The sequence below is a fragment of the Janthinobacterium glycogeni genome (genome assembly GCF_051380725.1).
Lineage (GTDB): Bacteria > Pseudomonadota > Gammaproteobacteria > Burkholderiales > Burkholderiaceae_D > Janthinobacterium.
The window spans coordinates 506,318-592,995 of the sequence record NZ_JBNYXP010000002.1 but is presented as its reverse complement, the minus strand read 5'-3'; the positions used below and the strand labels follow the sequence as shown (position 1 = coordinate 592,995).

At 62.8% G+C, this 86,678-nt stretch carries 74 protein-coding genes and 1 rRNA gene; 53 read left to right on the top strand and 22 right to left on the bottom strand.

Annotated elements, in window-relative coordinates:
- Positions 1–110, top strand: a 5S ribosomal RNA gene (gene rrf / locus ACQ4W4_RS08265); the annotation flags it as partial.
- A gap of 263 nt (positions 111–373) precedes the next feature.
- Here rrf and ACQ4W4_RS08260 read toward each other — a convergent pair.
- Positions 374–946 carry an acyloxyacyl hydrolase gene (locus tag ACQ4W4_RS08260; RefSeq protein ID WP_227742064.1) on the bottom strand — a complete coding sequence of 191 codons (573 nt, stop codon included), beginning with the start codon at positions 944–946 and terminating at the stop codon, positions 374–376.
- Positions 947–1,052: 106 nt separating this feature from the next.
- On the opposite strand from ACQ4W4_RS08260, the gene ACQ4W4_RS08255 reads away from it, so the two are divergent.
- Positions 1,053–1,937, top strand: a complete 885-nt coding sequence (locus tag ACQ4W4_RS08255; RefSeq protein ID WP_436541551.1) for an NAD(P)-dependent oxidoreductase — start codon at positions 1,053–1,055, stop codon at positions 1,935–1,937.
- A 1-nt stretch (position 1,938) separates the two neighbouring features.
- Here the strand turns inward: ACQ4W4_RS08255 and ACQ4W4_RS08250 are convergent, their stop codons facing one another.
- Positions 1,939–3,132 (bottom strand): M20 aminoacylase family protein, encoded by a 1,194-nt coding sequence (locus ACQ4W4_RS08250; protein ID WP_436541537.1) that lies wholly within the window; start codon positions 3,130–3,132, stop codon positions 1,939–1,941.
- A 207-nt stretch (positions 3,133–3,339) separates the two neighbouring features.
- On the opposite strand from ACQ4W4_RS08250, the gene ACQ4W4_RS08245 reads away from it, so the two are divergent.
- The 4 genes from ACQ4W4_RS08245 to ACQ4W4_RS08230 all read left to right on the top strand — a co-directional run bounded on the left by ACQ4W4_RS08245 (position 3,340) and on the right by ACQ4W4_RS08230 (position 10,170).
- A complete protein-coding gene (locus ACQ4W4_RS08245) occupies positions 3,340–5,415 on the top strand; it encodes a molybdopterin-containing oxidoreductase family protein (RefSeq protein WP_436541536.1) in 2,076 nt (691 codons plus the stop codon).
- A 2-nt stretch (positions 5,416–5,417) separates the two neighbouring features.
- On the top strand, positions 5,418–6,473 hold the full coding sequence (locus tag ACQ4W4_RS08240) for an aminopeptidase (protein WP_436541535.1): 1,056 nt from the start codon (positions 5,418–5,420) through the stop codon (positions 6,471–6,473).
- Positions 6,474–6,749: 276 nt separating this feature from the next.
- Positions 6,750–8,432, top strand: coding sequence for a long-chain fatty acid--CoA ligase (locus tag ACQ4W4_RS08235; protein ID WP_436541534.1), 1,683 nt, complete (start codon positions 6,750–6,752; stop codon positions 8,430–8,432).
- Between the two features lie 55 nt (positions 8,433–8,487).
- Positions 8,488–10,170: a long-chain fatty acid--CoA ligase gene (locus tag ACQ4W4_RS08230; protein ID WP_436541533.1), complete on the top strand. Its 1,683-nt coding sequence runs from the start codon at positions 8,488–8,490 to the stop codon at positions 10,168–10,170.
- Here the strand turns inward: ACQ4W4_RS08230 and ACQ4W4_RS08225 are convergent.
- Complete coding sequence (locus tag ACQ4W4_RS08225; protein ID WP_436541532.1) at positions 10,167–11,339, bottom strand: acyltransferase family protein; 1,173 nt, start codon at positions 11,337–11,339, stop codon at positions 10,167–10,169. The two genes, ACQ4W4_RS08230 and ACQ4W4_RS08225, sit on opposite strands and share 4 nt — an antisense overlap.
- Positions 11,340–11,493: 154 nt before the next feature.
- On the opposite strand from ACQ4W4_RS08225, the gene ACQ4W4_RS08220 reads away from it, so the two are divergent.
- Entirely contained in the window at positions 11,494–12,360 is an 867-nt protein-coding gene (locus tag ACQ4W4_RS08220) for a LytTR family DNA-binding domain-containing protein (protein WP_436541531.1), read from the top strand.
- On the opposite strand, the gene ACQ4W4_RS08215 is transcribed toward ACQ4W4_RS08220, so the two are convergent.
- Positions 12,357–13,949, bottom strand: coding sequence for an alkaline phosphatase D family protein (locus ACQ4W4_RS08215; protein ID WP_436541530.1), 1,593 nt, complete (start codon positions 13,947–13,949; stop codon positions 12,357–12,359). The genes ACQ4W4_RS08220 and ACQ4W4_RS08215 overlap by 4 nt on opposite strands.
- A gap of 21 nt (positions 13,950–13,970) precedes the next feature.
- Complete coding sequence (locus tag ACQ4W4_RS08210) at positions 13,971–14,336, bottom strand: acyl-CoA thioesterase (protein ID WP_226939493.1); 366 nt, start codon at positions 14,334–14,336, stop codon at positions 13,971–13,973.
- Between the two features lie 136 nt (positions 14,337–14,472).
- Here ACQ4W4_RS08210 and ACQ4W4_RS08205 point away from each other — a divergent pair, with 136 nt between their 5' ends.
- From ACQ4W4_RS08205 to ACQ4W4_RS08140, 14 genes are all read left to right on the top strand, one after another.
- The gene (locus ACQ4W4_RS08205) at positions 14,473–16,323 is read left to right on the top strand and encodes an ABCB family ABC transporter ATP-binding protein/permease (protein ID WP_436541529.1); all 1,851 of its coding nucleotides are present in this window, start codon (positions 14,473–14,475) and stop codon (positions 16,321–16,323) included.
- Positions 16,324–16,518: 195 nt separating this feature from the next.
- Positions 16,519–17,475: an amino acid ABC transporter substrate-binding protein gene (locus tag ACQ4W4_RS08200; RefSeq protein ID WP_436541528.1), complete on the top strand. Its 957-nt coding sequence runs from the start codon at positions 16,519–16,521 to the stop codon at positions 17,473–17,475.
- 98 nt (positions 17,476–17,573) lie between these two features.
- A complete protein-coding gene (locus tag ACQ4W4_RS08195; protein ID WP_099411325.1) occupies positions 17,574–18,323 on the top strand; it encodes an amino acid ABC transporter permease in 750 nt (249 codons plus the stop codon).
- A gap of 1 nt (position 18,324) precedes the next feature.
- Entirely contained in the window at positions 18,325–19,017 is a 693-nt protein-coding gene (locus ACQ4W4_RS08190) for an amino acid ABC transporter permease (protein WP_326458866.1), read from the top strand.
- Positions 19,018–19,036: 19 nt separating this feature from the next.
- The gene (locus tag ACQ4W4_RS08185) at positions 19,037–19,762 is read left to right on the top strand and encodes an amino acid ABC transporter ATP-binding protein (RefSeq protein WP_076571831.1); all 726 of its coding nucleotides are present in this window, start codon (positions 19,037–19,039) and stop codon (positions 19,760–19,762) included.
- A 28-nt stretch (positions 19,763–19,790) separates the two neighbouring features.
- Complete coding sequence (locus tag ACQ4W4_RS08180) at positions 19,791–21,248, top strand: amidohydrolase family protein (RefSeq protein WP_436541527.1); 1,458 nt, start codon at positions 19,791–19,793, stop codon at positions 21,246–21,248.
- A 164-nt stretch (positions 21,249–21,412) separates the two neighbouring features.
- On the top strand, positions 21,413–21,811 hold the full coding sequence (locus ACQ4W4_RS08175; RefSeq protein WP_436541526.1) for a type II toxin-antitoxin system RelE/ParE family toxin: 399 nt from the start codon (positions 21,413–21,415) through the stop codon (positions 21,809–21,811).
- Positions 21,789–22,124, top strand: a complete 336-nt coding sequence (locus tag ACQ4W4_RS08170) for a helix-turn-helix domain-containing protein (protein ID WP_436541525.1) — start codon at positions 21,789–21,791, stop codon at positions 22,122–22,124. The genes ACQ4W4_RS08175 and ACQ4W4_RS08170 overlap by 23 nt, the downstream gene beginning before the upstream one ends.
- Positions 22,125–22,213: 89 nt before the next feature.
- Positions 22,214–23,278, top strand: coding sequence for a dihydroorotase (gene pyrC, locus ACQ4W4_RS08165; RefSeq protein ID WP_436541524.1), 1,065 nt, complete (start codon positions 22,214–22,216; stop codon positions 23,276–23,278).
- A gap of 7 nt (positions 23,279–23,285) precedes the next feature.
- On the top strand, positions 23,286–24,101 hold the full coding sequence (locus ACQ4W4_RS08160) for a DUF3025 domain-containing protein (RefSeq protein ID WP_436541523.1): 816 nt from the start codon (positions 23,286–23,288) through the stop codon (positions 24,099–24,101).
- A gap of 3 nt (positions 24,102–24,104) precedes the next feature.
- Positions 24,105–25,109 (top strand): Gfo/Idh/MocA family protein, encoded by a 1,005-nt coding sequence (locus tag ACQ4W4_RS08155; RefSeq protein WP_436541522.1) that lies wholly within the window; start codon positions 24,105–24,107, stop codon positions 25,107–25,109.
- Positions 25,106–26,320: an MFS transporter gene (locus ACQ4W4_RS08150; protein WP_436541521.1), complete on the top strand. Its 1,215-nt coding sequence runs from the start codon at positions 25,106–25,108 to the stop codon at positions 26,318–26,320. The genes ACQ4W4_RS08155 and ACQ4W4_RS08150 overlap by 4 nt, the downstream gene beginning before the upstream one ends.
- Positions 26,320–26,445 (top strand): hypothetical protein, encoded by a 126-nt coding sequence (locus ACQ4W4_RS08145; protein ID WP_255206293.1) that lies wholly within the window; start codon positions 26,320–26,322, stop codon positions 26,443–26,445. Before ACQ4W4_RS08150 ends, ACQ4W4_RS08145 begins: the two co-directional genes overlap by 1 nt.
- Positions 26,446–26,660: 215 nt before the next feature.
- Positions 26,661–27,152 (top strand): REP-associated tyrosine transposase, encoded by a 492-nt coding sequence (locus ACQ4W4_RS08140; RefSeq protein ID WP_436541520.1) that lies wholly within the window; start codon positions 26,661–26,663, stop codon positions 27,150–27,152.
- A gap of 129 nt (positions 27,153–27,281) precedes the next feature.
- Here the strand turns inward: ACQ4W4_RS08140 and recG are convergent, their stop codons facing one another.
- Positions 27,282–29,384: an ATP-dependent DNA helicase RecG gene (gene recG / locus ACQ4W4_RS08135; RefSeq protein ID WP_436541519.1), complete on the bottom strand. Its 2,103-nt coding sequence runs from the start codon at positions 29,382–29,384 to the stop codon at positions 27,282–27,284.
- Positions 29,385–29,562: 178 nt separating this feature from the next.
- On the opposite strand from recG, the gene queA reads away from it, so the two are divergent.
- The 9 genes from queA (at position 29,563) to ACQ4W4_RS08090 (ending at position 37,978) form a co-directional block, all read left to right on the top strand.
- Positions 29,563–30,624 (top strand): tRNA preQ1(34) S-adenosylmethionine ribosyltransferase-isomerase QueA, encoded by a 1,062-nt coding sequence (gene queA / locus ACQ4W4_RS08130; protein ID WP_436541518.1) that lies wholly within the window; start codon positions 29,563–29,565, stop codon positions 30,622–30,624.
- A gap of 2 nt (positions 30,625–30,626) precedes the next feature.
- Positions 30,627–31,766, top strand: coding sequence for a tRNA guanosine(34) transglycosylase Tgt (gene tgt, locus ACQ4W4_RS08125; RefSeq protein WP_034745502.1), 1,140 nt, complete (start codon positions 30,627–30,629; stop codon positions 31,764–31,766).
- A 196-nt stretch (positions 31,767–31,962) separates the two neighbouring features.
- Positions 31,963–32,295 carry a preprotein translocase subunit YajC gene (gene yajC / locus ACQ4W4_RS08120; protein WP_046684538.1) on the top strand — a complete coding sequence of 111 codons (333 nt, stop codon included), beginning with the start codon at positions 31,963–31,965 and terminating at the stop codon, positions 32,293–32,295.
- 96 nt (positions 32,296–32,391) lie between these two features.
- Positions 32,392–34,257: a protein translocase subunit SecD gene (gene secD / locus ACQ4W4_RS08115; RefSeq protein WP_436541517.1), complete on the top strand. Its 1,866-nt coding sequence runs from the start codon at positions 32,392–32,394 to the stop codon at positions 34,255–34,257.
- Between the two features lie 90 nt (positions 34,258–34,347).
- Positions 34,348–35,370 carry a protein translocase subunit SecF gene (gene secF / locus ACQ4W4_RS08110; RefSeq protein ID WP_436541516.1) on the top strand — a complete coding sequence of 341 codons (1,023 nt, stop codon included), beginning with the start codon at positions 34,348–34,350 and terminating at the stop codon, positions 35,368–35,370.
- 79 nt (positions 35,371–35,449) lie between these two features.
- A complete protein-coding gene (locus tag ACQ4W4_RS08105; protein WP_436541515.1) occupies positions 35,450–36,199 on the top strand; it encodes a hypothetical protein in 750 nt (249 codons plus the stop codon).
- A complete protein-coding gene (locus tag ACQ4W4_RS08100; protein ID WP_436541514.1) occupies positions 36,196–36,897 on the top strand; it encodes a helix-turn-helix transcriptional regulator in 702 nt (233 codons plus the stop codon). The genes ACQ4W4_RS08105 and ACQ4W4_RS08100 overlap by 4 nt, the downstream gene beginning before the upstream one ends.
- 74 nt (positions 36,898–36,971) lie before the next feature.
- The gene (locus ACQ4W4_RS08095; protein WP_436541513.1) at positions 36,972–37,598 is read left to right on the top strand and encodes a glutathione S-transferase family protein; all 627 of its coding nucleotides are present in this window, start codon (positions 36,972–36,974) and stop codon (positions 37,596–37,598) included.
- 215 nt (positions 37,599–37,813) lie between these two features.
- The gene (locus ACQ4W4_RS08090) at positions 37,814–37,978 is read left to right on the top strand and encodes a hypothetical protein (protein ID WP_436541512.1); all 165 of its coding nucleotides are present in this window, start codon (positions 37,814–37,816) and stop codon (positions 37,976–37,978) included.
- On the opposite strand, the gene ACQ4W4_RS08085 is transcribed toward ACQ4W4_RS08090, so the two are convergent.
- From ACQ4W4_RS08085 to ACQ4W4_RS08075, 3 genes are all read right to left on the bottom strand, one after another.
- A complete protein-coding gene (locus tag ACQ4W4_RS08085; RefSeq protein WP_436541511.1) occupies positions 37,975–38,823 on the bottom strand; it encodes an HDOD domain-containing protein in 849 nt (282 codons plus the stop codon). The genes ACQ4W4_RS08090 and ACQ4W4_RS08085 overlap by 4 nt on opposite strands.
- Positions 38,824–39,108: 285 nt before the next feature.
- Positions 39,109–39,393 (bottom strand): hypothetical protein, encoded by a 285-nt coding sequence (locus tag ACQ4W4_RS08080; RefSeq protein WP_070290811.1) that lies wholly within the window; start codon positions 39,391–39,393, stop codon positions 39,109–39,111.
- A gap of 45 nt (positions 39,394–39,438) precedes the next feature.
- Positions 39,439–39,873, bottom strand: coding sequence for a MarR family winged helix-turn-helix transcriptional regulator (locus ACQ4W4_RS08075; RefSeq protein WP_436500217.1), 435 nt, complete (start codon positions 39,871–39,873; stop codon positions 39,439–39,441).
- Positions 39,874–40,004: 131 nt separating this feature from the next.
- Between ACQ4W4_RS08075 and ACQ4W4_RS08070 the strand changes: the two genes are divergently transcribed.
- The 10 genes from ACQ4W4_RS08070 (at position 40,005) to ACQ4W4_RS08025 (ending at position 55,012) form a co-directional block, all read left to right on the top strand.
- Positions 40,005–40,949 carry a GlxA family transcriptional regulator gene (locus tag ACQ4W4_RS08070; protein WP_436541510.1) on the top strand — a complete coding sequence of 315 codons (945 nt, stop codon included), beginning with the start codon at positions 40,005–40,007 and terminating at the stop codon, positions 40,947–40,949.
- 140 nt (positions 40,950–41,089) lie between these two features.
- Positions 41,090–42,331: an acetylornithine/succinylornithine family transaminase gene (astC, locus tag ACQ4W4_RS08065; protein ID WP_436541509.1), complete on the top strand. Its 1,242-nt coding sequence runs from the start codon at positions 41,090–41,092 to the stop codon at positions 42,329–42,331.
- Between the two features lie 94 nt (positions 42,332–42,425).
- Positions 42,426–43,457 carry an arginine N-succinyltransferase gene (locus tag ACQ4W4_RS08060; protein WP_099376231.1) on the top strand — a complete coding sequence of 344 codons (1,032 nt, stop codon included), beginning with the start codon at positions 42,426–42,428 and terminating at the stop codon, positions 43,455–43,457.
- A gap of 13 nt (positions 43,458–43,470) precedes the next feature.
- Positions 43,471–44,523, top strand: coding sequence for an arginine N-succinyltransferase (gene astA / locus ACQ4W4_RS08055; RefSeq protein ID WP_436541508.1), 1,053 nt, complete (start codon positions 43,471–43,473; stop codon positions 44,521–44,523).
- A complete protein-coding gene (gene astD, locus ACQ4W4_RS08050; RefSeq protein WP_436541507.1) occupies positions 44,516–46,006 on the top strand; it encodes a succinylglutamate-semialdehyde dehydrogenase in 1,491 nt (496 codons plus the stop codon). The genes astA and astD overlap by 8 nt, the downstream gene beginning before the upstream one ends.
- A gap of 24 nt (positions 46,007–46,030) precedes the next feature.
- A complete protein-coding gene (astB, locus tag ACQ4W4_RS08045; protein ID WP_436541506.1) occupies positions 46,031–47,371 on the top strand; it encodes an N-succinylarginine dihydrolase in 1,341 nt (446 codons plus the stop codon).
- A 152-nt stretch (positions 47,372–47,523) separates the two neighbouring features.
- Positions 47,524–52,251, top strand: a complete 4,728-nt coding sequence (locus ACQ4W4_RS08040; protein WP_436541505.1) for an NAD-glutamate dehydrogenase domain-containing protein — start codon at positions 47,524–47,526, stop codon at positions 52,249–52,251.
- Positions 52,251–53,282, top strand: a complete 1,032-nt coding sequence (locus ACQ4W4_RS08035; protein WP_436541504.1) for a succinylglutamate desuccinylase — start codon at positions 52,251–52,253, stop codon at positions 53,280–53,282. Before ACQ4W4_RS08040 ends, ACQ4W4_RS08035 begins: the two co-directional genes overlap by 1 nt.
- A gap of 146 nt (positions 53,283–53,428) precedes the next feature.
- Entirely contained in the window at positions 53,429–54,403 is a 975-nt protein-coding gene (locus ACQ4W4_RS08030; RefSeq protein WP_436541503.1) for a DUF2167 domain-containing protein, read from the top strand.
- Between the two features lie 99 nt (positions 54,404–54,502).
- The gene (locus ACQ4W4_RS08025; protein WP_436541502.1) at positions 54,503–55,012 is read left to right on the top strand and encodes a DUF1993 domain-containing protein; all 510 of its coding nucleotides are present in this window, start codon (positions 54,503–54,505) and stop codon (positions 55,010–55,012) included.
- 6 nt (positions 55,013–55,018) lie between these two features.
- Here ACQ4W4_RS08025 and ACQ4W4_RS08020 read toward each other — a convergent pair whose 3' ends face one another.
- Positions 55,019–55,573, bottom strand: a complete 555-nt coding sequence (locus tag ACQ4W4_RS08020) for a glycine zipper 2TM domain-containing protein (RefSeq protein ID WP_436541501.1) — start codon at positions 55,571–55,573, stop codon at positions 55,019–55,021.
- Positions 55,574–55,736: 163 nt separating this feature from the next.
- On the opposite strand from ACQ4W4_RS08020, the gene ACQ4W4_RS08015 reads away from it, so the two are divergent.
- From ACQ4W4_RS08015 to ACQ4W4_RS07990, 6 genes are all read left to right on the top strand, one after another.
- Positions 55,737–56,849, top strand: coding sequence for an NADH:flavin oxidoreductase/NADH oxidase (locus ACQ4W4_RS08015; RefSeq protein WP_436541500.1), 1,113 nt, complete (start codon positions 55,737–55,739; stop codon positions 56,847–56,849).
- 153 nt (positions 56,850–57,002) lie between these two features.
- Positions 57,003–58,586: an ATP-binding cassette domain-containing protein gene (locus ACQ4W4_RS08010; RefSeq protein WP_436541499.1), complete on the top strand. Its 1,584-nt coding sequence runs from the start codon at positions 57,003–57,005 to the stop codon at positions 58,584–58,586.
- A 254-nt stretch (positions 58,587–58,840) separates the two neighbouring features.
- The gene (locus tag ACQ4W4_RS08005; protein ID WP_121670633.1) at positions 58,841–59,299 is read left to right on the top strand and encodes a RidA family protein; all 459 of its coding nucleotides are present in this window, start codon (positions 58,841–58,843) and stop codon (positions 59,297–59,299) included.
- Between the two features lie 116 nt (positions 59,300–59,415).
- Complete coding sequence (locus tag ACQ4W4_RS08000; RefSeq protein WP_436541498.1) at positions 59,416–60,846, top strand: amino acid permease; 1,431 nt, start codon at positions 59,416–59,418, stop codon at positions 60,844–60,846.
- 443 nt (positions 60,847–61,289) lie between these two features.
- Positions 61,290–62,762 (top strand): amino acid permease, encoded by a 1,473-nt coding sequence (locus ACQ4W4_RS07995; RefSeq protein WP_436541497.1) that lies wholly within the window; start codon positions 61,290–61,292, stop codon positions 62,760–62,762.
- 67 nt (positions 62,763–62,829) lie between these two features.
- On the top strand, positions 62,830–64,779 hold the full coding sequence (locus ACQ4W4_RS07990) for a S9 family peptidase (RefSeq protein ID WP_436541496.1): 1,950 nt from the start codon (positions 62,830–62,832) through the stop codon (positions 64,777–64,779).
- A gap of 128 nt (positions 64,780–64,907) precedes the next feature.
- On the opposite strand, the gene ACQ4W4_RS07985 is transcribed toward ACQ4W4_RS07990, so the two are convergent.
- Together ACQ4W4_RS07985 and ACQ4W4_RS07980 are read right to left on the bottom strand one after the other, a co-directional pair.
- The gene (locus tag ACQ4W4_RS07985; protein WP_436541495.1) at positions 64,908–67,061 is read right to left on the bottom strand and encodes an FUSC family protein; all 2,154 of its coding nucleotides are present in this window, start codon (positions 67,059–67,061) and stop codon (positions 64,908–64,910) included.
- Positions 67,062–67,151: 90 nt separating this feature from the next.
- Positions 67,152–68,840 carry a M14 family zinc carboxypeptidase gene (locus ACQ4W4_RS07980; RefSeq protein ID WP_436541494.1) on the bottom strand — a complete coding sequence of 563 codons (1,689 nt, stop codon included), beginning with the start codon at positions 68,838–68,840 and terminating at the stop codon, positions 67,152–67,154.
- Between the two features lie 150 nt (positions 68,841–68,990).
- On the opposite strand from ACQ4W4_RS07980, the gene ACQ4W4_RS07975 reads away from it, so the two are divergent.
- Positions 68,991–69,569 (top strand): hypothetical protein, encoded by a 579-nt coding sequence (locus ACQ4W4_RS07975; protein WP_436541493.1) that lies wholly within the window; start codon positions 68,991–68,993, stop codon positions 69,567–69,569.
- Positions 69,570–69,649: 80 nt separating this feature from the next.
- On the opposite strand, the gene ACQ4W4_RS07970 is transcribed toward ACQ4W4_RS07975, so the two are convergent.
- The 6 genes from ACQ4W4_RS07970 to purB form a co-directional block, all read right to left on the bottom strand.
- A complete protein-coding gene (locus ACQ4W4_RS07970) occupies positions 69,650–71,803 on the bottom strand; it encodes a S46 family peptidase (RefSeq protein ID WP_436541492.1) in 2,154 nt (717 codons plus the stop codon).
- Positions 71,804–72,108: 305 nt separating this feature from the next.
- Complete coding sequence (locus tag ACQ4W4_RS07965; RefSeq protein ID WP_034778894.1) at positions 72,109–72,378, bottom strand: GlsB/YeaQ/YmgE family stress response membrane protein; 270 nt, start codon at positions 72,376–72,378, stop codon at positions 72,109–72,111.
- A 164-nt stretch (positions 72,379–72,542) separates the two neighbouring features.
- Positions 72,543–73,118 (bottom strand): YceI family protein, encoded by a 576-nt coding sequence (locus ACQ4W4_RS07960; RefSeq protein ID WP_436541491.1) that lies wholly within the window; start codon positions 73,116–73,118, stop codon positions 72,543–72,545.
- Positions 73,119–73,248: 130 nt separating this feature from the next.
- On the bottom strand, positions 73,249–73,803 hold the full coding sequence (locus tag ACQ4W4_RS07955; RefSeq protein ID WP_436541490.1) for a YceI family protein: 555 nt from the start codon (positions 73,801–73,803) through the stop codon (positions 73,249–73,251).
- 44 nt (positions 73,804–73,847) lie between these two features.
- On the bottom strand, positions 73,848–74,372 hold the full coding sequence (locus ACQ4W4_RS07950; RefSeq protein ID WP_092712036.1) for a cytochrome b: 525 nt from the start codon (positions 74,370–74,372) through the stop codon (positions 73,848–73,850).
- A 185-nt stretch (positions 74,373–74,557) separates the two neighbouring features.
- Positions 74,558–75,937 carry an adenylosuccinate lyase gene (gene purB / locus ACQ4W4_RS07945; protein WP_436541489.1) on the bottom strand — a complete coding sequence of 460 codons (1,380 nt, stop codon included), beginning with the start codon at positions 75,935–75,937 and terminating at the stop codon, positions 74,558–74,560.
- A gap of 277 nt (positions 75,938–76,214) precedes the next feature.
- On the opposite strand from purB, the gene ACQ4W4_RS07940 reads away from it, so the two are divergent.
- Positions 76,215–76,829, top strand: coding sequence for a glutathione S-transferase N-terminal domain-containing protein (locus ACQ4W4_RS07940; RefSeq protein WP_152250657.1), 615 nt, complete (start codon positions 76,215–76,217; stop codon positions 76,827–76,829).
- Positions 76,830–76,836: 7 nt separating this feature from the next.
- Complete coding sequence (locus ACQ4W4_RS07935; RefSeq protein ID WP_226939465.1) at positions 76,837–77,865, top strand: LacI family DNA-binding transcriptional regulator; 1,029 nt, start codon at positions 76,837–76,839, stop codon at positions 77,863–77,865.
- Between the two features lie 28 nt (positions 77,866–77,893).
- On the opposite strand, the gene ACQ4W4_RS07930 is transcribed toward ACQ4W4_RS07935, so the two are convergent.
- Positions 77,894–78,148 (bottom strand): hypothetical protein, encoded by a 255-nt coding sequence (locus ACQ4W4_RS07930; RefSeq protein ID WP_436541488.1) that lies wholly within the window; start codon positions 78,146–78,148, stop codon positions 77,894–77,896.
- 17 nt (positions 78,149–78,165) lie between these two features.
- Here ACQ4W4_RS07930 and ACQ4W4_RS07925 point away from each other — a divergent pair, with 17 nt between their 5' ends.
- From ACQ4W4_RS07925 to ACQ4W4_RS07915, 3 genes are read left to right on the top strand one after another with little or no spacing between them, the layout of a single operon-like run.
- Positions 78,166–80,445: a TonB-dependent receptor gene (locus ACQ4W4_RS07925; protein WP_436541487.1), complete on the top strand. Its 2,280-nt coding sequence runs from the start codon at positions 78,166–78,168 to the stop codon at positions 80,443–80,445.
- Positions 80,446–80,463: 18 nt separating this feature from the next.
- Complete coding sequence (locus ACQ4W4_RS07920) at positions 80,464–82,344, top strand: alpha-amylase family glycosyl hydrolase (protein WP_436541486.1); 1,881 nt, start codon at positions 80,464–80,466, stop codon at positions 82,342–82,344.
- Positions 82,341–83,669, top strand: a complete 1,329-nt coding sequence (locus ACQ4W4_RS07915) for an MFS transporter (protein ID WP_436541485.1) — start codon at positions 82,341–82,343, stop codon at positions 83,667–83,669. Before ACQ4W4_RS07920 ends, ACQ4W4_RS07915 begins: the two co-directional genes overlap by 4 nt.
- 54 nt (positions 83,670–83,723) lie before the next feature.
- Here ACQ4W4_RS07915 and bfr read toward each other — a convergent pair whose 3' ends face one another.
- The gene (gene bfr / locus ACQ4W4_RS07910; RefSeq protein WP_010401839.1) at positions 83,724–84,200 is read right to left on the bottom strand and encodes a bacterioferritin; all 477 of its coding nucleotides are present in this window, start codon (positions 84,198–84,200) and stop codon (positions 83,724–83,726) included.
- 423 nt (positions 84,201–84,623) lie between these two features.
- On the opposite strand from bfr, the gene ACQ4W4_RS07905 reads away from it, so the two are divergent.
- On the top strand, positions 84,624–85,304 hold the full coding sequence (locus ACQ4W4_RS07905) for a Fe2+-dependent dioxygenase (protein ID WP_436541484.1): 681 nt from the start codon (positions 84,624–84,626) through the stop codon (positions 85,302–85,304).
- A 215-nt stretch (positions 85,305–85,519) separates the two neighbouring features.
- On the opposite strand, the gene ACQ4W4_RS07900 is transcribed toward ACQ4W4_RS07905, so the two are convergent.
- Both ACQ4W4_RS07900 and ACQ4W4_RS07895 read right to left on the bottom strand, forming a co-directional pair.
- On the bottom strand, positions 85,520–86,221 hold the full coding sequence (locus tag ACQ4W4_RS07900; RefSeq protein ID WP_436541483.1) for an energy transducer TonB: 702 nt from the start codon (positions 86,219–86,221) through the stop codon (positions 85,520–85,522).
- Positions 86,222–86,237: 16 nt separating this feature from the next.
- The gene (locus ACQ4W4_RS07895) at positions 86,238–86,453 is read right to left on the bottom strand and encodes a (2Fe-2S)-binding protein (RefSeq protein WP_152250664.1); all 216 of its coding nucleotides are present in this window, start codon (positions 86,451–86,453) and stop codon (positions 86,238–86,240) included.
- Between the last annotated feature and the right edge of the window lie 225 nt (positions 86,454–86,678).

Below are 86,678 nucleotides of genomic sequence, written 5' to 3'. Positions count from 1 at the left end.
GATGACCATAGCAAGTTGGTCCCACCCCTTCCCATCCCGAACAGGACCGTGAAACAACTTTGCGCCGATGATAGTGCTGCAACCAGTGTGAAAGTAGGTTATCGTCAGGCTTGTTATTCGCAGTAGAAGAAAACCCGATCAGCAATGATCGGGTTTTTTTTCGTCTGGCGACTTAGGGGGGGCGGTGGTGCTGTGGGGGCCGGTGGTGCTGTCGGCTTACGCGCGCAGCGCTAAGCCGACCTACGCCGACCTGCACCGATCCGCCGACCGACGGTCAGTGCGAGGGGGCTGACCCCGGCTGTTCATCCGCTGCCAATGCAACAGACGAAAAAAAGGCAGCGCTGCGCGCTGCCTTTGTCATTTATCAAACCAATTAAAAGTGATAAGCGACTTTGACGTTCATGTAATTGACGCCGCTGTTCGGTTTCTTGTAGCCGCCGTTCGAGAAATGCTGGATTTTCGCAGCGACTTCCCATTTATTATTGAAGACATACCCGATGCCGATATGGTCGCCGAACTGGAAGTGGGTCGACAGGCGGTTATCGTCGTTATCGTACAGCTTGGACAGCATGTGCACGCCAATGCCACCTTCCGCGTAGAAGCCCAGTTTATTCGTGTTTTCAAAGCGGAAGACAGGGGTAAAGCCCAGGTCCCACAGTTTTTGATGCTGGCCAGGGACGTTGCGATAGCTCTTGCCATCCCAACCGCCGATGCTGGCATCCCAGTAACCGCTCAGCTGCGTGCCATTCGATACAAACCAGGCTTTATCCCAGTTCGAAGTCACGCCAGCACGCAGCATTTGTACTTTGACGCCCTTGGCATATTCGCCGTAGACGGAGTCGATCAGTTTGTCGTCGGCGGCAAAGCCGGCGTTGGCCGCCATCAGCGCGGTAACGGCGGCGATGGATTTGAGGAGATTCTTCTTGAAGAACATAGAGGCTTTCATCGTAAAATTGGCCGATAGGCTTGTCTTGTTTGTACAGGCACCTTGCTTTGCATGCCGCTCTCGCCACTTGTTGATCTTAGGGGTTCAATTGACATTCTCTACAAAAATCGCATTTCTTGGTATCGGTCTGATGGGGGATCCGATGGTCCGGTGCCTGCTACGCGCTGGATATTCTGTCACAATTTGGAATCGCACGCACAGCAAGGCCGAAGTCCTGCGTGCGGCAGGGGCGCAGCCGGCCGTTTCCGTGGTTGAGGCGGTCAATGGCGCGGACGTGGTCATCTCGATGCTGGAAGCCGGTCCCATCGTGGCACAGGTGCTGCAAGAGGCGCTGCCGGCCCTGGCCACTGGCGCGATCTGGATCGATATGAGTTCCACCCAACAATCAGAAGCCCAGCAATTTCATACCACTGTGCACGCCGCTGGCCATGGCTTCATCGATGCGCCCGTGTCGGGCGGCGTCGGCGGGGCGCAGGCGGGCACCCTGGCCATCATGGCTGGCGCCAGCGCCAGCGATTACGCGCGGGTTGAATCGATTCTGGCTGCCATGGGACGCCCGACTCTGGTGGGGCCGGCTGGCAGCGGTCAGGTGGCCAAGCTGTGCAATCAGCTGATCGTCGGCGCGACATTGACTATCGTGGCGGAAGCCTTGCTGCTGGCACAGGCTGCCGGCGCCGATGCGGGCGCCGTACGCGCCGCGATTCGTGGTGGTTTTGCCGAGAGCAAGATTTTGGAAGTGCATGGCCAGCGCATGCTGGAGCGCAACTTTGTTGCCGGTGGTCAGGTGAAAAGCCAGATCAAGGATATGCACAACATCCTCGCGGCAGCCGAGGCGGCCCACGTCACCTTGCCGGTGACGCAGCTGGTGACGCAGCGCTATGAAACCCTCGCCACCAGCCACCCGACGGCCGACCATGCGGCGGCTTTGCTGGCCCTGGAAGCCTTGAATCCAGGCCAGCGTTTGGGCACTGGTCCGGATCAACTGAGCTGATTCAAGCGACGGGCAGGCTCGCTTCGGCCAGCTTGACCCAGAAACTGGCGCCGATCGGCAACAGATGGTCGTTGAAGTCATAGCTGCCATTGTGCAAGACGCACGGCCCCAGGCCGTGGCCGCCATCGCGGTGCTCGCCATCGCCATTGCCGATGAAGATGTAGCAGCCGGCCTTTTCTTGCAGGAAGAAGGCGAAATCCTCCGCGCCCATGGTAGGTTCGACATTCGCGTTGACCTTGTCGGCGCCCACCACGCTTTTCATGACGTCGACGGCAAACGCCGTTTCTTTCGCATGGTTGACCAGCGGCGGATAGTTGCGCTTGAAGTGGAAATCGACTTCCGCGCCAAAGGCGGCGGCCGTGTGCACGGCGATGTCGCGCATGCGCTCTTCGATCAAGTCCAGCACGGGCGTGGTGAAGGTGCGCACTGTGCCGACCAGGCTGGCGTCATCGGGAATCACATTGGTGGCGCTGCCCGCATGGATTTGCGTGATCGACAGCACGGCCGTGTCGAGTGGACTTTTGTTGCGGGTAATGACGGTTTGCCAGCTTTGCGCAATTTGTACAGCCACCATCACGGGGTCGATGCCCTTGTGGGGCTGGGCCGCATGCGCGCCCTTGCCTTTGACGGTGACGTGGAATTCATTGCTGGACGCCATCATCGGGCCTTCCACCACGCTTAGCGTGCCCGTTTCCGCGCCTGGCCAGTTGTGCATGCCGTAGATGGCGTCCATGGGAAAGCGGGTAAACAAGCCATCTGCGATCATTTCGCGCGCGCCGGCGCCGCCTTCTTCGGCCGGCTGGAAGACGAGGTAGACCGTGCCGTCGAAGTTGCGGTGCTGCGCGAGGTGATGGGCGGCGCCCAGCAGCATGGCCGTGTGGCCGTCGTGGCCGCAGGCGTGCATCTTGCCCGGGTGGCGTGAAGCATGCTCGAAGGTATTCATTTCCTGCATCGGCAAGGCATCCATATCGGCGCGCAAGCCGATGGCGCGCTTGGACGTGCCATTTTGGATGATGCCGACCACGCCAGTGCGGCCCAGGCCGCGTACCACGGGAATGCCCCATTCCGTCAGCTTGGCGGCGACCACGTCCGAGGTGCGCTGTTCTTCGTAGCACAGCTCGGGGTGCGCATGCAGGTCGCGGCGGATACCTTGCAGCTCGGATTGAAACGCCAAGATCGGATCAACTAGTTTCATGGGACTCTCCTGTGGATGCTGGCACGCAGCAATGTATGGCGCGCCGGACCGCGCTTGTTTGATCAAAAACAGGCGCGGCTAATAGTGCATTGTAGCCCTTGTTTGCCGGGTAAATCCAGCGCACGGACGTGCTTGCTGCGGCGCCAACAGCAAGCGCGCGGAATGGTTTACAGTATCGCCTTCCCCCAACGTTTTTTGGATTACCCCATGACCACCACCCAAGTGCGCGCCGCCTGCCCGCTCGATTGCCCCGATACCTGCGCCTTGCTGGTCACCGTGACCGATGGGGTGGCCACCGCCGTCAAGGGCGATCCCGACCACCCGACCACGGCTGGCGTGCTGTGCACCAAGGTATCGCGCTTCACGGAGCGGACCTACCATGCGGACCGGCTGCTGCATCCGCTGCGCCGCGTGGGCAAGAAGGGCGAAGGCAAGTTCGAGCGCATCAGCTGGGAAGAGGCATTGCAGACCATCGCCGCCCGCTTGAAACCGATCGCCGCGCGCGATCCGCAGGCGATCTTGCCGTACAGCTACTGCGGCACCATGGGCCTGGTGCAGGGCGAATCGATGTCCTCGCGTTTCTTCAACCAGCTGGGCGCTTCCCTGCTGGACCGCACCATCTGCGCCTCGGCCGGCGCCACCGGCTACCGCTATACGGTGGGCGCCAGCATCGGCACGGACCTGGAGCAGTTCCAGAACGCGAAATTGATCATCATCTGGGGCGGCAACCCGATCGCCTCGAACCTGCACTTCTGGATGCGCGCGCAGGAAGCCAAGCGCAACGGCGCCACCCTGATCGCCATCGACCCCTACCGCTCGCTGACGGCCGAAAAATGCCATCAGCATATCGCCTTGCTGCCGGGCACCGATGCGGCCCTGGCGCTGGGTTTGATGCATGTCTTGATCACCGAAGACCTGGTCGACCATGACTACATCGAACGCTACACGGTCGGCTACGATGCCTTGAAACAGCGCGCGCTGGAATGGCCGCCTGAACGCGCGGCCCAGGTGTGCGGCATCACGGCCGCGGAAGTGGTGGAACTGGCGCGCCTGTATGGCCAGGCGTGCCGTTCCGGCGAGGGCGCCGCCATCCGTGCCAACTACGGCGTGCAGCGCGTGCATGGCGGCGGCATGGCCGTGCGCAATATCGCCTGCCTGCCGGCCCTGACGGGCGCCTGGCGCCATCCTGCGGGCGGCATGCAGCTGTCGAGCTCGGGTTCCTTCCCCGTCAACCGCAAGGCCCTGCAGCGCCCTGATTTATTGAAAGGCACGCCGCGCACCATCAACATGAGCACCATCGGCGACGATTTATTGAAAGAAAGTTCCGCCGGGTTCGGCCCGCAAGTCGAGGCCGTGATCGTCTACAACTCGAATCCGCTGGCCGTGGCGCCCGATTCCTCGAAAGTGGCGCAGGGTTTTGCCCGCGAGGATTTGTTTACGGTCGTGCTCGAGCACTTCCAGACCGATACCGTCGATTACGCCGACATCGTGCTGCCCGCCACCACGCAGCTGGAGCACGTCGATGCGCATTCCACTTACGGCCATTTGTACATGATGGCGAACAATGCGGCCGTGGCGCCGCTGGGCGAAGCGAAGGCGAATACGGAAATTTTCCGTCTGCTGGCGCAACACATGGGCTTTGATGATCCGTGCTTCCAGGAAAGCGACGATGCGCTGGCGGCCAAGGCCTTCGATGCGACGGATGCGCGCGCCGTGCATTTCGACTGGGAATCGCTGAAACGCACGGGCTGGCAAAAGCTGGCCATGCCCGAGGCGCCCTTTGCCGAGGGCGGTTTCCCCACGCCATCGGGCAAGTGCGAGTTGTATTCCAGCGCCATGGCGCAGGCGGGACTCGATCCCTTGCCCACGTATATCGCGCCGCATGAATCGCAAGCGAGCAATCCCGTGCTGGCGGCGCGTTTCCCGCTGGCCATGATTTCGCCGCCGGCGCGCAACTTCCTCAATTCCACCTTCGTCAATGTGAAAAGCCTGCGCGCAGCCGAGGGCGAGCCGCACCTCGACATCCACCCGGACGACTGCGCCGCGCGCGGCATCGCGGCCGGCGACATGGTGCGCATCTTCAATGACCGCGGCAGCTTTGTCGCCAAGGCCAGGGTGACGGACAAGGCGAGGAAAGGCTTGGTGGTGGGCTTGTCCGTATGGTGGAAGAAACTTGCCAGCGACGGCAAGAACGCCAATGAAGTGACGAGCCAGCGCCTGACGGACATGGGTCGCGCGCCGACGTTTTACGATACGCTGGTCGAAGTGGAAAAGGCTGCCTGAGCATGGCCCTGGCGCGCTGGCCGGCCCGCCTGCTTGTCGGCATGCTGTGCCTGTCGCTGGGCGGCTGCACGCAGCTGCGCTACTACACGCAGGCGGCGCAGGGGCAATATGCGCTGTGGTCCGGCGCGCGCCCCATCGGTGACTGGCTCGATGATCCGGCCACCGAGCCGCGCCTGAAAGTGCGCCTGGCCAAGGCGCAGCAGATCCGCCGCTTTGCCGTCAGCGAACTGGACTTGCCCGACAATGGCAGCTACAAGAATTACGCCTCCCTGCGGCGCCCGTTCGTGCTGTGGAACGTGGTGGCCACGCCGGAACTGTCGCTGCAGCCGCTGCAATGGTGTTTCCCCATCGCCGGCTGCGTCAATTACCGCGGCTATTACAGCAAGGACGAGGCGCTCGCGTATGCCGACGAGTTGCGGGCCCAGCATTACGACGTGCAGGTGGGCGGCGTGCCTGCGTATTCCACCTTGGGCTGGTTCGACGATCCCCTGCTGTCGACCTTTATCAACTACAACGATGCGGAACTGGCGCGCCTGATTTTCCATGAACTGGCGCACCAGGTGGTGTACGTGCCCGGCGATTCGGCCTTCAACGAGTCGTTTGCCAGCGCCGTGGAAGAGGCGGGCGTGCAGCGCTGGCTGGCGCGCGAGGGCAATGACGCGATGCGTGCGTCATACGCCCAGTATGCGGCGCGGCGTCAGGATTTCCTGGCCTTGCTGCTGACATATCGGGGGAAACTGGAAGCCGTGTATGCGAGCGAGGCCAGCGATGCGGAGAAGCGCGCGCGCAAGGCGCAGGTGTTTGCGGCATTGCAAGACGCGTATCAGGTGCTCAAGCAAAACTGGGGTGGTTTTGCCGGTTACGACCGCTGGTTCGAGCAGCCTTTGAGCAATGCGCACCTGGCTTCCGTGTCTACCTACAATGAATTTTTGCCTGCCTTCAAAAAATTGCTGGAAGAAAAAAAGAACTTTCGTGCTTTTTATGCTGCAGTGCACACAATGGCCCAGCTCAAGAAGCCTGAGCGCAGGCATGCGCTGGAACAATTGTCCAGCCCCTGACCCGTAAAGATTGTCCAGTACGCCGAGGCAAGCGATTCGGTAACAGCGTATTTATCATGCTGCAATGCAGCATAAAAACGCCCTAGAGTTGCTGCTCGAATACTGTTGAAAGCGCTTGCATGGAAGCGCGGCGCCCGATAGCATCGCATTAGTAGCATAGAGCAATTGCTCGTCAGAATGCTCAAACTGACTGCAGGACGACAGAATCCGCAGCGATGATCCGCGTCGGCAAGATGCGCCGGCTCCCCCACGATTATTCGAGACAAGAGGCACAGGATGGAAAAAATTTGGCTGAAGTCGTATCCTCCCGGCGTCCCCGCCGACATCGATCCTGATCAATATCGTTCGCTGGTGCATTTGCTGGAAGAAGCGTTTCAAAAATATGCGGATCGCAATGCCTATGTCTGCATGGACAAATTTCTCACCTATGCCGAACTCGATACCTATTCGCGCCAGCTGGGGGCCTTTCTGCAAAGCCGTGGGCTGAAGAAAGGGGCCAGGGTGGCCCTGATGATGCCGAACGTGCTCCAGTATCCGGTGGCCATTGCCGCCGTCTTGCGCGCCGGCTACACGGTGGTCAACGTCAACCCTTTATATACGCCGCGCGAACTTGAGCACCAGCTCAACGATTCGGGCAGCGAAGCGATCATCGTGCTGGAAAATTTTGCCCATACGGTCGAGCAAGTATTGAGCAAGACGGCCGTCAAGCACATCGTCGTCGCCAGCATGGGCGAAATGCTCGGTGGCTTGAAGGGCATGATCGTCAATTTTGTCGTGCGCAACGTCAAGAAGATGGTGCCCGCGTATTCCTTGCCGAACGCCATGCGTTTCAAGCAGGCGCTGGCGCTGGGCAGCCGCATGAAGCTCACGCCCGTCGAACTGAGCATCAACGATGCCGCCTTCCTGCAATACACGGGCGGCACGACGGGCGTGTCGAAAGGCGCGACCTTGAGCCACCGTAATGTGATCGCCAATGTGCTGCAAAGCGAAGCGTGGTCGGGCGCGGCGCTCGACCAGAACAGCAAGGAACAGATGATCGTGGTCTGCGCCTTGCCGCTGTACCATATCTTTGCCCTGACGGCCTGCGCCATGTGGGGCACGCGCGTGGGCGCGCTCAATATCCTGATCCCGAATCCGCGCGATATCCCGGGCCTGATCAAGGAACTGGGCAAGTACAAGTTCAACCTGCTGCCTGCGGTCAATACGCTGTATAACGCGCTGGTGAACCATCCCGATTTCGCCAAGCTCGATTTCTCGGGCTTGAAGATCGCCAATGGCGGCGGCATGGCGGTGCAGCAAGCCGTCAACGACAAGTGGCTGCAAGTGACGGGCGTGTCCATCATCGAAGGCTACGGCCTGTCCGAAACGTCGCCCGTCGCCACCTGCAACCGTGCCGACAGCACGGCGTTTTCCGGCACCATCGGCTTGCCCGTGCCATCGACCGATATCGCCATCCTCGACGACGACGGCAAGGAAGTGCCGCTGGGCCAGACGGGCGAGATCGCCATCCGTGGCCCGCAAGTGATGAGCGGCTACTGGAACCGTCCCGACGAGACGGCCAAGGTGATGACAGCCGATGGCTACTTCAAGTCGGGCGACGTGGGCATCATGGACGAGCGCGGCTACGTGAAGATCGTGGACCGCAAGAAAGACATGATCCTCGTCTCCGGCTTCAATGTGTATCCGAACGAAGTCGAAGCCGTCATCGCGGCCCATCCTGGCGTGCTCGAGTGCGCCTGCGTGGGCGTGCCGGACGAACACTCGGGCGAGGCCGTGAAAGTGTTTGTCGTGCGCAAGGATCCGAACCTGACCCAGGCAGTGCTGGCCGCATATTGCAAGGAACAATTCACGGGCTACAAGCGGCCGAAATACATCGAGTTCCGCGATGAACTGCCGAAGACCAACGTCGGCAAGATTTTGCGTCGCGCCCTGCGTGACGAAACGAAGATAGCAGCATAAACAGTGTGGGATGCGCCAGGAGGCGCGTCCCTTTTACAGATAAAGATGAGGCGAGATGGACAAGATTTGGTTGAAGTCGTACCCGGACAGCGTTCCCGCAGAGATTGATTGCACGCAATACCGTTCCGTCACGCATTTGCTGGAAGAGTCGTTCCAGAAATATGCGGACCGCAATGCGTTCGTGTGCATGGATAAATTCCTTACCTACCGCGAGCTCGACCAGCTGTCGCGGCAGATGGGCGCCTGGCTGCAAAGCCGTGGCCTGAAGACGGGCGCGCGCGTGGCGATCATGCTGCCGAACGTGCTGCAATATCCAGTGGCCATGGCGGCGATCCTGCGCGCCGGCTACACGGTGGTCAACGTGAATCCCTTGTACACGCCCCGTGAATTGCAGCACCAGCTGATCGATTCGGGCAGCGAAGCGATCATCGTGCTGGAAAACTTCGCCACCACGGTGGAGCAGGTGTTGCCGCATACCCAGGTCAAGCATGTGATCGTTGCCAGCATGGGCGATTTGCTGGGCGGCTTGAAGGGTGCCATCGTCAATTTCGTCGTGCGCAAGATCAAGAAAATGGTGCCCGCTTTTTCCTTGCCGGGCGCCATCAGCTTCAACAAGATGCTGGCCGAAGGCGCACGCTTGACCTTGACGCCGGTGCAGCAGGGCCATGACGATATCGTCTTCCTGCAATACACGGGCGGCACGACGGGCGTGTCGAAAGGCGCGATGCTGTTGCACCGTAACGTGATTGCCAACGTGCTGCAAAACGAGGCGTGGATGGCGCCCGTGATGACGAAGGAAATGCGCGCCACCTCGATGGGATTCATGTGCGCCTTGCCCCTGTATCATATCTATTCGCTGACGGTCAGCGCTTTGATGGGCATGCGGGTGGGCGGCTTGAACGTGCTGATCCCCAACCCGCGCGACATTCCTGGTTTCGTCAAGGAATTGAGCAAGCACAAGATCGTCGTCTTCCCTGCCGTCAATACCTTGTACAACGCGCTGCTGAACAATGCCGACTTCGCCAAGCTCGATTTCTCCAGCTATAAAGTATGCAATGGCGGCGGCATGGCCTTGCAGCGCAACGTGGCCGAACGCTGGCTGAAACTGACGGGATGCCCGCTGATCGAAGGCTATGGCATGTCGGAAACATCGCCCGTGGTAACGGGCAACCGCGTCGACATCACTGAATTCACGGGCACCATCGGCTTGCCTTTCCCCTCGACGGAAGTGGCGATTCTGAACGACGACGGCGTGGAAGTGCCGCTGGGCGAGCCGGGCGAAATCGCCGTGCGCGGCCCGCAAGTGATGGCCGGCTACTGGCAGCGTCCGGACGAGACGGCCAAGTCGATGACGGCCGACGGCTACTTCAAGACGGGCGACGTGGGCGTCATGGACGAGCGCGGCTATGTGAAGATTGTGGACCGCAAGAAAGACATGATCATCGTCTCCGGCTTCAATGTGTATCCGAATGAAGTGGAAGACGTGGTCGCTTCGTGCCCGGGCGTGCTCGAATGCGCCTGCATCGGCGTGCCGGACGCCAACGCGGGCGAAGCCGTGAAAGTATTTGTCGTGCGCAAGGATCCGAACCTGACGGTGGAACAGATCCGCGAGCATTGCAAGCATGAATTGACGGCCTACAAGAAACCGAAATACATCGAGTTCCGCGATGAATTGCCGAAAACCAATGTCGGCAAGATCCTGCGCCGTCAATTACGCGACGAAAAGAAAGTCGCCTAGTTCGCCGCCAGGGCCGTGTCCGCCGCTAGGTGCCGTCCTGGCCGGGCGGGCAGGCCGAAGCAGGGGCGCAGCAAGTTCACCTTGCTGATCAGCAGCGACGTTGCCAACCAGCAAGTCGCCACCGTGCCGGCCAGTACCAGCAGCGGTTCCAGCACGGGGCCCAGCTTCAAGGGCACCAGCCAGTAAGCCAGCAGGATAATCGCGCTCTGGTGCAGTATGTACCAGGGAAACACGGCCTGGCGCGCCCATGGCAGCCAGGCAAAGGGGCGATTCAAAAGCGTGTGCGACCAGCCCAGGATGGCGCAGATGGCCAGCCACATGTACAGCTTGCGCAGGGGCCAGGAGCCGAATGAAGCCCAGGTCAGCAGGTTCTCCGAATAAATCTGGTCGAAAAACATATACACGGCAAACGCGCCCAGGCCCAGCCACAGCGTGTGCCAGCGCAAGCGCGCCAGTTCCGTCCACAATCCCTTGTCATTGCCCAGCCACCAGCCATACACGAACAGTGTGAAATACATGGCGTGCGCATACCAGTCGCGCACCAGCGCATGGGTTTCCGGATAGCGCATTTTGAGGAAGACCATTGCCGCCAAGGGCGGCATGGCTGGCAGGACGAGCAATTGCCATCCGCGCAAGCGCTGGAACAGGGGACGCAGCGACGTCAGCAGCGGCTGCAGCGCCACCAGCACGATGATGTACAGCAGCAAGTACACGAGATACCACAGGTGGTTCCAGGTAAAGCCATATTGCCAGCCATCGAAGGCGCCTGCCGGCCAGGCATGGCCGCCAAAGTAGTGCAGCAGGAACTGCCCATATCCAGGCTCGACCAGGCCCTTGCTCACACCTTCGCAATACGGCTGGATGGGAATGATGACGGCCATGCCGAACAGCAGCGGCAGCAGCAGCCGCTTGGTCCTGCGCCAGAGGAAGGCGCCGCGCGACGCCTGCGTCATCATGGCGCAAGAGACGCCGGAGATGAGGAAGACGATTTCCATGCGCCAGCGGTTGAGGAAGACCAGCGGCATGTTCAAAGCATCGGTGGCGTAGCTGCTGTGCATGTGAAAGTGCCAGCCGTCCATGTACAGCAGGGCAGTGTGATAGACAATCAGCAGGCTAAAGACGAGAAAGCGCAAGGCGTCGATATCGTGACGGCGGGAGTCTATGGTCATGATCGTGGGCGAGTGGTGAAGGAAGCCCCAGCATAGGCAGCGGCGGGGTAGCGTGCCAGCGAAATGGGACCAGCGGACGGCTGGCTGGGACGAATGGCTCGCCTGGGACGGGCGTGGGACCTTACAATCATGTAACTCATTAACCCCCGAAACCATGCACATCGCTTCCACTGACCTGTTGCAACGTTATCAACGCTGGCGCCGCGTGGCCGAGCCGGGATTCTGGATCGTGCTGTATCCGCTGCAGGCCAGCGTCAACAGCTGGCTGGTCTGGCTCGACCTGCAGCGCGCCGGCGTCAATACGCCATTCTGGGAAGTGGCCGTGTGGGAGTGGAGCAGCAATCTGGTGCTGCTGGCGCTGGTGCCCGTGGTCGTGCTGGCGGGACAGGTCCGGCCGCTGCAGCTGGTGTTTCAGCGCCAGAACCTGCGCTGGCACCTGGCCGCGTCGGTTGTCTACAGCCTGGTGCATGTGGCGGCCATGGTGGCCTTGCGCAAGCTGGCGTACTGGAGCCAGGGCAGCCACTATGATTTCGGCGCCTGGTGGCGCGAGTTGCCGTATGAATACCTGAAAGATGTGCGTGCTTACTTCCTCGTCCTGCTGGCCGTGGGCTTTTATCAGTTGCTGCTGATGCGCTGGCAAGGCGAGGCGACGTTGCTGGACGAGCCCGATGAGGGACCGGCCGTGGAACCGGTGCAGCAGCCGGAACGTTTCCTGGTGCGTAAGCTGGGCAAGGATTTCCTGCTGCCCGCAGTCGACATTGAATGGATACAGGCCTGGGGCAACTATGTGAACCTGCACGTGCGCGGCCACGATTATCCGCTGCGTTCGACCATGGCCGCCATCGAGCGCCGCCTCGATGGCAAGCGCTTTGTACGCGTGCACCGCAGCTATATCGTCAATCTGGATTTCGTGCAGGCCATCATACCGCTGGAATCGGGCGATGCGCGCGCCGTGCTGTCCACGGGCGGCGAAGTGCCCGTCAGCCGGCGCTATCGCGACGCCTTGAAAAGCGTCGCCTAGGTGCGTTGCAGGCCCGCCTTGCCATCCTGCACGGTGAAACTGGCCAGTGTCGCGATGCCGGATGTGCTGTCGCGTACATTTTCCAGGCCCTGGAACAGGGCCGTGCTTTTCTCTGGCGTGATCTCCAGCAACATATAGCCGCGCTTGTCGCTGCGGCCGTAGCGGATGTGCGGGTTCATCGCCACGTACTGGTCCGTGCGCGCCTGCGGGCGGGAACTCGACGTGATCGAGGTGCCGCAAAACTCGGTCGCCAGCACGGGATTATCCTTGCCGGTGGGCCGCATGGCGTTGCGGCTCAGGTCCGTCGCATAAAAAGTGTGCACGTCGCCCGACAGCACCAGCGGGTTGCTGGCCTTGCTGCTGCGCAAGGCGTCGAGCAAGTGCTGGCGCGCCATGGGATAGCCATCCCAGCCATCGGTCCAGACGCGCTCGTCGCCTGCCCGCACGATGGGCACCTGGCTCGATTGTGCCATCAGGGTTTGCTGGGCCAGGATATTCCAGCGCGCCGGGGAGTCATCGAGGCCCGCTTGCAGCCAGCGCTGCTGTTCTTCGCCCAGCATCGTGCGCTGTGGTTTCAGCAGGTCGGGGCAGTTGCGCGTGGTGACGGAATTGGAGCCGCCACGGCCGGGCCTGGCGCAGGCGTGGTAGGCGCGGTATTGCCGGTCGTCCAGCACATGGAAGCGCGCCAGGCGGCCCCAGTCGTAGCGCTGGTAGATGCGCATATCGACAAAGCCGCGTCTGCCCAGCGGCAGCAGGCGCAGCGGCATGTGTTCGTAAAACGCCTGGTAGGCGGCCGCGCGGCGCTGCAGGAACGTGGGCGTGAGCAATTCGTCGCGGTCGTTGCCGTAATCGTTGGCCACCTCATGGTCGTCCCAGGTGACGATCCATGGCGCGGCCAGGTGCGCGCCCTGCAAGTCGCGGTCGCTCTTGTATTGCGCATAGCGGGCGCGATACTCGTCCAGGGTAAAACTTTCATGCGTGCGCACGGCCCGGCTCGGGTGCTGCAACTGGTACGGTCCCCATTCATAGATGTAATCGCCGAGGAAGGCCACCAGGTCCGGCGCGGCCGCGGCGATGTGCCGGTGCGCCGCATACGCGCCGAATTCCCAGTGCTGGCACGAGGCCACGGCCAGTTTCAGCGAGGCAGGCAGGGAATTTGGCTCGGGCGCCGTGCGCGTGCGGCCCACGGGACTGACGGCGTCGCCCAGCATGAAGCGGTACCAGTACCAGCGTCCCGGTGCGAGGCCGCCCACGTCGACGTGCACGCTGTGCGCGAGGGCGGGCGTGGCCGTGGCCTGGCCCTTGGCAACGATGTGGCGAAAACCTTCATCGTCGGCCACTTCCCAGCGCACGTTGAGGGCGATGGCGGGCGTGGCGGCCGCTTGCAGCGGGTCGTAGCAGATGCGCGTCCACAGCACGACGGCGTCGGGCAAGGGCGAGCCGGAGGCGACACCGAGCGCAAACGGATAGCCCGTGCCATTGAGGCGCGTGGCGGCGCTGGCGCTGGAACCGGACAGCACGCTGCCGGCGGCGACCAGTGCCGTGATGCGCGCAGCGCTCAGCAAGAAAATGCGGCGCTGGCTATCCATGGTGTGGAATGATTACGACAATCAAGACGCCAATAAGGTCTCGATGGGCGGCACCTTGCGCGGCTTGCGGTCGGAGTCCGTCGCAACGTAGATCAGGGTCGCTTCCGTGACTTTCACGATGCATGCCTGCAGGCGGTTGCGCTCGGCATACACCTCGACATTGACGGTGATCGAAGTATTGCCCACCTTGACGATGTCGGCGTAGAAGGACAGCAGATCGCCGACGAAGACGGGATTTTTGAAGACGAAGGAATTGACGGCAATGGTGGCGACACGGCCGTTGGCGCGCCGCGTGGCCGGCAGGGAACCGGCGATATCGACCTGCGCCATGATCCAGCCGCCGAAGACGTCGCCGTACACATTGGCGTCCGACGGCGCGGGCATCATGCGCAGTTCGGGCATTTTTCCGGCGGGCAGGCCGGAGGCGAGACAGTTGTCAGGGCGGTTGGGGGAGGTGCTCATCTTTTATTCTCATGAAAGGCTACAATTGCTGCGATTGAACCATAAAAAGCAGACCTTCGCCATGCGCCGTTCCCAGACTCCCCCTCCGCCCCGCTCGCCAGCTTCCGCCAGCCACAGCGATTTCGCCACCATCAAGACCTTGCTGCCGTACCTGTGGGTCTACAAATGGCGAGTATTGCTGGCGCTGCTATGCCTGGTCGGCGCCAAGCTGGCCAACGTGGGCGTGCCCCTGATCCTGAAAAAACTCGTCGACGCCATGACCATCACGGCCGCGCATCCGCAAGCGCTGCTGGTGCTGCCCGTCGGCCTGCTGGTGGCGTACGGCTTGCTGCGCCTGTCGACCACCTTGTTTACGGAATTGCGCGAATTCCTGTTCGCCCGCGTCACGCAGCGCGCCGTGCGCACCATCGCGCTGCAAGTGTTCCGCCACCTGCATGCCTTGTCCCTGCGTTTCCATTTGAACCGCCAGACGGGCGGCATGACGCGCGACATCGAGCGGGGCACGCGCAGCGTCGGCTCGCTCATTTCCTACACCCTGTTCAACATCTTGCCGACCCTGGTGGAAATCACGCTCGTGCTCGGCTATTTGGTCTTGCATTACGATATCTGGTTCACCGTGATCACGGCCGTGGCGCTCGTGTCCTACATCGCGTTTACCGTGCTGGTGACGAACTGGCGCACGCATTTCCGCCGCACCATGAACGACCTCGACTCGAAGGCGAATACCAAGGCCATCGATTCGCTGATCAACTATGAAACCGTGAAATATTTCGGCAACGAGGATTACGAGGCGAAGCGCTACGACGAGGGCTTGCAGCGCTATGAATCGGCGGCCGTCAAATCGCAGACTTCGCTGTCCCTGCTCAATACGGGCCAGTCGCTGATCATCGCCACGGCCGTCACCTTGATTTTGTGGCGCGCCACCGTGGGCGTGATCGCCGGCACCATGACCCTGGGCGACCTGGTGCTGGTGAATGCCTTCATGATCCAGCTGTACATTCCCCTCAATTTCCTGGGCGTCATTTACCGCGAAATCAAGCAAAGCCTGGCCGACATGGAGCGATTGTTTTCCTTGCTGAACGAGAACCGCGAAATCGCCGATACGCCGGACGCCAAACCGCTCGTCACGCGGGGCGCGGCCGTGCGTTTCGAGCACGTGGATTTCAGCTATGAAGCCAAGCGGCAAATCCTGTTCGACGTGGATTTCCAGATTCCCGCCGGCACCACGACGGCCGTGGTGGGCCACAGCGGCTCGGGCAAATCGACCCTGTCGCGTTTGCTGTTCCGCTTCTATGAAGTCGATGGCGGCGGCATCACCATCGATGGCCAGGATTTGCGCAATATCACGCAGGATTCCCTGCGCGCAGCCATCGGCATCGTGCCGCAAGATACGGTGCTGTTCAACGACAGCATCGAATACAACATCGCCTACGGCAAGCCGGGCGCCAGCAAGGAGGCCATCGTGGCGGCAGCCAAAGCCGCATCGATCCATGATTTTATTGAAAGCTTGCCAGATGGTTACAGCTCCATGGTGGGCGAGCGGGGGCTGAAATTGTCGGGCGGCGAAAAGCAGCGCGTGGCGATTGCCCGCACCTTGCTGAAAGACCCGGCCATCCTGATCTTCGATGAAGCCACCTCGGCGCTCGACTCCAAGGCCGAACAGGCGATCCAGTCGCAGCTCAAGGAGATTGCCAAAAACCGCACCACTTTGGTCATCGCGCACCGCCTGTCGACGGTGGCCGACGCCCAGCAAATCCTCGTGCTCGACCATGGCCGCATCGTCGAGCGGGGCACGCATCCGCAATTGCTGGCGCTCGATGGCCTGTACGCGCAGATGTGGCAACGCCAGCAGGCGAATAGGGACGATGAGGCGGAAGAGGACGAGTTGGCGGGATTGGCGCCGGCAAAATAAATCGGGAATGGGAAATCAGTAGGAAAAATGCTACAGCCGCACCGATTCAGGCGCGCGTATAGCGCCTATTTGAGGGCAATCGCAGAAAACGGCTGGTCCGGCGCTGAAAATGAAATAAAATTAATTCCATTGGTGGCGTCTGCACCACAGTTGTTTCGTTCGGAATCCATCCGGTTTGTTCGCCCAGGAGAATTTATGAAATTGACCAAAATCATCGCCACGCTGCTCAGCGTCGGCGTCATCAGCAGCATGTCGCCAGTCCAGGCTCAGGAATTGACCGGCACCTTGGCCAAGATCAAGAAAGCCGGTTCCGTCACCCTCGGCGTGCGCGATGGCTCCGTGCCCTTCTCCTATCTCGATGACAAGCAGCAATACCAGGGTTATTCGATCGACCTGTGCATGAAAGTCGTCACGGCCCTGCAGAAGCACCTGGGCATGAGCGAATTGAAAGTGGTGATGAGCCCCGTCACGTCGGCCAACCGCATCCCGCTGATGGCCAACGGCACCATCGATCTTGAATGCGGCTCGACGACGAACAACCTGGAGCGCCAGCAGCAGGTGGCATTCGCCCCGACCATGTTCGTCATCGGCAACCGTATCCTGGCGAAAAAATCCTCGAACATCAAGACCCTGGAAGACTTGCGCGGCAAGACCCTGGTCGCCACGGCCGGCACGTCGACCATCAAGCAGATGACGATCCTGAACAAGGAAAAGAACCTGGGCATGACGATTGCCGTCGGCAAGGATCATCCCGAGTCGTTCCTGATGCTGGAAACGGGCCGCGCGGTGGCCGAAGCCAATGACGACATTTTGCTGGCGTCGCAGGTGGCCAACTCGAAAAACCCGAACGACTACGAAATCACCAAGGAAGCGCTGTCGGTCGAGCCGTACGGCATCATGCTGCGCAAGGGCGACCCGGCCTTCAAGAAAGTGGTCGACGATGCGCTGATCCGCCTGTACAAGAGCGACGACATCAACCGTATTTACGCGAAATGGTTTACCTCGCCGATCCCGCCGAAAAACATCAACCTGAAATTCCCGATGCCGCCGCAATTGAAGGCCGTGTTCGCGAATCCGACCGATTCGGGCGACCCGGCCGCGTATGCGGCCGTACCCGAAGCGCAGAAGACTTCGGACAAACGGAAAAAGTAAAGACGGCGTAACAAACCGGGAGGCGCAAGCCTCCCGTTTCAATTGCGGGGCGGGTGGCCGGCTGGCCGCTGCCCCTGGGCTGCACGCGAAGGATGATCATGAATTACAACTGGAATTGGCGCATTTTCTGGGAGATTTCTCCCGATGGCGTGGGCACGTATATGGACACCTTGTGGTCCGGCCTGGTCTGGACCCTGGCCACGGCCGGTGCGGCGTGGATCATGGCATTGATATTGGGCCTGGTGGTCGGCACCATCCGCACCCTGCCGAACAAATGGCTGGTGGGGGTGGCCAATGCCTACGTTGAATTGTTCCGCAACGTGCCGCTGCTGGTGCAGATGTTCCTCTGGTATTTCGTCATGCCGGAATTGCTGCCGCCGGACCTGGGCGCCTGGGTCAAGTCGCTGCCGAATGCGCCCTTCGTCACGGCCGTGCTGTGCCTGGGATTCTTTACCTCCTCGCGCGTGGCCGTGCAGGTGACGACGGGCATCGAGGCGCTGCCGCGCGGGCAGAAACTGGCCGGCACGGCGCTGGGCCTGACCCTGCCGCAAACCTACCGTTTCATTTTGCTGCCGATGGCCGCGCGCGTCATCCTGCCGCCGCTGACCAGCGAATTTTTGAACATCATCAAGAACAGTTCCGTGGCGCTGACCATCGGCCTGATCGAACTGACGGCCAGCGCGCGCGCCATCCAGGAGTTTTCCTTCCAGGTATTCGAGGCGTTTTCGGCCGCCACCATCATCTACATCGTCGTCAACCTGCTGGTCGTGGTGCTGATGCACCTGATCGAGAAAAAGGTCGCCATCCCCGGCTTCATCGTCGCCGGCGCCAAGACGGGAGGACACTGATATGTTCGGCAATTTCGACTTCGACGTCATCTCCCGCTCGTGGGTCTATCTGTTCCAGACCGGCATGGTCTTCACCCTGAAACTGACGGCGCTGGCCATGGTGGGCGGCATCGTGCTGGGTACCCTGCTGGCGCTGATGCGCCTGTCCAGCAACCGTATCGTCTCGGGCGTGGCATCGAGCTACGTCAACCTGATACGCTCGATCCCGCTGGTGCTGGTGATCTTCTGGTTCTACTTCCTGGTGCCGTATATCGCCGCCTGGGTCATCGGCGCCAACGAGCCCGTGAAAGTGGGCGCGTTTTCTTCCGCGCTGATCACCTTCATCATGTTCGAGGCGGCCTACTATTGCGAGATCATGCGCAGCGGCATCCAGTCGATCCCGCGTGGCCAGGTATGGGCAGGCCAGGCGCTGGGCATGAACTACCGGCAAACCATGGGCAACATCGTGCTGCCGCAAGCCTTCCGCAACATGATCCCCGTGCTGCTGACGCAGACCATCGTGCTGTTCCAGGATGTGTCGCTCGTGTACGTGCTGTCGATCCCCGATTTCGTCGGCGCCGCCTCGAAAATCGCGCAGCGCGACGGCCGTCTGGTGGAAATGTACGTGTTTGTGGCCGTCGTGTATTTCGTGCTGTGCTATGCCTTGTCGTTCCTGGTAAAACGCCTGCAGAAACGCGTCGCCATCATTCGCTAACCGTAAAAGAAAGAACAAGATGATTGAACTCAATAACGTCAGCAAATGGTATGGCCAGTTCCAGGTACTGACCGACTGCACCACCAACGTCGCCAAGGGCGACGTGATGGTCATTTGCGGCCCGTCCGGCTCCGGCAAGTCGACCCTGATCAAGACCGTCAACGGTCTCGAGCCGATCCAGCAGGGACAGATCATCGTCGACGGCATCACCGTCAACGATCCGAAAACGAATTTGTCGAAACTGCGCGCGCGCATCGGCATGGTGTTCCAGAATTTCGAGCTGTTCCCGCATCTGTCGATCCGCGAAAACCTCACCATCGGCCAGATCAAGGTGCTGGGCCGCAGTGCCGACGAAGCCAATGCCAAGGGCTTGAAATACCTGGACCGCGTGGGCCTGCTGTCGCAGCAGGATAAATTCCCCGGCCAGCTGTCGGGCGGCCAGCAGCAGCGCGTGGCGATCGCCCGCGCGTTGTCGATGGACCCGATCGCCATGCTGTTCGACGAGCCGACATCGGCGCTCGACCCGGAGATGATCAACGAGGTGCTCGACGTGATGGTGGGCCTGGCGCAGGAAGGCATGACGATGATGGTCGTCACGCACGAAATGGGTTTTGCCCGGCGCGTGGCGAACCGCATCGTCTTCATGGACCAGGGCAAGATCATCGAGGATTGCAGCAAGGACGACTTCTTCAACACGACGCGCTCGGACCGGGCGCGCGATTTCCTCGCCAAGATCATCCATTAATTTTCCATCACCTTGAAGTTGAGTACGCATGCCTGACATGAAACACATCGCCGGCGCCATGCTGGCGCTGGGCATGCTTGCCCATGCCCACGCGGCCGACAAGATCGCCGTCGACATCGCCCTGCGCGACGCCACCCTGATCGACGTGGCCGGTGGCCTCGCCGTCAAGGGCAAGACCGTGCTGCTCAAGGGCGACAGCATCGTCGCCGTCGTCGATGACCCGCAGCTGCGCAGCTACGCGCCGAAGCGGACCATCCGCCTGCCCGGCAAATACCTGATGCCGGGCCTGTGGGATACGCACGTGCATTTCGGCGGCGGCCCCGAACTGATCGACGAGAACAAGCAGCTGCTGCCTTTGTACCTGGCGCACGGCATCACCACGGTGCGCGACTGCTCGGGCGACTTGCCCGACACGGTGCTGGCATGGCGCCGGCAGATCAATGCGGGCCAGCTGGAAGGTCCGACGATCTTTACCTCTGGCGCCAAGCTCGAAGGCATCAAGCCGCTGTGGAAGGGCACCATCGAAGTGGGCACGCCGCAGGAAGTCACGCGCGCGCTGGACGGCCTGCAGGCGCAGCAAGTGGACTTCGTGAAGATCACGGAAAACACCCTGAAGCCGGAGCTGTACCTGGAAGCGCTGCGCCAGGCGCGCGAACGGGGCATGCGCACCTCGGGCCATATCCCCGTGCAGCTCACGTTGGAGCAGATGGCCGATGCGGGCCTGGGCACGATCGAGCATCAATCGTATCTGCTGCGCGCCACCACGCCGCGCGAACAGGAGCTGACGGACAAGGTGGCCGCCGGCGCGATGACGGGCAAGGAGGCCATGCGCGAAAGCCTGCAGAGCTACGACGAGCCGACGGCGCGCAAGGCCTTCAGCTACCTGGCCGCGCGCGGCACGGCCATCGTGCCGACCCTGTGGGGGTCGCGCGTAACGGCGTATCTGGACCGCGAAGACCATACGCACGATCCTGCCCTGCAGTACATCGGCAAGGGCTTGCGCGCCACCTACGACTGGCGCGTGCAGCGCGCCGCCAAGGATGGCCCGGATGCGATCGCCCAGCGCCACGCGCAGTTCGAGCAATCGGCAAAGCTGCTGCCCATTTTGCAGCAGCAGGGCGTGAGCATCATCGCCGGCACCGACGCGGGCTTCTTGAATTCCTTCGACTATCCGGGCCAGGCCCTGCACGATGAAATCGGCCTGTACGTGCAATACGGCCTGACGCCAAAGCAAGCCTTGCAGTCGGCCGTCATCAACGGTCCCCGCTTCCTGGGCAAGCTGGAGCGCTACGGCAGCGTGGCGGCCGGCAAGGCGGCCGACCTGCTGGTGCTTGACGCCAATCCGCTGCAGGACATCGGCGCCACGCGCCAGATCCGCCTGGTGGTCAGCCGCGGCCACGTGTACGACCGCGCCGCGCTGGACCGGATGCTGGCCGAGATCCGCGCCTGGGTGGCGAAGCAGGAGACGGCGCCGGCCAAGTCCTGATTTTCTTCGTCTTTATGCCAAAAAACGGCCGATTGATACCGGGCGTTTTGTCGTCTGCCAGCCGCTCGTGCTTGGCTTGTCGCAAACGATCGCAATTCAATTCGCCGTACGCTGATTCGTTGCCAGCCAAATCCTTCTTTTTTATACTAATAAAGGTATAATTCATGAAGATCACCCAAAAAACGCCAAAACTCCACAAGCCGCTGGTGTGGGTCGGCTCCACCAAGAAAGAGTTAATGGCCTTGCCTGCGGACATACGTTCGTTCTTTGGGCATGCGCTGGATTTGGCGCAGCGCGGTGACCGGCACGACAACGCCAAGGTATTGCACGGCTTCGGTTGTGCGGGCGTCCTGGAAATTGTCGAGGATGACGTGGGGGGCACCTATCGCGCCGTCTACACGGTGAAATTCGAAGAGGCGGTGTTCGTGTTGCACTGCTTCCAAAAGAAGAGCAAGAGCGGTATCGCGACGCCCAGGAGGGAAATGGATCTGGTGCGCGCTCGCCTGCACAGTGCACAACAATGGATTGAGGAGTTACGCCATGAAAAAACATCTCGTCGATGAGACCGAGTTTGAACTGTCCAGCGGTAACGTTTTTGCCGACCTGGGTCTGTCCGGCGCCGACAAGCTGCAAATCAAGTCCGGCCTGGTGGGCGAAATTCGCAATGCCATGCGCAAGCTGGAATTGACGCAGGAAGAAGCGGCGCGGCGCATGGGGATCGCGCAGCCCAAGGTGTCGGGCATGCTGCGCGGCGATTTTTCCGGCTTGTCCGAGCGCAAACTGATGGATTGCCTGAACCGTCTCGGTTACGACATCGAGATCAGCGTCAAACCGGCCGCCAACGCTATCGGCCATCTGAAACTGGCTGTCGCCTGAGCATTCCTCACGGGCTTCCCGGGCCTGTGCTGCGGCTCCGCGGCTGGTAAAATGGCGCTATCCGCAATGACCGCCTGAGAGCAGCCGCCATGTCCACACCCGATCACACCCCAGCCGCCGTTCCATCCTCCATCACCATCACCCGTCCAGACGACTGGCATTTGCACCTGCGCGACGGCGCCGTCATGGCCAGCGTGCTGCCGCACAGCGCGCGCCAGTTCGGCCGCGCCATCGTCATGCCGAACCTGAAGCCGCCCGTCACCACCACGGCCGATGCCAGCGCCTACCGCGAGCGCATCCTGGCCGCCGTGCCGCAAGGCGTGAACTTCGATCCGCTGATGGTGCTGTATCTGACGAATAACACCTCGCCCGATGAAATCCGCCGCGCGCAGGACAGCGGCATCGTGCAGGCCGTGAAACTCTATCCGGCCGGCGCCACGACGAATTCCGACCTGGGCGTTACGGATTTGAAGAATTGCTACAAGGTGCTCGAAGTGATGCAGGAAGTGGGCATGCCCTTCCTCGTGCACGGCGAAGTGACAGACCCGGAAATCGACATTTTCGACCGCGAAGCCGTCTTCATCGAGCGCGTGATGCGCCCGCTGCGCAGCGCCTTCCCAGCCCTGTCCGTCGTGTTCGAGCACATCACCACCAAGGATGCGGCGCAATACGTGGCCGAAGCGGAAGGTCCGATCGCCGCCACCATCACGGCGCACCACCTGCTGTACAACCGCAACGAGATTTTCAAGGGCGGCATCCGCCCGCATTACTACTGCCTGCCCATCCTCAAGCGCGAAGAGCACCGCCTTGCGCTGATGACGGCGGCCGCCAGCGGCGACGAGCGCTTCTTCCTCGGCACCGATTCGGCGCCGCATGCGCAAGGCGCCAAGGAAATGGCTTGCGGCTGTGCCGGCTGCTACACGGCCCTGCACGCGATGGAAATGTATGCGGAAGCGTTCGAACGGGCCGGTGCGCTCGACAAGCTGGAAGCGTTCGCCAGCTTCCACGGCCCGGCCTTCTACGGCGTGCCGCGCAACACGGACACCATCACCTTGCGTCGCGAAAGCTGGACCTTGCCGGCGTCGCTGCCGCTGGGCGACAGCCACGTCATTCCGCTCAACGCGGGCGAACAGATCAACTGGAAAATGGTGTAATCACCCCATGCTGCCATCGATAGACTGGACCCGCCCCTGGTTTGCCACGGTGCTGCCGGCGCGACGGCAGCTGGACCTGCAGCGCGACACGGTAATCAACGCGCTGAACGGGCGGGCGCGGGCGCTGGACTTGCGCAATCCGTCCGGCTTGCCGCTGGCTTTCGTGCCGCAAGCGGACCTGCCCGAAGGCGTGGCCTATGAAGAGTTCATCGGCGCGACGGGCGGCGTGCCCACGCGCGACAATCTGCACGATTTTTTCAACGCGCTCGTGTGGCTCACCTTCCCGCGCATCAAGCGCCAATTGAATGCGCTGCAGGCGGCGCAGATCGCCCTGTCCGGCGTCGGCAAATCGCGCGGTCCCGCGCGCGACGGTGCGACGATTTTCGATGAGAATTCCGCCCTGCTGGTGCTGCGCGACTGCGATGCGGGGCGCGCCCTGGAAGCGGCACTGCGCGGGCACGACTGGCGCAGCGCGTTCATTGCGCAGCGCGATAAATTTGGCGCGGGCGGCGACGCCGAAGTCTGGCTGTTCGGCCACGCGCTGATGGAAAAACTGGTGGCGCCGCGCAAGGCCATCACGGCGCACACGCGCGTGATCTTCGCCGGCGACGCCTATTTCACCCTGGACGATGCGGCACGCCGCGCCTGGCTCGACGCGAGGGTGGCGCAAGACCTGGCCAGCGATGGCTTGACGACAGCCGACTTCACGCCGCTGCCCGTGCTTGGCTTGCCCGGCTGGTGCGAAGGACAGGACGAAGATTTTTACAATGACGCGGCGGTATTCCGCCCGAAGCGCAAGGCAGCTGGCGCAGAAAGAGAGTAGAGCATGGAGCATACCGTCCGCTGGGGCATCCTCGGCACAGGCAAGATCGCCCGCGCGATGGCCAATGGCTTGCGCGACGCGCCTGGCGCGCAGCTGGCGGCGATCGCCTCGCGCAGCAGCGCCGGCGCGCAGGCCTTCGGCGCCGAATTCGGCATCGAGCGTTGCCACGGCTCCTACCAGGCGCTGGCTGACGATCCTGGCGTGGACGTGATCTACATCGCCACGCCACACACCCTGCATGCGGAAAATGCCCTGATGTGCCTGGCTGCCGGCAAGCACGTCGTGTGCGAAAAACCGTTCACGATGAACGCGCGCGAAGCGCAGGCCGTGGCCGACATGGCGCGCGATAAAAAGCTGTTTTTGATGGAAGCCATGTGGAGCCGCTTCCTGCCCGCCGTGCAGGAAGCGCAGCGCATCATCGCCAGCGGCGAGATCGGCGTGCTGCGGCAGGTGCAGGCCGATATCGGTTTTGTCGCCAACTTCCCGCCCGAGCATCGCATATTCAATCCTGAACTCGGCGGTGGCGCGCTGCTCGACGTGGGCATCTATCCGCTGTCGATGGCGGCTTTCTTCCTCGGCCCCGTATTGCAGGTGCAGGCGCTGGCCGAGATGGGCGCCACCGGCGTCGATGAACAGGTGGTGTTCTCGCTGCTGCATGCGGGTGGCGGCACCTCGTCCTGTGCCTGCAGCCTGCGTGCGCAGACGCCGACGGAAATGAGCATTTCCGGCAGCCTGGGGCGCATTCGCCTGCCCAGCCGTTTTTACAAGCCCGATCACCTGATCGTCGAAACGATGGATGGCGCGCGCCGCGTCGTCGCCGCGCCGCACCTGGGCAATGGCTACGCGCACGAGGCGATCGAAGCGATGCGCTGCATCCGCGCCGGCCTGCTGGAAAGCCCCGTCATGCCGCACGCCGACAGCGTGGCGCTGATGCACAACCTTGACGCCATGCGCGGCCAGATCGGCCTCGTCTACCAAGCCGACCAGGCGAGAACAGGAACCCCATGATATTGCACCCATCGCGTCCCAGTCTGAAAACCGTCCTCATCGCCAGCGGCGTCGTGCTGACCCTGGCGATGGGCGTGCGCCATGGGCTGGGCTTCTGGATGCAGCCGATCTCGCAAGCCAATGGCTGGACGCGCGAAACGTATTCGCTGGCCCTGGCCATGCAAAACCTGATGTGGGGCGTCTTCGGTCCGTTTGCCGGCATGGCGGCCGACCGTTTCGGCACCATGCGCGTCGTCATCATCGGCGCCATCAGCTACATGGCGGGCCTCGTGTGGATGGCGCTCGTGACGCAGCCCACGCTGTTCATCGTCGGTTCCGGCATCTTCATCGGCCTGGCGCTGGCCTGCACGGCTTTTGGCGCCATCAGCGGTATCATCGGCCGCAGCGCGCCGCCCGAGCAGCGCTCGTGGGCCTTCGGCATTTCGTCGGCGGCCGGCTCCTTCGGCCAGTTCCTGATGATGCCGGTCGAGCAGCAGCTGATCTCCGCCGTAGGCTGGCAAAACGCCTTTTATGTACTGGCCGCGCTGGTGCTGCTGGCCATGATCCCGATGGCCTTCTACCTGCGCGAGCCGCCCGTGTCGCACGCCAGCGGCCCGCAGCAAAGCGTGGGCGCCGCCTTCAGCGAAGCCGTCGGTACCCGTTCGTTCTGGCTGCTGCTGGCCGGGTATTTCGTCTGCGGCTTCCAGCTGGTCTTCATCGGCGTGCACTTGCCGGCCTACCTGAAGGACCAGGGCCTGATGAACCCCAACATCGCCGTCACGGCGCTGGCGCTGATCGGCCTGTTCAACATCGTCGGCTCCTACTATGCGGGCAAGCTCGGCGGCAAGATCGCCAAGCGCTACCTGCTGTCGGCCATCTACGTGACGCGCGCCGTGGTCATCACCGTGTTCCTGCTGGCGCCATTGTCGGCGTGGTCCGTGTACCTGTTCGCCGCCGGCATGGGCGTGCTGTGGCTGTCGACCGTACCGCTGACGAACGGCATCATCGCCGGCATCTTTGGCGTCAAGCACCTGTCGATGCTGGCGGGGATGGTCTTCTTCTCGCACCAGGTAGGCAGTTTCCTCGGTGCCTGGCTGGGCGGCTACCTGTACGAGCACCAGGGCAGTTACCACGTCGTGTGGATGATCACCATCGGCCTGGGCTTGCTGGCCGCGCTGATCAACCTGCCCATCGACGAGCGCGCCGTCAAGCGCGTGGCGGTGGCCGCGTAATGGCCAGCTGGCGCACATGGCTATGGCGCCTGGCTGGCGCCGCGCTGCTGGCTCTCGTCTTCCTGGCCTATCTGCGCCCCGACTTCATGCTGGACCTGGCGAACCGCTTCTGGATGTGCATGTAGGCTGCGCGGGCGCAAGGTAGTTTGCGAAAAGTCGGATTAAAAAGTCGGATTACGCTGGAAGTCGGATTACGCTACGCTAATCCGACCTACCCGACTTGCTGCAACGTCTATCGCGTAGGTCGGATTAGGCCGCAGGCCGTAATCCGACAACACCCGAAAGCAAGCAATACCGATGGCTCAGGCCGCAGGCCGTAATCCGACAATACCTTGAAACCATGCGATACCGACGCGCATTCCAGCCAGGCGGCAGCTTTTTCTTCACGGTGGTGACTGCCCGTCGGCGGCCCGTCTTTACGTCGGAAACTGCCGTGGCTTTGCTGAGGGATGCTGTCCGCGTCGTGCGCCAGAAGCGGCCATTCGCTATCGACGCCATCGTCATCTTGCCCGATCACGTGCACTGTATCTGGACCTTGCCTGAAGACGATGCCGATTTCATGACGCGCTGGCGCTTGATCAAGACGTGGTTCAGCAAGCACAGCGATCTTAAACCTATCTGGCAGCAGCGGTATTGGGAGCATGTGCTACGCGACGAGCGCGACTTCGCCAACCATGTCGATTACATCCATTACAACCCCGTCAAGCATGGCCTTGTGGGTAAAGTTATCGATTGGCCGTATTCCAGTTTTCACCCGTATGTAAGGCAGGGATGGTGTGCCGCGGATTGGGGCGGGAACGGCGTGGACATGACAGGTGTTGGGCGGGAGTGACGCTGGCCAACAATGTTGTCGGATTACGCTACGCTAATCCGACCTACCCGACCTATTGCGGTGTCTTTTCGCGTAGGTCGGATTAGCGCGCAGCGCGTAATCCGACAGCACCTGAAAGCAATACCGGCTTTACACCTTCAAAAACTCTTCTTTCCCACCCAGCCAGCGCGCCAAATGCGCTTCGACGGTGGCTGCGGCCGCCGCCGTGGTGGCGTGCAGCAGATCGTGCGCCACGTCGCGCGCCTGATCTACCAACCATTGATCCGTTTCCAGGTCGGCGAAGCGCAGCATGGCCTGGCCGGACTGGCGCGCGCCGAGGAATTCCCCGGGACCGCGAATTTCCAGGTCGCGGCGGGCAATTTCGAAACCGTCCGTCGTTTCGCGCATGGTCATCAGGCGCTGGCGCGCCACGCCGCCCAGCGGGCCTTGATACAGCAGCAGGCAGACGCTGGCCGCCGAGCCGCGGCCCACGCGGCCGCGCAGCTGGTGCAGCTGCGACAAGCCGAAGCGCTCGGCGTGTTCGATCACCATCAGCGAGGCGTTCGGCACGTCGACGCCCACCTCGATGACGGTGGTGGCCACCAGCACGTGGATATGGCCGGCGATGAAGGCGTCCATTACCTCCTGTTTTTCCGCCGGCTTCAGGCGGCCGTGCACGAGGCCCACCTGCAGCGCGGGCAGGGCTTCGGCCAGCATCATGTAGGTATCGGTGGCCGTCTGCAGCTGCAGCGCTTCCGATTCCTCGATCAGCGGACAGACCCAGTACACTTGCCGGCCTTCCAGCGCGGCCGCATACACGCGGGCGATGACCTCGTCGCGCCGGTTCTGGTCGATGGCGCGCGTGACGATGGGGCTGCGGCCGGGCGGCAGCTCGTCGATCACCGACACTTCCAGGTCGGCGTAATACGTCATGGCCAGGGTGCGCGGGATCGGCGTGGCCGACATCATCAGCTGGTGCGGCACGGCCGCGCTGTCGCCCTTGTTGCGCAAGGTCAGGCGCTGGCCCACGCCGAAGCGGTGCTGCTCGTCGACGATGACCAGGCCCAGTTTCGCAAACAGCACGTTGTCCTGGATCAGCGCATGCGTGCCGATCACCAGCTGCGCTTCGCCCGATTCGATCAGGGCCAGCGCCGCCGTCTTTTCCTTTTTCTTCAGGCTGCCCGTCAGCCACGCCACCTTCACGCCCAAGGGCTCCATCCAGGCGGCGATCTTGCGGAAGTGTTGCTCGGCCAGGATCTCCGTGGGCGCCATCAGCGCCGCCTGGTAGCCGCTGTCGATCGCCTGCGTGGCCGACAGGGCCGCCACCACCGTCTTGCCGCTGCCGACGTCGCCCTGCAGCAGGCGCTGCATCGGATACGGCTGGCGCAGGTCGGCGCGGATTTCCTCGAGCACGCGCGCCTGCGCGCCCGTCAGCTTGAAGGGCAGGGCGGCGGCGAAGGCATTCGATAACGTCCCGACGATGGGCAGCGAGGCAGCGCCTTTCGAGCGGCGCGCGCGCTGGGCGCGTTTGAGCGACAGCTGCTGCGCCAGCAGCTCATCGAACTTCATGCGCACCCAGGCCGGATGCGAGCGGTCCATCAGCGCGCTTTCATCGATGTCCTGCGGCGGATAGTGCAGCAGGTGCACGGCGGCGCGGAACGGCGACAGCTGCATCTCGCGCAGCAGGTGCTCGGGCAAGGTGTCTTGCCAGTCGATGCGGCGCATGGCGTCGGCGATCTCGCGCCGCAGCACGTGCTGCGACAGGCCCTCGCCGGACGGATACACGGGCGTCAGGGCCGTGGGCAGCGGCGCGCCCTCGTTGACCACCTTATACGTCGGGTGCACCATCTCGGCGCCGAAAAAGCCGTGTTTGAGCTCGGCGCGCGCGCGCACGCGCGTGCCTTCGGCCAGCTGCTTGACCTGGCTGCCGTAGAAATTCATGAAGCGCAGCAGCAAATTGCCCGTTTCGTCGGCGATCGTCACCAGCAGCTGCTTGCGCGGTTTGAAATTGACTTCGCACTTGGTGACGATGCCCTCGACCTGCCACGACTCGCCGCCGCGCAGGCAGGCGTCGCGTATCGTGTAGACACGGGTCTCGTCCTCGTAGCGCATCGGCAGGTGCAGCACCAGGTCCATATCCGTGCGCAAGCCCAGTTTGGCCAGTCGGCTTTCCGTGCTGACCACTTTTTTGGCGGCTTTCGGTTTCGCGGCAGGCTTGGCCGTGGGAGGAAGATCGGGCTTGGGTTCGGACATATCGGAGATTTTTGTGCCGCTAGCGTAAAATAGAGGGTTGTCCGGCACACCCTGTGCGTACCGCAGTCGTAAATTGTTGCGGCGGATTATTGTAATGCCTGTATAGGCGCACAGTATAGTGCCAGATGTTCCATTGCGCACTCCTAATCATTTTTGACGTACTTTTGAAGCAAAACGCATGTATTCGCTTTCCGATTTCGATTTTAATTTGCCGCAAGAAAACATTGCGCAAACTCCGTTGGCCGAGCGCAGCGCCTCGCGCCTGTTGCATCTGGATGGCGAGACCGTGGTCGACCGCCAGTTCGCCGACATCGTAGGACAGCTAGCCGCGGGCGACCTGCTGGTGATGAACGATACGCGCGTACTCAAGGCGCGCTTTTTTGGCGTCAAGGAAAGCGGCGGCAAGATCGAGGCGCTCGTCGAGCGCGTCCTGGACGACCGCACCGTGCTGGCCCAGGTGCGCGCGTCGAAGTCGCCGCCGCCCGGCTGCCGCATCCGCCTGGCCGACGCCTTTGACGTCACGGTCGGCCAGCGCGCCGGCGAATTTTTTACTTTGCACTTCGAGGCCGACGTGTTCGAGCTGATCGAGGCGCATGGCCGCTTGCCGCTGCCGCCCTACATCGAGCATGACGCGGATGAGTTCGATGAAACGCGCTACCAGACCGTGTTCAACAAGGTGCCGGGCGCCGTCGCCGCACCGACGGCCGGCCTGCATTTCGACCAGGCCCTGCTCGACCAATTGAAGGCCAAGGGCGTCAACTTCGCCTATGTGACCCTGCACGTGGGCGCCGGCACCTTCCAGCCCGTGCGCACGGAAGTGCTGGCCGAACACAAGATGCATACCGAGTGGTACACCATGCCGCAGGAAACCGTCGACGCCGTGCGCGCCGCCCAACTTGCCGGGCGCGACGTGGTCGCCGTTGGCACGACCAGCCTGCGCGCGCTGGAATCGGCCTCGCAAAGCGGCCAGCTGGTGGCGGGCAGCGCCGATACGGCCCTGTTCATCACACCCGGCTATGCCTTCAAGACGGTGACGCGCCTGATCACCAACTTCCATTTGCCGAAGTCGACCCTGCTGATGCTGGTGTCGGCCTTTGCTGGCTATGCGCCGATCCGCAGCGCCTACGCGCATGCGATCGCACAGAACTACCGTTTCTTCAGCTATGGCGACGCGATGCTGCTCACTACGCAATCGCGAGCGCCGCTTCCGCTGAACCTTACCCACACCGTGAAAGAATAAGAATGCTGGAATTTACCCTCCTCAAGACCGACACGAGCGGTCTGACCAAGGCACGCCGCGGCACCTTGAAACTCAACCACGGTGTCGTGCAGACGCCGATCTTCATGCCAGTGGGCACTTACGGCTCGGTGAAAGCCATGTCGCCGCTGGAACTGAACGAGATCGACGCGCAGATTATTTTGGGTAACACGTTTCACCTGTGGTTGCGTCCAGGCAACACCGTCATGGAGAAATTCGGCGGCTTGCACGGCTTCATGGGCTGGAACAAGCCGATCCTGACGGATTCGGGCGGATTCCAGGTGTTTTCGCTGGGCGCCATGCGCAAGATCACGGAAGAGGGCGTGCATTTCAATTCGCCCATCAATGGCGATAAACTGTTCCTCTCACCGGAAGTGTCGATGCAGGTGCAGCGCGTCTTGAATTCCGACATCGTCATGCAGTTCGACGAATGCACGCCGTACGAGATCCAGGGCCGCCCGGCCACCATCGAGGAAGCGGCCAAGTCGATGCGCATGTCCCTGCGCTGGGCGCAGCGCTCGAAGGACGAATTCCACCGCGGCGAGAACCCGAATGCGCTGTTCGGCATCGTGCAGGGCGGCATGTTCGAGATGCTGCGCGACGAGTCGCTGGCCAAGCTGGAAGAGATCGATTTCCCCGGCATCGCCATCGGCGGCCTGTCCGTCGGCGAGCCGAAGGAAGACATGATGCGCATGCTGGCCCACGTGGGCCCGCGCCTGCCGGCCAACAAGCCGCATTACCTGATGGGCGTGGGCACGCCGGAAGACCTGGTGGCGGGCGTGTCGAACGGCATCGACATGTTCGACTGCGTCATGCCGACGCGTAACGCCCGCAATGGCTGGCTGTTTACCCGTTTTGGCGACATCAAGATCAAGAACGCCAAGTACAAGGAAGACCAGGCGCCGCTGGACGAGACGTGCAGCTGCTATGCCTGCCGCAATTTCTCGCGCGCCTACCTGCACCATCTGCACCGCTCCAAGGAAATCCTCGGCGCGCGCCTGAACACCATCCACAACCTGCATTACTACCTGGACCTGATGCGCCAGATGCGCGAGGCGCTGGATGAAGACCGTTTCCACGCGTTTACCCTGCAATTCCACGCGGAACGCGCACGCGGAACTTAAGAAAAGCTTAGCTTGAGGCCCCGCAGCTGCGAGGCCGGAAGTTTTGTGTATTGGTGCTTGGACTGGGGCGATAAAGCATTGCATAATGCCTTTTTAGCCCCATTTGAAGCTGCCATGCCTGCAATTGGGGGCTTGGCGGATTGCCAATGCTAGAATACAGCGCTATTTTTTCAAACTGATTAGAACTGGAGTCACCGTGTTTTTCATTTCCAACGCTTATGCGCAAGCCCCAACCGAAGCCCTGGGCCTCGGCGGCAACCTGACCAGCTTCCTGCCGCTGGTATTGATGTTCGTGGTCATGTATTTCCTGATGATCCGTCCACAGCAAAAACGCGCCAAAGAACAACGGGCGATGATGGACGCGCTGGCCAAGGGTGACGAAGTCGTCACCGCCGGCGGCATGCTGGGCCGTGTTGTCAAGGTAGTGGACGCTTACGTCACCATCGAAGTGGCGACCGGCACCGAAATCACGGTGCAAAAGAGCTCCATTACCACCTTGCTGCCTAAAGGCACCCTGAAGGCGCTGTAATTCCTCGCTGTCATTGCCCCGGCAATGATTGAACGGGGCGGCTACCCGCCGCCCCTCGCGACGCCTCCGACGCTCAACACTGAACGCTGAATCACTATGAATCGCTATCCTGCCTGGAAATACATCATCATCGTCGTCGCCTTATTGCTGGGCGCACTCTATACGGCGCCCAATTATTTCGGTGAATCACCGGCGCTGCAAGTAACCAGCGGCAAGTCGACCGTCAAGGTGACGGGCGAGCTGATGACGCAAGTCGAGCAAATATTGACGAAAGAGAACGTCAAGTCGGAAGGTGTCACCATGGATGGCGCCGGCAACCTCGCCTCCGTGCGCGTGCGTTTCGCCGATCCCGATACCCAGTTCAAGGCGAAACTGGTGCTGGAAAAGGACCTGAATACCGATGCCAGCGACCCTGCGTACATCGTGACGGTTAACCTGCAAGCCAATACGCCGATGTGGATGCAGAAATTGCATGCCTTGCCCATGTTCCTGGGCCTGGACTTGCGCGGCGGTGTGCACTTCCTGATGCAGGTCGATGCGAAAGCCGTACTCAACAAGAAAGTCCAGGGCGTCCAGTCCGCCGCGCGTAGCGTGTTGCGCGACAAGAATATCCGCCACGCCGGCATCGAGCGCGTGGGCGACAGCGTGCAAATCAACTTCCGCGACGCGGAAACGCGCCTGAAGGCAAAAAATGTCCTGTCCGACCAGATGACGGAACTGGCCTTTGCCGATGCGGGCGAAGGCAGCGATTTGAAACTGAACATCACGCTGAAACCGGCCGCCCTGAAGGCGACCATCGACGAAGGCGTGAAACAAAATATTTCCACCCTGTCCAAGCGCGTCAACGAGCTGGGCGTGGCCGAGCCGCTGATCCAGCAGCAAGGTCCCGACCGAATCGTGGTGCAACTGCCTGGCGTGCAGGATGTGGCCCGCGCGAAAGCCATCATCGGCCGCACGGCCACGCTGGAAGTGCGCCTCGTCGACGAAACCATCGTGCCTGGCACCGAACTGTCGAGCGCCATTCCGTTCAACTCGGAACTGTTCACTGTCGGCAAGGGCGTCCCTGTCGTGCTGGCGAAAGACGTGATCCTGACGGGCGACTATATCTCCAGCGCCACGGCCAGCTTCGACCAGAACCAGCAAGCGGCCGTGTCGATCGACCTGAACGGCGACGGCGGCCGCAAGATGCGCGAAGCGACGCGCGAAAGAGTGGGCAAGCGCATGGCCATCGTGCTGTTTGAAAAGGGCAAGCCGGAAGTGCTGTCGGTCGCCACCATCCAGCAGGAACTCGGCTCGCGCTTCCAGATCACGGGCATGGGCGGCGCGGAAAACGCGAATGAACTGGCGCTGCTGCTGCGCTCGGGCGCCCTGTCCGCACCGATGACCGTCATCGAAGAACGCACGATCGGACCGCAACTGGGCGCGGAAAACATCGCCAAGGGCTTCCATTCGACCTTGTATGGCTTCATCGCCATCGCCATCTTCATGATCGCCTACTACATGCTGTTCGGCGCCTTCAGCGTGCTGGCCCTGGCCACCAACCTGCTGTTGCTGATCGGCTTGCTGTCGATGATCCAAGTGACCCTGACCTTGCCCGGTATCGCCGCGATCGCACTGGCGCTGGGCATGGCGATTGACGCCAACGTCCTGATCAATGAACGTATCCGCGAAGAGCTGCGCGCCGGCAATACGCCACAGGCGGCGATCGCCGCCGGCTTCGACCGCGCCTGGGCCACGATTCTGGACTCGAACGTGACCACCCTGATCGTCGGCCTGGCGCTGCTGGCCTTCGGCAGCGGTCCCGTGCGCGGCTTCGCTGTCGTGCATTGCCTGGGCATCCTGACCTCGATGTTCTCCTCCGTGTTCGTGTCGCGCGGCGTGGTCAACCTCTGGTATGGCCGCAAGAAAAAGCTGACGACCCTGTCGATCGGCACGGTGTGGGTGCCGGGCGCCAGCAAGTAAGCGACGGCCTCGACTCACCCAATAGCGACAACAGCGATCGCGTCCGGCGGCCCCGCCGCCGGATGCACAGAATAGAACTCAGAGGATTTCATGGAATTTTTCCGGATCAAAAAAGATATTCCCTTCATGCGCCATGCGTTGATTTTCAACGTGATTTCGGCCCTGACCTTCCTTGCCGCCGTCTTCTTCCTGGTGCACAAGGGCTTGCATCTGTCCGTCGAATTCAAGGGCGGCACGCTGATGGAGGTGAAATACCCGAAGGCGGCCAATCTTGAAGGCATACGCGGCACCCTGATCGCCATGGGCTATGAAGAGCCGGGCGTGACCAGCTTCGATACGGCGCGCGACGTGATGATCCGCCTGCCGGTGGAAAATGGCGTGACCGCCGCGAACACCTCGCAGCGCGTGTTCGAAGCGCTGTGCAAGGCCGAGCAAGGCACGACCAAGGCCATCGACACCGTCACCGACAAGGGCGAGCATGTGCTCAAGAGCGCCTGTATGGACGCCGCCGGCAGCGAAGCGGTCGTCTTGCAGAAAGTCGAATTCGTCGGTCCGCAGGTGGGCGAGGAACTGGCGCAGAATGGCTTGAACGCGCTGGTGGTAGTGATTATCGGCGTGATGATCTACCTGGCCATCCGCTTCGAGTGGAAGTACGCTGTCTCGGCCATTATCGCTAACTTGCACGACGTGGTGATTATCTTGGGCTTCTTCGCCTTCTTCGAATGGGAATTCTCGCTGACGGTGCTGGCGGCCATCCTGGCGGTGCTCGGCTATTCCGTCAACGAATCGGTGGTGATCTTTGACCGTATCCGCGAAAACTTCCGCAAGCAGCGCAAGGCGACCGTGCACGAAGTGATCGACAGCGCGATCACCAGCACCATTTCGCGTACCATCATCACCCACGGTTCCACTCAGATGATGGTGCTGTCGATGCTGGTCTTCGGCGGCCAGACCCTGCACCACTTTGCGCTGGCGCTGACCATCGGTATCTGCTTCGGTATTTACTCGTCCGTGTTCGTCGCGGCCTCGATCGCCATGTGGCTGGGCGTCAAGCGCGAAGACTTGATCAAGCCGATCAAGGAAAAAGACGAAACCGACGGCGCCGTGGTGTAATGTAAGCGCAGGGATTTTTGCAGGTCGAATGAGGAACGATCACCGTTTGCGGTGGTCGTTTTTTTTATGGTGGATGACAATGAAGCGTTTGATAGTGATGGGCATCATGGCAGGCATCGGCACGCTGGCCAGTGCCGCGCAATTGAGCCGTGCGGACAGCGGCGCCATCGCCCTGCACGGCCCGATTGCCGAGGGCGACGTGGACAAGCTGCGGCTGCTGGCCGTACCGGGGACGACGCTGTTGCGCGTCAATAGCGACGCAGGCGAGCCGCGGCCGGCCATGCAGCTGGGACGCCTGGTACGCCAGCTACGGCTCGATATCGCCATCGATACCGTGTGCGCGGGCAGCTGCGCCCTGTATGTCTTCCCGGCGGCTTACCGCAAGCACATTCCCGCAGACGCCGTGCTGGCGCTGCAGGAATCGGCTTTCCTGCGCGCGCAGGTGGACCAGGAGCAGATGCGACGCACCCTGGTCGACGCGGGCGTGGCGGCTGAGGACATCGGCAGTGAAACGGCGGCGCTGGCCGCCCGATTGGCCGACACGGCGGCGCAGGAAGCGGCGTTTGCCGCCGAGCTGGGTATTTCTCCCGCCTTTTACCGCGATTTTCCGCAAGTGGCGGCGCAGGCCGATCGCGTGCGCCGGCGTTTTCCCGACCAGGAGGCGGCCGTCCACTGGTGGCCTGCGGCGGCACGGCTGCGGCGCTGCTACGGCATCGCCGGCGTGGAAGAGGGCGCGCGCGCGGCGCGCCTGCTGCCCGATGGCTATCTGTACGTGCCGGCCCTGTCGGCCCTCGTCATGGGCGACCAGGCTTTGCAGGGCTGTCCATGAGCCGCAGCGGCCGTTTGTTCCTGCTGATGGACGCCATGCGCGCCAGGCGCGTGCCCGTCACGGCAGCCCAGCTGGCGCAGCAGCTCGGTGTTTCCGAGCGCACGATTTACCGCGATATCCAGACCCTGGCCGAACTGGGCGCGCCCCTGCAGGGCGAGGCCGGCATTGGCTATGTGCTGCGCCGCGGCGCCTTTCTGCCGCCGCTGATGTTCGGCGCCGATGAACTGGAAGCGCTGGTGCTGGGCGCGCGCTGGGTGCGCCGGCAGGGCGATGCGGGCCTGGCGCAGGCGGCCAGCAATGCCCTGGCGAAGATCGCGGCCGCCTCGCCGCGCGATTTGCGCGACAGCATGGCCGAGACCAGCCTGTGGGTGCCGCTGGGGCGCCCCGCCGATGGCGCGCAGCCGGCCGACCGTTACGTGCAGCCCGTGCGCGAGGCGATCCGCTACGAACAGAAACTCACGCTCGCCTATCAGGATGAGCACGCCAGCGCCACCTCGCGCACGGTGTGGCCGTTCGCCCTGGCCTTTTTCGAAGGCAAGCGTTTGCTGGCTGCCTGGTGCGAGCTGCGCGGCGATTACCGGCATTTCCGCATCGACCGCATCGCCGGCGTGCAGCAGCATGAGGAGCGCTATCCCACGCGGCGCCATGTGCTGCTGGATACCTGGCGCAAGGCGCACGATATTGATCCGGAATCGTGAGGTTCGCTCCTGACAAAAACTGTCAGTGACGGCGACTACGATGGTGGCTTCTTCACTCACCGGAGCCATCCATCATGCGCCTGTACCACCACCCCATGTCCTCGAATGCCCGCCGTGCCCTGATGACGGCGATCCACCTCGGCCTGTCTCTGGAGCTGGCTGAAGTCGACCTGATGAATGCGGACGACCGCCGCCGCCTGGCCGAACTGAACCCCAACGGCAAGGTGCCCGTGCTGGCCGATGGCGCTTTCCTGCTGTGGGAATCGTGCGCCATCATGCAATACCTGGCCGAGCAGGTGCCGGGCCAGACGATTTATCCGCAGGCGCCGCAGGCGCGCGCCGACGTCAACCGCTGGCTGTTCTGGGCGGCGCAGCACTTCGCGCCCGCCATCAGCGTGCTGGCCTGGGAGCGCGCCTGGAAGGGCATGACGGGCAATGGTCCGGCGGACCCGCTGGAAGAGGCGCGCGGCGAGCGCGATCTGCACGAGTGCGCCGTGGTGCTGGACGCGCATCTGGCGGCGCGCAGCTGGCTCAGCGGAGATGACGTGACCCTGGCCGATTTCGCCGTGGCCGCGCCCCTGATGTACAGCGAGGCCGTGCGGCTGCCGCTGGCGCAGTACCGGCATATCGAGGCGTGGTTCGCCCGCGTGCGGCAGCTGCGCGCCTGGCAGGAAACGGACGTGCAGCTGTTGCCGGGATAATGTGTGCGCTAAGTGTGTCAACGCACGGAGCAGGCGCGGCGTACCGCATAAGATAGGGTTGTCTCTTTCAGGACATCCCTAGCTTTGGACTTGACCCGCTTTCGAGCGGGTTTTTTTTCGCTTTCAACCGGATTTTTGTCCGGAGGGGGAAAGTGGGCTTGATAAATTGATCATCGCCGCACAGATGGGCGCATCCCACTTCCAGCAGGTACGCCATGTTCATGCCACGCCATCCGAAACCCCTGTTGAGTACCAAGGCGGTTGCCACGCAGGTCGTCCAGCAGAAGCAGGGGACGCAGCCCATGGACAAGCATGTGCTGATCGTCGACACGGTCAAGCCGGCGGCACCGCCGCCAGCGGGCAAGAAGCCTGCCGGCTAGTGCACGAGCACTTTCAGCAGCGACTGCACTTCATCGTCCGATTCTTCCATGATGCGCGACAAGGTCGCATCTTCGCCGATCAGGCAATCGATGCTGCGCGCGGCGCGCGCTGCCCGTACGGCAATGGCGGCCGGGCTTTCGTTGAGGGGCGACGAGACGGGCGCCAGGTCGTTTGCCAGCAGCAGGGTGTCGCCCAGCGATTCGGGCGGGATGGCGCGCAAGCCTTCCCACAGCGCATCGATGGCGCCCCGCACCGCTTCCGGCACCTTCAGTTTGGCCAGGACGCCGTGGCCGATGGCTTGTTCGCCATGCTCGACCCAGTCCTCCGGTTCGCCATCGAGGATGCCGGGGAATTCGGCCGCGCGCGACAGCAGATAAAAGCCGCCCACTTCATGCATGATGCCGGCAAACAGGGCCGTATCGGGATCGACCCTGGTGACGCGGCGGGCCAGCACCTGCGACAGGGCCGCCACATGGGCCGTATGTTCCCATAGCTGGTTGGCCTTCGCCTGCAGCGCGGGATCGGTGATGGTGCTGCCCAGCTGGCGCACGATCAGCGATGCCACCACCGACTGCAAGGTACGCACACCGAGCCGCTGCACGGCGTTGCGCACGCTGGTGATTTCATTGCCGGAGCGGTTGAACGCCACGGAATTGGCGATGGCCACCGTGCGCGCGGCCAGCAGCGGGTCAGCCTGCACCAGCTTGGCGGCGGCCTCGATATGGCAGTCGGGATCGGCCAGCGCCTCTTGCAGCTTGAGCGAAGCGTCCACATTGGCAGGAAAGGTCAGCTCGCCACGAGCGGCTTGTGCGGCGATGCTTTTAAAGGCGTCGAGTCTGTTCATTGAAAAAATTATACTCGCAATATTTCCGTACGGAACTTTTTAACCGTGATCTTTTCGCAAACAGCTTAGCAAAAGGCAAGCAAAGCCCCGTAAACGCAAAATGGGCACGCGTACAGTCGACGCGTGCCCATTTTGAACGACGAAATTCCGAACGCTTAACAAAACCATTGCGAGCGGATGGGATTTGTGGCTAAGAAGCGCAACCGTACTTTAGTACGGGGGCGCCGAGCCGGTGAGCATCGCAGGCCGCAAAGCGCACCGCGCAGCAGGTTTTGTTACGCGTTGTTAGAGAGATTCGCTGAAGATGGCGTCGCAGCCTTCCACCAGTTCGTCGCTGTCTTCCAGCTCATCCGTCAAGCCCAGGTCGAACAGTTCCTCGACGGCGTTCATGAAGCTGTTGTGCTTGGTGGCGCCGATCAGGCGGTAGATTTCGCCGTCTTCGTTGCGCACGCCGATGATCAGTTTTTCCTGGCGCACCAGTTCCGGCGTGCTGGCGTTGAGCAGCAGGTTGCCGATGATGTGTTTATCGAAATGTGCGGGCTTTTTGCCTTCGAGCAGTGTGGTTTTCAACTTGGTTTCCTTTGTCTTGTTTGAATGTCTGTGCTTGGTGAATGGTCAGCCGTGGCCGTTGGCGATCGCGTGTTTCAAGCCTGCCAGGGTGCTTTCCAGACGTATGAAATCGTCTTCGGTATAGCCGTCGAACAGGCGCTGGCCCTGTCGTGTCAGCTTGGGGAACACGTCATGGAACACCTGTTCGCCTTCGCAGCTCAGGCGCACATAATAGGAACGCTTGTCGCGTGGACAACGTTCGCGTATCACCAGCCCCTTTTGTTCCAGCCGGTCCACCACGCCCGTCAAAGTCCCCTTGGTAATCAGGGTTTTCTGGCCCAGCTCCTTGTAGGACATGCCGCGGGTGTTGCCGAGCGTGGCAATGATGTCGAATTGCGCATGCGTCAAGCCGTACTGGCGCACGAAGTCGCTAGAAAACCGCTCGAAGCCTTGCATGCATTCGGCCAGCAGCCGGATACTTTTTAAATATCGTTCACCCATGGCAGTGATTATATCCTTCCGCTCCGCTTTTTTCCGCCGCGCCAGGATGCGCCCTTGCATGAGGGTCTCGATGGGGCGGAAGTCCGGTATCATGTGGGCAACTCAGCCCTTGCCCCGATCCCGCCCCGCCGATGTCCTTCGCTAATCTTTCCCGTATCGGCCTCGACAAACCGCTGCGCTTGCTGCTGGTGCATGCCGGCGATACCGAGTCGATCACGTGGGCCGGCCTGGTGCAGCCGCTGCGCCTATGCGCGCGGGCGCTGGGGCCGCAGGCGTTCCAGCTGGACGTGCGCACGCCGGAACAGGTGGCCGCGCAGGGCGGCCACTGGCATATCGCGCTGCTGGTGGCCGACGAAACGCAGGCGCCGCTGCGCGCCGAGCTGTGCCGGGCCGTGATCGAGCGCTGCCGTTCGGCGCCGTTCTGGGGCGGCGTGGGCGCGGCCGTGCTGTGGCTGGCCGGCGCGGGCGTCATGGATGGCGTGCGCATCGCCTTGCCGTGGGCCCTGTACGCCGATGCGGAAGCGAAGGCCGAGCGGGCCATCCTGACGCCGCATTTGTTCGACATCGACGGCCCGCACATCACCTGCTGCGGCGGCGCGGCCAGCATCGATTTTTCGCTGACCCTGATCGAGACCATCTTTGGCGCCGACGTGCAGGCGCTGATCAAGGAAGCCTTGTGCGTGGACAAGGTGCGCGGCAAGGAAGAGCGCCAGCGCGTGGCCCTGCAGGCGCGCTTCGGCGTGCTGCAGCCGAAATTGTCCGAAGCGGTGACCTTGATGGAAGCCAATATCGAGGAGCCGCTGTCGACGGACGACATCGCCAGCCTGGTGGGCCTGTCGCGGCGCCAGCTCGAGCGGCTGTTCAAGCAATACCTGGGCAGCCTGCCGTCGCGCTACTACCTGGAGCTGCGCCTGCAGCGCTCCAGGCAATTGTTGCTCGATACACACTATTCCATCGTGCAAGTCGGCCTGATGTGCGGCTTTTCCTCCGGCTCGCACTTTTCCACGGCCTTTGGCACCCTGTTTGGCAATACGCCCCGGGAAGAGCGGCAAAGAAAGCTCATGCCCCCAGCTTGATCAAGGCAAGTCCGGCTGTGATGAATTGTGAAAATCCTTGTCGCAGATTCAAAAGAGTTTTAGCATCCCGCTTTTTATAATGCAGTACACACGTAGCTGTCGTAGCTGCGGAGTACCTAACATATTGATGGGGAAATGCTATGAATGCCAAGCTTGATTCGACCGTAACGGCTCGTCCAGTCACCCGGGAAACCTTTGACCAGGTCCTCGTTCCTACCTACGCCCCTGCAGCCATGGTGCCCGTGCGCGGTTCCGGACTGGATCTGTGGGACCAGTCAGGCAAGCATTACCTCGATTTCACCTCCGGCATCGCCGTCAACAGCCTGGGCCACTGCCATCCGGCGCTGGTCGACGTGCTGACCAAGCAAATCAATAATTTGTGGCATTTGGGCAACGGCTACACCAACGAACCTGTGCTGCGCCTGGCGCTGGCCCTGACGGAAGCGACCTTCGCCGACCGCGCCTTCTTCTGCAACTCGGGCGCGGAAGCCAACGAAGCGGCCCTGAAACTGGCGCGCAAGTACGCGCACACCAAGTTCGGCGCGCACAAGTCGCGCATCATCTCGTGCTTCAGCTCCTTCCACGGCCGCACCCTGTTTACGGTCTCCGTCGGCGGCCAGGCCAAGTACACGGAAGGCTTCGAGCCGCTGCCGCCGTCGATCGACCACATCGCCTACAACGACATCGAAGCGGCGCGCGCCGCCATCGGCGATGACGTGTGCGCCGTGATCGTCGAGCCGGTACAGGGTGAAGGCGGCGTGGTGCCGGGCAATCCGGAGTTCCTCAAGGAGCTGCGCGCCCTGTGCGACAAGACGGGCGCCCTGTTGATTTTCGACGAAGTCCAGAGCGGCATGGGTCGCACTGGCGCGTTGTTCGCGTACATGGGCTATGGCGTGACGCCGGACATCCTGACGGCCGCCAAGGCGCTGGGCAACGGCTACCCGATCGGCGCCATGCTGACCACCAATGAACTGGCGCAAACCCTGGCCGTCGGCACCCACGGCACCACCTACGGCGGCAACCCGCTGGCCGCCACCGTGGCCCTGAGCGTGCTGGAAACGATCAACACGCCGGCCTTCCTGGCGCGCGTGAAAGAAGCGAGCGTCAACACCATCGCCATGCTGCAAGGCTTGATCACGGATTACCCGCAAGTGTTCTCCGTGGTGCGCGGCAGCGGTTTGCTGCTGGGCCTGGTCGTCAGCGAGGCCTACAAGGGCCGCGCGAAGGACATCCAGAAAGCGGCCGAAGCGCAAGGCTTGATGGTGCTGATCGCCGGCATGGACGTGGTGCGCCTGGCGCCGGCCCTGATCGTCTCGGACGAACAGATCGCCGAAGCGGGCCGCTTGCTGCGCGCCGCCATCGACGGCATGCTGAAAGCCTGAGGCTAGCCTCGCTCCCTGTTTGATCACCGGCCCGCCGCTTTGCTGCGGGCCGGCTTGGTTCTACCCCAGCATAGTCAGCATTGAAGGAGTACCCATGTATGTTGTCCGTCCGGTAGAAATTGCGGATATTGCAGCCCTCGAAGCGCTGGCCGCGGTAACCATGCCGGGTGTCCATACCCTGCCGAAGACGCGCGAAAAAATCGCCGCCTCCGTCGAGCGCTCCATCGCCTCGTTTGCCGCCCATGTCGACATCCCCAGCGAAGAGTCGTATCTCTTCGTGCTTGAATCCCTGCTCGACAAGAGCATTGCCGGCACCGCCGCCATCTTCGCCTCGGCCGGCTCGAACGGCACCTATTTTTCCTTTCGCAACGACGTCATCCAGCAAGTCTCGCGTGACCTGAACATCAGCCACAGCGTGCATGCGCTGACCCTGTGTTCGGAGCTGACGGCGTATTCGCAGCTGTCCGGCTTCTATGTGCGCAACATGGAGCAGGCGGGCCTGGAAGCGGCCCTGCTGTCGCGCGCGCGGCTGCTGTTCGCCGTGCTGGCGCCGCACCGCTTCGGCGACCGTTTCTTCGTGCCGCTGGCCGGCATCACCGACGCCAACGGTCAGTCGCCGTTCTGGGATGCGCTGGGCCGCAAGTTCTTCCAGATGGATTTCCTCGATGCCGAAAAAGTCATCGGCGGCGCCCGCAACCGCACCCTGATCGTCGAGCTGATGCCGCACTACCCCGTGTACGTGCCGCTGCTGCCCGGCGACGCGCAGGCGGCCATGGGCCAGATCCACCCGAGCGGCGAACTGGCGTTCAACTTGCTGACGGAAGAAGGCTTTGAAGCCGACGATTACATCGACATCTTCGATGGCGGCCCGATCCTGCAGGCGCACAAGCATGCGCTGCGTTCGTTTACGGGCTCGCTGACGCGCCGCGTCGTCGCCGGCGTCACGCCCAGCCGCACCGGCCTGAAAGTGCATTACGCGGTCGCTTCGGGCGCGGAGCGCAACTTCCGCGCCGTCACCTTCACCTGCGATGCGCTCGAAGCGCAGGACACCGTCGGCTTGCCGCCCGAGCTGCTCGAAGCGCTGGCCGTGGCCGAAGGCGACAGCGTCATTTGCGTGCGCATCTAACCGAGAGAACATTATGCTAGTAGTACGCGCCATCAACGCCAATGACCTCGATGCCCTGTATGGCCTGGCCAGCCAGGTCGGCACCGGCATGACCACCCTCAAGCCGGACATGAAAATGCTGGGCGACCGCCTGGCCATCGCCTGCGCTTCGTTCGCCGAAACCATCGCGCCCGAAAAGCGCGACTACATGTTCGTCATGGAGGATACCGACACGGGCCGCCTGGCCGGCGTGTGCGCCATCAAGGGCGCCGTGGGCCTGGAAGAACCGTTCTATAACTACCGCATCGGGACCCTGGTCCATTCGAGCCGCGAGCTCGACGTGTTTACGCGCATGGAGACGCTGTACCTGTCGAACGACCTGACGGGCAGCACGGAACTGTGCTCGCTGTTTTTGCACCCCGACTACCGCAGCGGCAACAACGGCAAGCTGCTGTCGAAAAGCCGCTTCCTGTTCATCGCGCAGTTCCCGCACCTGTTCACGGAAAAGCTGATCGCCGAGATGCGCGGCTACCAGGCGCCGGACGGCAGTTCGCCATTCTATGAAGGCCTGGGCCGGCACTTCTTCAAGATGGATTTCCACCACGTCGACGATTTGACGAGCCTGGGCAAGAAATCGTTCATCGCCGAACTGATGCCGCGCCAGCCCATGTACGTGGCCTACCTGCCCGACGAAGCGCAGGAAGTCATCGGCAAGGTGCATCTGAGCACGGCGCCTGCGCGCCGCCTGCTGGAACAGGAAGGCTTGCACTTCGAAGGCTATGTCGACATTTTCGACGCCGGTCCCGTGCTGCAGGCGCGCGTGTCCGAGTTGCGCGCCATGCGCGACAGCATGCCGGCCGTGCTCGACGCCGACGCTGCGCCGGAAGCGGGCGGCGACGCCGTCCAGGCCGAGCCTTACCTGGTGTCGAACACCGACCTGAAAGATTTCCGCATGATCGTCACCAGCGCCAATCCGCACGGCGGCAAGATGGCGCTGAACGACGATGAATTGCACCTGCTGCGTTGCCACAACGGCGACACCGTGCGCACCTTGTCACTCAACCCGAGGAAGCATCCCCATGTCTAACGTATTTCATTCGTCTACCGCAGCATCGAACTTCATCAACGGCGCCTGGCTGCCGGGTACTGGCCGTGAACTGGTCACCATCGACCCGTCGAACGGCAAGCAGACCTGGGCCAGCCTGGAAGCGACGGAACGCGAAGTCGAACAGGCTTGCCAGTCCGCCCGCGCCGCCTTCGAAAGCTGGGCCGATACGCCCGTCGAGGAACGCATCGCCATCTGCGTGCGCTTTCGCGAACTGCTGAAAGTTCATGCGGAAGCGCTGGCGCTCCTGATCTCGGAAGAAGTGGGCAAACCGCTGTGGGAGTCGCGCACGGAAGTGGCCACCATGGCCAACAAGATCGATATCTCGGTGCAGTCCTACCACGCGCGCACGGGCATCACGCAAAGCAAGATCGCCGACGGCGACGCCGTGCTGCGCCACCGTCCGCATGGCGTGTTCGGCGTCTTTGGCCCCTACAATTTCCCGGGCCACCTGCCGAACGGCCACATCGTGCCGGCCCTGATCGCCGGTAATACCATCGTCTTCAAGCCCAGCGAATATGCGCCGCGCACGGCCGTGAAAACCGTGCAGCTGTGGCAGCAGGCCGGCTTGCCGGATGGCGTCGTCAACCTCGTCAACGGCGGGCGCGACACGGGCGTGGCGCTGGGCGCCAATCCACACCTCGATGGCGTGCTGTTTACGGGTTCCTGCCAGACGGGCATCAGCCTGCACCGCCAGTTCGGCGGCCAGCCGGGCAAGATGCTGGCGCTGGAAATGGGCGGCAACAATGCCCTCGTCGTGTGGGATGTGAAAGACATGGACGCGGCCGTGCACCACGCGATCTTCTCCGCGTTCGTCTCGGCCGGCCAGCGTTGCACCTGCGCGCGCCGCCTGGTGGTGCAAGACAACGCAGCGGGGTCTGCCTTCGTGGCGCGCCTGGTGGAAGTGGCCGCGAAACTGGGCATCGGCGCCTCCGATGCGCAGCCGCAGCCATTCATGGGGCCAGTCGTGTCGGCCGCCGTGGCCGCGCGCCTGGTGCAGGCGCAGGCGGACATGGTCGTCAAGGGCGGCACGACCCTGCTGCAGATGCGCCAATTGAATCCCGCGGCGGGCTTTGTCACGGCCGGCATCGTCGACGTCACCGATGCCGCCGGCATCCCCGATGAAGAATGGTTCGGCCCCCTGCTGCAGGTGATCCGCGTGGCCGATTTCGATGCGGCCCTGAAGGTCGCCAACGCCACCGAATTCGGCCTGGCCGCCGCGCTCCTGTCCGACGATCCGGCACTGTGGCAAACCTTCCAGGTACGCGCGCGCGCCGGTATCGTCAACTGGAACCGTCCGACCACGGGCGCGGCCAGCACGGCGCCGTTCGGCGGCATCGGCAAGTCGGGCAACCACCGTCCGAGCGCCTATTACGCGGCCGATTACTGCGCCTACCCGGTCGCGTCGATCGAGAACAGCGTACTGGAACTGCCGGCCAAGCTGTCGCCCGGCCTGAATTTTTAAGTTTAAGGTTTATAAGGAATACCCATGCACAGCACGCGCGAATACAACTTTGACGGCCTGGTGGGCCCATCGCATAACTATGCGGGGCTCTCGTTCGGCAACGTGGCCTCGTTCAGCAATGTGAAAAGTGCTTCGAATCCGAAGCAGGCCGCCTTGCAGGGCCTGGCCAAGATGCGCGCGCTGGCCGCGCGCGGCTTTGCGCAAGCCTTGCTGCCGCCGCAGGACCGGCCGAATTTCCGCCTGCTGCGCTCCATCGGTTTCACGGGCACGGACGCCGAGGTGCTGGCGCGTGCCTACCAGGAGTCGCCCGTCATCCTGGCCTGCGCGTATTCCGCCTCGCCCATGTGGACGGCGAACGCCGCCACGGTCAGCCCGTCGGCCGATACGCAGGACGGCCGCGTGCATTTCACGGCCGCCAACCTGAATAACAAGCTGCACCGCGCCTTCGAGCACGCGCAGTCGGCGCGCAGCCTGCGCGCCATTTTCAAGGACGACAAGCACTTCGCCGTGCACGACGCGCTGCCGTCGACGCCCGCTTTTGGCGACGAAGGCGCGGCCAACCATACGCGATTGGGCGCGCACCACGGCGCGCCATCGGTTGAATTGTTCGTGTATGGTCGGGTGGAGTTCGATCCATCGGCGCCGTCGCCGAAGCGCTATCCCGCGCGCCAGACCCTGGAAGCGTCGCAAGCCGTGGCGCGCCTGCATGGCCTGGACGCGAAGCGCACCGTGTACGTGCAGCAGAACCCGGACGTGATCGACCAGGGCGTGTTCCATAACGACGTCATCGCCGTCGGCAATGGCAATGTGCTGTTCTATCACGAGCAGGCGTTTGCCGATGAGGGGGAGAGCCTGTCGCAGCTGCGCCGCGCCGTCGCCGCCACGGGCGCGCAACTGGACGCGCTGCGCGTGGACACGGGACAGGTGCCGATCCAGGATGCGGTGACCAGCTATCTGTTCAACAGCCAGCTGTTGACGAAAGAGGGCGGCAAGATGGCGCTGGTGATCCCGCAGGAATGCCAGGAAAACCGCGCCGTGTCGCGCTACCTGGAAGGCCTGGTGACCAGCGGTGGTCCCATCGATGAACTGATTCATTTCGACCTGCGCCAGAGCATGCGCAACGGCGGAGGGCCCGCCTGCCTGCGTTTGCGCGTGGCCCTGACGGAAAACGAGGCGCGCGCCATGCACCAGGGCGTGATCATGACGGAAACGCTGTACCATCGGCTGGTGCAGTGGGTGGAAAAACACTACCGCGACCATCTGGAACCGGGCGACCTGGCCGATCCGCAACTGGCGCTGGAAGTGCATGCGGCGCTTGAAGAATTGACGATCATCCTCAACTTACCTGGATTGTACGACTTGTAGGCGATAGAAAAACACACAGAAAATCCGAGACAGACTATCCGTAGCACAGACAGAATTGGACGGGCGACCCCCGTCTCTTGACACCGCTGCCGCCCAGCCACAAGCCCGAACGACAGCGTTGGACATTCACATTACCGTAATGGAGATGCAAGATGAATCACACGCCACAAGATTTGCGTACACAAACGCTGGAGCTGATTAACGCGGCTGGCAATGCGGGCAAGGCAGCAGCGCCTGTCGTGCAACTGGTGCAGGCATGGCTGGACTCGCTCGACGCCGAAGACCTGGCCGATATCGCGCCCGACAGCCTGGTGCCCGTGCTGGTCGACGGTTTCACGCAAGCGGCCAAGCGCACCGGCAGCGGCTGCCAAATCGCCACCCTGCGTTATGCGGATGGCCGTGGCGGCATGGCGAGCGCCTTGCTGATCCTGAACGAAGACATGCCTTACCTGGTCGACTCCATCGTCATGGCCATGCGCCGCCAGCACCTGGCCGTACGCGGCGTGATGAACACCGTGCTGCCCGTGCGCCGCGCTCTTGACGGCAGCGTCGAAGCGGTTCGCCAGCCGGGCGACCCGCTCGAATCGTATGTGCTGGTGCTGCTCGACGAAGAGCTGGCGCCGGAAGCCCTGGCTACGCTGGTCGCCGCCCTGGAAACGGTCGCGCGTGACGCTGCCGTCGTGCGCCGCGATGCCGCCGCCATGAGCGAGCGCCTGGCCACCGTCGCCACGGCTGCAGCGCAGCATGGCGAAGAAGGCGCGGAAGTGGCCGCCTTCCTGGAATGGGCCCGCAGCGGCGGCTTTGAAGTATTCGGCTACGCCTACTACCGCGTCAAGCCGGGCGTGCGCGAACTCGAACGCGACATCCCGAGCCGCGTCGGCGTGCTGCAGGATACGGCGCACCCGGTCTACGGCACCTGCCTGGCGAATATCCCGGGCGACTTCGACACCCTGGCCAAGCGCGACTCGGCGCTGTCCATCGTCAAGGCCGACGTGGCGGGCACCTTGCACCGCGACCAGCAGCTCGACTTCATCGGCGTGCGCGACATGGATGCGCAAGGCGCGATCCTGGGCGAGCATTGCTTCGTCGGCCTGTTCACCCGTGCCGGCAATTCCACCCCGCTGGCGGCGCTGCCATTTGCGCGCGGCCGCGTGGCCAAGGTACTGAGCCTGGCCGGCGTGCGCCAGCAAGGCTTCCGTGCCGAGAAATTCCGCGAAATCCTCGAATCCCTGCCGCGCACGGAAGCGCTGGAAGCGGACCTCGACTGGCTGGCGCAAGTGTGCGGCGCCGTCGTGTCGCTGTACAAGCAGCCGCGCACCAAGGTCTTCGCGCGCCGCGACGTGTACGCGCGCCACCTGAACGTGCTGGTCTACCTGCCGCGCGAGCGCTACAGCGCCAGCGTCGCATCGAGCTTGGCCAAAGCCCTGCAAGCCAGCTCCGGCGCCACGCACGTGAGCACGCAGACCCTGGTGGCCGACGGCCCGCTGGCGCGCGTCTACCTGATCGCCCACGCCGCCCGTTACCCGCTGGACCTGGAAACGGATATCGAACAACCGCTGCTGGGCGTGCTCGATGGCTGGCATAACGGCTTTGCCGCCGTGGCCGACGCCGTGCCCGACGTGGCCCTGCGCGCCAGCCTGCGCAAGCTCTGCGCCACGCTGCCGCTCGATTACGTGGCCGCCACCGCGCCGGCCGTCGCCTTCCGCGACCTCGACACCATCCTGCGCAACACCGATCCGGCGCACGTGGCCGTGCGCATCGAGACTGGCGTTGTGACCACCATCCGCCTGTACTCGGCCAACAAGGTGCCGCCGCTGTCGACCATCCTGCCGGCCCTGCACAATGCGGGCGTGGCCATCGACCGCGAACAGGCGTATTCGGTGTCGCTGTCCGACGGCACGCGCTATTTCATCACCAGCCTGACGGTCGATGCCGCCAGCGCGGCGAAACTGGCGCAGCCATCCGTCGTCGCCGTGGCGCAGGAACTGTTTGCGGCCCTGTTCAACGACACGGCCGAAGATGGCCGCCTGAATGGCCTCGTCATTGAAGGCGGCTTGTCGACGCGCGAAGTGCAGCTGGTGCGCGCCTATACCAGCTACTGGCGCCAGACGGGCAGCCGCTTCTCGGTGCGCTACATCGCCGAAAGCCTGCGCAAGCAGCCGGCCCAGGTCAAAGCGCTGGTCGAAGCCTTCCTGCAGCGCTTCGATCCTGCGCTGTCGGACGCGCAGCACGCGGCCGCCCTGGAAGCGATCGCCACCATCAAGGCCGGCCTGCCCTCCGTGAACCATGCGGACACCGAGGAAATCCTCGGCGCGCTGGCCGACCTGATGGCCGCCACCCTGCGTACCAGCTACTTCCAGAACAATCAACAAGGCGACAAGATCATCTTCAAGTTCGACACCAGCAGCCTGGCGCTGGTGCCGGAACCGCGTCCGTACCGCGAGATCTTTGTCTTCTCGCGCCGCTTTGAAGGCGTGCACCTGCGCGGCGGCCCTGTCGCCCGTGGCGGCTTGCGCTGGTCCGACCGGATGGAAGACTACCGCACCGAAGTGCTGGGCCTCGTCAAGGCGCAGATGGTCAAAAACGCCGTCATCGTGCCGGCCGGCGCGAAGGGTGGTTTCGTCTGCAAGATGATGCCGAAGGACGCCGTGCGCGAAACCATCGCGGCCGAAGGCGAAGCCGTCTACCGCCTGTTCATTTCCAGCCTGCTGGAAGTGACGGACAACCGCTCGCTGGGCAACATCGTCCCGCCGGTCGACACCGTCTGCTTCGACGACGCCGACCCGTATCTGGTGGTCGCCGCCGACAAGGGCACGGCCACGTTCTCGGACATCGCCAACGGCATCGCCGTGCAGCGTGGTTTCTGGCTCGGCGACGCGTTCGCCTCGGGCGGCTCGAACGGCTACGATCACAAGAAACTGGGCATCACGGCCAAGGGCGCGTTTGAAGCCGTGAAGCGCCACTTCTATGAAATGGACCACGACCTCAATACCACCCCGATCACCATGGTCGGCGTGGGCGACATGTCGGGCGACGTGTTCGGCAACGGCGTACTGCTGTCGCGCCAGCTGAAACTGGTGGCCGCCTTCGACCACCGCCACATCTTCCTCGACCCGACACCGGACGTCGCCGTCTCGTTCGACGAACGCGCGCGCCTGTTCGCCTTGCCGCGCTCGTCGTGGGATGACTACAACAAGGAGCTGATCTCGGCCGGCGGCGGCGTGTATCCGCGCTCCGCCCGCACGATCGAGCTGTCGCCGCAGATCCGCGCCGCGCTCGATATCGCGGAAACCTCGCTGGCGCCGGAAGAGCTGATGCACCGCATCCTGAAGGCGCCCGTGGACCTGTTCTACAACGGCGGCATCGGCACCTACATCAAGGCGTCGACGGAGACGCATGCACAGGTGAAGGACCGCGCGAATGACCATATCCGCGTCAATGGCAATGAGCTGCGCGTCAAGGTTGTCGCCGAAGGGGGGAATTTGGGTGCGACGCAGGCCGGCCGCATCGAATTCGCGCTGGCGGGCGGACGCATCTTCACCGATGCGATCGACAATTCGGCCGGCGTCGATTGCTCGGACCATGAAGTGAACGTGAAAATCTGGCTGGACGTGGAAGTCAACGCTGGCAAGCTGACGGAAGCGGAACGCAACCGCGAACTGTATGCGATGACGGACGACGTCGAACGCCTGGTCTTGCGCGATAACACGCAGCAGACGCATTTGCTGGTGCGCGAGCTGCAGGCGCAAGGCGAGAGCGCCGTGCAGGATGGCTATGCCGCGCTGATCGCCAGCCTGGAAGAAGAAGGCGCCCTGTCGCGCGAACTCGAGCAACTGCCATCGGTGGCCGAACTGGCGCGCCGGAAGAGCGACGGTCGTGGCCTGACCACGCCGGAACTGGCGGTGGTGATCGCCAACGTGAAGAACCGCTTCAAGCGCATCCTGTCCGCCTTGCCGCTGACGGATGAAACGTGGGCCGAGCCGGTGCTCAAGCCGTACTTCCCGTCCTTGCTGGTGGAAACCCGTTCGGCGCTCGATCACCCGCTGGCCAACGCCATCCTGGCGACCGTGCTGGCCAATGAAGTGATCAACCGCTGCGGCCCGCTGATGATCCGCAACCTGGCGGCGGAACACGGTGTGGATGAATCGGCCGTGATCCTGGCCTGGGGCCAGGCCTGGGTGGCGCTGAACCTGGCGCCCGTGTTCGACGCGCTCGACGCGGATGCCTTGACGGTACCGCGCGATGTGTCGATCAAGGTCGATGCGCAAACGCGCGTGCTGCAGCAGACGATGATCGCCGGCGTGCTGTCCGTGCCGGCCGAGCAGCTGCGCGGCGCCGGCCTGGCCGAACTGACGCGTTTGTTTGGCGCGGAATCGAAGCGCGAGCTGCTGCAAGCCGTCGGCATCAAGTCCGAAGCGGCGCTGGTGCCGGGCTTGACGCCGGCCTTCGTGCAGGCGTGGGATGCGGTCGACGCGCTGGAAGTCGTCGCCGGCTTCCTGTTCCCGGCCCTGTCCGTGCCGCGTCCTGTCTCGATGGACCTGGCCGCCTTCCTGCGAGTGGGCCTGGCCCTGCGCAGCCAGGCGGGCATCGATACCTTGGAGCGTGGCCTGAAGCTGGCCGCGCAAGGCAAGTCGCAGGAACAGTTGCGCAACTACGCGCAGCAGGCGCTGCGCCGCACGCAACAGCGTCTGCTGACGCAGGTGCTGGCGCGCGCCGAGCAAGGCAATGCCGGCCAGGCCGTCGATGCGGTGACGGGCGCGCTGGGCCTGTCGGCCTATGTGGCGGCGACGGAACTGGAGCAAGCCATGCTGGACGTGTGGACCTTGTCGGAAGCCGTGAATAAAATCACGGCGAAAACCCCAGCGGAAGCGGCGGTGTAATGACGCAAGAAGCAACGCAAGTAGTAACCCAGGTAGTACAGGGCGCTGGCGGCTTGCCGCCGGCCGTGCAGGCGCTGGCGCAGGCCGATTTCAGCGGCGTGGCGCAGCTGTTCGCCGACGCCGGTTTCACGGTGGCCTTGCCGGCGCCCGGCATGCTGCAAGTCGTCAAGCCGCAAGCCGATGCGGGCCGCGCCAGCGTGGCCGTCTCGGTGGGCGTGCATGGCGACGAGACGGGGCCGATCGAAGTGCTGGCGCATCTGCTCGACGCGCTGTCGCGCGATGCGTCGCAGCTGGCCGTCGACCTGCTCGTCTGCGTGGGCAATGTCGATGCGATCCGGGCCGGCAAGCGTTTCATCGACGCCGACCTCAATCGCATGTTCCGCCCCGTGCGCGGGAGTTTGGCGCAAGCGGCGGAAAGCGCGCGCGCCGATGAAATGATCGCTGCGACCAGGGCCTTCTTTGACGCGGCGGGCCCCGTGCGCTGGCATCTGGATTTGCACACGGCCATCCGGCCGTCCGTGTACCCCACGTTTGCCATCGTGCCGGACCTGGTGGCCGACGAGGCCAAGACGCAGCTGATAGCCTGGCTGGGCCAGGCGGCCATCGGCGCCATCATCATGAACCCGCAGTCGGCCGGCACCTACAGCTATTATTCGGCCGAGCATTGCGGCGCGGCCGCCAGCACGGTGGAACTGGGCCGCGTGGGCACCTTGGGGCAGAACGATTTGTCGCTGTTCGACGACGTGTCGCGGGCGCTGGACGGCCTGTTGCGCGGCTTGCCTGCGCAAGCCGTCAAGGCGCAACCGCACGTGTTCAAGGTGGCGCAGGAAATCATCAAGCACAGCGATGAGTTCCGCATGGCGTTTGACCGCAGCACGCAGAATTTCACGTCCCTGCCGCAGCACGCCGTGATCGCCAGCGATGGCGAGCACGTCTATACGGTGCAGCATGCGGAAGAGCTGGTGGTGTTCCCGAACCCCGATGTGCGGGTGGGCTTGCGCGCGGGATTGATGGTGGTACGCGTGGCTTGATTGTCGAGCGATCACGCCGTATCAGGCGCCAGCCGGGGAAACCCGATTGGCGCTTTTTTTATAAGAAAATGCTGCACAGAAATAATTATCCATTAGGCAATTGATTGGTTTAAAATATTTACCCTTTGCAATTTTTTGGACCGATCATGTTGAAACGCCTGCTCACAGCCTTGCTGTGCCTGACCCTCTCCGGCCTGACGGCTGCCGCTCCTGCCGAAGAGAAGTCTGCTGCGCCGGAAATGACGGCCGAGCAATTCCTCGCCCAGTTGCACCTGCAGCGCGGCAAGATTACTTTGCCGGGCGGCATCGCCACCCTGGATTTGCCCGCCAATTTCCGTTATCTGTCGCCGGCGGACGCCGAACGCGTGCTGGTCGATGCCTGGGGCAATCCGCCGGGCATGGAATCGCTGGGCATGATCGTGCCCGCCAAGACCAGCGTGCTCGAGCGCGACAGCTGGGGCGTCGTGGTGACGTATGAAAAGGAAGGGCATATCAAGGATGACGATGCGGACAGCATCAAGTACGACGAATTGCTCAAGGATATGCAGGCGTCCGTGCTGGAAAATAATGCGGAGCGCAAGAAGCAGGGCTATCCCGGCATCCATTTGATGGGCTGGGCGGAAAAACCCAGCTATGCCAAAGATACGCACAAGCTGTACTGGGCCAAGGACTTGATGGTCGATGGCGGCGAGCATTCGCTGAACTACAACGTGCGCGTGCTGGGCCGCGAAGGCGTGCTGAACCTGAATGCGATCGCCAGCATGCAGCAGATCGCCACCATCAAGCAGGAAATGCAGCAAGTGACGGCGTTCACGGAATTTACCGACGGTAACCGCTATACGGATTTCGACAGCAAGACGGACAAGGTGGCCGAATATGGCCTGGCGGCGCTGGTGGCCGGCGGCGTGGCCAGCAAGCTGGGCCTGTTTGGCAAACTGCTGGCGCTGCTGCTGGCCTTCAAGAAAGTGCTGATCCTGGCCGTGGTCGGTGCCGGTGCGGCCATCGTCAAGTTTCTCGGCGGCAAGCGCAAGGACAAGCCGCAGCCGCAGCCAGAACGGCAGCCGGAACCAGCCGAACAGCCTGGTCATGCGCCGGACGGCAAGGTGAATCTGGAAAAGTAGGATGAACTGAGCCGCTCGGTGCGCCGGCGCACATGCGCGCGCTGTCCGAAAACAGCGCCTCGGGTACACTGACTCATCGTTCACTATCAGGAGTCAGCCATGTCCGTGTCCATGTATCAGGCAACCATTCCCGTCTTCATCCGCGGCTTGCGGGTCGTCTCGGCCCTGCTGGAAAAAGCGCAAGCCCATGTGGAGGAAGACGGCATCGTGCCCGAGATTTTGCTGGGCGCGCAGCTGGCGCCCGACATGCTGGACTTGACGGCGCAGGTGCAGCGCGCCAGCGATACGTCGAAGATGTCGGTCGAGCGCCTGAGCGGCGTGCCGGCGCCGAAGTTCGAGGATAACGAAGCGTCGTTCGAGCAGCTGCAGGAGCGCATCGCCAACACCATCGCCTACATCGACAGCGTGAATGCGGGCCAGATGGCGGGCAGCGCGCAGAAGGAAGTCGTGCTGAACTGGACGGACGAGGGCAAGAAATTCTCGGGCGACGATTACCTGCTCAGCTTTGCCTTTCCGAATTTCTATTTCCACGTCTCCATGGTCCACGCCATCCTCAGAAACAATGGCGTGGCCGTGGGCAAGCTCGATTATCTTGGCCCGTACGACTGAAATTGATTATTGCTGCGGTTGCTGCTGAACCTGATTTTGCACCGCATTGCCCAGCATGCCGCCGCCGATCACGCCGGCCACCGTCGCCAGCGCCTTGCCTCGGCCGCCGCCTACCTGATTGCCGATCAAGCCGCCGATGACGGCGCCCGTGCCGATGCCCACGTAGTTCGGTTGTGCCGGTGCAGGCACTGGCTGCGGCTGGCGCACGGGTTCGCGGTAGGCCGTGTCGCGGTAGCCGTCATTGTTGTCACGGTAGGCAGGACGGGCCTGCGCCACTTGCGTGTGATGCACGACGCGCTTGTGCACGACGGGCGCCGGCGCCGGAGCGGGGGCGGCTTGCGCGACGACAGGCGCTGCCACGGGCGCTGCCAGCGCCGCGGCGTTCGCCGGCGTCATTGCGGCCACGTCGGCAGGGATGGCTGGCGTGGCAGGCACGTTCGCCCTCGAATTGGGCAGGATGCCGGCGATGGATGCCGCGCCCACCAGGCACAGGACCGTCACGGAAATGGCGGCGCCGGCCATCAAGGGGTGGATGCGGCTGGCGGTAGTCGTCGTGTTCATGTGTTCTCCTGGGGGCAAGGTCTTGCCGTGTTGTTGATGTGTTTAGATTAACGGCGCCGTCTGCGCAAGGCTAGCCCTTGCGCTGTATCAAACGTAAGCAGGTGTAAGCCGCACTTTCCAAAGCACAGTAGAATCGGTGCTTCCCCTTTTCCGAAAGTCCGCCATGAGCCAGCTATTCACGCCATTTTCTCTTGGCCCATTGCAGGTGGCCAACCGCATCGCCATCGCGCCCATGTGCCAGTACTCGGCCGACAACGGCAACGCCACCGACTGGCACATGATCCACCTGGGCCATCTGGCCCTGTCCGGTGCGGGCTTGCTGATGACGGAAGCGACGGCCGTCTCGCCCGAGGGACGCATCTCGGCCGAAGACCTGGGCCTGTGGTCGGACGCGAATCAGGCGGCGCTGGCCAAGGTGGTGCAGGCGATCCGCCGCCATGCGCCGATTCCCTTCGTGGTGCAACTGGGCCACGCTGGACGCAAGGCGTCGAGCCGTGCGCCGTGGCAGGGCGGCGCCTGCGTGCACCTGGCCGACGGCGGCTGGCAAACGGTGGCGCCGTCCGCCATCGCCCACGCGCCCGGCGAAACCGTGCCGATCGCCCTCGACGAGATGGGTTTGTTGCAAATCAAGGGCGCCTTTGTGGCGGCCGCCCAGCGCGTGCATGCGCTCGGCATCGAGGGCATCGAACTGCACGCGGCGCACGGCTATCTGCTGCACCAGTTCCTCTCGCCCCTGTCGAATCAGCGCACCGATGCGTATGGCGGCAGCCTGGACAATCGCATGCGCTTTCCGCTGGAAGTGCTTGAAGCCGTGCGCGCCGCCGTGCCCGCCACGGTGGCCGTGGGCGTGCGCATCTCCGCCACCGACTGGGTCGATGGCGGCTGGGACATCGAGCAAAGCGTGCGCTTCGCGCAGGAACTCAAGCAGCTGGGCGCCGATTTCATCCACGTCTCCAGTGGCGGCATTTCGCCACAGCAGCAGATTCCCGTGGGACCCGGCTACCAGGTGGCGTTTGCCGAACGCATCAAGCGCGACAGCGGCTTGCCCACCATCAGCGTGGGCTTGATCACGGAAGCGCAGCAGGCGGAAGACATCATTGCGGGCGGCCAGTCCGACATGGTGGCGCTGGCGCGCGCCATCCTGTTCGACCCGCGCTGGCCCTGGCATGCGGCGGCCCAGCTGGGCGCGCAAGTGTCGGCGCCGCCGCAGTACTGGCGCTCGCAGCCGCGTGAATACAAGCACCTGTTCGGCGACACGACTCTGGGCCAGCGCTAAGAGGCCTCGTCTGCTACACTGACGCTTCTTCCCCATTTCTCCAGGACGCTTCGACATGCGCCATTGATACTGCCGTGCTGTGCACGGCCTCGCCCATCCCGCCAGCGCGCCATTGCGCCGCGCGGATTCGCCAGCCTTGCTCAAGGAGTATCCATGCCCGCATTCCTGCAACTCGACCGTCTTTCCTTTGCGCTGCCCGATGGCCGCGCCCTGTTTTCCGATCTGCAATTTTCTTTTGCCCCGCAACGTATCGGCCTCGTCGGCGATAACGGCGTGGGCAAGAGCGTGCTGGCGCGCCTGCTGGCGGGCCGGGCGCAGCCGTCTTCCGGCGCCGTGCGCTGTGACGGCAGCGTGCATTACGTGACGCAGGAGCTCGATCCGGCGCGCTATCCCAGCGTGGCGGCGCTGGCCGGCATGGAGGAGGTGCTGGCGGCGCTGGCGCGCATCGGCGCCGGCAGCATCGACGAGGACGATTACGCCCTGGTCGGCGAACGCTGGGATGCCCACGCGCGCCTGCGCCAGGCGCTCGACGCGCTCGATTTGCGCCATGTGGACGCCGACACGCCGACGGCCAGCCTGAGCGGTGGCGAGCGCCAGCGCATCGCGCTGCAGGGTGCCTGGCTGTCGCAGGCGGACTGGCTGGTGCTCGATGAGCCGAGCAACCACCTTGACGCCCATCAACGCGCCCGTCTGGTGGCGCAGATGGCGCGCTGGACGGGTGGCTTGCTGCTGGTCAGCCATGACCGCGGCTTGCTGGCGTACGTCGACGCTATCGTCGAGCTGTCGCCGCAGGGCTTGCGCAGCTACGGCGGCAATTACGCGCTGTATGCGCAGCAGCGCGCGCAGGAACAAGCGGGGTTTGCGGCGGCCTTGCAGGCGGAGAAGGCCGCCGCCAGGCGCGAACAGCGCGAGGCGCAGCAACAGGCCGAACGCCAGCAGCGCCGCGTGGGACGTGGCGAGCGAGAGGGTCGCGAAGGCAACCAGAGCAAGCTGCTGCTCGATGCGAAAAAGGAGAAAAGCCAGGATAGCCAGGGCAAGCTGCGCGTGCGCGCGCAAGAGGCGCAGCAGGCGCGCCAGCAGCGCGTGGTGGACGCCGGCGCCCGCTGCGCGCCCGACGCCGAACGGCTGCTGCTGGCGCCCGAGAGTGGCGTGCCGAACGGGAAATTGATCCTGGAGCTGCGCGAATTGGTCTTGCCGCATGGCCAGGCGCACGCCATCGACCTGGTGCTGGCCGGGCCGCGCCGCCTGGCCGTGACGGGCGACAATGGCAGCGGCAAGTCGACCCTGCTGCGCGTGATCGCCGGACAACTGGCGCCCGCCAGCGGCGCGCTGCGCTGCCATGCGCAGGTGGCGTGGCTGGATCAGCATGCTGGGCTGGAAGACGGCGAGTGCAGCGCCGTGCAGCGCTTGCAGGCACGCAACAGCATTGTGCCGGAAGGCGAGCTGCGCACGCGGCTGGCGCTGCTGGGCATTGCCGGTGCGCGCGCCACCATGCCCAGCCGTTTGCTCAGCGGCGGCGAGCGCATGAAGGTGGCGCTGGCGGCCGAACTGTATGCGCAGGCGCCGCCGCAACTGCTGCTGCTCGACGAACCGGACAATCATCTGGACCTGACCAGCCTGCAGGCGCTGGAGCAGATGCTGCTGCAATACCAGGGGGCGTTACTTGTGGTTTCGCACGACCAGGCATTTCTGGAGGCGATAAACCTTGACCCCGAGGGCTTGACATTGCACAAGTGACAATTTAATGAAAACAGTCACGCTCGATGCCTGTAGAGCATGCTTCATGAACCGATGCTGAATTTTGTTTGATTGTCGGTATAATCCACTGAATAACCGGGCCTATTTGTGAACTAAAACTGCTGGTTCACCAATATGATGACGTTTAATCTGGCACTGTTGTCGGTCACTACCGCGCTGCCAGGGCGTCATCCTGCGTGCCCTGCTGTGCATGAATTTTGGTTTCGCTTATATTGTTTTCTTGGAGAAATAGCATGTCGTTTTACGAAAAAATCAAAGCCCTCAACATTGAACTGCCAGTCGTTGCCGCACCAGCTGCCGCCTACGTGATGCATGCCCGCACCGGCAACACCGTCTTCCTGTCCGGCCACCTGGCCAAGAAGGATGGCAAGGTCTGGGTTGGCCAACTGGGCAAGGACGTCACCACGGAAGAAGGCAAGATCGCCGCGCGCGGGATCGCCATCGAACTGATTGCCACCCTGCAAGACGCCTGCGGCGGCGACTTGAACAAGGTCAAGCGCATCGTCAAGGTCATGAGCCTGGTCAATTCCACCTCCGACTTCACGGAACAGCATCTGGTGACCAATGGCGCCTCGGAACTGTTCGTCGAAGTCTTCGGCGACAGCGGCAAGCACGCCCGCTCCGCCTTTGGCGTGGCGCAAATCCCGCTGGGCGCTTGCGTCGAGATCGAGCTGATCGCCGAACTGGCCTGATCATCTGAGTATGCCGGCGATTGCCGCCGGCTCGCCTTTTCCTCCTTTCCAGCAAGAGCGGAACCGCCATTGGGGTGGAGGGATCGGTGTATTCAAGAAAAAAACGGAGACACGTAATGAAAACGAGTGAACAAGGCTTGCACCGCGGCCTGGGCGAGCGGCAGATCCGCCTGATGGCGCTGGGCGCCGCGATTGGCGTGGGCCTGTTTTTGGGTTCCGGCAACGCCATCAAGATGGCCGGTCCCGGCATCATGCTGTCGTACATCATCGGTGGCGCGGTCATCTTCATGATCATGCGCGCGCTGGGCGAAATGGCCGTGCACAATCCCGTCGCCGGTTCCTTCAGCCGCTATGCCCAGGATTACCTGGGCCCCCTGCAAGGCTATCTGACGGGCTGGAACTACTGGTTCCTGTGGCTGGTCACCTGCGTGGCGGAAATTACCGCCGTCGCCATCTACATGGGCATCTGGTTCCCCGACGTGCCGCGCTGGATCTGGGCCCTGGCGGCCCTCGGTTCCATGGGCGCGATCAACCTGCTGGCCGTGAAAGCCTACGGCGAGTTCGAGTTCTGGTTCGCCCTGATCAAGGTGGTCACCATCATCCTGATGATCGTCGGCGGCACGGGCATGATCGTCTTCGGTCTCGGCAACGGCGGCGTGGCCGTCGGCATCTCGAACCTGTGGACGCATGGGGGCTTCTTCCCGAACGGCGCGCAGGGCGTGCTGATGTCCTTGCAGATGGTGATGTTCGCCTACCTGGGCGTGGAAATGATCGGCCTGACGGCTGGCGAAGCGGCGAACCCGAAGAAATCGATTCCCGACGCCATCAATTCGGTGTTCTGGCGCATTCTGATTTTCTATGTCGGCGCGCTGTTCGTCATCCTGTCGATCTACCCATGGAATGAAATCGGCACCACCGGCAGCCCCTTCGTCATGACGTTCGAACGCCTGGGCATCAAGACGGCCGCCGGCATCATCAACTTCGTCGTGCTGACGGCAGCCTTGTCGTCGTGCAATGGCGGCATCTTCAGCACAGGCCGCATGCTGTACAACCTGGCGCTGCAAGGCCAGGCACCGAAGGCGTTTGCGGAAACCACGGCCAGCGGCGTGCCGCGCCGCGCCATCCTGGTGTCCGTGTTTGCCCTGCTGCTGGGCGTGCTGCTGAACTACCTGGTGCCGGAAAAAGTGTTTATCTGGGTCACGTCGATCTCGACCTTCGGCGCCGTCTGGACCTGGGGCGTGATCCTGGTCACGCAGATCCAGTTCCGCAAGACCCTGACGCCGCTGGAAATCAAGAACCTGGCCTTCCGCATGCCGTTCGCGCCGTACGGTTCCTGGATTTCGCTGGCGTTCCTGGCGCTGGTGATCGGCCTGATGGCGTATTTCCCCGATACGCGCATCGCGCTGATGGTGGGACCGGCCTGGCTGATCCTGCTGACGGTGCTGTACTACGCGCTGGGCCTGGCGCCGAAAGAGCGCCGCGACGACGTGCCGCAAGGCTACGAAGCGGGCTGGCCGCAGGCCGATGCGCCACACGGTAAAAAGTAATCCAGCGTAGTTGAGCTGAATCAAAAGCGCGCCCCTGCCCCTGCAGCGGCGCGCTTTTTCTTTCATATTGGCAATTCCATGCAGCGCTAGCGCCAGTGCGCGTTTGATGGCGCACGTCTGGCGTTGTTTCCTTGCATCAAAGTTCTGTTTAGCTGAGCCGATGAAAGCCCTATAATCGCTTAGTTTTGAAAATGGACGCGATCTTTCCGGTTTTTTGCCAGGTAGGGCCGGAGCGCCGTTTTTAAGTGTTTTTAGCCGTCATGTTTCAAGCAGCATCTAATAAAACCGTAGCGAGCGGATGGGAGGCTCGGTGTTCCCGGGCTAAGCAGCGCAGCTGTGCGAATGCACGGGGACGCCGAGTCAGTGAGCATCGCAGGCTGCAAATCACGACGCGCAGCAGGTTTTGGCAGGTGTTCAAGTGCATGCCTCATAAAGGAAGTCTAGTGAGCCAAACCCTGGTCCAGAAAATTTGCCGCACCAAGCCGATCGATACCACGGTCGAATATGGTGAAGGCCTCAGCAGCAGCGGCTTGAGCCGGTCCATCGGCCTGTTTTCCCTCACCATGATCGGCGTGGGCGCCACCATCGGCACGGGTATTTTCTTTACCATGGTCGAAGCCGTCCCCAAGGCGGGCCCATCGGTTGTCCTGTCTTTCCTGATCGCCGCCATCACGGCCGGCCTGACGGCCTTGTGCTATGCGGAGCTGTCGTTCCGCATTCCCGCCTCCGGCTCCTCGTATTCGTTTGCCTACGCCACCGTGGGTGAGTTTCTTGCCTTTATCATGGCCGCTTGCCTGTTGCTCGAATACGGCTTGGCGGGCAGTGCCGTGGCTATCGGCTGGTCGTCCTATCTGAACAACTTCCTGGAAAATGCCTTCGGCTGGCATATTCCCGAGATGCTGCGCACGCCGATGATCGTTTCCGGCCAGCATGGCATGGAGTTTCATGCCGGCCACATCAATCTGCCGCCCATCTTCCTGATCTGCATGTGCGGCTTCCTGTTGCTGCGCGGCGCCAAGGAATCGGCGCTGATGAACGCCATCATGGTCATCATCAAGCTGGCGATCCTCGTGTTTTTCATCGTCATCGCGTTTTCCGGTTTCAATGCCGACAATTTCTTCCCCTTCTTCAATACCGACAACAGCAAGGGCTTTGCCGGCATGACGGGCGTCACAGCCGCGGCCGGCACCGTCTTCTTCTCCTTCATCGGCCTCGATACGGTGGCGACGGCGGGCGACGAAGTGAAAAATCCCACGCGCAATGTGCCGCGCGGCATCCTCGGCGCCTTGCTCATCGTCACCGTGTTTTACCTGCTGGTGGCCGTGGCCGCCCTGGGCGCACAACAGGCGAAACTGTTCGAAGGCCAGGAAGCGGGCTTGGCGGTGATCCTGCAAAACGTCACGGGCAAGACCTGGCCCGCGCTGGTGCTGTCGGCCGGCGCCGTCATTTCCGTCTTCAGCGTCACTCTGGTGACGATCTACGGCCAGACGCGCATCCTGTTTGCCGTCAGCCGCGACGGCCTGATCCCAAAATCGTTCCAGAAGATCCACCCGCGCACCCTGGTGCCAGTCAGCAATACCATCATCGTCTGCCTGGTGGTGGCTCTGGTGGCCGGTTCCGTCGATGCGACTTACTTGTGGGACATGGTCAGCATCGGCACCCTGACGGCTTTCATGGTGGTCTCGATCGCCGTGCCCGTGCTGCGCCGCAAGCAGGGGGCGAACCGCATCGAAGGCTTCAGCGTGCCCTTCGGCCCGTATGTGATTCCGGGGCTGAGCATCCTGGCTTGCCTGTACATCATGCGCGATTTGCCGCATACGACGTTTGTCGTGTTCAGCGTATGGATGGCGGTGACGGTGGCCATTTACTTCCTGTACAGCATGCGGCATTCGCACCTGGGCAAGCAGGCCCGCTAATGCAGTCTGTTCCATCCAAAACCGCCGCGCTTGCCGGCGGTTTTTTTTATTTCTAACCGGAATTTACATGATGAAAATAACTGATCTGGCCGCTTGCGGCTTGCTGGCAAGCAGTCTTCTGGGAGCCCTGGCGCAGGCCGCTCCTGCAGCGGAGCGGGCATTGCGCGATTACCGCGCCGTGGCATTGTCGGCCAATGGCCAGCACATCGCCGCCATCGAATCGAGCAAGGCGGGCGAGCAGCCGCAGCGCCCGCATGCGACCATCGTCGTGCGCGACGCCGCCAATGGCGCCATCGTGCAGCAATTCGACCCGTGCGCCGTGTGTTCCTACGACAAGCCCAGCTGGTCACCCGATGGCAGGCAGCTGGCCTTCGTCGGCTACGACGCCAAGGCGGGCACGGCGCAGCTGTACCTGGCTACCCTGTCGCAGGCGCAGGCGCGGATGGTGACCAGCATCAAGGGCGTGGCCAGCACGGCGCGCTGGTCGCCGGACGGCAAGCAGCTGGCCCTGCTCGCGACGGTGGGCGCGCGCAAGCTGGCCGGCGCCGTGGAGGCGGGCGCGCGCCAGGTGGGTGAAGTGGGCAGCGAAGACGATGCCCAGCGCATCGCCGTCGTGCCTGTCAGCGGCGGCGAACCGCGTTTGCTGTCACCCGCCGACACCTATGTGTATGAATACAGCTGGACGCCCGATGGCCGCGGCTTTGTCGCCACCAGCGCGCAAGGCAATGGCGACAGCAACTGGTGGGTCGCCAAGCTCAGCCATATTGATGCGGCCACGGGCGCCCTGCGCGTGATCGCGTCGCCGGCCATGCAGCTGAACCTGCCTTCCGTCTCGCCGGACGGCAAGACGGTGGTCTTCATCGGCGGCCTGATGAGCGACTTCGGCTCCATCGGCGGCGATATCTATACCGTGCCGCTGGCCGGCGGCACGCCGCGCAATATCACGCCCGACTACCGCGGCACTTTCAATGGCGTCGTCTGGCGCGGCGCCGGCTTGCTGGCGACTGCGCTGATCGACTCGCAGCTGGCGCTGGTGCCTGTCGATGCACAAACGGGGCCGGCCCAGCCCGTGCTGCTCGGTGAACTGAGCAGCGGCGGCAGCGATGGCCGTCTGTCCTTCAGCGCCGATGGCCGTCACGCCGCTGCCGCTCAGGAAGATTTCACGCACGCCAGCTACCTGGTGGCGGGACCGGTGGGCCAGCTGAAAAAGATCACGCGCGACAATGACGGCTTTGCGCCGCAACTGACGGTGCGGAACGTGGGCTGGAACAACGAGCAATACAAGGTGCAGGGCTGGCTGCTGGGACCGCTGAAGACGGATGCCGGCAAGCGCTACCCGATGGTCGTCAACGTGCATGGCGGCCCCGGCGCGGCCGCCTCGCCCCGTTACGTGGCGGCGAGCACCCTGATCCATGAATTGACGCAAAAAGGCTATTTCGTCTTCCTGCCCAATCCGCGCGGCAGCTTTGGCCAGGGCCAGGCTTTTACACGCGCCAACATGGCGGACTTCGGCGGCGGCGACTGGCGCGACATCCTGGCCGGCATCGATGCGGTGGAAAAAGTGGCGCCCGTCGACGGCCAGCGCCTGGGCCTGATCGGCCACTCGTATGGCGGCTTCATGACCATGTGGGGCGTCACGCACAGCGACCGTTTCAAGGCGGCCGTGGCGGGCGCGGGCGTGTCGAACTGGATCAGCTATTACGGCCAGAACGGCATCAACCAGTGGATGATCCCCTTCTTTGGCGCCTCCGCGTATGACAAGCCGGACGTCTACCGCCGTGCTTCGCCCATCGAATCGATCAAGGCGGCGAAGACGCCCACTCTGATCTACGTGGGCGAGCGCGACGTGGAAACGCCGGCCGCCCAGTCGCTGGAATTCTGGCACGGCTTGCGCGCCATGGGCGTGCCGTCCAGTCTGTTCATCTACGACGGTGAAGGCCATTCCTTCCGCAAGCCCGAGCATCAGCGCGACTTGCAGAAGCGCACCATCGGCTGGTTCGAGCGTTATTTGAAGTAGTCATGGACGGCCTGCCGCAGGCAGGCTAGCCTGGATAAAGCGGCTGACAAAATGTTCAGGGCTAGGCGCCGTGCCGAAGGCAGTACGAATGTACGACGAGGCGCGGCAACAACGCCATGGACTTTTTGTCAGGCGCGTGGCGAGACGATATGCACGATCGCCGCGCTATGTATCACGATCTTGTCCGCATCTGCCTGTAACAAGCGGATACGGCGCTGCACCAGCGGCCAGCCCGACCAGGCCACGTCGCTGATCGGCGGCGCGGGCGGGGGCGCCAGCGGCGCGCTGATGGCGGCCTTGTCGTCGAGCTGCTCCAGCGCGCGCGACAGGGTCAGGCACACTTGCGTGTGACTGTGGCCGAGCAAGGCGTTGACGGGCGTGACGGGCAGCTGGCTGGTATGCCGGCCCAGGATCGAGCGCAGCGCCGCCACGTGGGCGACCAATAAGTAATTTTGCACGATGAACAGGTTGATGTCTTCCACGGCCCGCTGCTTGCTGGCCGGTTCATCGAGCATGCGCACCAGCGCCGAGCTGAGCGCGGCCAGGCTGTCCATCAGGCGCTTGCGCTCGATGCGGTAGGCGAAATCATCGAAGCATTTTCCCTGCAGCAGCGCGAAGCTGGCCTGCATATAGCTGAGGTTTACGTTGAGCACCTGGCGCACGAGGCGCGGCAAGCTCTGGTATTCCCAGTTGGCCAGCACAAAGCTGAACACGGTGGCGACGGCCGCGCCGATCAGGGTATCGATCAGGCGCTCGCTGACGAGGTTCGGGTTGCTGGGCGCCACCAGGTGCATTTGCAGCAAGATCATCAGGCTCACGGCGATGGCCGTGTAGCGGTAGCGCAAATAGATGAAGGTGGGCGTGGCCACGATGGAGAGGAACAGGATGGCCATCAGCACGATGTTGCTGTGCACGAAGCGGATCACGATGGCCGTGATGACGCAGCCGATGATGGTGCCGATGATGCGGTCGGCGCGGCGCTGGCGCGTCATGCTGAACGTGGGGCGCAGGATGATGACGATGGTCAAGACGATCCAGTAGCTGTGCGCCGCATATGGCAGCCAGTGGCCGATCAGCAATCCCACGGAAATGGCCATGGACACGCGCAGCGCGAAACGGAATACGGGCGAGTCCAGGCGCAGGTTAGCCAGCAGCGTCTTCAGTTCGTATTTCTGCTGCGACAGGAAGGGCGCCATGTCGGCGCCGCTCCAGAATGGCACGTCGGCAGAGACTTTTTGCGTCGCCAGGTGCAATTCCGCGATCATCTTCAGAATCGCGCGGATCTTGTTGCGCTGCGCGCGCAGGGTCGCCAGCGCTTCCTGCGCACCATCGCCTTTTGCGTGCAGGCGGGCAATCTCCGCTTCGATATCGGCCCATTCCCTGTCGTAGCTGATCTGCGCATACGAGGCGCGCTTGCGCGTGACGGCGTAGGCGACAGACTCGATGTCGCGCGCCGCCTTGTAAGCCAGGTCGTGCAAGGATTTCAGCACGTCGGAGTCAGCCAGGTGCTGGCGCAGCAGCGCGTAATCCGTGTGCGTGGAGAGGATCAGTTCATACAGATCGAGCATGCACACGTGGACTTGCACGACGATGGCGTCCTTGCTGTTCTTGTGGCTGCGCAAAATCAGGTCGCGCGACGCCTGCTGGCGGTCGGCCAAAATGCTTTGATGGCGCACCAGCTTGTTGAACTGTTCCGTCAAATTAAAACGCGTGTCGTAGAAATCGGCCTTGATGTCGATGTAGGCGGCTAACTCGAACAGGGCTTCGGCCAGCACTTGCTGCTTGATGCGGTGGCGCAAGACCCAGGCGATGGCCATGGCGTAGGCCAGATAGATGAGGCCCCCCAGCATGAACAGGCCCGCATGGTGAAACGATTGCTGCCACGTCATCTGGTGCTCCATCGACATGGTCATGATGAACAGGGCGGCCAGCTGCAAGGGCATGGATTTTTTGCCGTATACCACCATCATGCTGGCGAGGAAACTCACGAGCACGAGCACCGTCATTAACAGCCACTGCACGGGACCGCACAGGCTGATCAACAAGGTGACAGCGCTGCACAGCAGGACCGAGGCCAGCATCTCGTTGAACTTGTGGCGCAGCGGGCTGGGCATGTCCATCAGGGTCGTGCACAGGGCGCCGATGCATACCGTCATGGCGGTGGCGCTGTCGCTGATTTCCAGGGTCAGCAAGGTCAGGCCGACCAGGCCGATGGCCACGCGCAAGCCCAGGTAAAAATAATGGCTGTAGATAAAGGTGCGCAGGTTCAGTGCGTAGTGCATGGGATTACCTTGTGGGCAGGGCACAGAAAGAGGCGCCGCACCGGGGTCTCCGATGCGGCGCCAGGATGTTGCAGTCGCTACAGCCTTGATTTACATCAGGGCGATGACGGGATAGCGCCGCCATTCCGGCTCGGCAAAGCGCTGGCAGTTTTCAAAAATGAAGTCCAGCACGGCTTCCTGGTTGCTCAGCAAGGCCGGATTCGCTGCTTTCCAATCGGCAAACTTGGCCGCCAGCGCCGGCTCATCGCGCAGCAGTTCGGACGCCATGTCTTCGAATACGTAATCGGAAAACGCTTCCTTCTTTTCCAGCACGCTGTTGAAGAAGCCCCAGCGGAAGAAGCTGTCGTGCGCCTGCGGCTCCAGCGTTTCCACGGCGTAGCGGGCGTTGTCCTGGTCCAGGCTGATCACGTAGTCGCCCGCCTGCACGGTGAATTGTCCCGTGCGCGCTTCCAGTTCCACCGTGTCGTGGAACATGTGGCCTTCGTAGGAGGTGGCGCGCGTGCCGACATCGGTGATGTGGTAGTAGCGTGCCGTTAGCGTCTGTTCCGTGGTGATGCGGCTCATTTCAACGCCGTTCCAGCGCAGGCGCTCGATCACTTCGCGCCATGCTTGCGGCACGATGTAGGCTTTCGGCGCGGCCACGGTGACGTCGGCATCGAAGCGGTTGTAATACGCGATATCGCGTTCCCACGGCTGCGAGCGGTCGTAGGACAGGCGCTGGTAGTTGCCCAGGATACTCGGCGTGTACTGCGCCGCATAGCCCTTGAAGGGGAAGGTCGACGCTTGCTCTTCGTTCATGGTCCAGTGGATCGGCCATGCGGCTTGCGTGCGTCCCGCCGCCTTGGCCTGCGCGCGCAATTGCTGGATCTGTGCGCCATGTTGGACCGTGAACGCCATGGTGATGTCGAGCAGGGCGCGCATGGAGGCGTAGCGGTCGGCAAACGGTTTCAACATATGCGTTTCCGGCATGAAGCCGATGACGTGATGCAGGGCCGCAAAACCGGTCGAGAAACGGGGTACTTCGAGGAATTCGGCGATGCCGTGGTCGGGACTGTCCTTGACGGGATTGACGTAGGGGCAGGTGGGCCAGCCCGCCTGTTCCATCTGCGCAAAGATGTGCGGCAGCATGGTGTCTTGCAGGAAGGGGCCCAGGCCATTGCCCAGCTTATCCGTCTGCGTGTGGATCAGGGTCATCGTGTACGGGTAGTCGGCGCCGTTCGACGTGTGCGTGTCGACCATCACGTCCGGGTCCCAGCTGGCCAGCAGGCGGTTGAACACTTGTGCGTTGAGGCTGTCGCACTTGATGAAGTCGCGGTTCAAGTCCAGGTGGCGGCTGTTGCCGCGGAAACCGAATTGCTCCGGACCATCCTGGTTCACGCGCGAGGTATTGGCACGGTTCAGGCTGCCATCGACGTTGTAGATCGGAATGAACAGCAGCACGGTGCTGCCCAGCGCCGCCAGGCGTTCCGGCTGCGTGCAGAGGTCGCGCACGATGGCCATGCAGGCGTCGATGCCTTCCGGTTCGCCCGGGTGGATGCCGTTATTGTTGAAGAACACGGTGCGGCCCGCGCGCTTGATCTGCTCGCGGTCGAACACGCCGTCCGCGCTGACGACGCCAGCATGGATGGGTACGCCCGAATCGGACAGGCCGATCTGTTCGAAATGCAGCACCTGCGGGTAGCGTGCGGCGAGATCCTTGTAGAAAGTGATGCATTCCAGCCAAGTCGTGGTCTGGTTGTGGTTACCGAGTTCGTAGGTCGTGCGCAAGTCTGGTGGCATAGCGGTCTGAGTCTGGGAGGGGGAAGGCGCGCTGGGTAAGTACGCCCGCTAGGGGCCAATTGTAGCACCGGCGTTGGCGCCTTGATGCGCGGCGGAGGGCCCGGCTCGAACTTGTGTTATGAATACGTTTCACGCGCGAGGGGAGGCGGCATGGGCAAGACGGTGATGGCAGCGATGGCGGTGCTGGCGTGGTGCGCTTGCCTGGCGGCGCAGGCGGCGCCATTGCGCTTGCCAGCGGGCAAAGGGCCGGTGGCGCAGGGCGGGTCTGTCACGGCCGCCGCACAGGGCGCGCTGATACGCTACCGGGGCTGGCTGCTGGCCGTCGATGGGGCGGTGCCGCAAGAGCGGCTTGACCTCGTGCTGACGTCGGCCGATGTGCGCCAGGCGCCGCGGCTGCGCATCGGCGCCATGCAGCGCAGCTTGCCCGTATGGTCGGCGTTCGAGCTCGTCAAGGGCAACGCGCGCCTGCGCATCACGGCGCTGCCGGGGCCGGACGACATACCCGCGCTGCTGCTGGACTTTGGCGATGGCGATTACCGCATCGTGATTCCCGCCGCGCCCATCGAGCGGCAAGCCTATCCGCTGCTGGCGCAGCGCTTTCCGGGCGCCGACCTGGCCCTGCTGCTGCAGGATGGCCGGAGGGTGATGCTGCCGCTGGGAAGTGGCCGCGCGCACGTGTTTGGCGAGGAGCAAACCGTATCTTTCCGCTTTGCCAAGGTAAAACGCTAGGCAAAAAAAACCACTCCCGCAGGAGTGGCTCAGGGAACAACCGCCCGTTGCCGGGCTTATTAGTTGTTGTTATCCGCGAATTACTCGGCGCCCATTTCTTTCAGCAGGTTGTCTGCGTGGTCGATGTGTTTCATGTTCCACAGCATGTAGCGCAGGTCGACCTGGATCGAACGGGTGTTGGCCTTGTTATAGTCCCAATCGGAAATGATCGAGTCCAAGGTGCCATCGAATGCCAGGCCGATGAATTCGCCTTTGGCGTTCAGGGCAGCCGAACCGGAGTTGCCGCCGGTGATGTCCAGCGTGGCCAGGTAGTCGACCGGCACGGTTTTCAGCTTCGGATCGACGAATTTACCGAAGTCCTTGGCTTTGATCGCGGCCAATTGCTTCGCCGGCGCATTGAACTCGCCTTCGCCCGTGGCTTTGGCGGCGACGCCATTGACGGTGGTGAACGCGGTCCAGGTGGTGCCATCGGCGCCATGGTCACGGCCGGCAACACGGCCGAACGTCACGCGCAGGGTGCTGTTGGCGTCAGGATAGACGGCTTGGCCCTTGCTCTTCATGAAGGCGATTTTTGCTTTCATGTAGTTGGCGTAGGCTTGCTGGATCTTGCCGGCCAGTTCTTCGTCTTCCGCTTCGTTTTTCAGCGAATCCGGGTACATGGCGACGGCAGCCTGGATGAAGCTGTCCTTGCTGGCCTGGAATTCGGCTGGCGTGCGTTTCAGCCATGCCGCGCGTTCTTCCTTGTCGGCCAGCTTGCTGCCCGCATACAGTTTGTCCAGGGCGGCGGACAGCTCGGCTTGCGACATGCCATCCTTGATGCCGATGGCGGCGTCGAAGCTGGCACGGCGCTGTGCAGCCGGTTGCGCGGCGTACTTGGTCAAGCTGTTCAATACCAGCGCCTTGTCGACTTTTTCATCGTAGGTGCGTTCGACCGACGTGATGCTCGACGACAGACGTGGCAAATCGCGCGTCTGGTAGCCGGACTTGCGTTCCGTATCGGCCTTGGTGCCTTCGTTCGACAAACGGTACAGGCTGCGTGCCGTGCTCAGCAGGCGTGGCTGCGCATAGCTGAGGAAGAAATCGCGCTTGGTATCGGCATCGCGCTCGGCGATCAGCTTTTCCACTTGCTCGATGTCGCCGGCAAATTCCGCCTTGCGGGCAGGATTGGCGTTGACCCAGGTTTTCAGGGCTTCGTGTTCCGTCGTCTTGCGCGCCAGAAAGTCGCTGCCGGCGTAGGAATCGAGCATGCCCTGGCGGTTCTTGTAGTAATTGTTCACGCCAGCGACCTGACCCGCGTATTTCAGGGCAACATCCTTGTTGTCCTTGGTTTCGCGCGCGATGATGGCCAGGGTTTCACCCGATGCCTTCACGAAGGCCGGATAGTTCCAGTCGAACGTGAACGCCACTTCCGATGGCAGGCGGTGGCGGTTGGTGCGGCCCGGGTAACCCAGCGCCATGACGAAATCGCCTTCCTTCAAGCCATCCTTGGCCAGTTTCAGCACGTGTTTCGGCTGGTACGGCACGTTGTCCTTGCTGAAGTCGGCAGCTTTGCCGTCTTTGCTGACATAGGCGCGGTAGAAACCGTAGTCGCCCGTGTGGCGCGGCCACATCCAGTTGTCGGTGTCGCCGCCGAACTTGCCCACGCCGGCAGGAGGCGCGTGCACCAGGCGCACATCGCGGATTTCCAGTTGCTTGATCAGGTAGAACTCCAGGCCGCCGTAGTAGCTCGACACGGTGCAGCGGAAACCCGCTTCTTTTTCGCATTCGGCGACCAGTTTCTTCTGGTTTTTCTCGATCGCGTCGATGCGTGCCTTGCCTTGCAGCTTGGCCACATCGGCGGTGATGATCTTGTCGCTGACATTGGTCACGGCCGAGGTGACGAAGATGCGGCTGCCTGGGGCCGCCGGTAATTCTTCAGCGAACGTCTTGGCCAGGAAACCGTTGGCCAGCAAATCGCGCTCTTTGGTCGAATTGACCGCCACGCTGTTGTAGACGCAATGGTGGTTGGTGGCAACGAGGCCTTGCGGCGAGACGAACGACGCCGAGCAGCCGCCCAGGCTGACGATGGCGCCCATCGGGAATTCGGTCAGTTTGGTCAGGGTAGTCGGATCGAGTTTTAGTCCGGCGGCTTTCAGCTCCTTGGCTACTTGTGGCAGCTGTTGGGGCATCCACATGCCTTCGTCGGCGTGTGCGAAGTTGCTCAGGATGGCGAGCGCGATGAGAGATTTTTTCATTCGAGTTCTGTTCTTTTACATTGTAGGGAAGTCGGAATCAGCGGAGTACCCGCTGATTGTGCAGCGGGCGACATAGAGTATCCGTATCGAACCCACACTAGTCAATCACATTTTCCGGGAGGTATGTTCATAGGTGCTTGCTTGAAAGGTAATATTTTCGCTGATGCAGGGGCAGGAACCGACTGCCAACGCGCATTTTTCCATGCGGCCGCTGTGGTATTGTCCATACGTGTCCTACCGGCAATGAAAAATGGCCGGGCGCCTGCGCGGCCCGGCCACTTGCTGATGCGCTGCTGTTTGCCTGTTTAGCGTATTTTGCCGCGGCGTAAAAGATTGACGATGCCCAGCAGGATGACGGCGCCGAGGAACGAGACCAGCAGCGAAGCCAGACTGAAATTGTCGCTATTGATGGTGCCCGTACCGAACAGGGGCGCCAGCAGCCAGCCGCCCAGGAAGGCGCCGACGATGCCGACGACGATATTGAGGAAGATGCCCTGTTGTGCATTGGTTTTCATGACCATGCTGGCCAGCCAGCCGATGACGCCGCCAATAACGATCCAGATAATGAAATTCATGTGGTCCTCCGCGGTGGATAAGTGGGTGTGTCATGTCAGAACAACATCATGCCAATGGATAGTGATGCCGCACGATAGAAAAGTCCAGCGTATTCGCGTCGCGCATGCAAAAGCCCGCCTGGCTGCAGGCAGCGAGGCGGGCTTGCCCTGCGGAAAGGCCGTGTTTAATCGGCCTTGATCGCTTCGACCTGGATGGCCAGCTTGACCTCCGGCGAGAACGCCGGCATGCCGTAGTTCAGGCCAAAGTCGCTGCGCTTGAATTCCGCCGTGGCGTCGGCGCCGCACACTTCGCGCTTGTAGCGCGGGTGCATGATGCACTTGAACTTGCTCACGTTCAGCTTGACGGGCTTGGTCACGCCCAGCAAGGTCAGTTCGCCATCGACTTCCACCAGTTGCTCGCCGTTGAACTTGAACGACTTGCTTTTGTAGGTGATCTGCGGGAATTTCTCGACGTTGAACATGTCCGCTTTTTTCGCGTGCGTGTTCATGGCGTCCAGACCGAAATCGATCGAATCGGCATCGATGACCAGGTCCAGGCTGCCCGTCTTGGCGACGCGGTCCAGGGCGACCGTCCCCTTGGTCTTGTTGAATTTGCCGCGCCACACCGACATGCCCATGTGATCGGCTTCAAAGCTGGGGAAGGTGTGCGTCGGGTCGAGGTTGTAGGTGTCGGTGGCGGCCATGGCCGAACCCGCGCCGGCGGCTGCCAGCATGGCGATCATCAAGTGCGAAAATTTCATGCAGATCCTAAGGGTTGTGGGGTTGTTTTTTCTAACGCCTGAAAAACGTTCAGGGCAAGGCACCTTGCCGAAGGCCGTACGCACGTACGACGAGGCAAGAGCAACGCAGCCATGGACGTTTTCTCAAGTGTTACTGAGCAGCGACGTGGAATTTGATGGTGACCTCGTCGGCTACCATGCTCGTGTCTTTCCACTCGCCTTCGCCGATGTTGTAGGTCAGGCGCTTGATCGGCAGGGCGCCGTCAAACGCGTATTTGCCGCCGTCGGCTTTCACCGTCAGGGGGAAGGTCACGTCGGTGGTCTTGCCTTTGATGCTCAGCTTGCCGCTGACCGTCAGCTTGCCCGCGCCGGCGGCCTTGATGCTGCTCGAGACAAAGGTGGCTTTCGGGAACTGGGCCGAGTTGAACCATTCTTTCTTCGCCACTTCCTTGTTGTACTCGGGGTCGCCGATATCGATGCTGGCCGTTTCGATTTCCACCGATGCTTTCGAGGCATCCGGCGTGGCCGGGTTGTAATCGATGGCGATATTGAATTTCTTGAACTTCGCTTCCACGGGCACGTTCATTTGCTTGAACACGGCCGACACGCTGGTCTTGGCGGGATCGACTTTCAGCAGGGTGGCGGCGGTGGCGGCCACGGACAGGCCCAGCAGGGAAGCGAGGACGATGCGTTGGGTGGTTTTCATCTTATTTTTTTCCTGTAGTTTCATTGAGCAAGGGGAAGTCGATGTCAGGGCAGCATGCGCTTGAGCACGCCATCACGGTCGATGAACTGGTGCTTCAACGCCGCCAGCACATGGGCGGCCACGGCGGCTGCCATTGTCATGTTCAGAACATAATGAATCTCTTTTAAAAGCGGCTTAAGTTCCGGGTTCGGCGCCATGATGACGGGCAGCTGGAACAGGCCCAGGTAGACCACCGGCACGCCGGCCGCCAGGGTGTACAGGTAGCCGGAAACGGGCACGGCGAAGATCAGGATGTACAGCAGCACGTGCATGGCGTCGGCCGCCTTTTTTTGCCACGCGACCATGCTGGCAGGATGCGGCGGCGGTACGTTGGCCTTGCGCCACAGCAGGCGGATGGCGGCGATGGCCAGCACGGTCACGCCCAGCCATTTATGCCAGGAGAAATATTTGAGCTTGGTGGGCGTCAGGCCGGGAATGTCCGTCATGACCAGGCCCATGACGAAGGCGCTGATGATCAGCAGGGCGGTCAGCCAGTGCAGGATGATGGCGGTGGTGGTGTAGCGTTGCATCGGTGGCTTTCTTGAATGTAGTACGTGTTAGGACTAATTCGGCCTAATATACCAAAGAAAAGCAAATTGCGCTGCGTGCTGGAGATTCTACAAGAAAGATTGCCGGAAAAACCGCGGGGCGGGCAGCATTTATGTGCTGACCGCCCCGCAGGAGTGAGATCCGAAGATCCCCATGTGGAAACTGCTTAGATGGCTTTGGCCAATTGCGCCGCGATGCCGATGTAGTTGCCCGGCGTCATGGTCAGGAGCACGTCCTTGGCATCTTGCGGAATGGCCAGGCCATTGACGAAGGTTTGCAGCGCTTCTTTCGAGATGCCCTTGCCGCGCGTCAGCTCTTTCAGCTGTTCGTACGGGTTTTCGATGCCATAGCGGCGCATCACGGTTTGCACGGGCTCGGCCAGCACTTCCCAGGTCGCGTCCAGGTCTTGCGCCAGGCGCGCGTGGTTCACTTCCAGCTTGTTCAGGCCGCGCAGGCAGCTGTCATAGGCCAGCAGCGTGTAGCCGAGGCCCACGCCGATGTTGCGCAGCACGGTCGAATCGGTCAGGTCGCGCTGCATGCGCGAGACGGGCAGTTTTTCCGACAGGTGTTTCAGGACGGCGTTGGCCAGGCCCAGGTTGCCTTCCGAGTTTTCGAAGTCGATCGGGTTGACCTTGTGCGGCATGGTCGACGAACCGATTTCGCCCGCTTTCAGTTTCTGCTTGAAGTAGCCCAGCGAGACATACGTCCAGATGTCGCGGTTCAGGTCCAGCAGGATCGTGTTGGCGCGCGCGAAGGCGTCGAACAGTTCGGCCATGTAGTCGTGCGGCTCGATCTGGATGGTGTACGGATTGAAGACCAGGCCCAGGCGCTGTTCGATGACGGCCTTGGAGAATGCGGGCCAGTCGAAGCCTGGGTAGGCCGACAGGTGGGCGTTGTAGTTGCCGACGGCGCCATTCATCTTGCCGAGGATTTCCACTTGCTCGATGCGTTTCACGGCGCGCTGCAAACGGGCCACGACGTTGGCGAATTCCTTGCCCAGGGTGGTCGGGCTGGCCGTCTGGCCGTGCGTGCGCGACAGCATCGGCACGTCCGCATTGTCGTGCGCGATCTGCGTCAGCTTGGCCACCAGGCCGTTCAAGGCCGGCAGCATCACGCCATCGCGCGCGGCTTTGAGCATCATGCCGTGCGAAGTGTTGTTGATGTCTTCCGAGGTGCAGGCGAAATGGATGAATTCCGATGCCGCCACCAGTTCCGGCACGTCCGCCACTTGTTCCTTCAGCCAGTACTCGACGGCCTTGACGTCATGGTTGGTGACCGCTTCGATGGCCTTGATGCGGGCTGCGTCGGCTTCCGAAAAGTCGGCCGCCATCTTGTCGAGCAGGGCGTTCGCTTCGGCCGAGAAAGGCTTGATTTCGGCGAAGCCGGCTTGCGACAGCGCTTGCAGCCAGGAGATTTCCACTTTCACGCGGTGGTGCATGAAACCGGCTTCGGACAGGATCGGGCGCAGCAGATCGGTCTTGCTGGCGTAGCGGCCATCGAGCGGAGACAGGGCCGACAGCGTGGAATACGGAGTAGTAGAAGTCATGAGAGCGGACGCAAGTTAAAGAAACGGTTGGCGTGTGGCGCGCGGGGAGGGCAGGGCTATTGCAATACAGCAACACTGACGGCGCCACAGTAAAGGGCGATTTTACCACCGCTGGCCGCTGGCCAGCCGTCCATCGACCGCCGGCACGCCGCTTTTGGAGCGAATCCGGCGCCGATGCGGCGTGCCTGCCACACCCGCAGGGCCGCCGGGCGCGTGCCGCCAAACACGGCTGCCGCCGATGCTATACTGCTTACTGCTCCCTTACCTTAAAGTACCTATGAAACTGATCGGTTCCCTCGCCAGCCCGTATGTCCGCAAAGCCCGTATCGTGCTGGCGGAAAAAAAGCTCGACTATGTCTTCGAGCTGGAAAACGTGTGGGTGCCGGAAACCCGCATCGCGCAGGCCAATCCCCTCGGCAAGGTACCTTGCCTGGTGATGGAGGATGGCAGCACCTTGATCGATTCGAAAGTCATCGTCGAATACCTCGACACGCTCACGCCCGTGTGCAAGCTGCTGCCGGCCGGCGGCAATGGCCGCGAGCGCGCCGACATCAAGAACTGGGAAGCGCTGGCCGACGGTATCCTCGACGCGGGCGTGTTGGTGCGCCTGGAGCGCACGCAGCGTCCGCCCGAGCAGCAAAGCGCGGCCTGGATCGCGCGTCAGCTGGAAAAAGTCACCCTGGGCCTGGCGGCGCTGGAAGCACGCCTGGGCGAGAGCGCGTATTGCGCCGGCAAGAACTACACCCTGGCCGACGTGGCCGTCGGTTGCGCGCTGGGCTGGCTCAGCTTCCGCTTCCCGGAAATCGACTGGCGCGCGGACCATCCGGCGCTGGCGCGCCTGTTCGACAAACTGTCCGAGCGGCCATCGTTCAAGGACACCGCGCCGCAGTGAGCGTACGATGACCGGGACTGATTCGAAGGCGCAGCAACGCCTGCAGATGGCCGATATCGCGCGCCTGGCCGGCGTGTCGACGTCCACCGTGTCGCGCGCGCTGAGCGGCAGTTCGCTGGTCAACGAAGAGACGCGCGCGCGCGTCATCGCGCTGGCCCGTTCGCTCAAGTATTCCATCAATATCGGCGCGCAAAACCTGCGCCTGAAACAGAACCGCACGGTGGGCGTGGTGGTGCCGTATGACGCGGCCACGCGCCAGCACCTGTCCGACCCTTTTTTCCTCAGCATGCTGGGCAGCCTGGCCGATGCGCTGACGGAGCAGGGCTTCGACATGCTCATTTCGCGCGTGGATGCCGAGACGCTCGATGCGGCCGCCCAGTCCTTCGATAGCGGCCGCGTGATCGGCATCATCCTGATCGGCCAGTGGCGCCACCATGAACAACTGAACCAGCTGGCCGCGCGCCAGGTGCCCATCGTCGTGTGGGGCGCGCAATTGCCGCAGCAGCTGTATTGCACCGTCGGCGGCGACAACGTCGCCGGCGGCCGGCTGGCCACGGAACACTTGCTGGCGGCGGGACGCCGGCGCATCGCCTTCTTTGGCGACGCCAAGCTGCCCGAAGTGGCGCAGCGCCACCAGGGCTATGCGCAGGCGCTGGCCGCGCAGGGCCTGGCGCCCGACCCGCAACTGTACGTGGCCGGGTCCTTCCTGCCGCAGGGCGGCGCGACGGACGTGCAGGAACTGCTGGACCGTCACATCCCGTTCGACGCCATCTTTGCCTGCAGCGACCTGCTGGCCATGAGCGCCATCAACGCCCTGCGCGCGCGCGGCGTGGCCGTGCCGGAACAGGTGGCCGTGGTCGGCTACGACGATATCGAACTGGCCGCGTATTTCCATCCGCCTTTGACCACCGTGCGCCAGCCGATCCGCGCCGCCGGACGCGCGCTGGTGGCCTCGCTGCTGGCGCTGGTCGATGGCGCGCCTGCGCCATCGCAGCAATTGCCAACCGAGCTGATCGTGCGCGCCTCGGGTCGGTAAAGCGCGACTGCAACCGATTGCAGTAATTTCATATTTCCCCCTTTATTTCCATGCTGCGCAGCAGCATGAAAAAGCCTGTTTTCGTCTCAAACCCCGTCTGTTTCCCTCTTTGATGCCCGTAGTATTCTCTTAAAAACAACAACATTTCCATGTTGCAGTGCTCGATTGCAATCGATTGCAATAAATTCTTATTCGTTGAATAATGACGTACCGGCTCAGCCAGCGCGCCACGGCATGCGGCGGCCAGGACACATAACAAGCGGATACCTCGATGTATCGGCATACAACACTGGAGACAAGATGAAGACACGTACTGCTCAACGCGGCTGCATGGCCGCCGCCGTCACCCTGGCCCTTCTGCAATGGGGCGCCGCCCAGGCGCAATCGGCCGCCGCCCCCGCCGATGGCCTGAATCTGGAACGCATCGTGGTCACGGGCACCACCGGCGGCACGTCCAAAATGAAGTCGAGCAATTCCGTCAGCAGCATGGAGCTCGACACCATCCTGCACAACGCGCCGACCAGCGCCGCCGAAGTCCTGCGCTCGGTGCCGGGCTTGCGGGCCGAGTCCTCGGGCGGCGAAGGCAATGCCAACATCACCGTGCGCGGCCTGCCCATTTCCGCCGGCGGCGCGCGCTATGTGCAGATCCAGGAAGACGGCTTGCCCGTGCTGCAGTTCGGCGACTTCAACTTCACCACGCCCGACAGCTTCGTCAAGATCGATTCCACGCTCGACCACCTGGAAGTGGTGCGCGGCGGGTCGGCCTCCACCCTGGCGACCAATTCGCCGGGCGGCATCATCAATTTCATCAGCAAGAATGGCAAGGAGAAGGGCGGCAGCGTGGCCATCAGCCGTGGCCTGGGCTACGACCAGACGCGCGTGGACTTCGATTATGGCGCGCCGGTTTCCGAGCGCACGCGCTTTTTCATCGGCGGCTCCTGGCGCACGGGCGAAGGCATCCGCCACAGTGGCGTCAACAGCGAAAAGGGCGGTCAGCTCCGCGGCAATGTCACGCATGAATTCGACAACGGCTTCGTGCGCCTGTCGTTCAAGCACCTCGACGACCAGTCGCCCACGGCCCTGCCGGTGCCGGTCAGCGTGCGCAATGGCCGCATCGGGGAAATCGCCGGCATCGACCCGCGCAAAGCCAGCTTCTATTCGCCGTATTGGGTGCCCGACATGGTGCTGAACAAGGATAACCAGCGCGTGGCCACCCGCGTCAACGACGGCTTGCACGTCAAGAGCGATACCGTCGGCCTGGAAGCGTCGTTCAGGCTGGGGCAGGGCTGGAGCGTGAGCGAAAACTTCCGTTACGCCGACAATTCGGGGCGCTTCATCGGCGTCTTCCCGTCGAATAACGGCAGCGACGGCAGCTATGTGTTTGCCAGCGGCCCGAACCAGGGCAAGCCCTACTCCGGCCGCGCATTTTCCGCCGTGGTGTTCAATACCTCGATCGATGACGCCAGCAATACTCTGAGCGATACCAAGCTGGCCAGGACGTTTGTGTTCGACAGCGGCAAGCTGACCACCACGGCCGGCCTGTACCTGTCGCAGCAAAAGCTGGGCCTGACCTGGAACTTCAATGAATACCTGATGCAGGCCACGGGCGACCAGCCGACCCTGCTGCAGACGGCCAGCAGCACCCCAGGCTACATCGGCCCGGCCTTCGGCGCCTGCTGCTCGCGCGCCGTCGACATGGAGTACCGCACGACGTCGCCCTACCTGAACCTGGCCTGGGAAAGCGGCGCGCTGAATCTCGACGGCGGCGTGCGGCGCGACCGCCAGCATGCCAGCGGCACGGCCAACCAGGCTACCGGCGCGCAAGCCTACCTGCCGTCGACGGTGCAGCGGGTCGATTACACCGTGGGCCACACCTCGTACTCGCTGGGCGCGAACTACAAGCTGCAAACCAACCTGGCCGTGTTTGCCCGCGTCAGCGAAGGCGTGGCTTTCAATGCCGACCGCATCCTGTTCGGCACGCCGTTGGATGGCAGCGTGCCGGTGGCGATGAACACCGTGCGCCAGCTCGAAGGCGGCGTGAAATGGCGCCGTGGTCCCCTGAGCACCTTCGTCACCGTGTTCCAGGCCAAGACCAGGGAAAGCAATTACGAAGCGACCACCCAGCTGCGCACGGCCAACAGCTATGAAGCGAAGGGCGTGGAGCTGGAGGCGGCCTACAGCGCCGGTGACTTCCGCATCAATGGCGGCCTGACATTCACGGATGCCGAGATCACAGGCACGGCGGCGGCCGACGTGGCGCTGATCGGCAAGACGCCGCGGCGCCAGGCGCGCGTCGTGTACCAGATCGCGCCCACCTATGAATGGGGAGCCGCCACCCTGGGCGCCAGCCTGGTCGGCACGGGCAAGTCGTGGGGCGACGATGCGCACACGATCACCTTGCCGGCCTACCAGGTGCTCAACGCCTTCGTCAATTACCAGCTCACGCCGCAGATGCAGGTGGCGCTGACGGCGAACAATCTGCTCAACAAGATCGGCTATACGGAAGTCGAGGGCGATGGCCATGCGGCCCGCTCGATCACGGGGCGCGCCGTCAAGGTCAGCCTGAAATACGCATTTTAATAAGCAAGGATAGGATTCATGATGTCGATACGCAGCCCCCTGGCGCGCCTGCTGGCGCCGCTCCCCACGCACTTGCGCGACGATGTGGCGCGCCGCTATGCGCGCCAGGAGGCGGTCTTGCTCGACCGGCTGGGCAGCCTGTATGGCCAGCGGCCGGACTTTCTGACCTGGCTGGGCGACCTGATGGAAAGCGTGGGGCGGCTGCACGCGGCGCGCGCGCCGGCGCTGCTGCGCCAGGATGCGCAGCGCGAAGCGCAGCCGGACTGGTTTGTCAGCCAGTCCATGCTGGGCTACAGCGCCTACGTGCAGCGCTTCGGCGGCAGCCTGCAGGGCGTGGCGGCACGCATAGCCCACCTGCGCGAACTGGGCGTGACGTATCTGCATCTGCTGCCGTTTTTGCGCGCGCGCGCCGGCGAAAGCGATGGCGGCTTTGCCGTCGCCAGCTTCGAGGAAGTCGACCCCGCGCTGGGCAGCAATGCCGACTTGCTGGCGCTGACGGCGCAGCTGCGCGCGGCCGGCATCAGCCTGTGCTCGGACCTGATCCTCAATCACGTGGCCGACGACCATGCGTGGGCGCTGGGCGCCAAGGCGGGCGATCCGCTGCTGCGCGATTTTTTCCACACCTATCCCGACCGCGCGCAACCGGACCGCTACGAGCAGACCGTGGGCCAGGTCTTTCCGCAGGCGGCGCCCGGTAATTTCACCTTCGTGCCGGAGCTTCAGCGCTGGGTCTGGACCACGTTTTACCCGTATCAGTGGGATTTGAATTACGCCAATCCGGCCGTCTTCGCGGCCATGGCGGGCGCCATGCTGGGCCTGGCCAACAAGGGCATCGAAGTGTTCCGCCTCGATTCGACGGCCTTCCTGTGGAAGCGCGAAGGCACGGACTGCATGAACCAGCCCGAAGCCCACCGCCTGCTGCAAGCCTTGCGGGCGATTGCCGCCATCGTCGCGCCGGGCGTGCTGCTCAAGGCCGAAGCCATCGTGCCCACGCCCAAGCTGCCCGCCTACTTTGGCAGCGATGCCGCGCCCGAATGCCATATCGCCTATCACAGCAGCCTGATGGCCGCCGGCTGGGGCGCGTTGGCGGAGGAAGGCACGGATTTGCTGCGGCAGGTGATCGCCGCCACGCCGCCGTTGCCGCCGGCCGCAAGCTGGCTCAGTTATGTGCGCTGCCACGACGACATCGGCTGGAACGTGCTGCTCCATGAAGCGGGCGCGGACGGGCCGGCGCGCCTGGCGCGCATCGCGCAGTTCTTTGCCAGCACGCCGGGTACCGGCAGCTATGCGCGCGGCGCCGCCTTCCAGAGCAGCAGCGCCGACAAGGCGCATGGCAGCAACGGCATGGCCGCCTCGCTGGCCGGCCTGGAAAGCGCCACCACGGTGCAGGAGCAGGAATACGCGTTGCGGCGCCTGCTGCTGCTGCATGGCCTGGCCTTGAGCTTCGGCGCCTTGCCCGTGCTGTACATGGGCGATGAACTGGGCATGACCAACGATGACAGCTACACGCAGCGGGCCGACCGGGCGATGGACAGCCGCTGGCTGCAGCGCCCCGCGTTCGACGACAGCCTGCTGGCATGGCGCCACGATGGCGTGAGCGCCAGCGGCCGGCTGTATCTGGCGCTGCGCCAGCTGATCGACGTACGCGGGCGCTTGCCGGCCCTGGCCGCTGCCGCGCCGCGCAGCGTGCTGCCGGCCGATACGCCGGCCGTGCTGGCGCTGCTGCGCGGCGACGCCTTCCTCAACCTGAGCAATTTCAGCGGCGCCAGCCAGCGCTACACTTTGCCTGCGGGTGAATGGCGCAACAGTCTCGATGGCAGCGTGCTGGCCGGCACGGTAGGCCTGCAGCCATGGCATATGCTGTGGCTTGAACTGGAGCAGAAACGGGAGCAGGCATGAGCGACGCCAGCGCACTCCGTCCGCATCTGTCGTTCTGGCAGATCTTCAACATGAATGTCGGTTTTTTCGGCATCCAGTTCAGTTTTGGCCTGCAGCAAAGCAGCATGAGTCCCATCTACAAATACCTGGGCGCAGATGAAGCGAGCCTGCCTTACCTATGGCTGGCCGGGCCCATGACGGGGCTGCTCGTGCAACCGCTGATCGGCGCCATGAGCGACCGCACGGTGACGCGCTGGGGCCGCCGCACGCCCTATTTTCTGATCGGCGCCATCCTGTGCAGCCTGGGCCTGCTGGCCATGCCGTTCAGTCCCACCCTGTGGATGGCCGCCAGCCTGCTGTGGATACTCGACGCGGCCAACAATGTGACGATGGAGCCGTACCGTGCCTTTGTCAGCGATAAGCTCGACAAGAAGCAGCACTCGCTGGGTTTTCTCACGCAAAGCGCGTTTACGGGGCTGGGGCAAACGCTGGCCTACCTGACGCCGTCGCTGCTGGTCATGCTGGGCATGAACAAGGACGCCGTCAATGGCAGCCATATTCCGCACATCGTCATCGCCGCCTTCCTGATCGGCGCCGTGTTCTCGCTCGCCTCGGTGCTGTGGACCCTGAAGACGACGCCGGAAAATCCGCTTACGGCCGCCGAGCTGGCGGCCATCCGCAGCCGCCCGCCGGGCTGGCGCCACACGCTGGCCGATATCGGCGCGGCCCTGCGCGACATGCCGCCGACGATGAAGCAACTGGCCCTCGTCAACCTGTTCCAGTGGTACGCCCTGTTCTGCTACTGGCAGTACATCGCGCTGTCGCTGGCGGCGACCCTGTTTCACACGACGGATCCGGCGTCGCAAGGCTTCCGCGACGCGGGCCTGCTGAACGGGCAGGTGGGCGCCTTCTACAATTTCGTGGCCTTTGTCGCCGCCTTTGCGCTGGTGCCGTTTACGCGCCGGTTCGGCCCCAAGCGCATGCACAGCCTGTGCCTGTGCGCGGCCGGCGTGGGCATGCTGAGCATCCCGCTGATCCACAGTCCGGCGCTGCTGTTGCTGCCCATGCTGGGCGTGGGCCTGGCCTGGGCCAGCATCATGGGCAATCCCTACATCATGCTGGCCGGCTGCATTCCGCCCGAGCGCACGGGCGTCTACATGGGTATTTTTAATATGTTCATCGTCATTCCGATGATCATCCAGATATTCACCCTGCCCCTGTATTACCGCAGCTGGCTGGGCGGCAATCCGGAAAACGTCATCCGGCTGGCCGGCGCCCTGCTGCTGTGCGCGGCGGTGGCGGTGCTGTTCGTCAAGCTGCGCCCGTCGCAGGCCACAAAGACTTGAGGACGGACGTAAAAAAACCGGCAATTGCCGGTTTTTTCGATGCTGCGAAAAAGATTACTCTTCCACGGCCATCTGGCTTTGCAGGTAGTTCTGAATGCCGACCTTGGCGATCAGGTCGATCTGCGTTTCGAGCCAGTCGATATGCTCTTCCGTGTCTTCCAGGATCATCAGGAACAGGTCGCGCGAGACGTAGTCGCCCGCTTTTTCGCTGATGGCGATGCCTTCCTTGACGGTGGCGTGCGCGGCGCGTTCCAGCTTCAGATCGCATTCCAGCATTTCCGGCGTGTTCTCGCCGATCAGCAGCTTGTGCAGCGCTTGCAGGTTAGGCAGGCCGTCGAGCATCAGAATGCGGTCGATCAGCTTGTCGGCGTGTTTCATTTCGCCGATCGATTCTTCGTATTCCTTCTTGCCCAGCTTTTCCAGGCCCCAGTGCTTGTACATGCGCGCATGCAGGAAGTACTGGTTGATGGCCGACAGTTCGTTGGTGAGCTGTGCATTGAGCATGCGGATGACTTCTTTATCGCCCTTCATGGCATTTCCTTTGTTCTGTGTCGCGTTCGATGATGAAACCGCAGGCTGCTGGCGTTCACGGCCGGGTGGCGCAGGGCTGCCTGGTGGCGCGCAGGTTGCCGGTTTCGCTATGCCCGCATGATAGCGCAAAATACCGGCGGTTTTCGGTGCTAAACGGCATTTTTCCGTCTTTTTAACGTAAATTTCGTGCGAATAAAACCCATTCTCAAGTGGATTGCCCACTTGCGCCGTTTTTTATTTGTTAAGGAAAATGAAGGCCATTCTCATTCGCGTTTCTGGCCCTCTTTTGCCGCCGCCGGCGCGCGTGCATGGCCGCGCTGAAAAGGCGGCAAATGTTGCTCCGTTCTTGCTTTTGTGGCTTCTTGGCCGCTGCCGGCGATGCGATAATCAGGCAGCGATATTTACTGAAAAAAGGATAGCAAGATGATGCTGCATATACCCGGCGTGCTGACGCCGGAACAGGTGACGCAGTTTCGCCAGCGCCTGGCGCAGACGGACTGGGTCGACGGACGCGCCAGCGTCGGAGCGCAAGGCGCGCAAGTCAAGCGCAACCGGCAACTGGCCGAAGGTTCGCCGCTGGCGCTGGAGCTGGGCGAGATCGTCAGCCGCGCGCTGATGGCCAATCCGCTGTTCTTTGCCGCCGTGCTGCCGCTGCGCATCCTGCCGCCCTTCTTCAACAGCTATGCGGGCGGCGAGCACTATGGCCTGCATATCGATGGCGCCATCCGCACGCCGAAAAACGGCATGCAGTCGATGCGCGCCGACGTCTCGTCGACCGTGTTCCTGAGCGAGCCGGACGAGTACGAGGGCGGCGAGCTGGTGGTGGTCGATGCGTATGGCACGCATGAAGTGAAACTGCCGGCCGGCGACGTGATCGTGTATCCGTCGAGCAGCGTGCATCAGGTGCTGCCCGTCACCAGCGGCGAGCGCATCTGCTCCTTCCTGTGGACGCAAAGCATGGTGCGCGAGGACTGGAAGCGCAGCATGCTGTTCGAGCTCGATCAGAACATCCAGAGCGTGCGCGCGGAACACGGCGATTCGCTGGCGACGGTGGGACTGACGGGGCATTATCACAACCTGCTGAGGATGTGGGCGGAGATATGATCGTGGCGGTGTCGGATTAGCGCGGCCTTTGGCCGCGCTAATCCGACCTACGATACTGCACGTTGTACGGGCAAAAAAAAGTCTGCCTGGCCCGGGGATGTAGGCTGGCAGACTGAAACAAGCAAATCGCTTGACTAAAAACGGGCGCAAAAAAGCAAGCAGGGCACAGGGTGCGGTGCTTGCGGGCTGGCAGCGGCGCCGTGGCCGCCGGAAGGCTAGCTCAGCTGGAAGGTCAGTGGTACCAAAACGTAGACGGGGACGGGTTTGCCGTTTTCGATCATCGGCTTGAACAGCGCGCGCTGCGCGGCCTGGCGGCCCGCTTCATCGAGGTTGCTGTAGCCGGTCGATTTCTGGATCAGGATTTGCTCGGGTAAGCCCTTTTCATTGATCAGGATGCGCAACACCACGGTGCCGCTTTCGCCCAGGCGGCGCGACAGATTCGGGTAGACCAGTTGCGGCGCCTTGATGTATTCGACGCTGCTGACGGTGCGCGGCGTCGCTGGCGCCGGTGGCGTCGGTGACGGTGCCGCGGGGGCCGTCGGCGCGGCGGTGGCGACAGGCGCCGCGTCGGCGCGCGTCGGCTGCGGCGGCGTGATCGTCGGTTCGCTCGGCGCCACGGCGATCAGCGGCAGCGGCGGGATCACGGCGCGCGGCACGGGGGCGCTCAGTTCCACGGTTTTCGGCACGGACGGCGCCGGCGGTTTCGGTGGCGCTGGCGGGGCGATGATGCTGATGGTGGTGATGGTCGGCATGGCCGCCGTGACGACGCGGCTCAAGAGGCCGCTCTGGATGGCGTAAAAGCCGGCGATATGCAGGACGACGATGGCCATCAGCGGCGCGAATTTGTTGCGCTTCTTGTCGAAGTCGGCAAATTGCTGCACGGCCTGCACCGTTACGGGCGGGGGCATCATCGTCATGGCGTTCATCGCTTTCTTAGTTGGTCAGTACGGCTCGCATCAATACGGTTTCTTGCAGCGCCACGGTGGCGGTCAGGTGATCGTTCAGCACTTCCCGCGCGCAGGTGTGGCATTTGCCGCAGCAGGTAGCCACGCCCAGGTCGCGGCGCAGTTCGGCCATGCTGGACAGGCCAAGATCGACGGCTTGACGGATTTCACGATCAGATATGTTGTTGCAGACACATACAATCATTGATACACCTTCTGGCTGGAGGATGAACAGACACTAGTGCTTGAAAGCATTGTTGCTAGTGTTTTAATGAGAATCATTATCATTACGTTTCATTGTCGCGCAAAGTGCGGGACAATGCAAGCGATTTTGATCAAGTGTGCGGCAGTTGGCGGCCTGGCGCGGCAGCTTGATATGCGCTTCTCGCGCATGGCGCAGCCCTTGGTGGGGGCGGCTCTCCGGGCTAAA

Excerpts from the sequence above, each read along its gene's own strand:
- ACQ4W4_RS08000 (WP_436541498.1), top strand. The coding sequence starts at position 59,416 with ATGAAAACGAGTGAACAAGGCTTGCACCGCGGCCTGGGCGAGCGGCAG.
- ACQ4W4_RS08155 (WP_436541522.1), top strand. The coding sequence starts at position 24,105 with ATGGAGCATACCGTCCGCTGGGGCATCCTCGGCACAGGCAAGATCGCC.
- ACQ4W4_RS08190 (WP_326458866.1), top strand. The coding sequence starts at position 18,325 with ATGTTCGGCAATTTCGACTTCGACGTCATCTCCCGCTCGTGGGTCTAT.
- astB (WP_436541506.1), top strand. The coding sequence starts at position 46,031 with ATGCACAGCACGCGCGAATACAACTTTGACGGCCTGGTGGGCCCATCG.
- ACQ4W4_RS08160 (WP_436541523.1), top strand. The coding sequence starts at position 23,286 with ATGCTGCCATCGATAGACTGGACCCGCCCCTGGTTTGCCACGGTGCTG.
- ACQ4W4_RS07915 (WP_436541485.1), top strand. The coding sequence starts at position 82,341 with ATGAGCGACGCCAGCGCACTCCGTCCGCATCTGTCGTTCTGGCAGATC.
- ACQ4W4_RS08015 (WP_436541500.1), top strand. The coding sequence starts at position 55,737 with ATGAGCCAGCTATTCACGCCATTTTCTCTTGGCCCATTGCAGGTGGCC.
- ACQ4W4_RS08230 (WP_436541533.1), top strand. The coding sequence starts at position 8,488 with ATGGACAAGATTTGGTTGAAGTCGTACCCGGACAGCGTTCCCGCAGAG.
- ACQ4W4_RS08035 (WP_436541504.1), top strand. The coding sequence starts at position 52,251 with ATGACGCAAGAAGCAACGCAAGTAGTAACCCAGGTAGTACAGGGCGCT.
- ACQ4W4_RS08105 (WP_436541515.1), top strand. The coding sequence starts at position 35,450 with ATGAAGCGTTTGATAGTGATGGGCATCATGGCAGGCATCGGCACGCTG.
- ACQ4W4_RS07895 (WP_152250664.1), bottom strand. The coding sequence starts at position 86,453 with ATGATTGTATGTGTCTGCAACAACATATCTGATCGTGAAATCCGTCAA.
- ACQ4W4_RS08240 (WP_436541535.1), top strand. The coding sequence starts at position 5,418 with ATGGCCCTGGCGCGCTGGCCGGCCCGCCTGCTTGTCGGCATGCTGTGC.
- ACQ4W4_RS08090 (WP_436541512.1), top strand. The coding sequence starts at position 37,814 with ATGTTCATGCCACGCCATCCGAAACCCCTGTTGAGTACCAAGGCGGTT.
- astD (WP_436541507.1), top strand. The coding sequence starts at position 44,516 with ATGTCTAACGTATTTCATTCGTCTACCGCAGCATCGAACTTCATCAAC.
- ACQ4W4_RS07925 (WP_436541487.1), top strand. The coding sequence starts at position 78,166 with ATGAAGACACGTACTGCTCAACGCGGCTGCATGGCCGCCGCCGTCACC.
- ACQ4W4_RS08225 (WP_436541532.1), bottom strand. The coding sequence starts at position 11,339 with ATGACCATAGACTCCCGCCGTCACGATATCGACGCCTTGCGCTTTCTC.
- ACQ4W4_RS08030 (WP_436541503.1), top strand. The coding sequence starts at position 53,429 with ATGTTGAAACGCCTGCTCACAGCCTTGCTGTGCCTGACCCTCTCCGGC.
- ACQ4W4_RS07950 (WP_092712036.1), bottom strand. The coding sequence starts at position 74,372 with ATGCAACGCTACACCACCACCGCCATCATCCTGCACTGGCTGACCGCC.
- ACQ4W4_RS08235 (WP_436541534.1), top strand. The coding sequence starts at position 6,750 with ATGGAAAAAATTTGGCTGAAGTCGTATCCTCCCGGCGTCCCCGCCGAC.
- ACQ4W4_RS08175 (WP_436541526.1), top strand. The coding sequence starts at position 21,413 with ATGAAGATCACCCAAAAAACGCCAAAACTCCACAAGCCGCTGGTGTGG.
- ACQ4W4_RS07905 (WP_436541484.1), top strand. The coding sequence starts at position 84,624 with ATGATGCTGCATATACCCGGCGTGCTGACGCCGGAACAGGTGACGCAG.
- ACQ4W4_RS08020 (WP_436541501.1), bottom strand. The coding sequence starts at position 55,573 with ATGAACACGACGACTACCGCCAGCCGCATCCACCCCTTGATGGCCGGC.
- ACQ4W4_RS08070 (WP_436541510.1), top strand. The coding sequence starts at position 40,005 with ATGTCCTTCGCTAATCTTTCCCGTATCGGCCTCGACAAACCGCTGCGC.
- ACQ4W4_RS07920 (WP_436541486.1), top strand. The coding sequence starts at position 80,464 with ATGATGTCGATACGCAGCCCCCTGGCGCGCCTGCTGGCGCCGCTCCCC.
- ACQ4W4_RS08040 (WP_436541505.1), top strand. The coding sequence starts at position 47,524 with ATGAATCACACGCCACAAGATTTGCGTACACAAACGCTGGAGCTGATT.
- ACQ4W4_RS08170 (WP_436541525.1), top strand. The coding sequence starts at position 21,789 with ATGAAAAAACATCTCGTCGATGAGACCGAGTTTGAACTGTCCAGCGGT.
- ACQ4W4_RS08005 (WP_121670633.1), top strand. The coding sequence starts at position 58,841 with ATGTCGTTTTACGAAAAAATCAAAGCCCTCAACATTGAACTGCCAGTC.
- ACQ4W4_RS08150 (WP_436541521.1), top strand. The coding sequence starts at position 25,106 with ATGATATTGCACCCATCGCGTCCCAGTCTGAAAACCGTCCTCATCGCC.
- ACQ4W4_RS07955 (WP_436541490.1), bottom strand. The coding sequence starts at position 73,803 with ATGAAAACCACCCAACGCATCGTCCTCGCTTCCCTGCTGGGCCTGTCC.
- secF (WP_436541516.1), top strand. The coding sequence starts at position 34,348 with ATGGAATTTTTCCGGATCAAAAAAGATATTCCCTTCATGCGCCATGCG.
- ACQ4W4_RS07975 (WP_436541493.1), top strand. The coding sequence starts at position 68,991 with ATGGGCAAGACGGTGATGGCAGCGATGGCGGTGCTGGCGTGGTGCGCT.
- ACQ4W4_RS08215 (WP_436541530.1), bottom strand. The coding sequence starts at position 13,949 with ATGGATAGCCAGCGCCGCATTTTCTTGCTGAGCGCTGCGCGCATCACG.
- ACQ4W4_RS08145 (WP_255206293.1), top strand. The coding sequence starts at position 26,320 with ATGGCCAGCTGGCGCACATGGCTATGGCGCCTGGCTGGCGCCGCGCTG.
- ACQ4W4_RS08195 (WP_099411325.1), top strand. The coding sequence starts at position 17,574 with ATGAATTACAACTGGAATTGGCGCATTTTCTGGGAGATTTCTCCCGAT.
- ACQ4W4_RS08210 (WP_226939493.1), bottom strand. The coding sequence starts at position 14,336 with ATGATGCCCGCGCCGTCGGACGCCAATGTGTACGGCGACGTCTTCGGC.
- ACQ4W4_RS08205 (WP_436541529.1), top strand. The coding sequence starts at position 14,473 with ATGCGCCGTTCCCAGACTCCCCCTCCGCCCCGCTCGCCAGCTTCCGCC.
- ACQ4W4_RS08100 (WP_436541514.1), top strand. The coding sequence starts at position 36,196 with ATGAGCCGCAGCGGCCGTTTGTTCCTGCTGATGGACGCCATGCGCGCC.
- ACQ4W4_RS08060 (WP_099376231.1), top strand. The coding sequence starts at position 42,426 with ATGTATGTTGTCCGTCCGGTAGAAATTGCGGATATTGCAGCCCTCGAA.
- ACQ4W4_RS08075 (WP_436500217.1), bottom strand. The coding sequence starts at position 39,873 with ATGGGTGAACGATATTTAAAAAGTATCCGGCTGCTGGCCGAATGCATG.
- astA (WP_436541508.1), top strand. The coding sequence starts at position 43,471 with ATGCTAGTAGTACGCGCCATCAACGCCAATGACCTCGATGCCCTGTAT.
- ACQ4W4_RS08180 (WP_436541527.1), top strand. The coding sequence starts at position 19,791 with ATGCCTGACATGAAACACATCGCCGGCGCCATGCTGGCGCTGGGCATG.
- ACQ4W4_RS07935 (WP_226939465.1), top strand. The coding sequence starts at position 76,837 with ATGACCGGGACTGATTCGAAGGCGCAGCAACGCCTGCAGATGGCCGAT.
- ACQ4W4_RS08250 (WP_436541537.1), bottom strand. The coding sequence starts at position 3,132 with ATGAAACTAGTTGATCCGATCTTGGCGTTTCAATCCGAGCTGCAAGGT.
- ACQ4W4_RS08185 (WP_076571831.1), top strand. The coding sequence starts at position 19,037 with ATGATTGAACTCAATAACGTCAGCAAATGGTATGGCCAGTTCCAGGTA.
- ACQ4W4_RS08025 (WP_436541502.1), top strand. The coding sequence starts at position 54,503 with ATGTCCGTGTCCATGTATCAGGCAACCATTCCCGTCTTCATCCGCGGC.
- purB (WP_436541489.1), bottom strand. The coding sequence starts at position 75,937 with ATGACTTCTACTACTCCGTATTCCACGCTGTCGGCCCTGTCTCCGCTC.
- ACQ4W4_RS07990 (WP_436541496.1), top strand. The coding sequence starts at position 62,830 with ATGATGAAAATAACTGATCTGGCCGCTTGCGGCTTGCTGGCAAGCAGT.
- queA (WP_436541518.1), top strand. The coding sequence starts at position 29,563 with ATGTATTCGCTTTCCGATTTCGATTTTAATTTGCCGCAAGAAAACATT.
- ACQ4W4_RS08220 (WP_436541531.1), top strand. The coding sequence starts at position 11,494 with ATGCACATCGCTTCCACTGACCTGTTGCAACGTTATCAACGCTGGCGC.
- ACQ4W4_RS08260 (WP_227742064.1), bottom strand. The coding sequence starts at position 946 with ATGAAAGCCTCTATGTTCTTCAAGAAGAATCTCCTCAAATCCATCGCC.
- ACQ4W4_RS08245 (WP_436541536.1), top strand. The coding sequence starts at position 3,340 with ATGACCACCACCCAAGTGCGCGCCGCCTGCCCGCTCGATTGCCCCGAT.
- astC (WP_436541509.1), top strand. The coding sequence starts at position 41,090 with ATGAATGCCAAGCTTGATTCGACCGTAACGGCTCGTCCAGTCACCCGG.
- secD (WP_436541517.1), top strand. The coding sequence starts at position 32,392 with ATGAATCGCTATCCTGCCTGGAAATACATCATCATCGTCGTCGCCTTA.
- ACQ4W4_RS07985 (WP_436541495.1), bottom strand. The coding sequence starts at position 67,061 with ATGCACTACGCACTGAACCTGCGCACCTTTATCTACAGCCATTATTTT.
- ACQ4W4_RS07960 (WP_436541491.1), bottom strand. The coding sequence starts at position 73,118 with ATGAAATTTTCGCACTTGATGATCGCCATGCTGGCAGCCGCCGGCGCG.
- ACQ4W4_RS07930 (WP_436541488.1), bottom strand. The coding sequence starts at position 78,148 with ATGCCGATACATCGAGGTATCCGCTTGTTATGTGTCCTGGCCGCCGCA.
- ACQ4W4_RS08085 (WP_436541511.1), bottom strand. The coding sequence starts at position 38,823 with ATGAACAGACTCGACGCCTTTAAAAGCATCGCCGCACAAGCCGCTCGT.
- ACQ4W4_RS08140 (WP_436541520.1), top strand. The coding sequence starts at position 26,661 with ATGCGATACCGACGCGCATTCCAGCCAGGCGGCAGCTTTTTCTTCACG.
- ACQ4W4_RS08010 (WP_436541499.1), top strand. The coding sequence starts at position 57,003 with ATGCCCGCATTCCTGCAACTCGACCGTCTTTCCTTTGCGCTGCCCGAT.
- tgt (WP_034745502.1), top strand. The coding sequence starts at position 30,627 with ATGCTGGAATTTACCCTCCTCAAGACCGACACGAGCGGTCTGACCAAG.
- ACQ4W4_RS07900 (WP_436541483.1), bottom strand. The coding sequence starts at position 86,221 with ATGACGATGATGCCCCCGCCCGTAACGGTGCAGGCCGTGCAGCAATTT.
- ACQ4W4_RS08095 (WP_436541513.1), top strand. The coding sequence starts at position 36,972 with ATGCGCCTGTACCACCACCCCATGTCCTCGAATGCCCGCCGTGCCCTG.
- ACQ4W4_RS07970 (WP_436541492.1), bottom strand. The coding sequence starts at position 71,803 with ATGAAAAAATCTCTCATCGCGCTCGCCATCCTGAGCAACTTCGCACAC.
- pyrC (WP_436541524.1), top strand. The coding sequence starts at position 22,214 with ATGTCCACACCCGATCACACCCCAGCCGCCGTTCCATCCTCCATCACC.
- ACQ4W4_RS07940 (WP_152250657.1), top strand. The coding sequence starts at position 76,215 with ATGAAACTGATCGGTTCCCTCGCCAGCCCGTATGTCCGCAAAGCCCGT.
- ACQ4W4_RS07965 (WP_034778894.1), bottom strand. The coding sequence starts at position 72,378 with ATGAATTTCATTATCTGGATCGTTATTGGCGGCGTCATCGGCTGGCTG.
- bfr (WP_010401839.1), bottom strand. The coding sequence starts at position 84,200 with ATGAAGGGCGATAAAGAAGTCATCCGCATGCTCAATGCACAGCTCACC.
- ACQ4W4_RS07980 (WP_436541494.1), bottom strand. The coding sequence starts at position 68,840 with ATGCCACCAGACTTGCGCACGACCTACGAACTCGGTAACCACAACCAG.
- ACQ4W4_RS08200 (WP_436541528.1), top strand. The coding sequence starts at position 16,519 with ATGAAATTGACCAAAATCATCGCCACGCTGCTCAGCGTCGGCGTCATC.
- recG (WP_436541519.1), bottom strand. The coding sequence starts at position 29,384 with ATGTCCGAACCCAAGCCCGATCTTCCTCCCACGGCCAAGCCTGCCGCG.